The sequence below is a fragment of the Aliirhizobium wenxiniae genome (assembly GCF_014201355.1).
Classification (GTDB): domain Bacteria; phylum Pseudomonadota; class Alphaproteobacteria; order Rhizobiales; family Rhizobiaceae; genus Neorhizobium; species Neorhizobium wenxiniae.
The window spans coordinates 845,383-960,725 of record NZ_JACHEG010000001.1; the positions used below are offsets into that span (position 1 = coordinate 845,383).

Here is a 115,343-nt window from a genome sequence, read left to right on the forward strand (position 1 = left end):
CACGGCGATGATCAGCGAGCAGCTACCAAGCAAAAGCAGCCACGGCCAGGCTGGCTTGGTATAATGCCAGCAGAATGCAAAAAGCCCCTTGGGCGGCAATGTCGGCTGGTCGTCAGGATAAGGATTGAGACGGCGTTCAAACCACGAAAACATCAATAGGCTCCGACAGACGGACGTCTCTCAGGCAGTCCTGGGGCGAAAACGTCTACCCGGCAAGGCCTAAGAGAAAAATCAGGCATGGCCTGCAGCGGCCACGAACGGATCAGAAAAAGCGGATCAGTGAAGAAGAGACTTTGCGTGAACCGCGAAACGCCTCAGGCCAGACGAATATCCGACTGACGGAGGCGCGAGAGCACGGTCATATCCATGTAGGCCTCCAGAATGGGCGTTAAACACGCGGCTCTTCTACACGCTCGCGGCAAAATTGAAAAGACCAAATCGGCCACATCACCGCGCCAGAATGACTGAAAGGACTTGAGTGGCTAGTATCATCTCCGCTAATCAGGCGGCATGACCGACCTGCGCATCGCACTCTATCAGCCCGACATTCCCGGCAATACCGGCACCATTCTACGCCTCGCCGCCTGCTTGGGTCTTGGCGTCGATATCATCGAGCCCGCAGGTTTCGACATTTCCGATCGCAACCTGAAGCGCGCCGGGATGGACTATCTGTCGGCAGTCTCCCTCACCCGCCATGTCAACTGGGCCCAGTTCGACGAATGGCGCAGGTCGAGCGGCCGCAGGCTGGTGCTCGCAACGACGAAATCGCCCGAGCCATACACACAATTTGCCTATCGCCAGAACGACATCCTGCTTTTCGGCCGCGAAAGCGCCGGTGTGCCGGAAAACGTTCACGATGCGGTCGAAGGCCGTATCCTGATCCCGATGGTGGAAGGGCAACGCTCCATCAATGTGGCGATGTCCGCTGCGATGATTGCGGGAGAAGCCCTGCGCCAGACATCCTGGCAACCATAGGCGCTTCGCGAAAACCATGAAATCTGTCGCGCGCGGTGGCTTGATCACGAGCGGAAAAGGCCTATCATTCATTAGCCGGCAACGGAATCGCCCTCTGTTTTCCATGATCATTTCGGGAGTTTGGAGTGCAATCGACGCTCGTCGTCATCAACATTCTGGGTGCGGTCGCACTACTTCTCTTCGGCCTTGCGCAAGTTAAGGAAGGTGTGACCCGCGCCTTTGGCGCTCGGCTGAGAACCGGGCTTGCCAACAGCACGAGAAGCGGTCCCCGCTCGCTCCTCTCCGGCCTCGTTGCAACGATCGCCCTGCAAAGCTCCACCGCCACCGCGCTGATGACAGCTTCCTTTGCCGAACGCGGTCTGGTCAATCCGCGCATGGCGCAGATCGTGCTGCTCGGCGCCAATATCGGCACGGCCGTCACCGCCTGGCTGGTCGCGGCAGGGACCGAGGTCTTTGCACCGCTGCTGCTGCTCGTCGGAGTGATTTTGTTGCGCAACGGCTCCGCTGCTCGAAAAGGACTCGGCACCGCGCTGATCGGTATCGGCCTCATGCTTCTGTCGCTCCAGGTTCTTGGCCTGGCGACCGAACCGATGCGGCAATCGCCAGCACTTGCTGCATTTCTAAACCTGCTCGATTTCAGCTGGCTGGTCGCCCTCCTCTTCTCCGCCGCTCTCGCCTTCGTCTCCTCCTCAAGCCTCGCGATCGTCATTCTGGTCCTGTCGCTGGCATCGAGCGGCATCGCCTCGCCGGGACTGATCGTTGTTCTCATTCTCGGGGCAAATCTCGGCGGCGCGATCCCTCCGGTCGTCGCTACGCTGACCAGCCCGCCCGAAGCGCGCCGCATCACGCGCGGTAACCTTCTTGTCCGCGCCATCGGCTGCGCTCTTGCTCTCCCACTTGCCGGGATAGCCGCTGATCTTCTGCAGACATTACCGATCTCGCCGGAAAAACTCCCGGTCGACGCCCACCTCGCCTTCAACCTTCTTCTGGCAATTATCGCCTGGCCTTTCGGCGGCCTGATCTCGGATCTCATGACCCGCCTGATCCCTGACGAGCCGGAGAAGGAAACAGGCCCACAATTCCTCGATCTGGACGAACTGGATGATCCTGTCCGCGCACTCGCCAATGCGACGCGTGAAGTATTGGGAGTCGGCGATCAGATCGAACGCATGCTGATCCGCACAGAAAATGCCTTCAATCACAATGACCTCTCGCCATTGAAGGAGATTGCCCTCTTAGAAGGCCGTGTAGACAGGCTGCAGCAGGACGTGAAAATCTACCTGTCCAAACTCGGACAAAAGGGGCTGGACGACGATAATGCCAGGCGCTCGATCGCGATCATCGATTACGCGATCAACCTCGAACATATGGGCGACATCATCGAGAAAGGTCTTTGCGATCAGCTCAGCAAAAAGATCGAGAAAGGTCTTAAATTCTCCGACGACGGCTATAAGGAACTGGCCGATCTCTTCGACCTCACGATCGACAATCTGCGCACTGCCCAGACTGTCTTCGTCACCGGCGACGTCAACCTCGCAAGGCGACTGATGGAGATAAAGGTGGACGTGCGCCGGCTGGAAAAACGCTCCGCGGAAAGTCATCTCGAACGCCTGAGAACAGGCAGGCTCGAAAGCATGCAGACGAGTTCGATACATCTCGACATGCTGCGCGACCTTAAACGCATCAACGCCCACATCGTCTCGGTTGCTCATCCCATACTGGACGAAAGTGGCTCGCTCATCGAAAGCAGACTGAGACAGGCGGAAAAACGGTCTTGAAATTTTGCTGGAACAAGGCTGAGGGATCAATCCGCCGTCGGCAGGCGCCGCATGGTGAACTCGATCTGGTCACCCTCCAGTTGCCGCCAGCTTTCCACCTCGGTCCAGTAGGCAGCCTTGGGAAATTCTTCAAACCATTCCCGCGCCTTTTCGCGCGCGTCGGTTCGCGACATCTGGTAGGTTTCACGCACGAACATGCCGGATCGCTGGCCGGCCAAATGTTGCCGGTGGCGGTCGATACGCCGCTTCAAGCCGTCAAGCGGCGGTGGTGTGAATTTCGCCATGAAAGCCTCTCATCCGCACCTTGCTAATTACGAAGATAGGCGTGGTTCGCACATTTTGCGAGTCCGATTTTCGATGGATGGGAAGCCGCGAAATGGTTGGTAGAATGGCCCATTAGAGCCATAGCTGGTATGGCGGGGAAAGAGGAGCCGAATCGACCGCACAATGACGAGAGGACGCATGATGGAACGACCGAACCTGCCGAAAGGCCTGCCCGAGGACATAGAAGATAAGAAGCAGGCAGCCCGTGCGTGGTTCGAGAACCTGCGCGATACGATCTGCGCCTCGTTCGAAGCGCTTGAGCGCGAATTGACAGGCTCCCTTTCGGACCAGCCCCCCGGCGCATTCGTTGGCAAAGACTGGCTGCGCCATGAAGGTGAAGGCGGCGGCGGCCGCATGTCGATGATGGAAGGCCGCGTCTTCGAAAAAGTCGGCGTCCACACCTCCACCGTCCATGGCGAATTTTCACCGGACTTCCGCAACCAGATCCCCGGTGCGGAGGAAGACCCGCGTTTTTGGGCGTCCGGCATTTCGCTGATTGCCCATCCGGTCAACCCCAATGTGCCGACCGTTCACATGAACACTCGCATGGTCGTGACCTCCAGCAACTGGTTCGGCGGCGGCGCCGATCTCACCCCGATGCTGAACGACCGCCGCACGCAGGAAGACCCGGATACCCAGCTCTTCCATCGCGCCATGGAGATCACCTGCAAACGCCATGAGGCCGTCGCTGATTACCCGCGCTACAAGGCATGGTGCGACGAGTATTTCTTCTTGAAACACCGCAACGAACCACGTGGCATCGGCGGCATCTTTTTCGACTGGCTGCAGTCCTCGGAAGACAAGGGCGGCTGGAATGCCGATTTCGCCTTTGTTCAGGATGTCGGACGCGCCTTCAACCTCGTTTATCCGCGCATCGTTCGGGCTAATTTCAACAACCCTTGGACGGAAGAACAGCGTGACGAACAGCTGGTACGCCGGGGCCGTTATGTGGAATTCAACCTGCTCTACGACCGCGGCACAATCTTCGGACTGAAGACGGGCGGTAATGTGGAATCGATCCTCTCTTCCCTGCCACCGGCGGTGCGCTGGCCGTAACCACAGCCAGCCTGATCACGATCGCTCACGAACTTTTTTTCGTACGGCATCGTACATTTGATAAATGTCATACACGAATCGTCTCTCCCGGTGTTAGTTTGTGAATATACACTGGGAGGAGTATCCGATGACTGCATCGAATAGCATGCCTCGATCCGTCGCCCCCGTTGAAGGCGACGCAAACTCCAAAGCACCAAGCAAGTCCGAGCTCATTGACCGTCTTGCAACGGAGATGCGGGTAAAAAGCGGGGGAGAACTCCCGCTTTCCTATTGTATTGCGCAGGTGAAGCGCCAGTTGGCCAGCTTCAAGCCGGATGCATCGGCAACCCATGAGAACCCGTCGATGCCCGTCAACCCGCCAGCGGGTTCGGTTTTCCAGTCCTGGGCCATCCGGGATTAGCTCTGATCCTTGACGCGACCAGGGACATTTCCTCGGAACCTCAGCGCTTTCTGACGGTTTATTCTCGGTCGCCCGATGCGGGCGGCCGACATCAATCATAGGGAGGTAAAGCCATGCGGCTTTTTGAATGCGGCACGCTTGTGCCCGGCTGCCAATGGCACACGCGCGCGGAAGAAGACGCGGAGATCGTGCGCCGCGCCGTCGCGCATATGCGAAACGATCACGGTGAACAGATAATCCGCGAAAACATGGTGGAAAATATCAAGGCACGTATCCGCAACGAGGCGATCGCGCCAGCTTGAAGCAGGCTGCGCAAAACGGTGCAGCGATTTTGCTGCGATGATCTGCTTGAAGGCTTTGCGGTTAGCTCTGTTCGCTGGCTATCTCCGCCAACCGGGCGGCCAGTTCGGGCCGCTCGGGCAAAAAGTTGCGGCTGATCCAGAAATCCTCAAGCTCTTTCAGGATCTCGCCAACCCGTTTTCCAGCAGGAACGCCGGCAGCGATCACATCGCCCCCCGAAAGCGGAAAGACCGGCTTCTGGTACTTTTCCGTCTTGGATAGAAGCTGAGAAAGCCTCGCGCTCTTGCGCATCGCCACAGGGTCCTCCTCGGCTGCCGCCCGAACCGATGCAAGCGCAAGCTTGAGCCGAAAAATCATCCCCTGCCGTTCATTGCGATAAAGTAACCGCGCAAAACCGACATCCGTCACCTCGTCCGGTGGTGTCGGCGTCGCTGCCCATTGCTGCAGCTTCAGCGCATCCGCGTTCGACAGCCTCAGGCGCTTTGAAAGCGCCGCCAGCCGCTCGACATCCGGCGGCACGATTGCCGCCAGCCGCAATAGCGGCTCGGGCTTCCAGCCGAGCGCCCGTTCCGCAGCGACGAGAGCATGAATGCCGTCGATGCCCCATTTGTCCGTCTCCGGCAGGATTGCCGTCAGGACGCCCGCCTGCCGCATCCACAAGAGCGCCCGCGAAGGATCCGGCGCACCGAGCAGCTTCTTAGTTTCGGTCCAGACACGCTCGGCCGAAAGGCTCGAAAGCATGTCCTTGGCGCGTGCGCAGGCGCGCAAGCCATCCGCATCCGGCCGACCCGAACCGTAATAGGCAAAGAAACGGAAGAACCGCAGGATGCGAAGATGATCCTCCGCGATACGTTGGCTGGCATCGCCGATAAAGCGCACCGTGCGCGTCTCGATATCCTTCAGCCCCTCGACGAGATCGATCACCTCGCCTTTGGCATCCGCATAAAGCGCGTTGATGGTCAGATCGCGCCGCTCCGCATCCGCCTTCCAGTCGGTGCCGAACTCGACCACGGCATGGCGTCCGTTGGTCTCGATATCGCGCCTCAGCGTCGTCACCTCGAAACCGCGGCCATCGACGACCAGCGTCACCGTTCCATGCTCGATACCCGTCGGAACGGCCTTGATACCGGCAGCCTTTGCCCGTTCGACCACCATTTCGGGCCGCAGCGTCGTCGCGATATCGACATCGGCAACGGCGAGCCCCATCAGGGCATTGCGCACGGCACCGCCCGCGACCCGCGCCTCACCGCCATCGGAATTCAGCAACGCCATCACGCGTTGCAGGGCCGCATCCTGAAACCAGGTCTCGCTAGCCACAGAAGTCATGCATAAAGCCTTTCATAAAGCGTGCGGAGGATACCGGCGGTAACCCCCCATATATTCCGGTCCTCGTAAGGCATCAGGTAGAAATGCCGCTCGGTGCCGTTGAACTGGCGGCTGCCCTGCTGATGGTTCGCCGCGTTCATCAGAAATGACAGCGGCACCTCGAACACGTCGTCCACCTCGGTCGGGTTGAGCGTCAGCTCGAAACCGCGCCTGACCACGGAAAGCACCGGCGTGATGCGAAACCCCGAAGGGGCATAATAGTTCGGCAGCCGCGCCAACGGTTCGACAAAACGCGGATCAAGCCCGATCTCCTCGCGCGCCTCGCGCAGCGCTGCCTGTTCCGGCGAAGCATCTTCGGGATCGACAGCCCCGCCCGGAAAGGCGATCTGGCCGGAATGTTTGCGAAGGCTCGCCGTCCGCTGCGTCAGGATGATTTTTGCCTCGTCGCCATCATCGACGACCGGCACCAGCACCGCGGCATCGCGCAGCTTGAGGTCGCGCGCCGACTGCACGAATTGCGGATTGAGCCGATGATCGCCGTGATCACCCCAGGCCGCATCGAGCGGCCTGCCGCTCTGATGCAGCGCGCGGCGGCGAAATTCTCCGGCGGAAAACGGTGCCGTCTCATCCATAGTCAGATCACTCATGATGACAGCCGCTCCAGTTCATCCGCACGCATGACCGGAAAAACCTCGCCCCCGGACCGGACAGCGAACATCTCGGTCCCGTCGATCGTGACCGTCTCCCCAAGCGCGACCAGTTCATACATCATCGCCCGCGATACCAGCGCTTCCAGTCGTCCGCGAACAAGCACATAGGGCTTCAGCTGCCGCTCTTCGCCAACTGTCTCGAACCGCAGCGGATGAACCACATCGACGTCGACCACATCCCCGACATTGGTGCGAAATGTGATGAGCGGAGCGCTGTTTCGCTCTCCCACCTGCATCTCGACCGCCACAAAAGGCGCATCGACGACACGAATACCGACCTTTTCCACAGGCGTGACGAGATAAGTTCTGCCGTCCTCGTCCTTGCGCAAAACGGTGGAAAACAGCCGCACCAGCGGAGCCCGGCCGATCGGCGTCCCCATGTAGAACCACGTGCCATCGGCCCGAATTTCCATGTCGAGATCGCCGCAGAAAGGCGGATTCCACTTGGTCACCGGCGGCAATCCACGGTTTTTGTCGCCCGATTGCTCGGCAGCGCGCGAAATCATGGCCGCAAGGCCGGCGGCGTCGGGCGCCGAATTTATCGTCTCTGCTGCCATTATTCAGTCCCGGTTCGAAATTAATCGTTGACCGTCGCGATCATTCCTCACGAGATAGTCATTCGGAACGAGCTTGTCAGCCTTATTTCGGGTAATAGTTTCTGAGGCTAATGTACTTGCTGCGGTGCGACGACTCGTGCTGAGGGCAGGCACCCGACCGGCGTATGAATATCGACCTTGATTATGGAGAACGACATGGGCGTGATGAATCCAACCGAGGCCGTTCTTGACGATAAGGCAATCGTCGCAGCTGCCGAAAAGGCGCTGGCCGATATTGCCGCCGTCCGCGAGGAAATCGCGAAAGTCATTTTCGGCCAGGAACGGGTGGTGGAAAACACGCTTCTCGCGGTCCTCTCCGGCGGCCATGCCCTGCTCGTCGGCGTTCCGGGCCTCGCCAAGACAAAGCTCGTTACCACACTCGGCACGGTTCTCGGGCTCGATTCCAACCGTATCCAGTTCACTCCCGACCTGATGCCGTCGGATATCCTCGGCTCCGAAGTCATGGACACGGACGAAACCGGCCGCCGCTCCTTCCGCTTCATCAAGGGACCGATCTTCGCCCAGCTTCTGATGGCCGACGAAATCAACCGCGCCTCGCCGCGCACCCAGTCGGCGCTCCTGCAGTCCATGCAGGAATATCACATCACGGTCGCCGGCCAGCGTTTCGATCTCCCCGCCCCGTTCCATGTTCTGGCCACCCAGAACCCGCTGGAACAGGAAGGCACATATCCGCTGCCCGAAGCCCAGCTCGACCGCTTCCTGCTCCAGGTCGATGTCCTTTATCCAGATCTCGATGCCGAACGGCAGATCCTGCTCGGCACCACCGGTCTTGCCGAGGCCAAGCCCCGCGGCGTCATCGACAGCGTCCGCCTGCAGGAAATCCAGATGCTGATCCGCCAGATGCCGGTCTCGGACAAGGTGGTCGACGCGATCCTGTCGCTCGTCCGCTCCGCCCGCCCCGGCCACGGCAATGCCGATACCGACCGGCATGTCGCCTGGGGTCCCGGCCCGCGCGCCGGCCAGTCGCTGATGCTCACCGCCCGCGCCCGTGCCCTTTATCAAGGCCGCCTCGCCCCGTCGCTCGACGATGTCTATGCGCTGGCGGAACCGGTTCTCGAACATCGCATGGCATTGAATTTCGCCGCCCGTGCCGAAGGCATGTCGGTGCGCGACGTGATCGCCGGATTGGTAAAGCAGGCCCGCGGATAACATCCCGGCCTCAAGAAAGGACAATGCGTGGCATCAATCGGCCAGATCGTCGAGCAGACACCCAGCAGTGAAGTCCTCTCCCGCGCCCAGGCGCGTGCGGCACTCGTGCCCGACTGCATGGTGGAAGCTAAGCGCATCGCCAATACGGTCATCGCCGGCTGGCATGGCCGGCGCAAGCGCGGCATGGGCGAAAACTTCTGGCAGTTCCGGCCTTATGCCGAAGGTGAGAGCCTGTCGCGCATCGACTGGCGCCGCTCCGCCCGCGACGACCATACCTATGTCCGCGACCGCGAATGGGAGGCTGCCCACACGATCTGGCTCTGGGCCGACATGTCGCCGTCGATGATGTACAAGTCCACCTTCGCCATGGTCTCGAAGGAAAGCCGTGCGCTGGTTCTGATGCTGGCGCTTGCCGAAATCCTAGCTCGCTCCGGTGAGCGCATCGGGTGTCCCGGCATCATGGAGCCTGTCTCGGCCCGCAACGCAGCCGAACGGCTGGCGGCCGCCATCATGCATGCCCCCGTGACCACCGGCCTGCCGGAAACCGCGATGATCAGAGGCCAGAGCGATATCGTCCTTATCGGCGATTTTCTCGATGATGCCGACAGCGTCATGTCGCGCATCTCGCCGCTGGGAAAACGCGGCCTGCGCGGCCATATCATCGAAGTGGCAGATCCCGCCGAGGAAACCTTCCCCTATACCGGTCGCACCGAATTCACCGATCCGGAGACCGGCGAAAAGCTCACCTCCGGCCGCGCCGAAATGATCCGCGAGGATTACCAGCGCGCCTATCTCGCCCGCCGTGAAGCGCTGGGAGAGGGTCTGCGTCGTCTCGGCTGGAGCTTTACCTTCCATCGCACAGACCATCTCGCCTCCGAAGCGCTGGTTGCGGTCCACGGCCAGCTGTCCGGCATGCCCGCGACATTCCCAGGAGGCCGCACATGAACGCGCTTGCCTTCGCCAATCCGCTCATCCTTTTCGGGCTCCTGTCGCTGCCGGTCATCTGGTGGCTGCTGCGCCTCACCCCGCCACGTCCGAAAGCCGAAATCTTTCCGCCGCTGCGCATCCTCGCAACGGTGCTGAAGCGCGAGGAAACCCCGGCTCAGAGCCCGTGGTGGCTGACATTGCTGCGCATGCTGCTCGCCGCAGCCGTCATTCTCGCGATCGCAGATCCGGTCATGAACCCGCGCGCAAGCTCGCTGAATTCCGCTGGCCCGCTGGCGCTTGTCATCGACAATGGCTGGTCGAGTTCGGTCGACTGGGAACGCCGCGTCGAGACCGCCAACATGCTGATCGATGAGGCTGAAAGCGCCGACGTTCCGGTCTCGCTGACGTTTACCGCCGACACGAACAACGAACCAACTGCCGGCACCGCCTCCGCAGCCCGCGACAAGCTTGCCGCTGCCGAGCCGAAACCGCTCGTTCCTGATCGCCTGCGCGCCATCCGCACCCTGCAGGAAGCGCTCGACGGCAACCCGCTCGGCACGGTCGCCCTGATCTCCGATGGCATTGCCGCGCCCGGCGACAATGACGCCATGACGGCTCTCGCTGCCTTCGCACCGAACGATGTTCGCCTCTATCAGGGTGAAGGTCGCGGCGCGGTTGCACTGACCGGCGCCACCAACAATTCCGAAACCATGGCCGTCACCGCGACCCGCCTTGATACCGCGGCTCCTCAGCAATTGACCGTCAATGCGCTCGACCAGCAGGGCCGCTCGCTCGCCTCCGGCACGGTCGATTTCGCGGCCGGTTCGGGCACGGCAACCGCCGAGATTTCGGCCCCCTTCGAACTACGCAACGATTTTGCCCGGCTGAGCGTCGAGGGTCTCGCCACCGCCGGTTCCACCCATCTGCTCGACGACGGCTTCAAGCGCCGCCGTATCGCACTGATTTCCGGTGAGAGCGGCAGCGATTTCCAGCCGCTCCTGCAGCCGCTCTATTACATCAACCGGGCGCTTTCGCCCTATGCCGATATCATCCAGACGAATACGGCGGATCTCGCGGTCGCGATCCCGCAGATCCTCGAGAACAATCCGTCCGCCATCATCATGGCCGATGTCGGCCGCCTTCCGGCCGAAACCTATGAACCGCTGGAACGCTGGATTGCCCGCGGTGGCACGCTGATCCGCTTCGCCGGCCCGCGCCTTGCTGCAGCTCCTGCCGATGATCCGCTCGTGCCGGTAAGGCTGCGCCAGGGCGAACGTGCGCTCGGCGGCGCCATGTCATGGTCTGAGCCACAATCGCTGGCAGACTTCCCGACTTTCGGCCCCTTCGCCGGCATGCCGCGCGCAACCGATATCACCGTCACCCGCCAGGTTCTCGCCGAACCGACACCTGACCTCGCCGAGCGCACCTGGGCAAGCCTTGCCGACGGCACGCCGCTCGTCACCACGCGTGATGTCGATGCCGGCCGCCTTGTACTTTTCCACACCAGCGCCGAAGCAACATGGTCGAACCTGCCGCTCTCCGGCAATTTCGTTGAAATGCTGCGCCGTGTCGTCCAGATGGCCCGTGCCGGCGGTGCGACCAGTGCATCGGCAGGCTCGGAAAGTGCTGCGGCAACACTGCCTGCCTATCGCCTGCTAACTGCCGACGGCCTGCTTTCGACCGAAACCAGCGGCGTGCGTCCGATCATGATCCGCGCCGGCGAAACGCCATCGGCGACCTTCGACCATCCACCGGGCCTTTACGGCACCGAAGACGGTTTCTCCGCGGTCAACCTGCTGCCGCCCGGCGCAGAACTCGCAGCCTTCGATCCGGCTCCAATCGGCCGCGCCGTCACGCGTGAAAGCCTTGCCGGTGGCGAAGCCGTCTCGCTGCGCCCCGCCCTTTTCGCAGCGGCCTTCGCCATGCTCATTCTCGACAGCCTGATCGTGCTCTTCATCAACGGCGCCTTCTCGCGCCTGCCGAAGGGATCACGCCGCCGCTCCGGCGCCGCAGCAGCGACAATTGCCGCGGTAGCCTTCGGCCTGCTCGCATTCCAGCCTCACCCGGTATCCGCGCAGGAAATGCCGGAAGGCAGCGGTGCGAAGGCCGGCGACGAACAGATCCTCGAACATCTCGATACGACCCATCTCGCCTATGTCACGACCGGTGAGGCCGATGTCGACCGCATTTCCGAACAGGGGCTGGAAGGCCTGACGGAGTTCCTCACCTACCGGACCACGCTGGAGCCCGGCGCGCCGGTCGGCCTCGACATCACCAAGGACGAACTCTCCTTCTACCCGATTATCTACTGGCCAATTTCAGCCAATGCGCCGATGCCTTCGCAGGCAGCTATTTCGCGCATCGACGCCTATATGCGCAACGGCGGCACAGTGCTCTTCGACACCCGCGACCAGTATTCCTCGCTTGGCGGTGGCGGCAGCACGCCGAATGGAGAACGGCTGCAGCAGATCCTTGCCAATATCGACATTCCACCGCTTGAACCCGTGCCGGAAAACCACGTCCTTGCGCGGTCATTCTATCTGCTGACGAACTTCCCCGGCCGCTACAATGGCAGCGCCCTTTGGGTCGAGGCGCGTCAGGACGCGCGCAACAGCGCCAATCAGGTCTCATCTGGCGGTGACGGCGTCTCGCCGATCATGATCACCGGCAACGATCTGGCCGGTGCGTGGGCCGTAGACCAGCAGGGCGCACCGGTCCTGCCGACCGTTCCGCCGGACGACATGCAGCGTGAATATGCCTACCGCGCCGGTGTCAACATCATGATGTACATGCTGACTGGCAACTACAAGGCCGACCAGGTCCATGTCCCTGCCCTTCTCGAACGGCTTGGCCAGTAGGAAAGAGCATCGATGACCCTTGAGTTTTCGCCCTTCTTCCCATGGCTCGTCCTGATCGGCCTCGGCATCCTCGCACTCGTGCTCTGCGCTCTTGCCTTCTGGCGTCGTGTCCGAGGTGCCAGCCTGCGCATGCTGGCGCTCGCCTTCCTGCTTCTGGCGCTGGCCAACCCAACGCTGCTGCAGGAAGACCGCGAGCAACTCTCGACCATCGTGCCGATCGTCGTCGACCGCTCCCAGAGCCAGCAGACGGATGAACGCAAACGCCAGACAGACGAGGCGTTGGCCCAGCTTCGCGGCCGTTTTTCCCGCTACCCGAATATCGAGACTCGCATCGTCGAAGTTGCCGACGACCCGGATAGCGACACGCCCTCGACACGCCTCTACACGGCCCTTCGCTCCGCCGTATCCGACGTACCCCCTGCCCGACTTGGTGCCGCCGTCTTCGTCACCGATGGCCAGATCCACGACTTGCCGGGCACCAATCAGGAACTCGGCTTCAATGCCCCAGTCCACGGCCTGATCACCGGACAACCGGACGAATTCGACCGACGTGTGGAAGTCGTCCGCGCGCCGCGCTTCGGCATAGTCAACGAGGAACAGGAACTGACACTGCGCGTCGTTGATGACGGCCGCGCCACCAATACCCCAGCCCAGGTGACCGTGCGCATGAACGGCGACCAGATCGCCACGTTCCGCGCCTCGCCGGGCGTGAACACGCCCTTCCCCTTCACCGTCCCTCGTGCCGGCAACAACGTCATGGAGTTTTCCGTCGACGAGCTTCCGGGTGAGGTCACGACCGCCAACAACCGCGCCGTCCATGTCATCGACGGCATCCGCCAGAACCTGCGCGTCCTGCTGGTCTCCGGTGAACCGCATGCCGGCGAACGCGCCTGGCGCAACCTGTTGAAGTCCGACGCCTCCGTCGATCTCGTCCACTTCACCATCCTGCGCCCGCCGGAAAAGCAGGATGGCACGCCGATCAACGAACTGTCGCTGATCGCCTTCCCGACCCGTGAACTCTTCGTTGAGAAGATCAAGGATTTCGATCTGATCATTTTCGACCGCTACAAGCATCGTGGCGTGCTGCCGATCCTCTATTACGACTACATCTCGCAATATGTGCAGAACGGCGGCGCGCTGCTGATCGCGGCAGGTCCCGAACATGCGAGCGAGGATTCGATCGCGCTCACCCCGCTTGAACAGGTGCTTCCCGCCTCCCCGACCGGCGATGTCCATAGTGCTGCATTCTATCCGCATCTCTCCGAAGTCGGCCAGAAACACCCGGTCACCCGAGGCCTTGATCCTTCCGGCCAGACACCGCCCGCCTGGGGCCGCTGGTTCCGCACCATCGATGTCGACCAGCCGCGTGGCCAGACGGTGATGGAAGGCGACGGCAACCGCCCACTTCTCGTCCTCAACCGTCAGGGCCAGGGCCGCGTCGCCATGCTGCTCTCCGATCAGGGCTGGCTCTGGGCGCGCGGTTTTGAAGGCGGCGGCCCGCATGTGGCTTTGTACCGACGCATCGCCCATTGGCTGATGAAGGAACCGGAACTCGAGGAAGAGGCACTCACCGCCCGCTCCTCCGGTCGCACGCTTGAAGCAACCCGCCAGACGATCGGCGACGATCCCGGCCCGGCAACGGTCCGTTTCCCCTCCGGCCGCACGGAGACCATCGCCATGACGCAGGCAGAACCGGGACAGTACCGCTTTGAACGCCGCATGGACGAGGTCGGCCTCTTCCAGGTGTCGAATGGTGAATTCTCGACGCTCGTCCATGTCGGCGCGGTGGATGCTCCAGAGTTCAAGGCGATGATCTCGACCGAGGAAACGCTGAAACCCTACGCGGAAAAGACCCATGGTCTCGTCACCCGCGTGGCCTCGGGCGAAAACATCACCCTGCCGGATATCCTGCCGGTCCGTGGCGAAATACGCGTCAGCAATCCCAACCGCATGTCGATCCGTATGACCGACGAGAGCGTTCTGCGTGGCGTCAACAGCCTGCCGCTGTTTGCCGGTTTCGCCGGCCTCTCGGCACTGCTCTTTGCAGTCGCGGCTATGTGGTGGCGTGAAGGACGGTGATTGTGGCCCGTATCGACGTCACTGCCTCGCCTTCCGGAGAAGATCTCGATGCCATCCTCAGGAGCCTGACATCCTATAACGAACATGATGTCGGACCCGCCGACCGCATTCCTCTTGCCGTTCTCATCAGGAATGAAGAGGGCAAGACCATTGGCGGCCTTTCGGGCTACACATCGTGGGGCTGGCTGTTCACCCAGTTGCTGTTCATTCCCGAACAGCTGCGCGGTCAGGGCATGGCCGCAAGGCTCCTTGAACAGGCCGAAACAGAAGCCCGCCGCCGCGGCTGCCGCGGTGCATGGATCGACACGTTCAATCCGCAGGCGCTCAAGGCTTATCAGCGCCACGGCTACGAGATTTTCGGAGAGCTGCCGGCCTTTGTCGGCGAGCGCACCCGCACCTTCCTTAAAAAGACCCTTTAGTTTATCGATGCGCTCCTCTTTGAAGCAATTCCAGCAAAAGTGGATGCCGGTTTTGCGTTCGGAATTGCGTTAGACAAAACGGGGAGAGCTGTTTCGCGTTTCGAAGAAATGCGGAAAAGCTCGAGGAGGAGCATACGGCATGGAATTGAAAGTGACCGAGGGCATAGCGCCGCTGGAGGAAGACGCAATCCTGCAGCTCTTGCGCGCCTTCAACATCGCCACCTTCGGCGAAAGTAACCGCCGCGAACTGACAATCCCGCTTTACGATGACGATGGCGAAATCAGCGGCGGCATCGTCGGCTATACCGGCCGCGGCTGGCTTTACGTCTCGATGCTCTACATCCCGGAAAACTTGCGCGGCCAGGGCCTTGCGACCCGCATGCTGACCATGGCGGAAGATGAAGCGCGCAAGCGCGGCTGTATCGGCGCCTATATCGACACGATGAACCCGGCAGCGCTCGGCCTCTACCGAAAACTCGGCTACACCGAGATCGGCAACCTCGACGCCCTTTCCGGCGGCCATGTCGTGACATGGCTCGCCAGAAGGTTCTGATTTGTCACGACAGCGAAACGTCGCGCGTCTCGACCCGGATCATCAGCGCCGCCACAGCCGCTAGAGCGAGCAGAGCGGCGAAAATGCCGATCGTCAAGCCGAAGCCGTGGCTGACCATATAAACCATTGCCGAGGGCGCAAGCAGTCCGCCGAGGCGCGCCATGGCGCCTGCCGCTCCCATGCCGGTCGCGCGCGAGCGTGTCGGGAAGAGTTCAGGCGTATAGGCGTAAAGCGCACCCCAGGTGCCGAGCAGCGCAAAGCTCATCAGCAGCAGCGACGCCCCGATGACGGCGGAGGCGGATCCGAGCACGAAAAGCAGGCAACCGGCCGCAGACAGGATACAGAAGCCCGTCAGCGTCGGTTTGCGGCCCCATTTTTCGACACCGTAAGCTGCCAGCGCGTAACCCGGAATCTGTGCGAGCGCCACCAGAACCAGAAAACCGTAACCACGGACGAAGCCGAACCCTTCGCTTGCCAGCTTCGCCGGCATCCAGGTGAAAATCCCGTAATAGGAAACGGACACAAGGAACCAGATCGCAAGGATCATCGTGCTGGTTCGGCGCAGCGCCGGAGAGAAAATGCCTTCGCGCATCACTGCAGGCGCAGGCACAAGCTCCTCGTCATCTGCAAGCCCGCGGCCATTATTGACCGTCATTATCCGATCCATGACATCGCGAGCCTCGTCGCTGCGTCCCGTGCGCAAAAGATAGATCGGCGATTCTGGGATGAGAACGCGCAGTCCGATCCCGATCAATGCCGGCAAAGCCGTCACGGCAAAGATCAGGCGCCAGGCATCTGCCATGCCCGCAAGGCTCGCGGCCCATGCCGTCAGCGCGACAATCAAAGTACCGATCGCCCAGAACCCTTCCAGCGCCACCAGCCAGCGCCCGCGATTTTTCGCCGGCAGGAATTCCGACATCATCGCGTAATCGACCGGAAGCGTGCCCCCGACGGCAATCCCTGTCAGGAACCTGAGGATCAGGAGAATGGTGAAATCGGGTGCGAAAACCGAAAGCAGGCCGAATAACGCGTCGCAGGAAACGGTGATGATCAGGACATTACGCCGACCAATTTTGTCCGCGAGCCTGCCAAACCCCATCGCACCGAGAAACATGCCGAGAAAGAAGAGAGTGCCTGTTTGCAACGCTTCGGGAATGGTCAGCCCGAAGCTGGCGGCAATAGATGCCGCGGTAAAACCGACAGCCAGTACCTGCATCGCATCGGCCGCCCAGACAAGGCCGAAAACCCCGATCAATCTTCGCTGATATCGTCCAGCTCCGGCGCGGTCGAGCGCCTCGTCCACCGTAATTGCTCTCATCCCACTGCCTTCTTTATGAGGCACCGGCTCCCCTATTAGCCGGCAACATGAGAGGCATAGTTGATTTGTGTTATTTACGCCAGCCGATGTCGCCTTTGAGACGCGGATGAACATCGCCAGCAAGCGGGACGACAAGCACCCGAGCCGGATCGACCGGCCCCGGAAACGCCAGCGCGTCATAGGCCACCTTCTCGAAACCGAGCGGCATGTAATAGGGCGGGTCGCCGATCAGGATCACGCCTTCGGAACCCTTGCGCTTTGCCGCTTCGATCGCGATCCGCACCAGCTCCCGGCCGATGCCCATGTTCTTGTGTGTCGGCCGCACGGCAAGCGGTCCGAGCATGTGCCCCTTCACCGTCCCGGCCAGAACCGGGGTCATCCGAACGGAAGCAATCGTCTCGCCGTCATCGGCGCAAATGAAGGAAAGCGACCGGTCATGCGGCCCCTGCTCACGGATCCGCGCGGCGGCGCGCACATGACGGCCTGGCCCGAAAGCCTCCTCATTGATAAGCTCGATCGCCGCATCATGCGACGCGTCTTCCGTCAGATAGACGAGATCGTGCTTTGCCAGAGATTTCCGGGCGACAAGGTGCAGAGAGGCAGATGAAGACATGGGAGAACCGAAGCCGTAGATAAGGAGCGGACAGGACATGCGAAGTCGATGACGCCTCGTCTGGCGTCTTGGTCGATCTTCAGCGTCGTCGCAGTGCCCGTGCTTCGGTCATGTAAACTGATCATCCCACAAAAATGTGAAAAGCCAACTAGCAGGATTTTTTTCACCCGTCCAATGCAAAAACACACTGTTCGAAAAATTACGGCTCGTAATCTTGAGCCCCTGCCGTATCTATCCGGCAACAGACAAAGGAGAGCGCCATGGGCAGGCTCGTCGACGGCAAGTGGCAGGATGTATGGTACGATACGAAGGCGACCAAGGGACGTTTCGAGCGCTCGCAATCGCAGTTTCGCAACTGGGTGACAGCTGATGGCGCAGCCGGCCTCTCCGGCAAGGGCGGCTTCAAGGCTGAGGCCGGGCGTTACCACCTCTATGTCTCCTATGCCTGTCCCTGGGCGCACCGCACGCTGATCTTCCGCAAGCTCAAGAAGCTCGAAGACTTCATTTCTGTGTCCGTCGTCGACTACCTGATGCTGGAAAACGGCTGGGAATTCAAAAAACGCGACGGCGCAACCGGCGACGATCTTTTTGGCTCCGATTACCTCTATCAGGTCTATCTGAAAGCCGATCCGCATTATTCGGGCCGCGTGACCGTGCCAGTTCTGTGGGACAAGCAGCAGAATACCATCGTCTCTAATGAAAGCGCCGAAATCATCCGCATGATGAGCAGCGCCTTCGATGACCTGACCGGCTCCGACCTCGATTTCTATCCCGCCAAGTTGCACGAGGAAATCGACGCACTCAACGCCGTCGTCTACGACCGGGTCAACAACGGCGTCTACAAGGCGGGGTTTGCCACAACACAGGAAGCCTACGAGGAAGCCGTAACTGCCCTGTTCGAAACACTCGACACGCTGGATCAGCGCCTCGAAACAAGCCGCTATCTTTTCGACGACAAGATTACCGAAGCCGACTGGCGCCTGTTCACCACGCTTTTGCGGTTTGATCCCGTCTATGTCGGCCACTTCAAATGCAACATCCGTCGCATTTCCGATTACCCCAACCTTTCCGGGTACTTAAGAGATCTTTATCAGCATCCCGGCATCGCCGAGACCTGCAATCTCGTCCATATCAAAGGCCACTACTACGGCAGCCATAAGACCATCAATCCGACCGGCATCGTTCCCATCGGGCCATTACTGGATCTCGAGACTGCTCATGGCCGCGAGAGACTTGGGGGCTGAAACGCCCCCTAGTCTTCACCAACATCACCGACCCGTCGCCTGGCCGCGACAAAGATATTCGCCTTGAGAGGAAAGAGTGTATGAGCCAACAGGCTCATGCACTCTTTCCGACGTCCGTCGATACGGGTCGGGCAGTAAAACTGGATTGAATTTCACTAATTTAGAGATTCATTGACAACGCAAACGGCCGGTTCATAGTCCCCGATCGCAATTATGCACCTGGGGAGGCCCCAATGACCAATCGCACCATCATTCTTGCATCTTTTGCCCTGCTCGCCTCTGCAGCTTTCGTGACCCCGGCGTCCGCACTCACAATGAAGGAATGCAGCGCCAAGTATCAGGCCGCCAAGGCTGACGGTTCCGCCAAGGACGTCAAATGGAACGACTACCGCGCCAAGTTCTGCGGCGCAGACGCTGCCGCCGAAGACGCCGCCGACGACAAGGAAGTTGCGGCGACGACAGAGAAGGAGCCTGCAAAGGCAACCACCAAGGCTCCGAAGAGCGTCGTTTTCCCGAATGCTATCGACAAGAAATATTCGAGCGAGACGCCTGCCAAGGCCCGGCTCAAGACCTGCGTCGACACCTATCACAAGAACAAGGACGACGGCACGCTCGGTGAGCTCAAGTGGATCCAGAAAGGTGGCGGTTATTGGAGCCTGTGCAATACGGCTCTTAAAAGCTGACGCCGATCGCAAGCCCACAACATCATCACCCGCCGTCTCGGACAACTGCTCCGAGGCGGCGGATAATCAGACCCGTCACCAGAAATCCCCGCGCTCGGCGTCTCCGCTCAACTCCCGCAGCCGCCTGAGCGTCGCATCCGTCACGTCTTTCGGCAGCGCATCCAGCGCAAAGAACCCGCTCTCGGCAATTTCGCGATCAGGCATTCGCGGAGCCGTCTGCTCGACGGTGACGCGATAGAACAGCACATGATCGCGCTTGCTGGCCTTCCGGTTGTAATAGACATGCAGAAGCTCGGGCTTGGCAGTCATGACCAGATTGCCTTCTTCGTGCAATTCCTTGGTCAGCGCATCCAGCGCCGTTTCGCCATGTTCCATGCCCCCGCCCGGCATATACCAGCCCGGAACATAGGTGTGGCGAACCAGAAAAACCTCGCCCCGAACGTTGAAGCAGGCTGCGCGAACACCCATCGTCATCCCGCGGGAAACAAGGAAAAATCGATGCAGCAGCCAGACCACGATACGCGTCCGCCACGTCCCTATTTCAGCTATGCCGGTAGCGCCCATCAACTCTCCGCTCCGCTCGCGTAAATTTCATAACGAATTTCCGTTTCGTGCGTTATGTCTGGGCCATGTTCAAATTCGCCCATATTTCCGACATTCATCTGGGACCGCTTCCGAAACTGTCGATTCGGGAACTCATGTCCAAGCGTATCACCGGCTTCATCAATTGGCACCGCAACCGGCGCAAGCATCTGTTCGTCAATACACTCGATCTTTTGCTCAGCGATCTCAAGGCCCGCCATCCCGATCAGCTCATCATCACCGGCGATCTGGTCAATCTGGCGACCAAGATCGAGACCCGGCTGGCGAGAGAATGGCTGGATACGATCGGAGATCCCGAAGATACCACCGTCGTTCCGGGAAACCACGACGCCTATGTGCCGGGCGCCCACGACAAGTCGGTCGCAGCCTGGTATCCGTTCATCAGAAGTGACGACGATCCCGGCGAGTGGCCGAAAAACGACCATATATTCCCGACCTATCGCCAACGGGGACCGCTCGCGATCATTGGCTGTTCGACATCTAACGCCACGCCTCCGTTCTCCGCGTCTGGCTTTTTCAGCCCCAGACAGGCCCGCGAGACAGTCAATCTTTTGAAAAAGGCCGGCGAGGAAGGCCTGTTCCGCGTCGTCCTGATCCATCACCCGCCAATTCAGGGAGCGGCCTCCTCGCACAAACGCATGATCGGCATCCGGCGCTTTGCCGCGGCCATTTCGACCGGCGGGGCCGAACTCATCCTGCATGGGCATACCCATCTCAATACCGTCTACTGGCTGAAGACTCATGACCGGCCGGTACCGGTTGTCGGCATCGCGTCCGCCTCGCAAGGTCCCGGCGGACACAAGCCCCGCGCCGCCTACAACCTCTTCAACCTGTCCGGCAAGCCGGGAGCATGGAACCTCAGTTGCGAGCGTTACGGGCTGACCGAAAGCGGCGACAGCATCCATCTCGACGAGACGAAGCTCTTCTATGGAGAGGCCCCATTACAGTTCTCGGTGGAGGAAGCAGCAAGAGTTCTGCAAGGTTAAGAGATGCTTGTTGCAGAATCGTCACAATCGATTCATAGTTAGTACCATCAAGCATTCATTCTACTGAGAGCAAAAGGCCATATTCCTCTGATGAATCCGCCAGCAGTTTCAACCGACATCCGTCGTGACCTTGTGGCTTTGCTGCCGCGGCTGCGGCGGTTCGCCCAGACGCTGACCGGAGATGCGAATGCAGCGGACACGCTCCTGCGCGAAGTTTCTGCCCGCGTCATTCTTAAAAGCCATCACTGGAAAGGCGAATGCCGGTTGGAAAGCTGGGTGTTCAATCAGATCCGGATCGGCTGGAGCGACGAGCTTCGTAAACGCAACCGCCAGGAACCGCTCTCAAAGCAGAATGCCGAAGCAACCGGCGTTAGCGACGGTGAAACCAAGGCGTTCCTCGGCATGCCTGAGGGTCTGGCAAGCACGCTTCTTCTCGTTGATGTCGAAGGTTTCGATTATTCTGAGGCAGCATCGATTCTCGGCGTCACGCCGGAACTCGTCTCATCCCGCCTCTGTGCCGCACGATTGGCACTTGCCTCCCAACCGCCTGGTTTGGCGGAAAAGAGAGCATGACTATGGCAAATAAAGAGCCATCGGCGATTGAACGTCGTCTTTCGGCGTTTGTCGATAGCCAGGTGTCGGATACGGAGCGTCAAGATGTCGAATCCCTGCTCGTCAACGATCCGCATGCCCGCGCGCTGCACGACGATTTGAAACGCGGCAGCCAGACCGGCCGACTTCTTCTCGAAGAAATGCTCAAGGAGCCGGTGCCGCTCGATCTCGTCCGCAGCATCAAGAACGCCCCCCTGCCCCGCAAGGCGGTACGGCTTCCGGGATCTACCCGCCGCAACAGAGCCTTTCGTCCCTCGGGCCTGCAGGCTCTGTCGGCCTGCGCCCTGACGCTCTTGGTTGGCGGCAGCCTGGGCTACATGATCGGCGCTCGACCGGATGGCACTCGCGCGCCGCAAGCATTGGCAAGCCCGGCATTCCAGCAACGCGACTGGCTGGACGATATCGTTTCCCATTTCCGCCTCTACAGCCGCCAGCAGAACCGGCTGGTGGAGATCGGCGCGGACAGGCCAGCCGATATTCTCGAATGGCTGACCACCGGAACCGGCGTCGGCTTCCGCATTCCGGACCTGACCGATAGCGGGCTTGCCTTCGTCGGCGCACGTCTGGTCACGGCTGAAAACACCCCAACCGGCATACTTTTCTATCGCCGCACCACCGGCGACAATGAAGGCGACATTCTGGCCTTGACCTTCTCCAGAGCGCGGCCAGAAACGGCCAAGCCGATTGAGGACATCCGCCTCGACACCAGCCTCGTCTCCTGGAGCACCCCGCTTGCGACCTATGTGATCGTCGCTCCGTCTTCGGCCGCCGATCTCGACGAGATCGCCGCAAAGGCTGCCGGCCTCATCTGACGACCATTTAAGCTCAACAAAAAAGCCGCCGCGGGAAGCCGCAGCGGCTTTTTTGTTTACGAGACCCGAGAACGCTTAGCGCGCCCTCTCCTCCAACACCCGGTTTGCTGCGGAAACGATCGCATCGAGCGAAGCCGTGACGATATTCGTGTTGACGCCGGCACCGAACAGCTTGCCGCCCGGATGCTGCATCTCGACATAGGCGATAGCCGAAGCATTCGAGCCATGCTGCAGCGAGTGCTCTGAATAATCGTTCACCGACAGATCGATACCGAGATAGATCGACAGCGCATTGATGAACCCGTCGATCGGCCCGGTTCCCTTGCCTTCGATGCGCTTCGTCTCGCCATTGTCGATAATCTCTGCCGCAACGACCCGCACGCCCTTGTGGTGAGGCTCAGACGGATAGGTGTGGTGATCGACGAACTTCAGACGCGCACCGGACTGCTCCACATAACGCTCCATGAAGCGCTCGTGGATACGCTTAGAAGACAGTTCCTTGCCTTCTTCGTCGGTGATCCGCTGAATGTCCTCGCGGAACTCCACCTGCAGGTTTCGCGGCAGGTTCAGACCATAGTCCTGCTGCAGGATATAAGCGATGCCGCCCTTGCCCGACTGCGAATTGATGCGAATGATCGCCTCGTAGGAACGGCCGACATCCTGCGGGTCGATCGGCAGGTAGGGCACTTCCCATACCGGATGGTTGGCAACCTTGATCGCCTTCATCCCCTTGTTGATCGCATCCTGGTGCGATCCGGAAAACGCGGTATAGACCAGTTCTCCGACGTAAGGATGGCGTTCAGGAATGACCATCTCGTTGGAATATTCGTAGACTTCCTTGATCCGCTCGATGTCGGAGCAATCCAGTTCGGGATCGATGCCTTGCGTGAACATGTTCAAGGCCAAGGTCACGACGTCGACATTGCCGGTGCGCTCGCCATTGCCGAACAGCGTGCCCTCGACGCGGTCCGCACCCGCCATCAGCGCCAGTTCGGTTGCTGCAATGCCTGTACCGCGGTCGTTATGCGGATGTACCGAGATGATGACGTTTTCGCGATTGTCGATATTGCGGCACATCCATTCGATCTGGTCGGCATAGATGTTCGGCGTCGCCATTTCGACGGTCGACGGCAGGTTGAGGATCAGCTTGTTGTCGGCCGTCGGCTTCACCACCTCGATCACCGCGTTGCAGATCTCCAGCGCCACATCCAGCTCGGTGCCGGTAAAGCTTTCCGGCGAATATTCGAAACGATAACCGCCGCCGGCCTTCGCCGCCATGTCGGTGATCATCTTGGCCGCATCGACGGCGATCTGCTTGATGCCGTGCACGTCCTTGCCGAACACCACGCGGCGCTGCAGCTCCGACGTCGAGTTATAGAAATGGATGATCGGCTTGTGCGCGCCTTCGAGCGATTCGAAGGTGCGGGTAATCAGTTCCGGCCGGCACTGCACCAGCACCTGCAGCGACACGTCCTCCGGCACGCCGCCCTCTTCCACGCACCAGCGGGCGAAATCGAAATCGGTCTGCGATGCGGACGGGAAACCGATCTCGATTTCCTTGAACCCCATGTCCAGGAGCAGCTTGAACATCCGCGCCTTGCGGTCATGGCCCATCGGGTTGACCAGCGACTGGTTGCCGTCGCGCAGATCGACCGAACACCAGATCGGCGCCTTCTCGATCGCCTTCGACGGCCATGTGCGGTCCGGAATGTTGATGATCGGATAGGCGCGGTACTTCACACCTGCGGACTGCATACCTTTTGCCGATGCGGAAATCTTGTTGTCCATGTCTTCGTCCTTCACTCGCATCCGCAGGAGCATTTTGGCTCGATGCCGTTCACGGCCATCCGACTGCGGACTTTGGACCTCTTGTGGTCCGGTTTCATTATTTGGGATTGATGCGAGGAGCACTTACGCCGGCAGGCTTTTCGGCCGCCGGGCGCTCCTCAACGGACCCGGCAACCGAGTGTAAGGTCGAGGCTAAGAAGCGAGAGAGGCGCGAAAACCGTCGCCCCGGCAGCGGTGCTGCGGGCGGCAAAACGGTCAAACATGATCGCGCCTGTCATGGTCATGGGGAGATGTATAGCGATACATCAGCCATCCGGCAAGAACGGCTTTCGCGCTTCCGGTACGCCTCCGGTCAGGCGGATTTCTTCATCACCTTCGAAAGGCCGATCATCACGGCACCGGCCACCAGCCCCCAGAAAGCCCCGGAAATCCCGGCAAATGTGGCGCCCGAAGCGGTAACCAGGAAGGTGATAGCAGCAGCTTCGCGGGTCTCCGGCTCGCGCCATGCGGCAAAGGCAGCATTCGAAAATGCGCCGATCAAACCGAGGCCCGCGACCGCCTGCAACAGAATCGGTGGTGCCATCGAGACGAAGGCGATGATGCCCCCGGCGATCAGCCCGAGCACCGTATAGGTCGCTCCGCCGATAACGGCTGCCCAGTAACGCCGCTTCGGGTCGGGATGCGCATCCTCGCTGGCGCACATCGCCGCCGTGATTGCCGCAAGGTTCACCGGCACGCTGCCGAAGAAAGCGATGATGGTCGAGAATATGCCCGTCGAGGCAAACAGCGGCCCCGGCGGCGGCTCGTAATTGTGCGCCTTCAGGATGGCGATGCCCGGAATATTCTGCGAGGCCATGGTGACGATGAACAGCGGCAACCCCACCGAGATGAACCCGTGCCAGGTAAAGAGCGGCGGCACCCAGATCAGGTTAGGATGGATCGCAGCACCGATCTGGCCGAACACGTCATCGGGCAGATTTACGCCGAAGACCAGCACAAGCGCGAAGGCACCGAGCGCCGCCGGCACCGCCCAGAGCCGCCAGCGCGAGACCACGACCATCCAAGTCAGCACGATCGGAAGCCCGAGCGCGGCATTGAAGGCGACGGCCTTTACCGGCGCAAGGCAGAGGCTGAGAAGAATGCCAGCCAGCATCGCATTGGCAATCGGCGCCGGGATCCTGCGAATCATCTGCCCGAGCGGCCGGAACAGGCCGGAAAGCGTGATCATCACGCCGCAAAGCACGAAGGCCCCGACCGCCGCAGGAAACCCGCCTTCGATAGCTCCGGTCGCCGCCAGAAGCGCACCGCCGGGCGTGGTCCAGGCCATCATGATCGGCATCCGGTGGCGAAGCGAAAAGAACACCGTAAGCACGCTTTGCGCGATGCAGACGGCAAGCAGCGCCGAGGCGATCTCTTCAGGCGATGCACCCATCGCCTGAAGGCCCTGCATGATGACGGCAAAGGAACTGACGAAACCGACAAAGGCTGTCAGCAGCCCCATCGTCAGCGTCGAGGGAGAAAGGTCCTTGAGCATGGGTATCCGAAAGGCTTGGCAAGGGGTGAAAATCTGATCCCTGCAGATCAAAATCCTCAGTCCCTTGCAAGCCTCGTCACGTCAAAACCGTTCGCCGGAGACAAACACGATCAGAGAAGCCACTCGCTGGTCTGTGCAGTGGATGCGGCATTCGTTGCCTCGAGGTCATCGAGCGAATAGGCGCGGATATAGTCGATGTTCATTTCCGACCCGTCGGGCAGCCCATCCGAAGGTGTACCCGCCATGCCGCCGATCGCCAGGTTGACGATCATGTACATCGGATCGTGCATGTCGTCGGGAGTATCCGTCTGCGCCACCGCCACATCGTCGAAATACCAGGTGATGTGATCTTCGTCCCACAACAGACCGTAGGTGTGAAACCCTTCGGTATCGGCCACCGCAACGTTGTTGATGACCGAAGTCTGCTTACCGGTTTCGTTCGAATGAGCCGAAAGGATCAATGTATTCGGGTCCTGTCCGCGCATTTCGATCACGTCCAGTTCCGGCGGCCATGAACCGTCCTCGGGCAACAGCCAGAAGGCGGGCCATGCCCCCTGCTCGTCCGGCATGTCCGCGCGGATTTCGAAATAGCCGTAGGTCTGCGCAAAGGACGCATGGGTCGTCAGCATGCCGGACGTATAGTCGTAACCCTCGACCTCACCGGAAAGCGCATCCGGCGTCTGTTCTGCCCGGATCGTCAAAACGCCGTCCGTCACCGAAAACGGATTTGCCGACGCTGTCGGTCCGTATAGAGGATTGACGTACCATTGCTGCTCGCCATTGGTATGCAGCGAAGCCCCCTTTTCGGGCGCCCACCAGTATTTCGCTTCCCACACTCCGTCCTGACCATCGTACAGGGAAAGCGAATTGAAGTCGTCGTTGAAGGTGAGCGTCAGGTTCGATCGATCGAGATTGAGCTCGAACTGATCAGCGCTAAGATCGTCCGCCGTGGTATTGGCCAGAACGACGCTTTCGCCATTCCCCAGATTGAGCCAGAGATCCGTCCCCTGCTGGGAGGATTGGCTGATCAGCTGATCGAAGGATGTCACACCGTAACCATCGAGCCGGATCGTATCGTCATCGCTGAAATCGGTAATGAGATCGGTCCCGTTGCCCTTGGAGATGATGAACGTATCGGCGCCACCGCCGCCGATCAGCACATCGTTTCCTGCCCCGCCATCGATCGTCTGGCGGGTCGATCCGCCTCGGATGATATTGTCGGCGGAATTGCCGAAAGCATAACGGTTGTCGCCGGTTACTCGAAGATTCTCGAAATTCTCAGGAAGTGTGTAACTCATCCAGGTATCGATCGTGTCCACACCTTCGCCAGGCTTTTCTTCGGCACGATTGATGCTGGAATAAAGATAGTAGATGTCGTCACCGGTTCCACCCGTCATCGTGACGTTGACGGAACTATCGCCCCACATGGAGTCATTGCCTGCGGTCCCATACTGGATCGGTCCGGAGCCTGTTGCGGAAAACCAGGCAGTCGAGCCAGCGCTGTAATAAAGTGCGACACCAAGCGCATTCGAAATGGAGTTCGTCATTGAAACTGCTCCTGTTTGAGTGGCTATCCTCCAAGTTCCTCCCACCCACAGCCTAACAGCCTGACCGTCTCAGATTTTCAATAACGCGTCATTTTCCCGGACAAACGGGCTACAGAGTTAAGTCCGGCCTAACCAGGCAGCCGTTTCTTATCGAATTGAAACACCTGTGCCCAATTGGAACAGCCGACCGGCGCCGTGCACCATAATCGGCACACGGCGCCGTAAACGTCTGCATCCTCGTTTTGCAGACGCCGGCCCGCCGGTCATCAACGCTTCGCTATGATGACCTCGAGATAGTCACTGGGTACCACCATCGTCCCATCCTCAGCTCGATTGAAGCTTTCGATGAGGTCAAGCAGGTCTCTTTCCAGAATGGCCTGCTTCTCTGTTGGCAACGCGCCAAAAGCCTTGTGTACCGGCCCGTACCAGGTACGGAACACCTCGACCCAGTGGCCTGGAGAACGGTAACGGAAGACGAAAGTCTCCCGGCTTGCGGAAACGCCTGCTGCAGAACCAAACAGTTCGTTCAATCGATCGGTTGTCCCCCAGAGCGATGGTGGGCGCAGGCCTGCCGGAGGAGGCACGTGGCGGCCGATCGTCTTGAACACCTGCCCTATGAAACTGTCCGGCGTCCAGTTGGCAAGACCGATACGCCCTCCCTTGCGGCACACCCTCAGCAATTCAGAAGCCGCTTTTTCCTGGTTCGGCGTGAACATCACCCCGAACGTGGAAAGCACGACATCGAAGTGATTATCGGCAAAGGGTAGCGCCTCGGCATCGGCCGTCTGAAAATTGACGCTGAGCCCCTCAGCTTCGGCACGCCGCCTGCCCTGCTCCAGAAGCGTCGGCACGTAATCGGTCGAGCTGACGATGCACCAACGCCGTGCCGCTGCGAGCGTCGCATTGCCGTTTCCCGCAGCAACATCCAGCACCGTTTCGCCGGCCCTCAGATCAAGCGCCTCGCAAAGCCTCTCGCCGACGATCTGTAAGGTCGTGCCGACGACCGCATAATTGCCTGAAGCCCAGGCACCTTGCTGGCGCGCCTTGACCGCGTTGAAATCCGCTCCCGCTCCCGCTGGCGCGGCGGGATGCGCAAGGTCCAGATTAGCTGTCTGCATTGTCTTTCCTCCCATGTCGAAGAGCCCGATGACGCGGGCAACAATTGGAGGATGCTTCAGTCTATGCCGGTTGCTCCAGTGTAGAAAATGAACCGGATCCGATACAGAAAATGCACCGGATCAGCAGGTGGCAAAAGAACTGCGCACCATCCAGTCATCAATCCGCGAGGCGATGTCTGCGTCGCCGATCAATGAAATTCGCCCCTCTTCAATCTCCGCCTTAAGGCCCGAAAGCCCCATCCACGCCGCCGTCATCGCCTTCAGTTCGGCGGTGACATAGAGATCGACGTCGTAACCCGGATCGATCAGGCAAAGGTCGATCGGCTGACCCGGCTTGTTGACCAGCCAATAGTGACGTTCCTCCCGAGGCAGTTCAGGGTAATTGAACTCGATAACGCTGCGCCTGCGCTTGGGCAGCGCTTCCGCATCGATCTTGCGGCGCATATTCCACATCAAAAGCCGCGCATCGAGATTTTCGAGCGTCACGTCGGCGTCGACATTCCGATGTGCCCAGCGACCAAGCTCTCTAACGATGGGGCCAAGTTCGTCCGCAATCCTGGTCGTGATATAGGTAATCTCGCCGGTCCGCTCGTTTGCGAAACGGGTCAATAGCCCGTTCATCTCCATTTGCTTCAGTCGCTTGGACATCAGCGTCGGCGACATACCGGGCACGCCGCGGCGGATTTCGTTGAAATGCGTTGAGCCGGACCACATTTCGGAAAGCAGCAGCAATGTCCAGCGCGGCTCGATAAGTTCGCAGGCTTTGGCGATCGGGCAAAACTGATTGTATCCGTCGTCCTTCATCGCAAACCTCCCGGCAGGAAAGTATGCGCCTCTGGATTTGCACGGTCCAGTCCATAAACTGTAGCGCGCAGCGAAAAACAAAACACGGAATGGATGCAGACAATTACTGAAGCAATATTTGGCTTACAGTAAAGTGACCATATTTCACGCCAAACCACGATTAGAAACGCATAATATTAAAGTTTGTCTGCAACTCTTTGCCATCATAAGACCGGAATATTCGATGGCTACCTTTTCTCATTCGGACAAATCGATGCGGCCGATCCAGAAGGCTTTTGGGTTGAGCTATTTTATTCCCGCAATCGTTGTCATTGCTGCGGTCGCCATCGGCTTTGTTCAAGCGGATAACGAAGAGCATGAGCGCTTTCTGGCAGAACAGAGACTCGTTGCCTCCGAGCGCCTTGCGCAGGTTTCCTCTCGCCTGGAAACACAAATTCACGGCAACGTAAACCTCATTCAGGGGCTTGTTGCCGCAATCGCCGCCAATCCAAATATGACCCAAGCGCAATTCAGCGCCCTGTCCGAACGTATCTTCAGTGTCCCGTCGCAATTGCGAAACGTCGTAGCGGCTCCAAACCTCGTGGTGCAGAACGTTTATCCATTCGATGAAAACAAGCAATTGATCGGGCAGGACTATAACGCCAAGCCGAAGCAGTCCGGCTCTGTTTTCGAAGCCATAAAGCGGCGCAAGACCACAATTGCAGGTCCGGTGAAGCTTACGCAGGGCGGGCACGGCCTGCTGGCACGCTATCCGGTATTTTCTATTGGAAACGGTCATTTCTGGGGTGTTGTCTCGGCAGTGATCGATGCCGACCGCTTGTATCGGGACAGCAATATGAGTTCCGACCAACAGACCCTCAACATCGCTATAGCGCGCCGCCCGCAACCCTCCGCCAAGGATGTCTTTGTCGGCGATCCCGCGGTCTTCGTCGAGGACGCGGTGCGTACGCGCATCGAACTCGGATACGACACATGGTACCTTGCCGCGGTCCCCAAGGGGGGATGGCTTCAGGAACCACCGGCAATCTTCATATCCCGGATCTACGCCGCCATGGTTGCCATCGGCATCATTGCGCCGCTGGTATGGGCTGGTTTGCTGATGAGGCAGCGGCATCGCAATCTCATCATACTGCAGCAGCGTGAGGAGGAACTGGAGGAAGTCTCACATCGCCTCGGCCTTGCCCTCGACTCCTCCGGCATTGGCGTGTGGGAATACCATCCAGAATCCGGAAGGCTTATCTGGGATCGTCGGATGCGCGAAATGTACTATGGCTCACCGGATCGGGACGTATTTTTCTATGAGGACTGGAAAAAAGCGATCCACCCGGACGACATTCAAGCTGCACAGGAAGAACTGCTCCAGACGATAGCTGAAGGTGTTCCTTACATCACTCAATTCCGCATCGTGTCTCCGAACGGAGAGATAAGATACATCCGTGCAAATGGCAGGGTCTACAGCACGGCAGGCCGCGAAATGCGGATCGTTGGCGCGAATTGGGATGTGACCAAGGATATGCTGCTGCAAGCAGAATTGCGCGAGGCGCGTTCTCGGGCAGAAGAACAAAATACCCAGCTCAGAGCAACGCGGCGGACGCTTGAACATCAATCTCTCCATGATGCCCTGACCGGCCTCCCCAACCGGCGTTTTCTGGACCAATTCATGGAAGCGGGTAGCGGCAAGGCGGAAACGAGCCATCGATTGGCCTTCATCCACGTGGACCTCGACCGTTTCAAGGAAGTCAACGACACGTTCGGCCACGCCGCTGGCGACGAGGTGTTGAGGCAGACAACCGCACGTCTCCTCGACCTTCTCACACCGGATGAATTCGCCTCACGCGTAGGCGGTGACGAATTCGTCATCGCCACCAGCGGCCCTTGCGTCGAACGTCGCTCGCGCGAACTTGCGCAGGCAATCGTCAGGTCACTTGCCCGGCCGATAGAAATCGGCGGCCACAAGTGCCGTATCGGCTGCAGCGCAGGAATATCCTGCCAGACGGCATCGATGGAGGAGCCTCGCGAACTTCTCATCAATGCGGACATTGCGCTCTACGAAGCCAAGAAACGCGGGCGCAACCGCTTCGAGATCTTTTCCGACGAACTGCGTATGGCTGCGGTGCTTCGTAAAACGATGTCGGACGAGTTCCTGACGGCACTGGAGCACGATCAGATCGTCCCTTATTTCCAACCCCAGTTCGATGCACGGACGTTGCAGATCGTCGGCGTCGAGGCACTCGCGCGATGGCAGCACCCGCAGCGCGGCACTCTTGCACCTGATCGCTTTCTCGATATTGCCGAAAGCCTGAATCGCGCAGCCGATCTTGACGCGGTTATTCTGGAAAAGGCACTTTTCCAGTCCGTTCGCTGGAAGGCACTCGGTCTGGATGTGCCGCATCTTTCGGTCAACATATCGGCGCAGAGACTAAAGGACGGACGCATGTTCGACCGGCTGGCAGACCTGCAGTTTTCTCCGGGCAGCCTGTCTTTCGAGCTTCTGGAATCCATCTCATTCGATGACCACGATGAAGACCTGCGTACGGCGATCACCCGGCTGAAGTCGCTCGGCATCGACATCGAGATCGATGATTTTGGCACCGGTCATGCCTCGATCGTCAGCTTGATCGAGCTGGGGCCGAAGCGATTGAAGATAGACCGCAAATTGATCTCGCCAATCGAGGCTTCTGCATCCCAGCGCAGACTTGTCGCCTCGATCATCGAAATCGGGCGGTCGCAGGATATCGAGATCGTTGCCGAGGGCGTGGAAACCGGCAAACATATCGATATCCTGCGCGGCCTCGGCTGCCACGTCTTGCAGGGTTACGCTTTCTCCAAGCCTCTTGCCGCTGCAGAGTTCATAACCTTCGTCGAAAACTGGCAAACGCGGCAACGTGCCGACGGGTAACAGTACAAGCAAGCCATTTAGGCGCCCTCCGGTTCCAGCCTTGCAAGATGAAAGATTGCAAACCTTGAACAGAAAAGCCCCGCCAGCGGCAAGCTGGCGGGGCTCTAAGTTTCAATAATCCGAAGCGCTATCTCAGATTTCGCTCTGCGACGTCACGATCTTCGATACCAGACCGTAGGAAACGGCTTCCTCTGCCGAGAGCCAGTAGTCGCGATCGATATCCTTGGCGATCTTCTCTTCCGTCTGGCCGGTGGCCTTGGCGAAAATCTTGATCAGGCGCTCGTTCATCTTGACGATTTCGCGTGCCTGGATCTCGATATCGGATGCCATGCCGCGCGTACCACCGGACGGTTGATGGATAAGGAAACGCGTGTTCGGCAGAGAAATGCGACGTTCTTTGGGAGCTGCTGCATAGATCAGCGCGCCTGCGGAAGCCACCCAACCCGTTCCGATCATCCAGACCTTCGGCTTGATGAACTTGATCATGTCATGAATGGAATCGCCCGATTCGACATGGCCGCCGGGAGAATTCACATAGATGCGGATATCATCATCACTTGCCGCCGAAAGCGCGACGAGCTGCGTGTTGACCTTTTGCGCCAGTTCCTGGGTAATCGGACCGTAGATGAAGATCGAGCGCGACTTGAAAAGATTCGCCTCTGTTTCCTTGCCGAGCGGCAATTCCTTGGTCTTGTCGTCGTTGTCGTCTTCGTCGTTCAGCACAGTCAGTGTCTCCTGCATGGGATTCAGAACATCGGACAAGATGTACCCGAACTTTTCTTTTCGCGCCACCTTGCCCCATATCTTCCGTTAAGTTGTTTGTTTCATTGCACATTCCGCAACAAAACCAAAATCACTTGCGCCATTTGGTATCATCGCGCCCCGCCTATATCCACACAAAATATTACCCCGAGTTTTACCCCGACCGAACAGGGTAACGTCACGCAGAAATAGGAATGCCAAAATGGAAAAGAAAGGCCCGCTAGCTAGGCGGGCGATTTCTCTCCAAACAGATTTCGAAGTTTCAATCATCGCGCCGATTTGCCCCCGCGAGTTATCGACGGTTGTGCATCTTGTCGCATTCTCTCCTTGCGGCTTCGGCGCGGTCAGCAGTGACACACAGGGTCGGTCAGTATTCGGCATCACGGCGCCAGATCCATCGCCGCAGGCGGGCACAAACGCTTTTCAACGCGAAAGCCTAACGTTTCCGCCAATCGATCCGACTTCGCAATTCAACTGATGAAAGATCATTAGGATCTAAGCACAGCCAGACGAAAGTCTTCTCCATAAGCGGGCAGGAGGAATATTTGATGCGGCCACGACAACACTGCTTCGCCGACTGTCAATCGCTCACCGATTTATGGCGGCAATGTTCAATCGATCACGCACCATCTCGGAAACCGCTGCGGTCACATGAAGCCCGTCTGCCGTCGCAAAACCTCCGACGTACATCGTGCGAGTGGAGACTGTCTTTGCCTTGTTGAGTCGATACGTACCGATGCCTCCAGCGACACCAGTAAGCTGATCCAAGACGACTGAACTCGGCTCAAGGTTGTCCGCGCCGTAAGGGCCAGAGAGCTGACTGATCACAGGGTCACCGATAGACAATGAGCCATTGACGACAGACAAGACCGTGAGAGTTGTACCAATTTGGCTACCAGAAAATGTGCAAACCGTCGATCGCATCGCGTCATTAGAGTTTCGTGTAACTATGAACTTACCAATGCGGAACGGGTCAATAATATCAGCCATTTCCATAATAACATCATATCCGGCAAGACCTGACCGTATTAGATTGAGGTATAAACGCAACTTCCCATTCGTACCGGAGCCTTCCCAACCGGTCTGGTTGGCGAGCGTTGCCCAGCCATCGGTTGAGGTGTTATATGGCTGCAGTGTCGGCTTGATCATACTTAACGATGGATTGACTAGCCGGCATGCTGCCGCATAATCGGTGTCGCGTAAAGCCATCTGGGCCGGGGTATCACCAGTCGCCAAATCATTGGTACCATACCCCTGCCAAACGTGAGAAACATGCGGCAAGATCTCGTCACGGTACTTTCTCGATGCAGCCATTAGATGCCCCAGCAATGAGCCTGCGTTCGCAATGCTTGTGTATCCCATGAGCCGACCAACGCTCCGTGGCCCTAATCCAGTATCGCCGCTGTAATCGGTGCGGCCTTCTTGACCACCTTCGATACTGCTAGACCCGACAAAAAGAACGCTTGGCTTACACGTCATGGCCAGGACGGCGCGGGGAAACACGGTAATAACATTCGCTGGCGCGGATGTGCCTTGTGTAGGATCGAAAGGAGTGCCTGTGCCACTCAGGTAGCCATCAAGGGGATGGGCGCAATAGTCGCTCTGAAACTGTGTATAAACAGGACCGTTATCATTTTTTTGCAGGATATTTACAAGCACCTCGTCGCCGTCACGTATATCTACAGTCGGGAAGTGCAGATACTTATTTCCATTGGGGAGAATCGTTTCTCCTTCCGCGTTGACAGACTCCGCACCGTCCCTGAGCCGCCGAATAGACGCCTTGATAGTCCCCGCTCCCCACGCAGCCTCAGTGTTAAGAACGTCATTGCTGAAGTTACCAAACATCAACTGGACACCTGAGCGGGCGTTATCGCGGATAGCGTGATAGGATGTAGAGGCAACCCATTTTTTTGAGGCGGCCGCAGAGTGACTGTTATTGTGTCTGCATCTGGTTGCAATGTTACCGAAATAAGCAACCGGAGGATCTTCGGCTCGGGCCTTGGACGCAAGTAAAGTAGCTAAGATAGAAGTGAAAAATCGCCGTCTGTCGATAATCAGCATGAAATTTCCCACACAGCAAGGTCGTCAGCTCTGCGAAAGCTGTTCATCTCAAAGGTGAGGAAACAGCACCCAACACCGCCAAAGCTCTTCAGTCTTACAGCGAAAATTAGCGCTTCGATCTGTTTGTCGCTAGCTCGATAACACTGCTAGTGCCACCAATCTGACGTGTCATTCGGGTGCAGAGGCCCGCCCCTCGTTCAAGGAATCCGGGCGGCGATGAAACGTAAACCAACTCGCACATTGAAAGCCGGGTGCCGAGCGTATCAATCGACCAGCTTGCAGTCGGCCGCAAGATGGACGCCAAACAATTCAATCCCCCAAGCAGCATTTTTATCTGCGCAGTCCTTTTTCCCAAACGACAAAAACACTCGACATGATAATTGGCTCACTGAGATTTATAGCCCTTGACTGCTTGCGCCAGCCGCCGTTCGACCCAATCTCTTCATCTTCTCTCGCCGGTAACGCCTCAAATCGACAGGGATATGTTTTATATTTGCCTGTTCATGCAACCAAAAGCCGAAGATGATCGAAAAGGTTACGGTTCCTCCTGAGGATATTACCTGGGGAGAAATTACACATGAGGCAACCAAAACGCACCCACTAAGAAGTAATGGCACGCGATAGGCCGCTCGAGCGTAGCCAACCGGTTGGCTGACTATGTGACTAGCAAAAATCAGCAATACCATGCCGGCAAGGCCCCAATCCAGCATCACCCCAATCACACCGAGATCGCTCGCCGCAAAGTAGTCTTGGCCTAGCAGTATCCATGCCCTTTCGGCGCTAGCCGGAATACCAGCTCCAAAAATCGGATTACGTTCGATGAAATCTCGAGCAACCTCATACTCCATCATCCTGAAACGACCGGATGAATCACTTCGAAAAACAGCGTAGGGGTTCCAGCTTCCATCTATGAAACCATAGAAATTAAACAAGATCGCCGCCGCCAAAAGCAGCAAACAGATCCGCCTAATTATTATAAGATCCCTACTGAATATCAAAAATAGCATGGTGACCAGCAAAACCATGACTATGAATACGCGTGATAAACTCATCAAAATCGACGCAAGAAGTATCAGAGCCATAAGGCTATTGATCACCCCACCGATCGTCTTGGCGCGAAACAGCCAGTAGAAATAGGCCAGTGTTGCGGCACCGCCGTACATAAAAAGGCGTTCTCCACGCTCAATATCAGTAAGGACCATGTTTCCGAACAGATATCTTGGAACTGCTCCGCTCACATAAAAAAAAGCCAAAAAGAAATACAGCAGCGAATAAATTGTCGCGTATCTAAACAAAATCTTTAGAACATACTCCCTATGCCCGTGCAGGCTCGCCAAATAGAATATTATACAAGCACAAAGATTAACATACTGGAATGCTGAGTTAAAATTCACCGCCACGCGGGAATGGGCGGAAAAATTATAGATCTGACCAAAAATCAGAAGCAACATCGAGGCCGCCGCAACTATTACACCAAGCCTCAGAGTCACGAGCGCTATAATTGTGTAGGACAATATTATAGCCGCGATCGAAGCGAGCAGCAGAGATTGGATCGCATCGAAATTGACGATCCTGTAAATCCTAGACGTGAAAAATAGATCGGAAACGAAAAAAGCGTGCAGCAATGGCTTATGGATGAACGGCAGCGATCCTTTCGGAGAATGCATGCTGCGTTTTGCTCCCGACCCTAAAGACACAATCTGATCCTAAGCAGTTCTGGGTGAGACTCGAGGTGAAGATGGCCAAAGGGACAATCTAATCATATTTGAGACCCGGTTGATGGGCTGTTCAATCACCCTGTGCGCCACCAGCGCAAACAAGATAGACGCAACGATGCCCACAATCCCAAAACTCAACGCCCCAACAATGCCATTTACCGGAAAAAGTGCGCGATCAACCACTCTAAAGCCCATAGCTACGCCAGCGAGGACAAACGGATGCGACAGAAACAGAGTGTATGTGCAATCCGCAACGGACTTGAGTAGGCCGTCTGCCTTTGAGATCCGATTACTCAAGATTGAGAGTCCAACCAACAAGACGGCCGAAGGCACACCGTAGATGAGACCACGCGGTTCGAGAGCCGGGAGAAACAAACCAGCAGCGATCAATCCTCCCCCCCCGAGCACCGCAGAAAGGGAGCCGACTGTCAGTGAATGAGCAATTTTTCTGTAAGTTATTCTAGCCCAAATCCCAAACAGGAAGCACAACAACATTGAACCTGTATAGAATTTGATAACAGCACTTTCTGACGGCGCAATCAATCCGATGGTAAAGGATAACACGATGAACATCGTAAGCAGCGCAAGCCTCAACCTAGGCCCATCAACCATCAAAGAAATCGCGAAAATAAAACTGAAATAAATCTCATAATTTAATGTCCAAGCTTGCAAGAGCAATGGATTTATTTGGTTAAAGTCATTGAGATAGGGGATAAATAGATAGCTGTATACAATGTGCTCTGGGGAGAGAGAGATTCTAGGAGTCAGCGACGGAGCAACAATTGCCAGGCAGACGAGCACGGATGTGTAAAGCCAATAGAGCGGGACCAATCTAAGAAACCGCACGGCGAGAAATTTAACTATTGGCTTGGGGTTCGAAGTCCCCCACAAAAGAAAGCCGCTGATAACGAAGAAAATTGCAGATCCGATACCGTTCAGATCAACCTTGCCCAAGGCGTGAAAATATTCAAATCCACCAAGATGACCGTAGACGACGAGCAGGGCAGCAACCGCTCTCAGATAGTGCAAAAGTACAATCATTATACACCTACGTCGATTGCTCAACAACAACGGAAGAGTGACGCGAGGCTGAAAGACGCTTGAACCGCGATCGGACCTTGTTGGCCGGCCGCTCGACGATGAAGTACGAGCATAAGGCAAGAGCGATAGTCATAATCAGCTCGGCAGAACTTTGCGAATACGTAGGAAGGGAATGAATAAATGAAGAAAAGAGGTACATCACGCCGCCGTGCCAGACGTAAAGGGAATAACTAAGGACACCAATCCAGACCATTAGCGTTGAATTTAACAAGTAGTTAGCAATCGGTATGGTTCGGGCAAAAATGACAGCCGATATCAACGGAATGAGTGCGAGTCCTTGAATTGAAAAACGCCAAGTCATCTGAAAGTAGTCATCGCGGATAGCAAAGGATCCCAACAAAACGAAAGCGGCGGCTGCGACAGCGAACCGCCCGCTAATAAATTGAATGAGCCTGCGCCCCGCTTTGATATCGGCGCAACATGCTAAAATCATGCCGTAAGCGATACTATCGAAGCGAGTTTCCGAACGCCAATATATATGAAGTGTGCCCTCAATCCCGGGCCAAAGCTCGACATACAAAAGCCTGAGAAATAGCGAAAAGACACAAACGGCCACAGCAAAAATAAGTATTTTTCTAGCATCTCCCCGAAGGAAGAATATTACTATGGGAGCGACTAGATAGAAGTGCTCTTCCACCGACAGAGACCAAAACAGTCCGATCGGGAGCGTATGCCCTCCCCCGTCTGTAAATACAGCCAAGTAATTAACAAAATAAAAGAACACCGCCAAAGGGTCAATGATATCAACATGTTGCTGCCGGACAATCGCCACCAACCACACGACGGCTACATAGGTTATCAAGACAGGGTAGAGGCGAATAAATCGCCTTCCATAGAATGCAGAAAGACTCACATTATTTGAATATCTGTATTCAGCGAGTAGAAGTCTCGTAATCAAAAAACCACTAATAAAGAAAAAAGTCTTCAAACCGAATGCACTAATCCCCACTAAAGAAGCAGGAAGCAGCATATGCCCAAGTATCACTAATATAATACTACAAGCTCTGACGCCATCCAGAGATGGCACGATCCCCGCACGTGATGACCAGTGCTCGAGCGGCAAGGAAGACTGGCTTGTACGTTGTATTGATGTCATATCACCCGCCCTTAAGTCACGGCCTCTATAGCAGGAGAAATCCCGAAAAAAAGCCAATAATAAATTCTTGATTAATCCTCAAAACGAAACTGGCCCACGAGTCTACGACTACATTTTCACGCATAAAATAGAATTCTTGATTATTCACCCTAGTTACTTCAGAAAATCACTCCGGCTTAACCGAATGCAAGCATGTGTGCATTTTTTCGCACTAATGATATAGCGAACCGATCGATATATGCCGGCAGAACCACATCGACACGGGAAACGAGACCTATGACAACGCCTCAACTTCACATGGCACCCTAAGAGATAATTGAACGGCATGAGATCAGGGAAGGCAAAGAGGCTCGGCGACCCATTACAGGAGATGGAGTTTGCCATTCATCGGTTACTCATTAACGTCTTGCTGCTGATTGATATCGTCTATTCGTCCAGGATCTATCGTACCGTTGGCGATTTCATGCAGCCCGCGCTTCTTGGTTCCGCCGCCTTAATTATATTGATCTACACGTTCTACACGCTGATCCGCGCCAGTCTCTTCCCGGTCCTATTCGGCGCGATATTTATGGCCTTGATTATTTATCAGATAACCGTTTTCTCAGACCGCGCGATGATACCTTTTCAGTTTAATGTATTTTTCCAATTCATGTGGGTTTTAGCGCTTATCCCTTTCTATGCTTGGACGATCTCGGGTCACAGGACCTACCTCTTGGATCGCGTGGTTTTTTTCTCAACCAGCTACTGTGGTCTATATATAATTCTCTCTCTTGGGCAGATGAGCGGAACACTTCCTTACGGAATATTATCCGCGATAACGTCTGACTTCGACGACCGCGGAACACGCGTTTTCCTTTATCTATCGACTGCAAGCATTGCGTACTTCTATTGGCTCGCTCAATTTAAAAAAAGACGCCGCTTAAAGAATTTATTTTTTCTTACGGCATGTACAATGGCAATTTCGCTATCTTTGTCTCGTGTATTTATGTTGATAATATTCTGCCTTTCCATTCTATATTTCATAAATGTGCGGGCGTGGGTAGTGTCACATTTTTCGCGAGGGATTTTTGTAGTCGTGACGGCATACATTTTCTCGGGGCTGCTCTGGTCATCATTCAATCCGTTCGGTGTCTTTGCTACAGACGCATCCGGATCTTATCGCGCCTATGAATACGTCGTGGTTCGGCGGGAGATATTTAATGAGCCATTAAGTGGTTTCGGCGTGCCACCCGACACGAAGTTCGCGAAGCCGTTCCTAGGCGAGCAAGATATATTTCCCAGCGATTTGGGAGCGCTCGGCGCATGGTTTGATCTCGGCCTCTTTGGTTTGATCCTTTTCATTTACTGCATATGGAGGTGCTCTGAGCCAATCCATTTGCTAGAGGAAAAATATGGATGGCCCCTACTGCTCAGCGGCAGCATGATGACCGCTTACGGTGGAATCTCTCCACTCGCCATGTCAGCTCCTGGCGGCGCAACGTTAACGGCACTTATATTTGGAGTAGGCATGGGTAGCCGCATTATAGCGCTAAGAAAAAGAAAGCCTTCAGGAAACAAACTCGCTGGAGAGGTGTTATCGCGCGGTGAGTTACCCCACGAATTTCCGAAGTAAACTCCTCAAATTATGTCGAGACGAACGTCGCGGAAATTCACGTACCTGATATGCGTGGAAGAACTCCGACGTCAGCCTGCCGAAACCAGGTGAATAGAACACATCCAAAATATACGCCCCAATGCTAGACAAGGTGTTGCTCAAGCTTCAAGATAATTATTGCTTGTAGGAAACACGCGCATCCCAGTGTCAAAATGCGAAATTTGTGGTGATCAAATCGTGCTAAATAGAACACGCAAATTAATCTTCGGCATCAGAGACATCATTAGCTTGTGGTCAGATGGTCCGCGAGAAGAGTGGAAAACGGATTTTGTAAGAAATCCGGTAGAACTTGTAGATGGAGAATGGACGGCAGGCTTCGTGGCTTACAGAATAATTAATGGTGAGAAACAATTTCGCAGAGCCACCGAAGATGAAAAGCAGGATCTGATCGCGATGAGAATGACGCCGTAAATGCATAGCAACTTCGCATTATGGAATGTTTGGATACAACCACCCAGCAGAGCACAACTGAACTAATGGGCAAACCATGACATTTCGCATACCGTCCCCGGCTGAGGTTTTCTTCACGATCATAGATATCTATCGGCAAGTCTTTGAATCTCATTGGCAAGCGATAGATGACGATCGGCCGGAGAGACCAACCACTTTTCGCATGCGCCGCTGGCGCAATGGAAAGTTTGAATACCGGGAATGCACAAAGGAGGAAGAGGTAGAAGCGTCTTGGAACAAGATGGGGCCATAATCAAGCCTGCCAATACTACCGCTTATCCTTGCTTTTTACGAATTAAATAAGATGTGATGCGAGCCGACATCCCCTAAATTCGCACAACCAGCTGGAGACAAGCCGATTTCCCAGCGTCAAAATTCCATGCAAATTGATTGCTTTGAGGTATATCCGATGACGACGCGCTTGTTCGCAATCTACGCAGTGGGGGTCACAATTATATGGGCGACAATCATTGCGGCAGTCATCTGTTGGCTGCTTTGGTGGTAGATTGTTACTATGAAGATCCGCCGCGGTACGGCGACATGCATTAAAACCATGGCACCCCAAATTACCTGGCCTGATTATCGGAAGAGTGGGTAACTGATACTAAGGAATCTCGGTAGAATTAGACAGCGGAGCAAGAGATATAAACTACACTCACCATTATTTCTGAAATTAACGATCAATACACACGATGCTTCTCTTTTTATGCTGCCGTGATATTGAGCATCATCATCCTATCAATCCTGATAGAACCAGGCTTCTTACGTCTGTGAGCAATTTTGAATTAACGGTGGTTTTTTGATGAGCAGGGTCGCGATCGTTTTATTGAACTGGAATGGATGGCGCGACACTATTTCATGCATCGAAAGCTTATTTGCACTCGAAAACGACGACGTGCACATCTATGTTTGCGACAACGCCTCTACAGATGACTCAGTTGCACAACTCAGAGAGTGGGTCGATCGGAATCTTGAGACAGCAAACCGCAAGCGCGAAACGCTGGGATTGACTGGATTTACGGTCCGCGACCTATTTCACTTCACTTGGGATCCCGATCCCATGCTCGTAGGCCGAATAAAAGCAGTCAATAGCGTAACGTTCATCCAAAATCGCCGCAATGGCGGCTTCGCTTTCGGCAATAACATTGGCCTGCTGCAAGCTTGGTGCAATGACAGCGAGTATTTTTGGGTTCTCAATAATGACACCGAGGTCGAGCCGGACTCTCTAACATGGCTCCTAAAGCGAATGGATGCCGACCCTGAAATTGGCATATGTGGGTCGACACTTGTGTACAACGCAAAGCGTGACACTGTTCAGACTTGGGGAGGTTCGAAATTTTTGCCCCTCAAGGGCTACAGTGTGGCGCTTGGGGCATTTCACGCTCGCGCCGAGGAGGTTGACGCCCACAGCGTGGAGAAGCAACTGAGCTACGTTAACGGCGCTTCGATGTTCATCAGCAAAGCTTTCTACGAAAAAATAGGTCCCATGCGCGAAGATTATTTTCTTTATTGGGAGGAATTAGAATGGTGTTATCGAGCGAAGGGGATGTTCAAGCTAGGATACGCGGAGAAATCAATCGTTTATCATAAGGTTGGCGCGTCAATCGGAACTAAGGATGAAGGAGAGTCTTCCGTATTTTCCGATTATTATATGTATCGCAATCAGATACGATTTTGCCTCCAATACTCAAAGATATCTCTTCCCAATGCGGCATTGAGAATTTTGAGATCAGCGATGAAATCAGCCTTGGCAAAGGACTATCGACGATCAAAAACCCATCTCCGAGCGCTGCTCAACCTCCCTTACTCTTAGGAACGAATACTTGATTTTTTCGAGAACACGGTAAGCTCACGCAGCGCGAATTCGGGCATTCCATTATCTGCATGCCGAAACTCGATTCATCGACGCATCGATGATTGGCGCGATTGTTTAGGATCTTCATATGCTTCTTCGTCTCTATCGATATTTCTTCCCTATCTCTCTTTCTTGGCATTGGTACGGTAATAAAATGCGCCGCAGGACCGCTGAGGGCAGAATCATTTACCGCGCCCCAACAGCCGCTGAAATAGCTGATATGGAAGAATATCAGGACAACAAAGCGTGGTAGCCACATCGGAACGAGGATGTAGGTTCAGCACCCTTGTAACCGAGTGTGGCAGCGGCAACAGACTGTTTGACAACTCACCTGCAGCTCTACCGATGCATGCCTAGATACCTGGTAACATGATGTCGGAGTTTAATTTTCGTCTTACATAATGACGTGAACGACGCAGAAGACAGGTGCTTCGCGTATAGATCAGCTATCAGGGGTAACGCGAAGGGTAACCATTGGGGTCGAACGTTTGGCTTCACTCTCTTTACGGCCGCTGCAGGATCAAACCGGCGTGTTTGTGCGGCGTTGTGATCGGCGCAACGACTAACGCAGCAGCCGCCACTGCTATGCATATTTTTTCGAACAACGGCTAGTCACACCTGTTTTCCCCATTGTGTCTGCGACCCAGGAAATCTTCTGACGATTATCAAGTAATTCGTTTTTTTTAAATTGACTGACTAAAGGAGATGTTACCAGCTGTTGGTGGTGCTATTTCAATTAGATACCAATGGCTTACCTAAAGACATTTTTCAAAATCATGTGTTGCCAAGGTGTGGCCTGATGTTGGTTTCCATCGCAGTGATCGGTGGACGAGGTGGATCAAAAGAACACCGGTGCAGCTGTGAGCGTCGTTTTCCATCTTGCCGGTCATTTCCATTAAGCCTATCGATCCGGTTACCGGCAAATGATGCGCGGGTGCATTTGTCATCTGCCTAGGTGCTATCGCCGGTCAAATATCGCCGTCGTTTCGGACGTTAGGAGACAGGGCGCGACAGCGGGCATGATCTCGCGGCGAGTTTTTCGTGGCGTCGGGTACTTTATCCCGCCTGATGCGGGTAGAGAGCACCACGAGCGAACGTTTGTCAGCCGCGCGGAGTATTAACAAACATTAGCAGGAACACAGGGGATGCGCCCTAACGAGCTTTGCCGGCAAATCGCAGTGATCGATTGGTACTCGGCTCGGAAGTCGCAGCGAACAATCCCACATTGAGACGAGATTATTTATGTCAGGTTTTGTAAGGCTAAAACGCAGGATCACGGATAACTTCGACCCCGACATAGCAACGTTTCCCCCCGGTTAGTTGAACGCTGCCAAGATTCGGGAACACACTTCGAAGCTTTGTCGTGAATGCTGCGGCAGAACCGGCGAATTCGCCATTCTCCAAACACCACTCTTTCCACATATTGAAAACTTCACTGCGGAGTTCACGCCGTGCGGGACCGGAAGCCCTCAGGCATTCAGTGCTAAACGCCTTAATCGGTGAACTCATTTCCGTCATTTCGTTTATGCTATCTTGCGCCGACTTCGGCGTGACGAAGAAGCCACGAGCAATCAAGCGCTTGTATCCAGCAATGGCCCAATTCAGAATGCCCGGCAGTTCAAAAGCAAGACGACCTTTAAGCGTCAGGTCTTCCCGACCGTAAAACGATTTCGTCATATTCAGCATGATCATGCGTGAAACCAGTGCGCCTGAAGCGTCCGTCAAGCGTGGGATTTCATTTGACATTATAACGAAACGAACCTGTAAACGCCCGGTCCAATAGTCCTTTCCCTTGCGGTTGATCGTCATACTATCCTCACCAGTAATCGCAAGGATACGCTCAGCGATGGAAGAGAGGTCGGCACGGCCACTAAGGCGGGCGTCAGTTATGATAGCAACGGTCCTGCCAATGAGCGGCGAGAGGCCAAAATCATCTGTCAAACCGGAAAGCGTTGGATTGGCAATGGCCACCTTGCCGACGAGCCATTCTATTACTTGCTGAATTGTGCCTTTGCCTGAACGCTTTGGGCCGATAATCATCAGCCCTTTTTGCAGAGCGGTCGAACCGGAAACTAGATATCCAAGGTACTCTTGCAGGGTCTCGATTGACTGTTGGTCATCCCCCCATATTGAAGCAAGGAATTTCAGCCATTCGACAGGCTCGCCAGCAGCGGCGGAATACTCAACACTGGAAGCAGCGGCGTTGAAGAAGGAGGGCGTTGCGTTAAACAGCTCGCCGGTCAGGAGCCTAAGCAGGCCATTAGAAACGGGCAGCAGCTCATTTGCCTTCGGAAGGTTGGTCTTCTCGTTCAACCAAGCGGGCATATCTACATCGTCGCTGACCTTGCAAAGCGCCTTGAGAGACGCAAGCACTTCGTTGACCTTGTTAATGGTTGGATTAAATGGGACTTCTGCCTTTTCTTTGTTCTCTACAACGATAGTCACGGCCTTGCGCAGGTAGGTGCGGATCACAGCTTTCATGTCATCCTCTTTGACGGCATGATAAGCGGCACCGTTCCAGCGCCAAAAGTCGCCGCGGTAATACCGAAGCATCATGCCACCGGCAGACATGAATTCGTCAGAAATCATCGCACCTGCGGACAGGTCGGGAGATGCGGTGTAGAGGATCGGCCTACCGCCTTCATTGTAGATGGCGGAAAAGCAAAGCCAATTATCGGGATTCTCAGGGGCTGACAGATCGTTCTCCGGGTCTGGTTCCGAAGGACTAGAAAGATCGATGCGCGATGGAAGCTCGATAACAGGCGCAGGGTTTGCGACCTCGTTTTCCCCTGCAGGCGCGAGGAACTCCAACTGTCCGGGCGGCTCGTTGCCCAAGGGAAGCCGGCGATCATAGAGCCTTTCGAACTCTATGGCTCCCTCTGCTATCTCGGTGTCAGTCCAGCCAATTGCTCTAGCGCTGGCAACCGTCCAATCGTTCGGAAGCGCTTCGCCATCGCAAAATAGCGGATAGGTGATAGGGCCGGTGTATATCTCTGTCATCGATCATATGCCCGATACAGCAGATGAACAGTTTTCAACCCATGCCTCAGCGGCTGGCGTGATCGCCAAAGGCGAAGAGCGCTTACCGCCCTCCACTGTCCAACCAGGCCAAGAGCCATGCGCTTTCTCGATAAGTGCGCGGGCATCGGCCATGGTCTTCACAGGATGCTTGTCCAGGCTCACCACGACAATATAGCTGGCGATCTCGGCAGCAATCGCGGGATCGATTAGCGGCAAAGTCGAACCGGTGATTAAGCACTCTATATCGAGCGTCTTCACCGGCATCCCGTTGTTGTCAAAAATGTCAGCATCGCGGCTAATCACGTCCGCAAGAGCCGAAGAAAGCTCGTGGCCCTCAATCTCATTGACGACAGCGAGATGGTGGGCGTCGAGATAGCGGCGAGCGGCGTCCGAACTCCACTCCTCGGGCCGAAGGCGCGTGGTCAGCCCACCAACCCCAGTGGCCGCAGAAGCAATCAGATTGCGTTGTGTCAGCGATCCTCCAACGAAAAACAGGGTCCGGGGGAATGTCAACTTCTCCATGGGTCAAACCTCCTCTGGGACAGGGAAAGGCTGGGCGGCCATGAAGCGCCAGCCAGCCCGGTAGCCGCAGGAGACCACCGCCAAGCCGGTGTCTTCAAGCTTGAAGCGAAGGTGATGAAGCGCGGCCTGCAGGTCGATTATGCCATTAGCCATTAGTTGATACCTGTCATCGAAGCCTCAGCGGCCTTGCTCGGCGTCCAATCGGAGCGGCGCGAAGTCAGATATATTTCGATCTGATCTTCCGGCCAAAATAGAGATGCGCCGATGATGGTTGGCGGAGGAAATTCGCCCGACTTGATCCAGCGGGTAAAGGTCGTGCGACCCGCCGGAATTCGTTTCTGTACGTCCTTGAGGGTGAGCAATTGAGTAGACAAATCTGTTTCTCTTTTCCTTTCGAATTGATGCGACCCGGCCTCATCTCCGGCGCCCGCCGCACAGACTTGTTACGCCCCATTTTTAGCTAATTGAACCCCAAAGCCGCTTAGAAACCGTTGATCATAACGTACCACCACTATGGCATACGCCCCAACTCATTGAAGAAATTATATGTTTAATTTCAATATGTTGCGATTCTCGCAACGCAACACTTTTCCGCAATTAAACGATACCGAGTTAGGCGCTAACGAGTGCTAGTCTCGGTGTCGGACTAACCAACTCTGTGACGTATGTTGACCATGTTTCGAGCGCTGCCCGGCGCTGATTGATGAGCTTTGCCTTATTGTAAGTTTGCTGCACACGCCCGCCGCGCTTATGACCTAGAATGGCATCAGCAACGTCTTCCGTCGTCATATCCAGGTCAAGGGCAAGCGTGTTGAACGTGCGGCGCAGATCGTGCAACCGCCAGGGACGGACGGTTACGTGCTCTTGTTCGGCCAGTTCGGCAACGATAGCGTCAAGATCCTTCTTCGCCTTGTTGAATGCGCGGATCGGGTTGTCCCCATTAAACGAGAACAGATAGCGCGAGCCGCCCCACTCCGGGCATTCTGCAAGCAGTTTGGCGACTGCGGGAGAAATTGGCACAGGATTGGGCCGCTTGCTCTTGGCGCGCTCGGCAGGCACCGTCCAAACATCGCCATCAATCTCGCCACGCACCATGTCGCTCACTTCGGTGCGCCGTTGGGCTGTCAATATTAGCGTCTGAAAATATACGCCGTAAGGGTAGTCCATGCGTTTGGCGGCGAGCATGACAATGCGGATTTCATCGCTGTTCAAATAATGGTCCGACATGACCGGTTCGGCGTCTGCCTTAACGGTCGTGGCGGGGTTGTCGGCAATAATCGCCTTTTCCTCGCACCATGCGAAAAATCGCTTCACAACGGACAGTGTGCGCAGGCTTGCGGCAGGCCCTGCGTTAGCCTCAACGTGAGCAATCAGCTTGACCAGATCGCGCTTAGTGATGCGGCGTGCGAACTTGCTGCCGATGGCTGGCTTTACGTGGTTATTGATTATGCCCTCAACACCATTGGCAGTTGATGCCCTGTTCTTTCGCCTGACGTAGCTCTTTAGGTACTCGTCCAGATCGTCGGAAAGTGTGGCGTTTGATGAGGGTTTTGAAAAGTAGCCTTGCTCCAGTTCCTCTGCCGGGTCAGTCCCCGCTCTCAGCCGGTCGGCCAACTTCCGAACACGATTGCGTGCTTCGGCCAGGGTGTGACCTTCAGAGAGCTTTGGCGCAGTCTTGCCTTCCAGATCGCCACCGTCACGAGAGAACACCACAGGGCCAAGCGTCAACTTACGGGGCTTGTCCGCGAACCGGTATCGGTAGGCGAACGATTTCTTACCAGATGGCTGAACAATGATGTAGAGGCCGGGCTGGTCGGTGTCAGGCTTTTCAATCCGTGCCGCACCGGGCTTCATGTTCTCGATTTCGGCGACTGTTGTTCTCTTGATGCGGGCCATCCGACCAACTCCTGCAAGCTGTTACCCCAAACGTACCCGCAAGCCCGATAACCGAACATTGATGCGCATCAAGCTATCGAAACACCCGGAATACATGGGCCTTCGGAAGAACCCCTACATTAATTTACATTATCGGACATAATGTGTTCTCGGCCACAAAACAATGGAGAGTGGCCGCAAGCCACGACTAAGGCCGCCTATAAGGTGAATGACGTAGAAACCTCCGACGATCGGTTGGCAATTGCGGTGGACATAGGAAAGCCCTGCGCCCTATGTTCCATCATATTTTTAAGTCAGACAGAATCTGAGGGGACCATAATGTTCAGACGCCTTTCGCTTTCCGCCGCCATTTTTGCAGCAGCGACGGCACCCGCCTTTGCCCATCTCAACCCGGAAGAGCACGGCTCGTTTATGGCCGGTTTCTCGCACCCGCTTTTCGGCATGGACCACATCCTCGTTATGGTCGCGGTCGGGCTCTGGGCAGCCCAGATTTCTCAAACTGGCAACAGGAAGGCGTTCTGGATCGTTCCCTCGGCATTCGTCGGCACGATGGCGATCGGCTTTGCCCTCGCGCTGTCGGGCATTGAACTTCCCTTCGTTGAACCCGCGATTTTGGCCTCCGTCATCGCCCTCGGCCTGCTCGTCGCCATCGCCGTTCGCCTGCCGACAGCCGTTTGTGCGGCGATCGTCGCCGTCTTCGCACTCTTCCACGGTCATGCTCATGGTGGTGAGCTCGGTTCGGCCGGCGCGCTGCAGTTCGGCATAGGCTTCGTCATCGCGACGGCATTCCTGCATATTGCCGGCATTGCCGCAGGCCTCGGCATTTCCCGTTTCAGCCCTCATGTCGCCCGTATTCTCGGCGGCATCACCGCCCTGCTCGGCCTCTCGCTCGCCTTTGGCGGCTAACCGGTACAGCTGAAATCCTCTCGGAACAGCCGGATCGGCATTACCGAGATTTAATCTTGCGGCGATTTGAAAAGCCGCAATCACCACATACCTCCTTGGGTAGCCCAAATGCCCAAGGAGGCAAGAATGTCACCGGAAGAACGTCAGCTTCTCAATTCCCTGTTCGAACGCGTCCGTACCGCCTCGGCAACACCGCGAGATAGGGATGCGGAAGAACTGATCGATCAGGAAACCCGCAAACAGCCCTACGCGACCTATTACCTTGCCCAGGCGGTGGTGGTGCAGGAGAAAGGGCTGGAGGCCGCGTCCAATCATATCCGTGAACTGGAAGACCGCATCCGCGAGCTTGAAGCGGCACATGGCGAACATCGTCAGGCGGAACAGGGCGGTGGTTTCCTGAGTTCGATCTTCGGCTCGCAGCAGTCGCGCCAACCCGCACCGGTTCAGCAATCCTCAGCGCCGACGCCCGGCCCCTGGGGTGCCCGTCAGGCCTATGAAGGCCCGCGCGGTTATGACGACAGCTATCGAGCCCCTCCTCCGCCAACCTATGGCGCACAGCCATCTGCCGCTCAGCCATCCGGACCCTGGAGCAATAATCTCTCGCGCGGTCCATCGGCCGGCAGCAGTTTTCTGACCGGCGCTCTCGGCACCGCCGCCGGTGTCGCAGGCGGCATGCTGCTCGCCAACTCGCTGTCGGGCCTTTTCAGCAATCACATGGCCGGCGCCGGTCTGGGCAATCCGCTTGCCGGCGCCAGCGCCTTCGGTGCTTCCGAACAGCCCGCCGTCGAGGAAACCGTGGTCAACAATTATTATGGTGACGACGCGATCCGCGAAGCATCGGACAAACCGGACAACGGCAATAACAACAGTGACAATGACGGCTGGCAGCAGGCCGACTATTCCAATGCCGATGCCGATCAGGATAGTGGCGACTTCGACAACAACGACGATAGTTTCGACGTCTGACAGATCACCTCACGAACGAAAAAAGCGCCGGGGCAGTGATGCTCCGGCGCTTTCTTATTCGAATGCAGCAACCGATCCCGGCCTTTGTTGGAGCTCGGTGCGTTCGTCACTACAATCGGTCAACTGGATCGATTACTCCGGCTTGGCCGGACCGTTACTTACCCACGTCCGCGATAGGTCGGCACGCCCTGATCCGGCAGCCACACGCCTTCCGGCACGGCACCCGTCTGCCAGAACACATCGATCGGAATGCCACCGCGCGGATACCAGTAAGCGCCGATCCTCAGCCATTTCGGCTGCAGCAATTCGACGAGCCGCTTGGCGATATAGACCGAGCAATCCTCGTGGAAGGCGCCGTGATTACGGAACGAGGTCAGAAACAGCTTCAACGACTTGGATTCGACCAGATAGGCATCGGGAATATAGTCGATGACGATATGGGCAAAATCCGGCTGGCCGGTCATCGGGCAGAGCGAAGTGAATTCCGGCGCGGTGAAGCGCGTCACGTAATCCATGCCCTGATTGCTGTTCGGCACCCGCTCAAGAACTGCTTCTTCAGGGCTCTTCGGTGCGTCTACCTGTTTGCCGAGCTGCGACAGCCCGCTGACATCCGTCATCGTCATTGTTCAATTCCTTCGATTTCGACCTTCTGTCCATGGGCGCGCTCACCTTCGGGCTCCACATGAATGGCCAGTGTGGAGCCGGGAATAGCCTCTTTGATCGCATCTTCCAAGCGGTCGCAGATATCATGCGCCTCACCGACCGTCATCGAAGCCGGCACGACAAGATGAAAATCGATGAAAGCGGCCGCCCCTGCCCGCCGGGATCGCAGGTCATGAACCCCCAAGGCACCGGCTGAATGCGCCGTGATCGCATCGCGGACCGCCGCCTCTTCATCCGGCTCCAGCGCCTTGTCCATCAACCCGCCAAGCGAATGCGAGATCACCTTGTATCCTTGCCAGAGAATGTTGATCGCAACGAGAATGGCGAGTAGCGGATCGAGGATCGCGTAACCGGTAACGACTGCGAGAACCAGACCGACAAAGACACCGGCCGACGTCACCACGTCCGACATGATGTGATGACCATCAGCCGCCAGCGCCGGAGACCGATGTGCCGTCCCAACCCGGATCAGGATCGTCGCCCAGATGGCGTTGATGACGCCCGCGACGGCGTTGATCGCCAGTCCCAGCCATGGTGCCTGCATGGCTTCCGGCGCAAACAGTGCGCCCCAGGCCTCCTGAATGATCAGGATCGCCGCCACGACGATCAGCACGCCCTCAACGACCGCAGAGATATACTCTGCCTTGTGGTGACCGAACTGGTGATCGTGATCGGCTGGCCGCTGTGCGTAACGAATGACGAAATAGGCGATGAAGGCTGCGGTAACGTTGACGAAGGATTCCATGCCGTCGGAAAGCAGCGCCACCGATCCTGTCACCCACCAGGCAAGCATCTTCAGGCCCATGACCCCAATCGAGATGGGAATGCCCCAGAATGCGAGCCGCTCGACGATGGCTCGATCTTTGTTAAGCGCCGTGTTCACCGGTTTGTCCTTCATTCGCTGCGCCGCATTCGGGCGCCTTTTTGCTGGTGAGAATGACTTGCAGAAGCCATGTCCCAAAACGACGAAACCGCCACGGCGAGCGGTCTCGCAGCAGCGGTTTCGGGTGAGTGTGCATATGCCGCAGAGCGCCGCTTTTGTCAAAGCACTTTCCGGCTCAGGTCCCCTTGCAAGAAAAACATAACCATTTATATAACTCGTTATATAAATTCATGGAGAGGTACTTATGCCTCACGACATCGTCAAGGACTTCGGCTACCTTACACTGGGAACCAGGCTTCGCCGTCTCGGAGAAATGGTCCAGGCCAACACGCAGCTGATCATGCAGCAGCACGGCATCGACCTGCCGGCAGCGCATTACCCGTTTCTCGCGGCGATCGACCGCAACGGACCGCTGACGGTTGGGGAACTTGCTGATGTCATCGGCATATCGCAGCCGGGCGCCACGCGCACGATCGGCCAGCTGGCGGAAGCGGGATTGCTCGATCTGTCCGTCAGCGATGGCGACCAGCGCCGCAAGCAGGTCTCGCTGACCAAGGCCGGGCAAGATCTCGTCGACTACTCCACCCGCGAAGTCTGGCCGGGCGTCGAGGCCGCCGTCAGAAACCTCTGCACCGATCTCGACGGCTCCTTCCTGGATCAGCTCGCATCCATCGAAGACGGTCTCAAACTCCGCCCGCTGATCGAGCGCATGAAAGAAGACAAGGAAACGAAATGACCCACATCCTCGATCGCCCGGCCTGGAACGCACTCGCCAGCGTCCATTCGGCCTTCGCCGAAGGCACCCCGCTCGCCAAACGTTACGCCCCATCGATCGTGCCTTTCGCCGCGATGCGCGACGACATGACCGAGAGCATTGCTGCAATCATGGCCCTGCCGCTGGCTGGCGAGACAATGGCGCTGGTCGAAGCGGGGCCAATCCCTGCCCTTGCCGGTTTCGACACGATCATCGATGACACGCTGGTGCAGATGCTGGCCGAAAAGCCGTTCGACAAGATCGAAGACCCTCGCATCGTAAAACTCGGCGAAAACGATGCGGCGGATATGCTTGCGCTCGCAACCCTGACCAGGCCCGGCCCGTTCACGCTGAGGGCGCAGTCGCTCGGCACTTTCTGGGGTATCCGCATGGATGGCCGGCTTGTCGCCATGGGCGGCCAGCGCATGCGCCAGCCCGGCTTTGCCGAATTGAGCGGCCTCTGCGTCCATCCGGATATGCAGGGAAAAGGTCTCGGAAAGCTGATGCTACGCTTCGTCGCCGGCGAAATTTCCGCCGGCGGAGAAACCGTCTATCTCCATGCCTACAAGCACAACGAAGGCGCTGTCGGCCTCTACCGCTCGCTTGGCTTTAAAATCCGCAGCGACATGAATTTCCGCGTCGTGAAGCGGGCGGAGTAAATCAGTCGAAGATCAGGCCCATCTTGACGCTGTCGAAATACCGGCCGTCGATCTTCACCGCGTCGCGTGCAACACCTTCGTGCTCGAAACCGACCCGCTCATAGAGAGTGATCGCCCGAAGGTTCTCCGCACGCGCGTTAAGTTCGACCCGGTGCAAACCCGCAGCCTTCGCGGCATCGAGCGTGGCGGTTATCAACCGCCTGCCAAGACCCTTATCACGATAGCCGGGAACGATCCCCATGCCGAGCGTGCCGCAATGCGATTCCGCATTGCGCGCTCCGCGGCGGATATCGCACCACCCGACGACCTTGCCGTCAGCAACCGCCACCATATGTGGATGGCCGGCGGCAATATTGTCCCGAACGAAGGCCAGCATCGCCTCGATCGGCGGTGCCTCGAGAAAGATCAGATATTTCCGCTCACGCGCGACGATGTCGAGGGCATCACGAAAACCCTCGACATGATCTTCCCGTATCGGCTCGATACGGATTTCATCAGTCATATTAAGCCGCCTTCGTCTCACGTTTACGCGCCAGATGCGCCACGACGTTCTCGATCATCCGCATTCCTGCATCGCCGCCGAGCGTCATGATCGATTCCGGGTGGAACTGCACCGCTGCAATCGGCTCCTTCGCGTGCTCGATGCCCATGATCGTGCCGTCTTCGCTCTCGGCCGTGATGATGAAATCGCGGTCGAGTGTCGCCGGATCGGCAAAGATCGAATGATAACGGCCGACCGTCACTTCCTTGGAAAGTCCGGAGAAGACGATTCCCGGCTCCAACACCCTGATACGCGACGGCTTGCCGTGCATAGGTATCGCCAGATGACGAAGCTGACCACCATAGGCTTCCGCCAACGCCTGAAGCCCGAGGCACACGCCGAAGATCGGCAGGTTCTTCGCCCGCGCCGCCTTGATCGTCGCCTTGCAGTCGAAATCCTTCGGGTTGCCCGGTCCGGGAGACAGCACGACGAGATCGGGATCGATCCGCTCGAAAACTTCGTCCGGCACCGGCGTGCGCACGGTGGAAACCGTCGCCCCCGTCTGGCGGAAATAATTGGCCAGCGTATGAACAAAGCTGTCCTCGTGGTCGACGAGCAGGATCTTCACTCCCTCGCCCACACGGGCAACATCGCGGGAGACCTTGCCGGAATTGCCGGCGCGCGCATCACGAATGGCTGAAATCATGGCCGATGCCTTCAGTTCGGTTTCCGCCTCTTCCTCTTCCGGATTGCTGTCGTTGAGAAGCGTTGCACCGGCACGCACTTCGGCAATACCGTCCTTCACCCGGATGGTCCTGAGTGTCAGCCCCGTATTCATGTCGCCGTTGAAGCCGACCATGCCGATCGCACCACCATACCATGCGCGCGGGCTGCGCTCGTGGCTTTCGATGAAGCGCATCGCCCAAAGCTTCGGCGCACCGGTCACCGTCACGGCCCAGGCGTGGGACAGAAACGCATCGAAAGCATCCATGTCCGGCCGCAGACGGCCCTCGATGTGGTCGACCGTATGGATGAGGCGCGAATACATCTCGATCTGTCGGCGACCGATCACCTTGACGGAACCCGGTTCGCAAACACGGCTCTTGTCGTTCCGGTCGACGTCGGAGCACATCGTCAGTTCCGACTCGTCCTTCTTCGAATTCAGCAGCTTGAGGATCTGTTCCGAGTCGGAAATCGCATCCTCGCCACGCTTGATCGTGCCCGAGATCGGGCAGGTCTCGATCCGACGACCAGAGACGCGCACGAACATTTCCGGCGACGCACCGATCAGATATTCCTGGTTTCCGAGATTGATGAAGAAGGAATAGGGCGACGGATTGATCGCCTTAAGCCGATTGGAAATCTCCGAAGGCTTCGAGTCGCAACGCTCCATGAACTTCTGGCCGGGAACCACTTCGAACAGATCGCCGCGACGGAAACTCTCCTTCGCCTCTGTGACGAGCTTGGCATATTCGCCCGGCTTGTGGTCGCCTTTCGGCGGCGTCACCGTCGTGCGGACGAACGGATCGGGCGCGATCTCCTGCGCCTTGCCCTCGGTCGTAACGCCGCCCCTGGCAAAGTCGTAGCGATCTATCCAGGCCTTGGCCGCATGGTGGTCCACGACGAGAATTTCATCGGGAAGAAACAGAACCATGTCGCGCTGGTCTTCCGGCCGTTCCATCGAAAGTTTGATCGCATCGAACTGGAAGGCAAGGTCGTACCCGAAAGCGCCGAACAGGCCGATCGCCGAATCCGCGTCGGAATAGAAAAGATCGACGATTGCGCGCAGCACGGTGAAGACAGTCGGGATCTTCGAGCGCTCTTCCTCGGTAAACACACGAGAAGGCTGGTTGACCGTCAGGTCGAGGCGTCGGACGGTCCGATCACCGAATGTAAGGTCTTCGACTGCCGCCAGTCGGTCGGCGACAAAACCGAGCAGCACTTCGCCGCGTTCGTTATAGGCCTCGATCCAGACCTTGCGTCCATTGCAGGTGATCCCGAGCGGCGGGTCGACGATTGCCGTATCCCAGCGCGTGTAACGACCGGGATATTCGTAGTTCGACGAGAAAACGGCGCCGCGGCGCTCATCCAGCCTGTCGACATAGGACGAGATTGCCGTTGCATATTCCGCCGGACGGCGGGCCCGGCTGACGGTTATGCCGCCTCGCGTCTCGTAGGTCTCGGAACCGTCCTCGCGAATGATCGTCACCATTGTAATGCCCTTGCCTCTTCGATCTGGTTCGCCCGTTTCCGGAAAGCAGCCAACAAAAAAGCCGCCTCGGTTCTCGGGCGGCTTGGTCTGGTCTTGTCGATGGACATGACTGGTCAAGGCCGCGTTAGCGTGCCCACCACCAGTTACCGTTGTTGTTCATCGAAATCGTCATGGACGGAATTGTTATCGCGGCTCTTCCCCTCGCGCAAGCGCAAAAATATCGCCGCCTGATGCGACCAAAACCGGTCGATCCGCGTTGCCCCTCTCGCTCGGCATCCGTTGCGCCGAAGCACAGTGCTGAACCGGTCCGGAGGACAGACAGGGAATGAAGCGGTCAACCTTACTCATCGCGCTTGCCGCACCTCTCATGCTTGGTGCAGCCTTGCCGCCCGAACGGCCGGCCCTGCCGGGCAGGAGCGCCGAAATCGTCGAGGTCAACGTAATCGACCGCTTCCTCAAGGATACCGGCATTCGCAAACAGTCTTCGACCAGGGAGAAGGCGAGAACCCGCAGCCGCAACACGTCGCGCAATTCAATCCCCAAACCGCCACCGCTCGCTTCCGTTCCCCTGCCCATCCCGAAACCGGCCGAAACCGCACAGAAGTCGACGCCCGAGCCGCCTTTACCTACAGACAAACCGGTAGAGGCCGCAAACCGGAAGCCCGAAGAACAGGCCGCGCCACCCGAGACGAATAACGCTGAAAACAAACCGGTGCAGCCTGACCTCGCCAAGCCCGACGGGAAAGCCGCTTCTTCACCCGCAAAGCCGGAGACAGAAGACCAAGCCAAGCCCCCAGTCGTCGAACAACCCTCGACTGCCACCGAACCGGCGCGCGAGACAGAGGTTCCCACACCGCTTCCCAAGCCCGAACCAGACACAGTGACCGCCAAACCGGACAACGCCGAACGCGGATCGCCGGAGAAGCCGGCAGAGAGCCAGCCCGCTCAGGCTGAAGTGAAACCGGACGGCAAGCCAGATGAAGCTGGCGAAACGGAAAAAGCCGAGACGCCCCCTCCTCCGCCTCTCGAAAAAGAAAATCCACAGGAACTGCAGGCCTGTCTGGCCGATCTGAAGGCGATCGGTGCAAAATTCGAAACGAACGATCCTATCGACGACGGCAACGGCTGCGGCATAGAACATCCGATCGATGTGGCGGAAGTCTTGCCCGGCGTCGATCTCGGCGGCGCGACCATGCGCTGCAAGACGGCGCTTACCATGGCCCACTGGCTGAAAGACACGGTCCAGCCCGCCATGACCATCGCCATGCCGGGCCGCAGGATCGTCGGCCTCGTTCCAGGCTCCACCTACCAGTGCCGTTTGAGAAACAGTGCGGCAACCGGAAAGATTTCCGAACATGCTCGCGGCAACGCCTATGATGTTGCAGCCTTCAAGCTCGACAATGGTGAAAAGATCGAGATGAAACCGAGAACGGAAGATTCGACACTGGAAGGCGCATTCCAGCGCACCGCCACTGCCGGAGCATGCCTGCACTTCACCACCGTCCTGTCACCAGGTAGCGACGCATCGCACGAAGACCATCTTCACTTGGACATCCTCGAGCGAAACGGTGGTTATCGCTATTGCCGATAAGGGGTGTCTTACTGCTGCGTAACAGTGAAGGACGATCCATTGCCGGCATCGCCGCTCGAAGTGCCTCTCGTCGGAGCAGGCCTCAGATCGAGCACCGGAGAACATATGCGGACGATCCGCGAATATCCGGATTGCGTGACCTTCAACAGACCGCATTCCTCATTGGCATAAGCGGTGCGAACATAATGCCGCTGGCTTTTTGCCGCCGGTGGATAATAGCCCCGAACGAGATCTGCCGCACCGGCAGGCAGCGCAGCGGCAGCGCCAAACACCATGACAGCGGCGATGGACAGAGAATATTTCCCAAATACGATCGACATGAAACTCTCCGGACAAAATGAACGATGATCGGTTTTACCCATCCTGCGCATCATCAATTCCAAATTCAAGCTCAGGTTCCCGCGATGCTTTCCCGCAGCTTGATATATTCGTTTCAAACGGCAATCGACATGAACAATATTATCAGAACAGCCCCTCGATCTGCCCCTCGTCATTGAGAAAGATTCGTTCGGCGGATGGCGACCGCGGCAGACCGGGCATGGTCATGATTTCGCCGGTGATCGCCACGATAAAACCCGCACCGGCGGAGAGCCTCACCTCGCGGACATGCACGACATGCCCCTCCGGCGCGCCACGCAGGGTCGGATCGGTAGAGAAGGAATATTGGGTCTTGGCGATGCAGACCGGCAGATTGCCATAACCCTGCTCCTCCCACGCCTTCAGTTGATCCCGCACCGCCTTGTCGGCAGTCACCTCGCCTGCATGATAGATTTTCGACGCAACCGTCTGGATCTTGTCGAACAGCGGCGTCTCGTCCGGATAAAGCGGCTGGAATTTTGCCTGTCCACCATCGGCGAGCTCGACCACCTTATACGCCAGCTCCTCGATCCCGGCCGATCCTTCTGCCCAATGGCGGCAGACGATCGCATCGGCGCCCAACCGGTCGACATAATCCTTGATCGCAGCGATCTCGGCATCCGTATCCGAAATGAAGTGATTGATAGCGACAACCACCGGCACGCCGAACTTGCGCACATTGGCGACATGGCGGCCGAGATTGGCGCACCCGCGCACCAGCGCCTCGACATTCTCGGCAGAAAGATCTTCCTTCTTCACGCCGCCGTTCATCTTCAGCGCCCGGATGGTCGCCACGATGACAGCTGCATCGGGCTTCAGCCCAGCCTGGCGGCACTTGATGTCGAAGAATTTCTCAGCCCCGAGATCCGCCCCGAAACCGGCTTCGGTCACCACATAATCGCCAAGCTTGAGCGCCGCCTTGGTGGCGATCACCGAGTTGCAGCCATGGGCAATATTGGCAAACGGACCGCCATGCACGAGTGCCGCATTGTTCTCCAGCGTCTGCACCATGTTCGGCTGCATCGCATCCTTCAGCAGCACCGCCATCGCCTTGTCGGCCTTCAGGTCACGCGCATAGACCGGCGAGCGGTCGAAGCGATAACCGATGACGATCTGGCCAAGCCGGCGCTCGAGATCGCTGAGGTTTTCGGCAAGACACAGGATAGCCATGACTTCGGAGGCAACCGTGATGTCGAAGCCGCCTTCGCGCGGATACCCGTTTTTAGCACCGCCGAGCGACATGACGATTTCACGCAGCGCCCGATCGTTCATGTCCATCACCCGCCGCCAGGTGATGCGACGGATATCGATATTGAGTTCGTTGCCCCAATAGACGTGATTGTCGATCATCGCCGAAAGCAGATTATGCGCAGACGTGATCGCATGGAAATCGCCGGTGAAATGGAGATTGATATCCTCCATAGGCACGACCTGCGCATAACCGCCGCCGGCCGCCCCGCCCTTGACGCCGAAACAGGGGCCGAGCGACGGCTCGCGCACGCAGATGACCGCCTTTTTTCCGATCCGGTTCAGTCCGTCGCCAAGACCAACTGTCGTCGTCGTTTTCCCTTCGCCTGCCGGCGTCGGATTGATTGCGGTAACGAGGATCAACTTGCCGTCTCTTTTGCCCTCAAGTGAAGCAATGAAATCGGCGCTGATCTTCGCCTTGTCGTGGCCATATGGAATGAGATCGTCGGACGAAATCCCGAGCTTTTCGCCTATGGCAATGATCGGCTGCTTTTTCGCCGCTCGGGCAATTTCGATATCCGACTTCACATCTGCCATCCGGCTTCCCTCTTGGCGACTGATAGGAACGTTTTGTGTGGCATGCTTTACCGAAGCCCGCCCGCACTGTGAATAGCAGGCTTTCGGCGTCCACCGCCGATCCAAAAGAAAAAGGGCGATACGATCACTCGCACCGCCCTCGACTGGAGGCATTTAAAGGAACTGTGTTCAGAACCGCTGGGTCAGAGAGATTTTGAACGAACGGCCCGGCTCGGTGAAGTAGTCTTCCGCTCCAGCCGTGACGTTGGCATCCTTGGTGTTGAGCGCATCCCAGTATTTGCGGTCAAAGACGTTATAGATACCGGCGCGGATGCTCAGGCCCTTGACCTGCTCCGGCTCCCACCATGCTGTAAGGTCGACCAGACCGTAACCCGGAGCCTTGAAACTTGCCGTGGACTTGTCTGAGACGCCCTTTACCCCGGTCCACAAGGCATCCACGCCCCAGGTCTCGGTTGCATAGCCAATGCCGACGATGGCCTTGAGCGGCGCAACCGAGTTGAGATACTGGTCCGTTTCCATGTTGACACCACGCGTAAAGGCCAGGCCAGCGCGAGTGTTGAAACCATTTACGAAGCTCTTGTGGACGCTGAATTCTGCTCCGTAGATCTTCGCGCGGGCAATATTCTGGTAACCGGTGACGCCGAACGGGAAGTCAGCGGGATTATATCCGGCAGCAGTGATTTCGTCGCTCGAGTAGGATCGGCTATCGATAAAGTTTCGGTAGCGATTGTAGAACAGGTTCACCGAACCTCCGAACTCGTCGTCGCCAAGGCGTGCGCCAACTTCGAATCCGTTGCTGGTTTCAGGTTCGAGGTCCGGGTTGCCGATCGAAAGATAGCTGCCGACACCGCCGTAGGTCAGGTACATTTCGTTGGAAGTCGGGGAACGGAAGCCCATCGCCCATTGACCGAACAGGGTAACGTCCTTGTTAAGTTGATACTCCGCGAGGATTTTGGGCGAGAACGCGCTGTCGCTCGAACCGTTGGGAAGCACCGGCGTTGCAGGATTGCTCAGATAAGCGGGCGTGTCTTTCGGAGAGTGGTCGTACCAGTCGAAACGGATACCAGGCGTCAACGAGAACCCGCTATCGCCGAACACCATCCGGTCTTGTGCGTAAACACTTACCTTCGAGCTATCGACGTCAGGCATATCCGACTGGTTGGTGTGCAGCATGCTGCAAGGCGGAAACAAAGAAGTGAAAGGCGTGCACGAATCTACCCCGGCGGAATACTGCTCAGCCTTGGAGAAGAACATGCTCGTCCCGAGCGTGAGTGTGTGGTTGACCGACCCGACCTCAAAACCGCTGTCGAAGAAACCGTTGAAACCGAAGCCAGCCTCGGAGATTTCATTGTTTCGTATGAACGGACCGGCCAGGCTGCCGAAGCGGATCGAGTCCTGGCTGTCCACCCGCTCCTGCCTCTGCCAATAGAGCGTCGCTTTGGCGTCGTCGATCAAACTGTCCGTGCTCGGTGCCTCATATTCGTAATCGAGAGACACGCGTGTGCGTTCGTTCTCTTCACCGGACGTATGCTTGCCTTCGGGACGATAGTTTGTGCCCGGTACCTGCGCCTGCTTCAGATCGATATCCTTGTCGAAGCGGAACCGTTCCGCCGTAAGACCGAAGCGATGACCTCCCTCAACATCCTGACGCAGCTTGAACAGCATGTTGTACTGGTCGTAGTCGGCGGGATTTCTCTTGGTCCGATCAGAGCCATAACCACCGACACTGCCACGGTTGTCCAGTTCGTGACCCTTTTTGTAGGATCCGAGGAACATGATCGAAGTGTTCTCGATCCGCTTTGCGATTGCGGCCCCCCCATACCAGCTGTCATCCGCGCTGTCGAAACCAGTCCCGACCTTGCCGCCCCAATCCTTGCCTTCGCTGATAAGATCGTCTGGTTCAAGCGTCCTGAACAGAAGCGCTCCGCCAAGCGCACCATCACCGATCCGGCTGCTATCTGCCCCCTTAACGACATTGACGGTGGCTAGAGAGAAGAAGTCTACACTGTCAGCCCCGCCACTGGTTTCTCGGGCGTTGTCCCGCAGATAGCTGAGCGGAATGCCATCGACCAAGGTCGTGACGCGATTTCCTTCAAGGCCTCGGATATTTACCGAATTGGTTGCCCGATTGAAGTTCACGCCCGGATCGATCGATCGGCCAAGATCGGCGATAGACTGAACCTGCTTCTTCTCAAGCTGGGCTTCGGTCGTTTCCGTAGCTGTGGGAGTGTTCTCAGCATCACCTGCCTTGGCTACCCTTTTCCCTTTCAGGACAATGGGTTCAAGGGCCGTTCCGCTCTGCTCGGCCTGCTGCGCCGATGCTTCTGCAGCAAGAGATAGCAGCGCGAGAGCGGTGCAGGTGGTAAGGATCGATCGAAGACGCCGACTGGCCATAGCTATCCCTTTATATGGCCGCACGTCATCACCCCTCGCGCAAAAGCACGATGGAAACGGCGGACCAATTCGAAATCTGTCAAAAATGTGGCGGGCGGCAGAATGCTGCCTTATTCATGCCATTAGAAAACATGACTCTTGTTGTCAATTATTAAAACATGACTCGATGAATCATGTTTCTGTGATCCACTCCAAGTGATTAAAATGCAACAAAGCATAGCGTCTCCGGTCTTGCCGGAACTACCTCTGGCCTATTATGTGAAGCACCCCTGATTAAGCCGGAGAGCACTTGATGAAATCGCTGGAACTGCTGGTCGAGAAGATCATCCTCTCAAGCCGCTGGCTGCTGGTCGTCTTTTACATGGGCCTGGTCGCCGCGCTGGCAGTCTATGCGCTTTCCTTCGCCTTCAAGTTCTGGAAGGTCGCCCAGAACGTCTTCACGCTTGGCGAAGCCGAAATGATCCTCGCCATGCTCGGCCTGATCGACGCAGCGCTCGTCGCAAGCCTTATCGTCATGGTGATGATTTCGGGTTACGAGAACTTCGTCAGCCGCTTCGACGAGGCGGAAGCGGACGTTTCCTTCCTCGGTAAGCTTGATGCCGGCAGCCTCAAGATCAAGGTAGCATCCTCGATCGTCGCGCCGTAATGCTCGGCTGGCTGGAACGGATCATGGCCGCCACCAAGGCCGACAAGAATGAAGGCAAGCACGAAGCGCATCTTTAATGTACTTTCGCGGCCATTCGCCACGGGCAGAAGTACCGCCGCAGGAGCAAAGTCTCGAACTGAATAATTGATTCGTAATCCATGTCGCTTATCCGATGCATAGACTGCACTGGAGAAAGACATGACGGTTGGCCGCGAGAATTTGCTGTCCATCAACGGGCTGCGATTGAAGCAGGGTGAAAGGATACTTCTCGTCGAGGATTCCGTCGCACTCTCGACCTTGCTCACCCAACGACTGGAAGAGGAAACAGGCGCAACCGTCACACGTTGCGGCTCCCTCTCGGCGGCCCGCAAAAACATCGTCGAAGGCACGTTCCTGCTTGCCCTGACAGGCCTCAACCTTCCCGATGCCCCCAATGGCGAAATCCTCGACATGTTGCTGCAAGAGGAAATCCCAACAATCGTGTTCACGGCGATGTTCGACGCGGACACGAGGGAGCGCTGCACCAGGAAAAAGATCGTTGACTATATCGTCAAGGACGGCACAAAAACGGTAGACAAGGTCGTCCAGACCGTCAGCCGCATCCTCGCAAACAGCGCTCACAAGATACTCGTTGTTGACGACGCCCGCGCCGCTCGCTCGGAACTTGTCGAAATTCTCAATCGCCAGAATTTCCGCGTTCTGGAAGCCCGTTCAGGGCGGCAGGCACTTGAAATTCTGACGAATGACGAAACGATCGATCTCGTCATCACCGACCACCATATGGCCGATATGGATGGCTATGAGCTGACGCGCCGCATCCGCCAGAGCCGCAATTCTGAACAGCTGCGCATTATCGGCATTTCGTCCTCGTCAGACCGGCTTCTGTCTGCAAGCTTCCTGAAAGCCGGGGCCTCGGATTTCATCTATCGGCCATTCGTCCATGAAGAACTCAAATGCCGAATAGATAACAATGTGGAGACCCTGGCACAGCTCACGCATCTCCGCCGGCTGGCGGAACAGGATTACCTGACCGGCCTTGCAAACCGGCGTCATTTCTTCGCAACCATGCGCCAGCGGGGAAAGGAAGCGATGCAAGGGTCTATCGCACTTCTCGATATCGACCATTTCAAGCTGGTGAACGATACTTACGGCCATGATGCCGGCGACGCCGTCTTGCAGGCGATTTCGCTCGTCATGGCTGACATGTGCATTCCGGCAAAGCACATGCCTGCCCGCATCGGCGGCGAGGAATTCGCCATATGCCTGAGCCAGCTCGACGCGTTTCAGGCACACTCCTTCTGCGAAGAACTGCGCAAAAGGATCGAAGAGCGTGTGATCAAGGTCGGTAACCGTTCGATATCAGCGACAATATCCATCGGCGTCGTCGAATTCGAGCCGGATGAAACCTTTGAGAACCAGCTCAATGCAGCCGACCAGCTTCTTTATCTGGCAAAGGCAAATGGAAGAAATCGGGTCTACTCCACGCTGACGATCCCGGAGGCGATCAACGCGATTGCTTCCGCGGGTGGCTAGAATTGACGCGGGACCGCATTGATCCCTTCGCTGCATCGACCTCTTGCCTGGTAACCTGCCACACCTCATGCAGGATGCTCGATGCATTGCAGCAAGTCATCGCTTCAGAAACACTCGGCGAAGTGCAGCTTTCCGGCTTTACGTCAAGAAAAGCGGATGCGAGCTTATTTCCCCATGCGTGGCATTTGCCCATAAGTGACTGAAATCAAATAAATAACATGACCACATGTCATAAAAGTTGTTAACTGGTGGAATTTCGACAACTTTCCGCTAGCTATTAAACGTAAGTAGTATATTTATTAACAATAACATAGCTCCCGTGAACCCGAAAAACTGATGATAACTCACGAACGGCAGTCGGTGCTGAGCAGCGAGATATCTGCGGCCCATTCGCAGGAAGGTCTATTCTTGGCCTTGCGGCGGGTTACGCATGAATTCAGCTTGCAGCACGTCACGTTGCTGTCGCTGAATAATCCCGACGAAAAGCTGCTTAACCGTATGGTTGTGCAAAGCAGCATTCCTGAGCCGTATTTCGCGGAATTTGATCGCAGGCGCCTGCTCGAAAAATGCGCTCTTGCAGATATCATTATCCAGTCGAAGCTACCGTTCTGCTGGTCGATAGGGGACCCACTTCAATCTCGTCCCTTCCCTGTCGATAGCGCTATCGAAGACCTTCAGCGGCGCTACGGACTGATCACCAGTGTCGCAATGACACTTCATTCGCTTGAAGGCGAGCGCTTCATCATGCGCTTCGATGGCGCCCGCCCTCGCCTCACCCAGGTCGAGCTCAACGAGATCGGCATGATCACCCTGCATTCGTTCGACATGTTCGAAAAGATCAGGCGCAACGAGCGCAAGGCAACGCCCTCTCCTCTCACAGTTCGCGAGCTCGAAGTGGTGCGCTGGACAGCTCAGGGCAAGACCTCGGTCGAGATCGGCCAAATACTCACCTTGTCCGATCACACGGTAAACGCCTACATGACCAACGCCATTAAAAAACTCGATTGTGTCAATCGCACCCAGCTTGTAGCGAAGGCTCTCAGACTTAGGCTTATTGCATAGATCAAAGCAGCCCCGGCTGGAGAAAAACTGAAATTGGCATCCTGGATCGAGCATTCGCGCAAACCTTACGAGGCCCACCACCAGCTTGTCGGCTTGAGCGATAGGGAAGTCCTTGAACTTGTCGGCTCGTTTCGCCTCTGCGGCTTCTGGCGCTTCAACGTCGACAGCGGCCATCTATTCGGCACGCTCGAATACTGCCAGATTTTCGGGATTCCCCATTGCGACGGACCACTTGATCTTGTCAGGCTCAGCGCGGCCATCCATCCGGATGACCTGACGGTGATCATGGAAACCTTCGAGCGCGCAAGCGCCTCGCAGCTGACATTCCACAATCTCTATCGGGTAAAGACAGGCCCCACGAGCTTCAAGTTCGTTCGCAGCGTCGGAAAATTCCGCGCAGACGATGCAGGACAGGGTGACGTCATCGGCATGACATACGAACTCTTCCCACAGGCAAGTACGACGATCGGTTTCATTCCCGATGAAGACCTGCTCAAGGGCTGACCAACTTGCTTTACCTCATATTTTCCGAAAGCGGCCACCGCTTTCGGGATAAAGACATGCGGTAACAGCAATGAGCTAAACCATGGAAAGCGGAACTGGAAGATCGCGACGAGCTTTAGCGGTCGAGCACCAGCCGGATCTCCACCAGATTGGAGCGGACCCGTAGGGTATAGAAGCCCATCACCGCAAGATGGGTCGGCATGATCCAGCCATCTTCGGCACCGTTTGAAATGATGGCGGGCTGGATGCGCAGCGCGGCCTGCATCTGTTTCAGCATGTCGGTCCACAGCGGAGCGAGATTACGCTCGCGAATGACCTGCGAGAAATCAGCGCCGGCAGCAGACAGGATTGCATAGTAGCCGTAAATCTGCCCATAGGCGAACCAGAAGCGATCATCCGCCCGTGTGTCGAACCAGCCGCCATTATAATTCTCAGAGCGCTCGCGAAGGATGGCAGACGTGCCGCCGAGATCGTTCGCGACACGATCGATGAACTGGACCAGATTGTCGGCGCGGCTGTCGAATGTCGCCGAGCAGTTGCCCAGCTCGGTGTTGAACTTATGCAGGCTGTTGATCGCCGCCCGATAATAGCTCGGCGTCGGCGTCTTCGGGCCAAACGGGCTCAATCCGAAATACCAGGAATATTCATCGAACTGCAGATTGCTGCGCGCATCTTGAAGATTGGTATTGACGCCGGAAGTTCCCCGCATCCGCGCCAGCGTATCGACCAGCTCCACCGAGGTACGGCGTACCGCCTGGTTCACGCCGCGCTGGAACGAAGCCTTGTTATCGAGGAAAGGCGTATGGTCCCAGTCCATCCCGAAAAAGCCGAGACGATAAAGAAGCATGGAGGATATCCATGCATTCTGGTTGACGTTCATGTCGGTGAGATCGGCCGCCGCATCGGCGATAGCGGATGTCTGGCATTGCTTGGCGGCAGCTACAGCGGAGGCGCCGGCAGTCTGCGCCTGAGCTTGAGCCGCAACACCGGGCACAGGCAACTCCTGACCGGCAGGCATGTTACGCTCGGTCCATCGATAGCTGTCGACGAAATTCGGATCGAAGCCGCGCCAGACCTGCGTCTGCCAGATGAAATAACCGTATAAGGCAACAAGCAACACTGCGACGATCGCAAGCGGCCCCTTCACCCAGAGACGGCGTCCCCGATACCAGCCATGCGCCGCCATCAGCGGCCAAATCAACCACGCAACCAATATCCGGACGCCACGCCCAATGGCAGCAGCCACGCCTTTGAAGAATCCGGTGATCTGGTCGCGCATCTAGTCCTCCTGGAAGCCGATCGGTCATCGCTGACATATGATGCCGATCCATTGAGTACAACACTTGCCATGGACAGGACTGGAACAAATTCGAAAGGGATAACGTCGCACTCCCGTTTCGGAAGGCTTCACAGCCGATATTTCACGCATCCTCGAAACGTTTGGCAAAGGCGATATCGGTCCTCTGCCGGCTGCGCTCGAGCCGCGCCCCCGGCAAAAGGTCGTTTCCAAGGCGCCAGACCGGCCTGGAAAGATGCGGATAGGCATCAGGCGAAAGGCTATGCGCCTCCCTTTCGCCATCGAAGGAAAGGAGGACCGAATAGAGATCGAGAAGGTTCTCGATATCGAAGCCAAGTTTCTGCAAAAGCAGGTTCAGATCGCGCACCCCGCTATTAAAGGCACGCGAAACCGGATCGACCAGCCCAATCATGCTTTCGAAAGCCTGATTGTGTCCGCTCGCGCCGTCACCCCCGCCATCATGATCCGCAAGCACTCTTGTTACTTTGCCCTCCTCGGATTGCGCAAGCATGGCCAGCGCATCTTCAGCCGATATACGCTGGCCGATCACAGCCTGCCGATGGGTTTCGATCAACCCCACCAGCCTGTCCGCCCTGCCAAGGATCGTCCGCAACCGCTCGACCCCACCGGCTCTCGCAGCTCGCCTTTCGATCCGGCGGCGCATTGCTTTTCTGGAAAACAAACCGAGAAACAGGTCACTCGCCAGCGGGTTTTCCCTGTCGTTGAAAACTACCCGCTGCTCGTCGATGGCAGCGCCGATCCCTGCCACATGTGCTGCAAGTTCGGGATAGACGCTCTTCTGCCGCATAAGCAATGCCAAGCGCCGCGCGGCGAGTTCGTCAAAAGCGTTGCCTTGGAGAGACCGCGGCGTGCCCACAGGCCCAGGGATCACGGCCAGCAAATCCGTGCCGGCTTCAATGATCGCGTTCAGACCGGCGCGGATCTCGGCCACCGTATCCTCGAAACGTGCGGAACTCTCTGCCTTCATCTCTTCCTCCCTGCCCGGAGAAAGAAATAGGGCCGCTGCGCATTTTGACGACAGCGGCCCTGCAATAATAACTAGGTGATAAAAAGGATAATGCTTAGGTGATAAAAAGTTCTGGTTTGAAAAGTGGCAAGCTCAGAGACCGAGCTTTGCAATCTCGGCGTCGAGGCGTTCCTTTGCCTTCTTCGGCATCTTGGCAGCCTTGACCGCGTCAATGTTGGATGGCGCGTCACCGACGACAACGAGCGCAATCATGCCCATGCCGAAATGTGGCGTGCACTTGAAGACATAGGCCCCGGCCTGATCGACGGTCACAACCAGATCCTGGCTGATCTTGCCCTTGATATCGGCCACACCTTCCGGAACCAGACCAGGCATGGAAGCCGCATCGTGCCCCTTGTCGACAGAGACAAACTTGATCGTATCACCCGGAGCGGCCTTCACGGCAGCCGGTTCGAATACCATTGCCTGACCGTCAGAGCCCTTGTTGAGCATCTTGATTTCGATTTCGGCGGACAGTGCCGGCAAGGCCAGCAGAACTGCGCCAGCAGCCAGTGTGGCGGTCTTCAGTATCGTTCTGATCATCGAATTCTCCTGCGAGGGTTCGCGGCACGACCGCGATGAGTGCGTTTTACCGCTGCAGGACTTTGGCGCTTTGACATTGGTCAATAGAAAGAAGCCTCCCCGTTTTTTTAGGGGGCTAGCGCCGAGGGCTTAATCGCAGCGCATCTTTTCTTCCCAATGCCGACGGCAAAGTGAAACGTATTTCTCGTTGCCGCCCACCTCGACCTGAGCGCCCTCGCGGATCACCTCACCCGCCTCATCGACCCTGACGACCATGGTCGCCTTGCGGCCGCAATGGCAAATGGTTCGCACTTCCCGCAACTCGTCGGCAATCGCCAGCAATTCATACGATCCGGGAAACAGCTTGCCCTGAAAATCGGTGCGCAAACCATAGGCCATGACGGGAATACCGACCCGGTCCGAGACCCGCGCCAACTGCCATACCTGCTCTGCCGAAAGAAACTGGGCCTCGTCGACGAAAACGCAGGCAATCGGTTCCTGCGTGTGCATGTCCGCGATGGCCGTAAAAAGATCATCGCTCTGGCCGAAGGGAATAGCTTCGGAAGAAAGCCCAATGCGTGAAGCGACCTTGCCCTTACCTGCGCGCTCATCCAGCGCAGCGATGAAGATCACCGTGCGCATGCCGCGTTCCCGATAATTGTAGGAGGCCTGCAAGAGCATCGTCGACTTGCCGGCGTTCATCGTCGCGTAGTGGAAATAGAGCTTGGCCATGGCTGGCGTTTTCTTACCCTCCGGCGGCAAGCGAAAGACAGGCCGCCGGATAACCACAGATATTTGCGATCGCCTCGCGAGGTTTAAGCGAACAAAGCCACGATCTGATAGGTCAGATAGGAGATCAGGGCGGCAGCCGGCATGGTAACGATCCAGGCAATCACGATATTGCCGGCAAGCCCCCAGCGTACCGCAGATACGCGCCGAGCCGCCCCGACACCGACGATCGCGCCGGTGATCGTGTGGGTGGTCGAAACTGGAATGCCGAGCCATGTCGCGCCGAACAGCGTCAACGCACCGCCCGTCTCGGCGCAAAACCCCTGCATGGGATTAAGTCGCGTGATCTTCGATCCCATCGTATGAACGATCCGCCAGCCGCCGAACAGTGTGCCGAGCGCCATGGCCGACTGGCAGGTGATGACAACCCAGAACGGCACATAGAACTCCGACCCGAGATAACCCTGGCTGAACAGCAGCACCGCGATGATACCCATCGTCTTCTGCGCATCATTGCCGCCATGGCCGAGCGAGTAGAGCGAGGCAGAAACGAACTGCATGATGCGAAAAGTCCGGTCGACCGCAAACGGCGTCTGGCGCACGAAAATCCACGACACGGCAAGAACAAGCACCAGCGCCAGGAAAAACCCGATCGCCGGCGACAGGAAGATCGCACCCGCAGTTTTCAGGAAGCCACCCCAGACGATCGACGAAATCCCCACCTTTGCAAGCCCGGCGCCAATCAGACCGCCGACCAGTGCATGCGAAGAACTGGACGGGATCCCAAATATCCAGGTGACGATATTCCAGATGATCGCCCCCATCAGCGCGGCAAAGATTACCGCAGGCGAGACGATGCCCGGATCGATAATACCGGTTCCAAGCGTTTCGGCCACATGCAGCCCGAAGAACATGAAGGCAATGAAATTGAAAAAGGCGGCCCAGGCCACCGCATATTGCGGCTTCAGAACACGAGTCGAAACGATCGTCGCGATCGAGTTTGCCGCGTCATGCAGACCGTTGAGAAAATCGAAAAACAGCGCAATACCGATCAATCCGACCAGCAGCGGAAAGGCGAGTGTCAGGTCCATCAGACGTTCTCGATCACGATACCGCTGATTTCATTGGCAACATCCTCGAAGCGGTCGACAACCTTTTCGAGTTCGCCATAGATCTCGCTGCCGATCATATAGGCCATTGCATCGCCGGAAGCGCCGTGCCGCTGGAAGAGATCCTTGAGACCCTGGTCATGCAGATCGTCGGAGCGACCCTCGACACGCATCACCTCTTCGGCAATCGCGCTGAGGCGCTGCGCATTGGCGCCGAGCTTGTCGAGCAGCGGAATGGCTTCCGCGACGAGATGCGCCGCCTTGACAACCTCTTCGCCCATCTGCCGCATCAACGGATCGAAGCTCGACTGTTCGAACAGCCGAATGGTTTTCACCGTCTTGTGCATCATGTCGATCGCATCATCCATCGACTGGATCAGATCCTTGATGTCACCACGATCGAAAGGCGTGATGAAGCTGCGCCGGACGGCGAGCAGCACGTCGCGCGTAATGTCATCGGCGCGATCCTCGAGTGTCACGATACGCTCGCAATTCGCCTCTACATCTTTCCCGTTGAGAAGCTCGCCCAGCGCTTCGGCAGCCTCCACGACAGTCTTCGAATGTTCGGAAAACATGTCGAAGAACTTGTCTTCGCGCGGCATCAACTTCCGGAAAATACTCATCATGACAACAATCCCTGCTGCGGCACCGACATCAGGGCCGTCACAAAACTGTCATAAAAGCCATCGGACGGCTGGAATCAACCGCAAAAATCGGCATTTAAACGGGCATGAAACCTGTCACCAAAGACAAGAAGTCGCAAAACACCAAACAGAACCCGAAGCCGAGGACACTGTTGCAGCAACTTGCACAGATGCCGGAGAAGCTTTTCAGCGGATTTCGCCAGCAATACGGTGCGCTCTGCTTTCGCTGGACGGGTGATGACGACGCCATCGAGATCCTTGTCATCACCTCGCGGGACAGCGGCCGTTGGGTAATTCCCAAGGGCTGGCCGATGAAGAAGAAACAGCCGCATGAGGCAGCAGAGATCGAAGCCTGGCAAGAAGCAGGTGTGCGAGGGCGAGCGCGAAAGAAGCCGATCGGCCGCTACACCTATCTCAAATGGCTGGACAATGGCGATGTTGCGCCCTGTGTGGTCGACGTTTTTCAGGTGGAAGTGGCGGAGGTCGAGAAGAACTTCAAGGAACGTGGCCAGCGTGAGATTGTCTGGCTTTCACCCAGTGAAGCCGCATATCGCGTCCGGGAAGTCGAACTCAAATCGCTGATCATCGACTTCAACCCGAAGAAGAAATAGCACCGCTCAACCGAGAGCGGAAAGGACGAAATCGGCACGCTCGACGACAGAGACCTTCGGCAGGACCATCACCTCATAGCCGAGTTTCGGATAGGCTGCGGCAAGGCGTTCATATTCCGCGACCGCATCATCAAGCGAATGCAGCCGCTCGGCGTCCCCTTCATAGATTTCCGGCCACGGCGGTGTCATGAAAACGGTCGGATGATACGGATGGATCTCATTCAATCGCTCGACCATAGGCTCCCCAGTCATCTGTTCCAATGCGACGGCGGCATCGATCAGCCCGCGATCGAAGAACGTCCAGCCTGTATTCCCGGCAGCAACCTGCCTGTCGGCAACCGCCATATCGATCGCCAGCCGCGCAAAGGCGGCGAGATCCACCCAGGGCAGCGCTCTCCCCTCGCCTTGCATCTCCTGCCTGACGATCCGCCGTCCCGGCTCCTCGACCACGGAAAATCCACGAGCACCGAGTTCTCCAAGAAGCGTCGACTTGCCTCCGCCGGAACATCCGGAAATCACCACGAAGCGGCTCATGCATATCCTCCACATATTGTCGCGACAGCCGTTGCTGGCTAGCATATTTTCGAATGCGGAAAGCCAACGCCTTCCATTTTGGCTTTTCTGAAAAAGCGACCCTACTTCCCCAAGGACAAAGCAATGCGTTCATCCAGGATCATCCACATCGTCACCTGTCATGCGGAAGGCGAAGTCGGTGATGTCATCGTCGGTGGTGTCGCACCGCCTCCGGGCGATACGATCTGGGAACAGTCGCGCTTTATCGCGAAAGACCAGACCTTGCGGAATTTCGTTCTCAACGAACCGCGCGGCGGCGTCTTCCGCCACGTCAACCTTCTCGTGCCGCCAAAGAACCCGAAAGCCCAGATGGGCTGGATCATCATGGAGCCGGAAGACACGCCGCCTATGTCCGGATCGAACTCCATCTGCGTCGCAACCGTCCTTCTCGACAGCGGCATCATCCCGATGACCGAACCGGTGACGAAAATGGTGCTGGAAGCACCGGCAGGATTGGTCGAGGTCGAGGCCGAATGCAGGAACGGCAAGGCCGAGCGGATCACCGTCACCAACGTCAAGAGCTTTGCCCAGAAGCTCGGCGCATCGCTCGATGTCCCGGGCCTAGGAACCATCACGGTCGATACCGCCTATGGCGGCGACAGTTTTGTTGTCATCGATCCCGACGAGATCGGCATCGATCTCATCCCCGAAAATGCCCGGCTGATCGCCGAAACCGGCATCAGGATCACCAACGAGGCAAACCGGCAGCTGGGCTTTTCACATCCGGAAGATACCGGCTGGAACCACATCTCCTTCTGCCTTTTTGCCGGCAAGACCTACCATGAGGACGGCCAGCTTACCGCGAAATCCGTCGTTGCCATCCAGCCCGGCAAGATCGACCGCTCTCCGACCGGTACTGCCGTCTCGGCACGCATGGCGCTGCTTCACGCACGCGGCCAATTGAAGGAAGGCGACAGTCTGACGGGCATCTCGATCATCGGCACACGCTTCGTCGGCAGGATCGTCAGGGAAACGGAAATCGCCGGGAATAAGGCCATCATCCCATCGATCAGCGGCCGTGCCTGGATTAGCGGCACCTCTCAACTTATGCTCGATCCCTCCGACCCTTTCCCCGGCGGCTACAGGCTTTCCGACACCTGGCCTATGCTCAAATAGATCTCACTCCTCACTCCACCTCGCCGAGATGATGGCGAACCCATTTCATTTCCTCCGACGCCGTGCGTCCGAAATGCCGCCGGAAGTCTCTCGCAAATTGCGAGGTGCTCGCGTATCCGACCGATGTGGCCACGTCAGCAATCTTGCCGCGGCGCGCAATCATCAGCCTTGCCTCGTGCAACCGCATCGCCTTGACATATTGTATCGGGCTGCTCCCGGTCATCTCCTTGAAGTGGCTATGGTAGGACGGCACGCTCATCCCGGCATTGCTCGCCAGATCGGTAACCGAGATGCCTGAACTGTAGTTTTCCCTGAGGAACCCGAGGCTTCGAACGATCCGGCCGGCCGCTCCGTCCTGCTGCAGGGCCGCGATCATCGCTCCGCCCTGCGGGCCGACAAGCACCCGGTAATGAAGCTCGCGAAGAATGCCGCTACCCAGAACGGCCGCCTCTACGGGATCTCCAAGCGCCGTCAACAGCCGTAACAGCACATCCGCGATGCCCGCGTCCATCCGACTTGAGATCAGGCTTCGCGGTCGACCTGCTCCGATATCGCCATGCGCCGTGACCTGCGCCGCAATCTCGGCGGCAAGCGCCATGTCGAACTCGACATAGACGGCCAGAAGCGGGCGCTCGCTGCTGGCAACCGACCCCATTCTGAACGGAACCGGCATCGAGACCGCAAGATAATACTCCTCGTCATACAGGTAGACCTGGTCATCAAGCATTCCCTGCTTGCGCCCCTGCAGCACGAACACCGCTCCGGGCCTGTAGAGAACCGGAACGTCATGGAGCACTGCCTCACTCCGCAACAGCCTCACGCCATCAAGCCGTGTGGCATTGTAGCCATGGCGCGGCGCCAGCCTCCCGGCTAGCTCGACCAATCTATGCCTGCCCGTGATGCCCTCATGTTCATTCATAGGAATTGACAATCTTATTAGAGAATTCACCGTCGAACACAGCGACGCATCATATTATTTGCCAAGTCCACGATCAACTGAGGACGCATCCAATGACCAACAGGAGATTCTTCATCACCGGAGCCAATTCGGGTTTCGGCCTTGCCATTGCAACCGCCGCCAGCGCCGCAGGCCACACCGTCATCGGTACAGTCAGGTCCGAAGCTTCGAGGGCAGACCTTGCCGCGCAGCTGCCGGACATTCACACCACACTCTGCGATGTCACCGATTTCGACCGCATACCCGCGATCGTCGAACAGGCTGAAAAAGATCACGGCCCCGTGGATGTTCTCATCAACAATGCCGGCTACGGCCACGAAGGTGTGCTGGAGGAATCGCCGATCGAAGAGATGCGGCGCCAGTTCGACGTTAACGTCTTCGGCGCAGTAGCCGTCGCCAAAGCTTTCCTGCCGCGCTTCCGTCAGCGACGCCGCGGCTTCATCGTTAATGTCACCTCCATGGGCGGCATGATCACCATGCCCGGCATAGGCTATTATTGCGGCAGCAAGTTCGCCCTCCAGGGTATTTCGGAAGTCATGCGGTCTGAAATGGCGCCCTTCGGCGTGCATGTCACGACGCTCTGCCCCGGTTCCTTCCGCACCGACTGGGCAGGTCGCTCGATGATCCGTACAGAAAGGTCGATTGATGACTATGACGCGCTGTTTAACCCCATCCGCCAGTCCCGGCAGGAAAAAAGCGGCAGGCAGCTGGGTGACCCGGCCAAGCTTGCTGCTGCCGTCCTGACCGTGATCGAGTCCGATGCACCACCACCGCAATTATTGCTCGGCAGCGATGCGCTGAAATTTGTCTCCGAGAGGATCACCCGTCTGCAGCAGGAGATCGACGAGTGGAAGGCCGTGACGATCTCGACGGATGGCTGAGGCTCTGACCGTCTCCACGTCAGTGAAAGGCGCGAACCTCGACCGGCGCCCTGCAGGCTATAGCCGCCTTGCGGCCCCATTCGAGCGCTTCATCCATGTCGGCCGCCTCAAGCACCCAGAAGCCGCCGACATGTTCGCTTGTCTTCAGATAAGGGCCATCGGTGATTTCCACCTCGCCGCCCGGCCCGGCTTTCAGTGATTTCGCAACGGCGACCGGATGGAGGCCGCCGACGAAAAGCCGGATGCCGGCCGCGATCATCTCTTCGTTGAGCAAGTCGATGTCGCGATGCATCGCCTCGTCTTCCAGGGCGGCGGGATCGTAATCGTCGGGATGGTGAATGGCGACCAGATAACGTGACATGATCTTCTCCTCCTGCGGCACGGAAGGCATTCTGCCTTCCTTTCACGCGGAGGACGAGCGGCCGGATTAAAATCCGACACGCCGCCTTGAAATTCCGGACGTCAGGCCGTCCGGAGCGAGCCCTGATGCACGACGATGCGGGCATGGTAGGGAACGCGGGTATAAAGGTCGAGAATGTCCTGGTTGACGAAGCGCACGCAGCCGGATGATGCGGCCGTGCCGATCGATTTCCATTCGGGCGAGCCGTGCAGGCGATAAAGCGTGTCCTGGCCATCCTTGAAGATGTAGAGCGCACGCGCGCCGAGCGGGTTCTTGATGCCGGGCTCCATGCCGCCCGCCTTGACCGAATAGCGCGCCAGCGAAGGCTGGCGGGCAACCATCTCGTCCGGAACCTTCCACCGCGGCCAGGGCTGCCGCCACTGGATGACGCCCTCGCCTTCCCACATAAAACCATCGCGGCCGATGCTGACGCCATAACGCATCGCCGTACCACCCGGCTCTACGACATAAAGGAATCGGTTGGGCGTATCGACGACGATCGTGTTCGGCTTTTCGCCTGTCGGATCGATGACGCGCTGCCGGTAATATTTCGGGTCGATCTGCTGATACGGGATTGCCGGAAGCTGGTATCCACCGTCTTCCACAGCCGCATAACGCGCCTGCAGCTCTGCCTCATCGGGAGGACCGATCGGCCGTTGCGCGGCGACCGGAACGACATTCGGCTGGCTCGTGGTGCTACAGCCAGCCAGTGCCGCCGTCATGGATACGGAACCAAGCACGAAGCTTCGCCGCGACAGGGAGAATGAAGTGGGCATCAATGTTTTTTCCGGGATTGAGCAGATAACGATAAGCTTCTATCCGCCCTGACATGAGTTAGATCAAGTCACAACCGGGGCATCGGGCTTAGCAAGCGCCTCATCGTGACAATTTTGCCGATACCGGACTGAATGTCGCAAATGACCTGTGTCCTGCGGCGTAAACGCGCATGCTTGCTTGCAACAGGAAGTTATTGATAATGGCCGGGAACAAGAAATAACGGGAGCACTTCATGCGCATCCATAAATCGCTGGCCTTCACCGTCGCCGTCTCTGCAGCTCTAGCCGGTTTTGCTGCCAGCGCATCCGCTGCCGAGCCGGCTGCCTGTGGCACCGTCCGCTTCTCCGATGTCGGCTGGACAGACATCACGGCAACCACCGCAACCGCCTCCGTTCTCCTGAAGGCATTGGGCTATCAGACAGACATCAAGGTCCTGTCCGTCCCGGTCACCTATTCGTCGCTGAAGAACAAGGATATCGACGTCTTCCTCGGCAACTGGATGCCGACCCAGGAAGCAGACGTCCGCCCGTTCCTGACCGAAAAATCCGTCGAATCCTTCGGCCCCAACCTGGTTGGCGCGAAATATACGCTTGCCACCAATGCCAAGGGCGCCGAACTCGGAATCAAGGATTTCAAAGATATCGCGGCTCACGCAGATGCTCTCGGCGGCAAGATCTATGGCATCGAGCCGGGCAATGACGGCAACCGCCTGATCCTTGGCATGATCGAGAAGGACACGTTCGGCCTGAAGAAGCTGGAAGTGGTGGAATCCTCCGAACAGGGCATGCTCGCGCAGGTCGCCCGTGCAGACAAGGCCGGTGAACCTGTCGTCTTCCTCGGCTGGGAACCGCATCCGATGAACGCCAATTTCAAGCTGACCTATCTGACCGGCGGCGATGACGTGTTCGGTCCGAATTTCGGTGGTGCGGAAGTCTATACCAACGTGCGGTCCGGCTTCACCGAGGAATGCCCCAATGTCGGCACCTTCATCAAGAACCTGAAATTCTCGCTGCCGATGGAAAACGAGATCATGGGCGGCATCCTGAATGACAGCGAGGAGCCGGAAGTCGCGGCAACCGGCTGGCTGAAGGCCAATGGCGCAGCGATCGAGCCATGGCTGGCCGGTGTCACGACCAAGGACGGCAAGCCGGGCCTTGATGCCGTCAAGGCCGAACTCGGTCTCTGATCGTTCGACAGCAAGGGCCGGTTCTCCGGCCCTTGTCCCCTGCCCGTTTAATATTTTGAGGTGGTACCGGACGTGAACTGGCTACCCGACTGGCTCGTTGACTCGAGCGGAAAGCTGCGCCTGGGCAACTGGGCGAAAAATGCCGTCGACTGGCTGACCGGCAATGCAAGCTGGTTTTTCGACTGGTTGTCGCATGTCCTGTCGAAGGTGATCGACGCGCTTCTGGCGGTGCTGCAATATCCGCACCCCTTTCTGCTCATCGCGATCTTCACCGCGCTCGCCTACGGCCTGCGCCGTTCCTTCGGCGTCGCAGCCTTCACCTGTCTTGGCTTGTTGCTGATCTACAATCTCGGCTACTGGAAAGAGACGACCGAAACGCTGGCGCTCGTGCTGGCGGCCACCGTGGTCAGCATGGCGATCGGCATACCGCTCGGGATTGCCGCGGCAAGGCGGGAATGGATCTATCAGGGCATGCGCCCGGTCCTCGACCTGATGCAGACCATCCCGACCTTCGTCTATCTCATCCCGGCGCTCATCCTTTTCGGCCTCGGCATGGTGCCGGGCTTGATTGCCACCGTCATTTTCGCCATTCCCGCACCGATCCGGCTTACCCGCCTCGGCATCATTTCCACGCCGGAGGCGCTCACCGAAGCAGCCGTCGCGTTCGGCGCCACATCCGGCCAGGTGCTGCGCAAGGTGGAACTGCCCTACGCCATGCCGCAGATCATGGCGGGCCTGACCCAGACCATCATGCTGTCGCTGTCCATGGTCGTGATTTCCGCGCTTGTCGGTGCAAACGGCCTCGGAGTACCCGTCGTGCGGGCGCTCAACACGGTCAACATCGCCCGTGGCTTCGAAGCCGGGCTCTGCATCGTCATCCTCGCCATCATTCTCGATCGCCTCTTCAAGAGTGGAAAGGCGGATGCGCCATGACCGTCACCTCCACCCGAGACTGCGTCACATTCAGTAATGTTGACATCGTGTTCGGCAACGAGCCCAAAGCCGCGCTGCCGCTGCTCGATGCCGGCCGAAGCCGCGACGAGATCAGTGCTCAGACCGGCATCGTCGTCGGCGTCTCTAATGCCTCCCTGTCGATCCGCGAAGGAGAAATCCTCGTCCTGATGGGGCTTTCCGGCTCCGGCAAGTCTACGCTTTTGCGCGCAGTCAATGGCCTTGCTCCCGTAGTACGCGGCAACGTCAGCGTCGCGACACCCGCCGGCCCGGTCGATCCTTACAGGGCCAACGCCCGGACACTGCGCGAACTGCGCATGCACACGGTCTCCATGGTCTTCCAGCAGTTCGGCCTTCTGCCTTGGCGATCGGTTGCCGAAAATGTCGGCTTCGGGCTGGAGTTAGCCGGAGTTCCCGATACCGAACGCAAGCGGCGAATCGGCGAACAGCTTGAACTGGTCGGCCTCAGCCAATGGTCAGAGCGACGTGTCGGCGAGCTTTCGGGTGGCATGCAGCAGCGCGTCGGCCTCGCCCGCGCATTTGCCACAGGCGCGCCCATTCTCCTGATGGACGAGCCCTTTTCGGCGCTGGACCCGCTGATCCGCACCAAGCTTCAGGATGAATTGCTGGAATTCCAGCACAGGTTGAAAAAGACGATCCTCTTCGTCAGCCATGACCTCGACGAAGCCTTCCGCATCGGCAATCGCATCGCCATCATGGAAGGCGGCCAGATTATCCAGTGCGGCACGCCGCAGGAAATTGTCCGCGATCCGGCTGACGATTACGTCGCAGATTTTGTCCGCCACATGAACCCGATCAGCATGCTGACGGCGCGCGATATCATGACCAAAGGTGTCTCGGCCGCGGCAAGCGCGGTCCCGATCTCCGCCTCCGCCTCTCCGGATACGCCTCTCGTAGACATCATGGATGGGCTGGCTCGCCAGCGTGGCACCATCGCCATCGTCGATAACGGCAGCGTGGTCGGCTCGATCACCGCCGATGACGTTGTAACCGGCCTCACACGGCATCGCCTGCGCGACAACCGTGGATAGATGAACGTTAACTGCAAGTAGATGGTGCGCAAACTTGACGCGGCAAGCCCTCTTTTGCGGCAGTGAATTAAATGATATGAAAATAAAGCATTATCAAAATTCAAACCTCGAAATTCAACCAGAGAGTGACGGATGGCCGAACAGGCCCAGTTATTGCGCCCGACAGATGACGAGGCACGCGAGCTTGCTCGCACGCTTCTGCGCAGTGCACGCTACATGTCACTCGGTGTTCTAGATCCGGTAACCGGCTTTCCATCCGTCAGCAGGGCGTTGACGGCCATCGATCTCGATGGTGTTCCGGTCGTGCTCGTTTCCGCCCTCTCGGGCCACACCAAAGGCCTGAAGGATGATTCTCGTTGTTCGCTGCTTGCAGGCGAACCGGGAAAGGGCGATCCGCTGGCACATGCCCGTATTACCGTTTTCTGCGAGGCCCAGCCGGTTGCTAGGGACAGCGCAATCCATCAAAGGATTCGCGCGCGTTTCCTGAGACGCCATGCCAAGGCCCAACTTTACGTCGATTTTCCTGATTTCAGGTTTTACCGATTGGCTCCGGTTCAGGCTTCGCTGAACGGAGGCTTCGGGCGTGCCTATGCATTGGGTGGTGAAGATCTGCTTTTTCCGCTCACGGCAGACGAATCATCATGGTTGAAACTACAGAACGAACTGGCAGAAAAGCCTTTAGAGGCTGCGAATTTTGCGCATCGCCTGGGGCTTGGAGACAAGAATTGGAGATTCGGATTGGTTGATCCCGCCGGGATTGACCTCGTTTCGAGCGATCTACTCGTCCGGCACGAGTTTAAGCATCGACTAGACTTGCCGGAAGACGTCATACATTATATCTGCAAACAAACTAAAATGTAGCTTGAACTACCCGAAATTTAGGGGATGTACAAATTCCGCCTGTGCCGCCTAACATCACCGGATAAGACTATTTGGTGAATTGCGCGGCCACTTTGGAGACGAGGTGAAGAGAACTTATGGATAAGGTAGCACTTTCTGAGCATTCAAACGCAGCAGCGGGCCTGCTGTCTGCAATGGCCAACCCCAAGCGGCTGATGATTCTCTGCTGCCTGGTCAAGGGAGAGGTGGCAGTGGGTGCACTGGCGACGCGCGTTGGCTTGAGCCAGTCTGCCTTGTCACAGCATCTCTCCAAGCTTCGCGCACAAAAGCTGGTGAAGACCCGGCGCGACGCACAGACGATCTATTATTCCAGTTCTTCGGAATCGGTACTGAAGATCCTCGACAGCCTCGAAGACATATACATTTCCGCTGAACGGAAAACGTCTGCTGCCGCGTAGTCCTTTTGGATCGGTCTAAAAAATATGCCCGGGCGACCCCCGGGCTTTTTTCCTTTTAGCGTGTCGATATCGCGCCTCGATCATGCGCTCGGTTGATGTCCGCGGCGCCGATATCCCTGATCCCGGGTATGTTTAGTTTCGCGGCGTATTGCACCGGTAGCTCCGAGTATCGCTTAAAATTGCAGGCGTAAAACTCGCCTAGCCTTCCAAGCCTCTCCGTGAAATATCCCCACCCAAGTGTCGCAGTTTCTGTTATCTTCTTGCGCGACAGCTTCAAGATTTCTACAAAAATTGCTGCCGGATGCGCGAGCCAAACATGGCAGCGTACTGGCCGAGGTTTTGCGCACCCATTCCTGCACGCCGTGTTTGCGGCTGCGGCGGGCGCGCCAGACGTCGTGAACGGCGGCCAGGGAGGCCCGCCAAAGAATTCTGCCGATGCCCCAAGGAGACAGACATGACATTGAAGACAATCACGGCAGCGCTTGCTGCCTCGCTGGCCTTTGCGCCGATCGCTCATGCCGACATCACCATCGGCCTCATCGCACCGCTGACCGGCCCGGTCGCCGCTTACGGTGATCAGGTCAAGAATGGCGCCCAGACAGCCGTTGACGACATCAACAAGGCAGGCGGCATTCTTGGCGAAAAGGTCATCCTGAAACTGGCTGACGATGCCGGCGAGCCGAAGCAGGGCGTTTCCGCCGCCAACCAGATCGTCGGCGAAGGCATTCACTTCGTCGTCGGCCCGGTCACGTCAGGCGTTTCCATTCCCGTTTCCGACGTTCTCGCCGAAAACGGCATCCTCATGGTCACCCCGACTGCAACCGCGCCGGATCTCACCAAGCGTGACCTCGCAAACGTCCTGCGCACCTGCGGCCGCGACGACCAGCAGGCCGAAGTTGCCGCCAAATACGTTCTCGCCAAGCTGAAGGACAAGCGCGTCGCCATCATCAACGACAAGGGCGCTTACGGTAAGGGTCTTGCAGACGCCTTCAAGGCAACCCTCAACGCCGGCGGCATCACCGAAGTCGTCAACGAAGCCGTCACCCCCGGCGACAAGGATTTCGGCGCGCTGACCGCTCGCCTGAAGTCGGAAAATGTCGATGTGATCTATTTCGGCGGCTACCACCCGGAAGGCGGCCTTCTGGCCCGCCAGCTGCGTGATCTCTCGCTCAACGCCCAGATCATCGGCGGCGACGGCCTGTCGAACTCCGAATACTGGACGATCGGCAGCGAAGCGGCAGCCGGCACGCTCTTCACCAACGCATCCGACGCCCTGAAGAGCCCGGATTCGAAGGCAGCAGCAGATTCGCTCGCCGCCAAGAACATCCCGGCCGAGGCCTTCACGCTCAACGCCTATGCCGCCGTCCAGGTCATCAAGGCCGGCATCGAAAAGGCAAAGACTGCAGAAGACGCAGAAGCCGTGACCGCAGCCCTCAAGGACGGCTCGGCCATCCCGACCGCCATCGGCCAGCTTACCTACGGCGAAACCGGCGACCTCACCTCGCAGAGCTTCTCGCTCTACAAGTGGGAAGGCGGCAAGATCGTCGCTGCCGAGTAAATCGGACCAGAAACAGTCAGCGGGCGCCTTCGGGCGCCCGTTTTGCATTCCGCCCGTTTTGCATTCCGCCAAGTCAGATTTTACGAAGTCGTCCCTTGTAGTGGACCACATCACCGATCAGCGGCAGCGCAATCGGCACGTCGAAACAGAAATCGTCACCCTCCGCCCATTCCCGCGCCTCGCTACGTGGCGCCAGCAGCAGCGGCATGGGAAGGCCGAAGATCGACCACTTCCGCATCACCATCGTCAGGCCGGCTTCATTCGCGGGAAGATCGAAGAAAAAACGCATCAGCCCGAAGCGCTCGACGAGATGGCGACCTGTCTTGCGCAACTCGCTTCGGAACACATGCCCGCCGAAATCCCGCGTCCAGCACTCGATACCGCCTTCCTCCTCGAAGGACACATGCACGACATGCTCTCCCTCCGGCGGAAATCCCATGATCGCCGCAACCAGCCGCGCCGCAAGCGAACGCCCGCGCGTCACCGTCGCCGTTCCTCTGGCCCCGGCATCGCCGAATACCGAATGTATTTTTCGCACCGGCGGAGGAAGGTTGTCGAAAGCCGTCCCCATCACCCGTCGATAGAGCGGCTCATAGGTTTCCGACGTGATCTCCCGATGGATCGAAAGCGCGTCGAACTGCGAGGCGAAATCATCCAGCAGCAATTCACCCGCGACCGGCCGGGATCCGGCCGCTATTTTCCCTTCCGCCAACGCATTCGCCAGCAATTGCGCAGCCATGGTCGGGATTTCCGGCCCATGCCCGTTCTCCGCGATCAGCGTCCAGCGCCGGGCGACGAACGTGTCGCCTGCCCTGCCCTTGACCTCGATCCTCATCGCCGAACGATCCGTCCCGAACCGCGCACCAAGCCCCTGCAGTGGCAAGAGCCAGCGTGCAAAGGGAGACAGCGAAGAAAGCCATCCCCATTTCACCGGCCAGCTGAAAAGCCAGAGTGCCAGAAGCTGAAATGAAAACTCAGGCCCCGCGCGAAAGATGGCTGCCGGGCGTCCTTTTGTCGTCCGCGCCACGATATCGTGGTCAGGCACGTCGGCCAGCGCAACAAGCCGCGAAATAGGCCGTATTCCCCCGACATGGTACCGAACCCGCTTCAATCGCTGCCAGCCGGTCTCATCGATCCAGCGACGGCCGCGCCACAAACGCACCGGCTTTCCGACGTAACTCAAGATCGCAGCAGCAACCGAGGCTCCGGCCGTCGCGCGGCTGGAGGCGCTGATCGACATGGAGATGCTGAAAACCTCATCCATCTCGCAACCAAGTTCGGCAATCACGGCACCTGACATGGCAGGCACGCTGGATGCCCCCGCCCTCACGACAATCCCGCTTCCGCGCGCCCGATCCTCAAGCGCCGCGATTCCCGTGACGAAATCCCGCGCGTCGGCAAGATCGATATAATGAACCCCGCAGGCGATGCAGGCTTCCGCCACACCATAACCGCTGCCCTGAAAAGGCCCTGCGGCATCGATCAGCAACAGCGGATTGACGGCTTCAAGTATCGGCGCAAGGTCGCCGTTGCGATCGGCAACGAGCGGTCGGGCATTCGGCAGGCTGGCTGCGAACCGGGTTGCAGCTTCAGCGTTCCGGCCTGCGACCATCACGCGCCAGCCATCCTTCGCCAGACGCCGCGACAACCTGGCGCCGAACCCGCCGTAACCGCCCAGAATGATGACCGTCTTCACAGCACGCGGTCTGCATGATCGGGAGCCGGCACCCAGCACGCCTCCCGCCGACCGAAAATGCGATAACGATTGCGGGCAATGAAGCGATAGAGCGGATCGCGCACGAAACGCGGCACGAGCCGAAACAGGAAAGCAGCCTTCCACGGCCAGCCGAGCCCGTTATAGATCGCAAGAACCGCATCGCTGTTCCTGAGCGCCGTCTCCCCCTCTACCACGATCATCGTCTCGGGATTGGCCGGATCTATGCCGAAACGCCGGTAAAGTGCGGCACCAATCTCGCCCTGCATCGATGCAAGCCTAAACCTCCGTGCATGGTCGTGGCTGAGCACGAACTGCGCATTGGCCGAGCAGAGGACACATTCCGCATCGAAAATGATGATCGGACCGGATGGCTGTTTCGCGTTCATGCGAAAGAGCATATTCCGCCGTCGCCCAAACAGGCAACAACCACTGCGCCATAGGATTAATGTCGGGGGCTTGTCACTCCACCGGCACGATCAGCCCGCGTTTGAGCGTCTTAAGCACCACGCTGGTGGTGAATTTGCGGATGTTCGGATTGAGTTCCATCATCCGGTCGGCCAGCGCATCGAAATGCTCGACCGACTGGGCGAGGATCACCAGCGTATAGTCCCCTCGCCCCGACGTGCCCCACGCCTCCTGCACTTCCGGTGTATCGGTCACCCAGCGCTGGAAAGGCGGCAGAAGCTCGGGCCGATCACGCTCCAGTTCCACCTCGACCAGCATCGAAACAGCACCACCGACCTTCTTCGGATCGACAACCGAAACATCGCGCAGGATCACCTTGTCCTCGCGCAGCTTCTGCAGCCGCCTTTGCGCAGAGGACGGCGACAAACCCACCTGCTCGGCAAGTTCGCTCAGCGTGATGGTCGCATCCTGCTGCATCAGCTTGAGGATATTGCGGTCTGCCTTGGTCAACGTCATGGGTAATTTTCCCATTTGAAATCGTTAATCGGGAGATATTTCCGCATCGTCCAATATCTTCAGGAATAACACCAGCTTTTCATCGCCATTCTGTTGAAATGACTCATGAACAACCCGCCCCATCCGCCGACGGCATTCTGGCCGCCTACCGCACTATTAATCCGGTCTTCACCGGCAGCCCGCTGATCGAACAGCAGACGGCCAATGCCGAACTCGGCCTTCAGCTTTTTGCCAAGGTTGAAACGCTCAATCCGATCCGCTCCTTCAAGGGCCGCGGCACCGACTGGTGGATGCAGAACGAAGCGCCGGGCGATCATCCGGTCGTTTCCGCCTCAGCTGGCAATTTCGGCCAGGGGCTTGCCTATGCGGGTCGCGCCCGTGGTCGCAAGGTGGTGATCTTCTCCGCCACCACCGCCAATCCCGGCAAGGTCGAGGCCATGCGCAGGCTCGGTGCGGAAGTAAGGCTCGAAGGCGACGATTTCGATGCCGCCAAGGCCGCCGCCCGTGCCTATGCCGAGATCAACGGCTGCCCCTTCGTCGAAGATGGCGCCCTGCGCACCATTGCCGAAGGTGCCGGCACGATCGCGCTGGAAATCACCGAGCAGCTGTCGCGACAAGGCATCTCCCTCGATGCTATCGTCGTCCCGCTCGGCAATGGCGCATTGCTGACCGGCATAGGCACATGGATCAGGGCCAAGGCACCGGGTTGCAAGGTCATCGGCGTCGTCGCCTCCAATGCACCGGCCATGAAACACTCCTGGGAAACCGGCCGGCTCGTCTCGACCGAAACGGCCGATACTGCCGCCGATGGGATCGCCGTGCGCGAATGCGTGCCCTATGCGCTGGATTGCATGAAGGCGACTGTCGATGAGGTCTGGGAAGTCAGCGAGAAGGCAATCCACAGGGCGCGGGATTTCTCTCTTACCCACTACGACCTCGTCGTCGAAGAGGCAGGCGTTGCGGGCCTTGCAGGCCTGATCGAGAGCGGCAGTAGCCTCAAGGGCAAGACCGTCGCCACGATATTCTGCGGCGGCAATGTCAGGGTAGCGGCACCATAAACGGGGAGTTTCCTGTTTCCTCTCCCCGTTTTCACATTGAGCGGCTAAGTAGAGGGGAATCGAAAAATGCCAGGAGCACCCCATGACCACTCGCCTCGAAACCCTCATCGATCAGGGCACCGGCCGCGAGCCCGCGGATATCGTGCTGAAAGGCGGCAAATTCTTCGATCTCGTCACCGGTGAGCTTGTCGCCTCCGACATCGCCATCTGCGGCGATCGCATTGTCGGCACCTACGGCGACTACAACGGCAGGACCGAGATCGACATTTCCGGCAAGATCGTCGTCCCCGGTTTCATCGATACCCATCTGCATATCGAATCGTCGCTCGTCACGCCTCATGAATTCGATCGCTGCGTCCTGCCCTATGGCGTGACGACCGCGATCTGCGACCCGCACGAAATCGCCAATGTCATCGGTGAGGAAGGCATCCGCTATTTCCTCGACTCATCACTCGAAACGATCATGGATATCCGCGTCCAGCTTTCCTCCTGCGTGCCCGCCACGCATCTGGAGACGGCAGGTGCCGACCTGCCGATCGAGAAGCTTCTGCCGTTCCGCGACCATCCCAAGGTCATCGGCCTTGCCGAATTCATGAATTTCCCCGGCGTCATCCACAAGGATCCCGTCTGCCTCGCCAAGCTCGACGCCTTCTACGGCCAGCATATCGACGGCCACGCCCCGCTTCTGCGCGGCAACGACTTGAACGGCTATCTCGCCGCCGGCATCCGCACCGAGCATGAGAGCACAACGGCCGAAGAGGCAATGGAAAAAATCCGCAAGGGCATGCATGTCCTCGTCCGCGAAGGTTCTGTCTCCAAGGATCTCGAAGCCCTGATGCCGATCATCACTGAGCGCCTGTCGCCCTATCTGGCACTCTGCACCGATGACCGTAACCCGCTCGATATCGCCGAACAGGGCCATCTGGACTACATGATCCGCACCGCGATCAAGGCCGGCGTCGAACCGCTCGCCATCTATCGCGCCGCCTCGATTTCCGCCGCCAAAGCCTTCGGCCTCACCGATCGTGGTCTGATCGCCCCCGGCTGGCGCGCCGATCTCGTGATTGTCGACAGCCTGGAGAACTGCAAGGCCGAGATCGTCTTCTCCGCCGGCCGCCGCGTCACCGACGAGCTTTTTGCCACCCGCAAGCCGATCGCCCCGGTCGGCCTCGACAGCGTCAAGGCGCGTCCCGTCCAGGCCATGCATTTCGGTGTCCCCTATTCTGAAAGCGAAACCCCGGTCATCGGCGTTTTGCCGGGCAAGATCATCACCGAACACCGCCGCTACCGCCTGCCCGCCGCCGGCAACCAGGCAGGCGTCGATCTTGCCCGCGACATCATCAAGGTCGCCGTCATCGAGCGCCACGGAAAAAACGGCAATCACGCCAACGGCTTCGTTCAAGGGTTCGGCCTGAAAAAAGGCGCCATCGCCTCCACCGTCGGCCATGACAGCCACAATATCTGTGTCGTCGGCGTCTCCGAAGACGACATGGCGCTCGCCGCAAACCGGCTGGGCGAAATCAACGGCGGCTTCGTCGTCGTCGAGGACGGCAAGGTCACCGGCGAGATCGCCCTCCCCATCGCCGGCCTGATGAGTCTCGAACCTTACGAATGGGTGCGCGACACGCTGCATGACTTGAGAAAACACGCCTATGCCCTTGGAACGACTCTCGAAGAGCCATTTCTCCAGGTCGCATTTTTGCCCTTGCCCGTGATCCCGCACCTGAAGATCTCGGATAGAGGCATGGTGGACGTGGACAAGTTTCAGCTGATTTAAGACGAACTCCGCCAAGCCCCTTTCCCGACGTCATCCTCGGGCTTGTCCCGAGGATCTAACCACATCGCCAACCGATATGGCAGCAGATGCTCGGGACAAGCCCGAGCATGACGGCCGAGAAGTGTCGCCGTAAAAGCTGATGGTCCGTCGAAAACGGACCATCAGATCCATCATACTAAGATCGGAAAAACGCCAGCAGGTCCGCGTTGATGATATCCGCATGGGTCGTCGCCATGCCATGCGGCAGCCCGTCATAGACCTTGAGCGTGCCGTTCTTCAGAAGCTTCGATGACAACGGCGCAGAATCCTCGAAGGGCACGATCTGGTCATCCGTTCCGTGCATCACCAGCACCGGCACGTCGATCACCTTCAGATCCTCGGTGAAATCCGTCTCAGAAAACGCCTTGATGCAATCGTAATGGGCCTTCGTGCCGCCCATCATGCCCTGCCGCCACCAGTTGCGGATCACCCCTTCGGAAACCTCCGCACCCGGACGGTTGTAACCGTAGAAAGGCCCGGTCGGGATATCGAGGAAGAACTGCGCCCGGTTGGCCGCCTGCGCCTTGCGGAACCCGTCGAACACTTCGAGCGGCAACCCGCCGGGGTTCTTGTCGCTCTTCACCATGATCGGCGGCACCGCCCCGATCAGCACCGCCTTGGCAACCCGTCCCTGCGGCTGGCCGAACTTGGCGACATAGCGTGTCACCTCGCCGCCCCCGGTCGAATGGCCGACATGGATCGCGCCCTTCAAGTCGAGATGCGCCGCAAGCTCCGCCATGTCAGCGGCATAGGTATCCATCTCGTTGCCGGTCTCGGTCTGGCTGGAGCGCCCATGCCCGCGCCGGTCATGCGCAATCACGCGAAATCCCTCATCAAGGAAGAACAGCATTTGCGCATCCCAGTCATCGGCCGAAAGCGGCCAGCCATGATGGAAGACGATCGGCTGGGCATCTTTCGAACCCCAGTCCTTGTAAAAGATCTGCGTACCGTCCTTGGTGGTGATGAAACTGCTGCTCATGATTTTCCCTCGGTTGATTGGCAAAATGCATGCGAAGTCTTTTGCTGCGGCGCGTGGCAATCCCAGCCCCCGGCGCGGCGCCACGATATGATGACATATCGACTTTGAACAGCACCCGTATGACGTGACAAGGGACCTACCCGCCACCAGACCGAAACATTAAACCAATCGGTTGACAATCACCGTCGACAAGCGCACATTAAACCACATGGTTGAATTACACACACATCAGATCGACACCGTCTTCCACGCACTAAGCGACGCCACCCGCCGCCAGATGCTGCAGGAATTGACGTTAGGCGAACGCACCGTCGGGCAACTGGCCGAACCTTATGCCATGTCGCTTGCCGCCGCCTCGAAGCATATCAGGGTGCTGGAAGGTGCCGGCCTTGTTCGTCGCGAGATCCAGGGCCGCACGCATCTCTGCCGCCTGGAACCCGGCCCTCTCGCAACGGCGCATCAATGGCTCGGATTCTACGAACATTTCTGGACAGACCGTCTCGATACGCTCGAACGTCTTCTCAAGGAGGATGACACGCGCAAGACCGCAGAAGCTCGGACACAAGTCAAACCCGCATCGAAACCTGGAAATGAAGCTTGAATCAAAACTGGGAGAAGACCGATGAACAGCATGAATCTGTTGGAGAAATACGGAACTGTTAGCGCGCCCGCCGAACTCACCATCCAGCGCAAATTGCCCGGCCCGATCGAACGGATCTGGGATTATCTCACCGATAGCGATCTGCGCAGCCAATGGCTTGCCTCCGGCATCATGCCAAGCACACCCGGCGGTGCATTCGAACTCGTCTGGCGCAACGACGAACTGACCGGGCAACCCGAAACCCGCCCGGAAGGTTTTCCGGAAGAACAGCGGATGACGAGCGAAATCGTCATCTTCGAGGCACCCCACCACCTCGCCTTCACCTGGCCCCCACGCGGCGAAGTCTCGATCGAGCTCAAGCCCGTGGGCTCGGACGTGCTTCTCACCCTCGTCCACAAGCGCATCTCGGATCGCAAGAACATGGTGATGGTCGGCGCCGGCTGGCACATGCATCTCGATATTCTCGCCGCCAAGGCCAATGGTCGCAAGCCCGATCCCTTCTGGCAGGGCTGGCTGCGGCTCAGGGAAGAATACGAACGCCTCATCCCCGAATGACACGCGAAAATTCGAAAGATTGCGCCCCGCAGCCTCGCTGCGGGGCTTTTCTTTACCCCGAAAAGCCATGGGGTCTTGAAGATGTCATCTCTGTCAGGCAATAGGCCCCCTTAACGTTTTAGAAGAACCGTAAGAAGGCCACCCGACCGAAATGCTGCAGACCCCTTACTACCTCATCGACAAGTCCAAGCTGCTCCAGAACATGGAACGGATTGCCACTGTGCGTGAGAAGTCGGGCGCCAAGGCATTGCTGGCGCTGAAATGCTTCGCCACCTGGTCCGTCTTCGATTTCATGCGCGACTATATGGACGGCACGACCTCCTCGTCGCTCAATGAAGTCCGCCTCGGCCACGAGCGCTTCGGCAAGGAAACCCACGCCTATTCCGTCGCCTATGCGGATTACGAGATCGATGAAGTCGTGTCCTACGCCGACAAGATCATCTTCAACTCGATCGGCCAGCTGCAGCGCTTTGAAGGCCAGTCCTCCGGCATCACCCGCGGCCTGCGCCTGAACCCGGGCGTCTCCTCGTCGAGCTTCGATCTCGCGGACCCTGCCCGCCCCTTCTCGCGTCTGGGCGAATGGGATCTCGCCAAGGTCGAGCCGGTCATGGACATGATCACTGGCTTCATGATCCACAACAACTGCGAGAACAAGGATTTTGCCCTGTTCGACCGCATGCTCGGCGATATCGAGCAAAAATTCGCACCACTGCTGAAAAAGGCCGAATGGGTCTCGCTCGGCGGCGGCATCCATTTCACCGGCGATGATTACCCGGTCGATCTGTTCGCCGAACGCCTCAGGCGTTTCTCCGGCGAATATGGCGTCCAGGTCTATCTGGAGCCGGGCGAAGCCTCGATCACCAAATCGACGACGCTGGAAACCACCGTCCTCGACACGCTTTACAACGGCAAGAACCTTGTCGTGGTGGATTCGTCCATCGAAGCGCACATGCTGGATCTCCTGATCTATCGTGAGAATGCCAAGGTTCACCCCAACCAGGGACCCCATCGTGCGATGGTCTGCGGCAAGTCATGCCTTGCCGGGGATATTTTTGGGGAATTCGACTTCCCCGAAGAAGTAAAGGTCGGCGACCGCATCTCGTTCCAGGATGCTGCCGGCTACACGATGGTCAAGAAAAACTGGTTTAACGGCGTGAAAATGCCGGCAATCGCCATCCGGGAACTGGATGGCAGCCTCAGGACGGTCCGTGAGTTTGACTACACGGACTACGAACAGAGCCTTTCCTGATCATACCGGGCTCGAGGAGCCCTCAGGACAAGACTTTCTGACGATTGGACGCAAGGAGTGGTCCCCATTATGAAGAAGAACGTGCTCATCATCGGCGCCGGCGGCGTCGCGCAGGTCGTTGCACACAAGTGTGCGCAGAACAACGATGTCCTCGGTGACATCCATATCGCCTCGCGCACAAAGGCAAAGTGCGACGCCATCATCGCTTCGGTTCACGAAAAGAAGGCGATGAAGCAGCCGGGCGTGCTTGAAGCCCATGCGCTCGACGCGCTGGATATCGAAGCCACCAAGGCTCTTATCGTAAAGACCGGAAGCCAGATCGTCATCAACGTCGGCACCGCCTTCCTCAATATGTCGGTGCTGCGCGCCTGCATGGATACCGGCGTCGCCTATATCGACACCGCCATCCACGAAGAGCCGAACAAGATCTGCGAGACCCCGCCGTGGTACGGTAACTACGAGTGGAAGCGCGCCGCCGAATGCGAGGAAAAGGGCATCACCGCCATCCTCGGCGCCGGCTTCGATCCGGGCGTGGTCAACGCCTATGCGCGTCTGGCCAAGGACGAATATCTCGACACCGTCACCGACGTTGATATCGTCGACATCAATGCCGGCAGCCACGGCAAATATTTCGCCACCAACTTCGACCCGGAAATCAATTTCCGCGAATTTACGGGCGTCGTGTACTCGTGGCAGGGCGGCGAATGGAACGTCAACAAGATGTTCGAAATCGGCAAGGACTACGACCTGCCGGTCGTCGGCACCCGCCGCGCCTATCTCTGCGGCCATGACGAAGTGCATTCGCTGGCCAAGAACATGGAAGGCGCCGACGTACGCTTCTGGATGGGCTTTGGCGATCACTACATCAACGTCTTCACCGTCCTGAAGAACATCGGCCTCCTGTCGGAGCAGCCGGTCAAGCTCGCCAATGGCGATGAAGTCGTGCCGCTCAAGGTCGTCAAGGCCTGCCTGCCCGACCCGTCCTCGCTGGCGCCGGAATACGAAGGCAAGACCTGCATTGGTGACTTCGTCAAGGGCATCAAGGACGGCAAGGAACGCACGGTGTTCATCTACAACGTCGCCGACCACAAGGAAGCCTTCAAGGAAGTTGGCTCCCAGGGCATCTCCTACACCGCAGGCGTCCCCCCGGTCGCAGCAGCAATGCTGGTCGCCACCGGCGAATGGGATGTGAAGAAGATGGCAAACGTCGAAGAACTGGCCCCGCGCCCGTTCTTGAACATCCTCAACAAGATCGGCCTGCAGACCTGCATCCGCGACGAACAGGGCGAACGCGAACTGCATTTCGACTGAGATGCGGCGATTGCCTGATTGTTGAAGTAACGAAAGGCCCGCGAGCGATCGCGGGCCTTTTGTTTTCATGCGACGCCAGCGTAGCTTGCAACGATCGCTTGGGGTGACAAGCACAGGAATGAGGGAGGTTGGAGCATCGCCTTACACCTCTCCTCCCTCCAGTCTCAAGCTCGCCCAAAACGCCTTCAGCATCAGTAGCTCGTCTGCCTCACCTCACACCCGCGCACAAAACACGTCGATGCCTTCCAGCACCGCCGCACCGCCCTCAAGCGTCGACACGAACCCCGGCATATCCACCGGCGTCACGCTGTCGAACCGCGCAGGCAGTGTGAACTTCTGTTTCTCGCGCGTTAGGTTGAACACGAACAGCAGCCTCTCTCCGCCCTTCTCGCGCGTAAACGCCAGAAGATCCTGGTTGGTCTCGATGAACGTCATGTCGCCGTCGACCAGTGCCGGATGCACCTTGCGGAAAGAGAGCGTCGCCCGGTAGTGAGCCAGCACCGATGTCGCCAGCCTCTCCTGCACATCGACCGCGCGGGCAGCATGCTCATTCGGCACCGGCAGCCATGTCGTCGAACCCTCGGTAAAGCCCGCATGCGGAGCCTTTGCCTCCCACACCATCGGCGTGCGGCATCCGTCGCGACCCTTGAAGGCTGGCCAGAAGCGGATGCCATAGGGATCGCGCAGATCTTCGAAGGCAAGCTCCGCCTCCGTCAGCCCAAGTTCCTCGCCCTGATAGAGGCAGATCGAACCGCGCAGCACGGATATGAGGCTGATCGACAGCTTGGCGACCCGATCCTGTTCCTCAGGCGTCTCGATGAAGCGGGTGACGTGGCGGATGACGTCGTGATTGGAAAAGGCCCAGCAGACCCAGCCTTCGCTCACCGTATCCGCCACCGTCGTCATGATCTTTCGGATATAGCCGGCATCGAACGCCGGCCCCAGAAAGTCGAACGTGTAGCACATGTGCAGCTTGTCGCTGCCGCTCGTATATTCCGCCAGGGTCTTCAGCGAGCGCGGCCCGTCGCCCACCTCGCCCACGGTCATCCGGTCGTCATAGGTATCGAGCAAAGCCCGAAGCCGTTTCAGGAAGTCGATATTTTCCGGCTGCGTCTTGTCATAAAGGTGGTTCTGCATCGAATACGGATTGGTATCCGTCTCCATGCCCGCGCCATCGGTGTCATAGACCATAGGCGGGTTGTTCCTGAGCTGCTTGTCGTGGAAATAATAGTTCACCGTGTCGAGCCGGAACCCGTCCACCCCGCGTTCGAGCCAGAATTTCACCGTATCAAGCAAAGCATCCTGAACCTCGGGATTGTGGAAGTTGAGATCCGGCTGCGAGATCAGGAAATTGTGCATGTAATATTGCTTGCGCACGCCGTCCCATTCCCAGCCCGGACCGCCGAAGATCGACAGCCAGTTTGTCGGCGCCGTGCCATCCGGCTTTGGGTCGGCCCAGACGAACCAGTCCGCCTTGGGATTGGTGCGGCTGGTGCGGCTTTCGACGAACCACGGGTGCCGGTCGGAGGTGTGCGAGATCACCTGGTCGATAATGACCTTAAGCCCCAGCCGATGCGCCTCGACCATCATCTCGTCGAAATCGGCAAGCGTGCCGAACATCGGATCGACATTGCAGTAATCGGAGACGTCATAGCCCATATCGGCCATCGGCGAAGTGAAGAAGGGCGACAGCCAGATCGCATCGACGCCGAGCGAGGCGACATGCGCAAGGCGCCGGGTGATCCCCTTGATATCGCCCAGTCCGTCGCCGGTCGTATCCTGGAAGGATCGCGGATAGATCTGGTAGATCACCGCCCCGCGCCACCAGTCCGTGCCTGCGCCTACGGCTCGCTTCTGCACTTCCGTCGCCATACGATCATGCTCCCTTATGCAAATGTTCCAGCCCCAACCTAGAGCCCCTGCGACAAAAGACAACGCGTATTGAGCCCCCCGCACGGACTTGTCAGACACGGTGCGAAAGCTTATGCGACCACAGGACTTTACCGGAGGGACGATATTTTGGCAGGCAGACTTCTTTCTATTGGCGAATGCATGGTGGAACTGTCGCAGGCGGGTGAAGGCCTGCTGCGCAAGGGTTTTGCCGGCGATACGTTGAACACGGCCTGGTATGCCCGCGCCTGCTTCCCGTCAGACTGGTCGATCGACTATTTCACCGCCGTAGGCGATGATCCGATGTCCAGTGAAATGCTTGCCATGATGGACGGCGCCGGTATCGGCACCAGCCAGATCCTACGCATTGCCGGCAAGACGCCCGGCCTCTACCTCATCACCCTGAAAGACGGCGAGCGCACCTTCAGCTACTGGCGCGACACGGCCGCGGCAAAGAAGCTGGCCGACGACGCCGATCACCTGCGTGCCGCGATCGATAGTGCTCAGATCATTTATTTCTCCGGCATCACGCTCGGCATTCTGGCACCGGAAGCAGTTGATACGCTTCTCGCAGAAGCCCGCCGTGCCAAGGCATCCGGCAAGACGGTCGTCTTCGACCCGAACATTCGCCCGCGCCTGTGGCCAAACAAGAACTATATGCTGAAGACGATCGAAGACGGCGCCCGCGCCTCGACGCTCGTTTTGCCGAGCTTCGATGATGAAGCCGTTCATTTCGGCGACAAGGATGTGGCCGCAACGATTGCCCGCTACAAGGCACTCGGTGTCGAAAACGTCGTGGTCAAGGATGGCCCAGGTGGTGTTACGCTTGCATTCGGTTCCGCACCCGTCGTCCACGTCCCGTCGGTCAAGGTCGACAAGGTCGTCGACACGACAAGCGCCGGCGACAGCTTCAACGGCGGTTTTCTGGCCAGTCTCGCCAAGGGCTGCACGCCGGCAGAAGCGGCCGCATATGGTGCCGCTGTCGCCTCCACCGTCATCTGCCATCACGGCGCGCTGATCAGCCCTGACCTGCTGCCGAAGTAACGAAAAACAATAGACAAGAAGAGACGGTCAGAAACCGATCGTCTCTTCGAACTCGTCCCAGGACTGGTACATCGCATAACGACCGATGCCCCGGATCGGAATATGCCCGTAATAGGGTGAAAGCTGCAGTTCGGAGAAAAGCTCGCTACGCTTGGCAACCGCACCGACATAGATTGCCGATGCAAGCCCGGTGCGGTTTGCGCCGTGTTCGCAGTGTATCAGGATCGGCTTTTCTGCAGTCCTCATGATTTCGGCCAGCCGTTCGCTCTGCTCGACCGGCACGAATCTTCCGGAGCTTAGCGGAAAATCGATCAGCGTTACGCCGTTCTCTTCGGCCGACGCCTTCTCTTCCTCATACCAATCCCCGCGGCGCTCATTGCGCAGGTTTATGATCGTTTTGACGCCATATCGCGTCGCCGCTTTATCGATCTGCGCGTCACCCGGCTGGCCCGAGCGGTAAAGCTCACCCGGAATGACTTCATGGAAGTTACCGATCATCTGGTTCACGCCCATATGGATGCCGATAGCGGCAATCGGGGCGATAAGAACGGCAGCGGCAATTTTGATCGAACGCAGGGTCACTAAAATCACTCACAACATCATATGCCGCTGAGATAGGACTTCATCTGCCGCACTGCAAACACGAAATGACGGTCTGTGTCGTTTCGCCAGATGAGAAGGCGATGAGGAGCGCCATGCAACGACCTTCATGACATGCTTCATCCGCCTGTCATGAACTTTGCCGATAGAGGGCTGTAACCGCATCCTTTCGCGCGAGTCGCCAAGGAAGCGACCACCGGATCGGCAACGAGGCTTTGGGCCACGCATGACCAGAATTACCATCGTGACAGATGCATGGTACCCGCAGGTAAACGGCGTCGTCCGCTCGATCGAGAACACCAACCGCGAACTGACCCGCATGGGCGTCGAGGTGGTCATGGTCACGCCGAAGGATTTCGCCAGCATCCCCTGCCCCACCTATCCCGAGATCAGGCTCTCCGTCACCACTTTCGCCCAGGTTGCCGGCGCGATTGAAAAGACCTTGCCCACCGCCGTCCATATCGCAACCGAGGGGCCGCTCGGACTGATGGCCCGCCGCTGGTGCCTGAAGAACGGCATGCCGTTCTCGACCAGCTATCACACCCGCTTTCCCGAATATGTGGCAGCCCGCTTTCCGGTTCCGATCCGCTGGATGCAGGCTTTTGTCCGCTGGTTCCACAATGCCGGTAATGGCTGCATGGTCGCGACCGCAAGCCTCGAGCGCGAACTATCAAGGATAGGTATACGCAATCTCCTGCGCTGGAGCCGTGGCATCGATCAGACCACGTTTCACCCGATGAACCTCGAGGAGCGCCCCTTCGATCTCCCTCGCCCTATTTTCCTGACGGTCGGCCGCGTTGCGGTTGAAAAAAACCTTCCCGCCTTTCTCGATCTCGACCTGCCCGGCTCGAAGGTCGTGGTCGGTGATGGCCCAGCCCTGGCTGAACTGAAGAAACGTTATCCGAACGTGCTCTTTACCGGCATGAAGACCGGTGAGGATCTCGCCCGCGCCTATGCCCAGGCGGATGTCTTCGTTTTCCCGTCCAGGACCGATACGTTTGGCAACACCATTCTCGAAGCTCTGGCGAGCGGCGTTCCCGTCGCAGCCTATCCGGTCATGGGACCGGTCGACATTATCGAGCAAGGTTCCGGCGCTGGTGCGCTGGATGACGATCTCAAGGCCGCATGCCTGAGGGCACTCGGTTGCCGTCGCGAAGACGCAAGCCAACTCGCCCGCAGCTACACCTGGGAAGCGGCCTCGAAACAGTTTCTCGGCAATGTCCTCAAAGCCCAGGCCAACCGTGCATTGCCCGCAGCGGAATGAACCACGATCATCGCTGATGCGATTGGCGCTTCATTGAGTTTTAGGAATACAGCGGTTCAGCCGCCATTCCCGTCACGTTGGCGAAAATAGAAAACGCTGCCGACACCGAGACAGATAGCCGCGACGAGACCCACTGCAATCATGTGATCCTCCCGATCATGAAATCGGCGCTGCAAGGCAGCCCGACCGAAATCCGGCTTGCAGGTCCTCCAACCGCACAAGCCAGAGATGCAGTGCATCACGAATTGCTAAATAGTGCAAGCCGACGCCGAATACCGCCCTGATGGCTGGCCTTGGCAATATCAGGAGTGATTCCGATCCGTCAGGAAAGAAGCTTAGCGCTTCTTCCTGCGGTTCTCGAACGGGTTGTCACCTGCCTTGAAATGGATGCGGATCGGTACGCCCGGCATCTGGAAATCATTGCGCAATCCGTTGATCATGTAGCGGATATAGCTTTCCGGCAACGCGTCGGGCCGCGTGCAGGACACCATGAAGGCCGGCGGGCGCGCCTTAACCTGGGTCATGTATTTCAGCTTCAGGCGGCGGCCGGAAACTGCCGGTGGCGGATGCTGGACCTGCGTTCCTTCCAGCCATTTGTTGAGCTTGGCCGTCGAGATGCGCTTGTTCCAAACCTTGTCGGTAGCGACGATTTCCTGCATCAGCTTGTCGAGGCCGTAGCCCGTCTGGCCGGAAATCGGCACGGCACGCAGGCCGCGCGCCTGCGGCAAGAGCCGTTCGGTCTTTTCGCGCAACTCGGCCAGAACCGCTTGCGGATCTTCGATCAGGTCCCACTTGTTGAACGCGAGCACGGCGGCACGACCTTCGCGCAACACGAGGTCGGCGAGCTGCAGGTCCTGCTTTTCGAACGGGATCGTCGCATCGAAGACGATGACGACGGTTTCGGCAAAGCGGATCGACCGAAGCGAATCTGCGACGGACAGTTTTTCGAGTTTTTCGGTCACCCGCGCCTTGCGACGCATGCCAGCGGTATCGAACATCTTGATCGTGCGACCGCGCCAGTCCCATTCGACCGAGATCGAATCGCGCGTAATACCCGCTTCCGGTCCGGTCAGAAGTCGGTCTTCGCCGAGAAACCGGTTGATCAGCGTCGACTTTCCGGCATTCGGGCGGCCGATAATGGCGACGCGCAGCGGCTTTGTCTCGTCATATTCGGCATCGTCGTCAGCCTCGTCGCCGAGAACGGAATCCCTGACGTCGACATCCGTGATCGCCTCGAAGTCGTCACCGTCTTCCGGGAACGCTCTTTCCCGGCCAATCGCCTCGACGATTGCGTCGCGCAGGTCGATCATGCCCTGGCCGTGTTCGGCGGAAATCGGTACCGGCTCGCCAAGGCCGAGCGTGAAGGCATCGTAGAAGCCGCCATCCGATCCCTTGGCTTCGGACTTGTTGGCAACCAGCACGACCGGCTTGCCGGAGCGGCGCAAAAGCTCGCCGAAAGTCTTGTCGAGCGGCGTCAGACCGGACTTGGCATCGACGACGAACAGCGTCAGATCCGCCTCGTCGATCGCGGCTTCCGTCTGGGCGCGCATGCGGCCTTCGAGCGTATCGGCACCGGCCTCTTCCAGACCGGCGGTATCGATGATGGTGAAACGCAGGTCAACGAGCTTCGCATCGCCCGGACGACGGTCGCGGGTAACACCCGGCGTGTCATCGACAAGCGCCAGCTTCTTGCCAACCAGACGGTTGAAAAGCGTGGACTTGCCGACATTCGGACGTCCGACGATGGCGACGGTGAAGCTCATAGTGTTTTCCTCAAGCCCTTATCCTGAACGGAATTAGGGCGCCTTGCCGGTGGCGGCGATATTGTCGAGCATGATTTGCGCGCGGTTCACAACATTACGCGGTGCGCCTGCATCGTTGACGATTTGCTGGAACCACTGCTTGGCCTGCGGCATGTTTCCTGCCTTGTAGGCGGAAAGGCCGAGCGCCTCGCGCGCGGAGTTGGCCAGAACATGACCCTGCGCCGAGAGGATTTCCGCCTCAGCAGCAACCTGCTCGTAAGTGCCGGTATCGACCAGAATGAAGGCGGCGCGCATCTTGGCGAGATCGCGAACAGCCTGCGGTGCTGCATTGTCGTTTCCGACTTGCCTGTAGATCTCGACGGCCGCAGCCGCATCGCCCTTGGCCTGCTGCACGGAAGCTGCGCGCATCTTCGCGAGTACGGGATAGGCGCCTGTGCCATCCTTCTCGATTGCACCAAGGGCTGAAAGCGCCTCGTCGTTCTTGCCTTCAGAAGCAAGCGTCAGGGCCGCGATGAAGCGGTCGCCAGACTGCGAAGAGGCATGGTTGTCCCAATATTCATAACCGCGCCAGGCGGCCGTACCGATGACGATCGCTACCGCGACACCAATCGCGATCCGGCCGTAACGCCTCCAGGCGTTCTTCAGCTGGTCTGAGCGAAGCTCTTCGTTCACTTCACGGAAAAAACTGTCGTCGTTATGCGCCATCGAAGTCTCCGGCCCGCGTCAAGGGGCCAATCCTGGGTCGGTCGTCCGGCCAAAGCTCCGCCTGAGGCAAACAATTGGTCGGGAAAGCGCCTTCTAGCCTATTTTCCTTAGGATGTAAGGCCCCCCATGCAAAACGAGAGAGCTTATTGAAGCAACGCACTGATAAAGCTTGAAACCCACCGATCACGGACGCGTTACCCCGCCCCTTGCCGCCACAATCAATTAGCGTATGCTTTCCAAGGCGAAATTTCGCGCAATGACATGCATCTCTGGACATGACGGCCAGTGTTTAGCTCTTATTGCCGCCTTCGTACCGACAGACTGCATCTCGTCATTGCGATCGCTCAGAGGAGACTCGGGAGGTCGGCTCGATGCAAAGAGTTTACGCAGCTCTGGCTTTTGCCACACTGGCCGTGATTATGTGTCCGCCATCTGCAGAGGCCGGCGATTGGTTAGATTGGCAGTGGTACGGGCTGACCGGTCCCTGCGATGAGAAATGCGCCGTCATGGTTTTCGGCGGCAAGTTCGTCGAGACCCCGATGGAGGACATTTTTCTCGGAGGGGACCTCTCCCCTTTCGGCTGGGATTATGGCGATAGCGGCTTTGTCGGCGTCTCCGCCTCCCGCACGGTAGCGAGCTTCTGGCAGGAACGCTTTGCGATCGAAACCGAACTCGGTGTCGGCAAGCGGTTTGGCAGCATGCACGAATCCGAAGTGTGGGCGGCCCTGTTTCTCCGCTACAGCGATTTCCCCTGGAACGATTACATCTACACGACCATAGCTGCCTCCACCGGCCTCAACTACGCCAGCGGTATTTCGCAAGAGGAAAAGGCCCGCGCAGGCAATGATCGCGGCGATCGGCTGCTCCATTATCTCGCCCCGGAAATCACCTTCGCATTACCTGAGAACAAGTCGAGAGAGCTTGTCGTCCGCTTCCATCATCGGTCCGGAGCCTATGGTTTGATCAGCGATGCGGATGGTGGCGTCCAGTATTTAACGATCGGGCTTCGGCTGCGGTTCTGATGCCGTCGATTGCAGACAAGCGGTATCCTTTATGTAGACAATCAAAGCTTCGCCTTATTCGCTGGTCAAGAGCACTCCGATATTGCCAGTTCATTCGTAGAATCAGGAAATAGTGATGCGTCTTCGACCCTTGGCCACCCTGCTTGCCGCCCTCACCGTATCGACAGGTGCAATGGCGCAAGATGTGGGGCAAAGGCCAAAGCAGTTGCTGATGATCTCCTTTGACGGCGCGGGCTCGAATGCCCTTTGGCAGCGTAGCCGCGATTTTGCCCGCAACAACAATGCCCATTTCACCTATTTTCTTTCCTGCACGCTGGTCATCCCGCGTGCAGACAAGGCCCGATACCAGGGACCGGACAAGAAAGCAGGCCGCTCCAACATCGGCTTTGCACAGGATATTCCCGAAGCGAAAGAACGGCTCGGTCATATCTGGCAGGCGCATCAGGAAGGCCATGGCATATCCAGCCATACCTGCGGCCATTTCGACGGAAAAGACTGGTCGGAGGCAGAGTGGCGGCAGGAAATGACGAGCTTTCACGATGTGATGACCAATGCCTGGAAGGCAATCGGTGCGTCGGCCGACGAGCCGCAGGGCTGGCGCGACTTCATCGACAACGACATTCGCGGTTTCCGCGCGCCCTATTTCTCCACCAGCACTGGCATGACGGAGGCGGAGAAGAAGACGGGCTTCCAGTATGACGCAAGCCTCGTCACCAAGGGACCGATGATGCCGGAGACCAAAGGCGACCTTATCCGCTTCGGCCTGCCGCTGATCCCCGAAGGTCCGCAGCAGCGGCCGATCATCGCCATGGACTACAATCTCTTCGTCCGCCACTCGGCCGGCATCGACAATCCCAGCCGCTCGGCCGAATTCGAGGAGCGCGCCTATTCCGCCTTCCGCGCCGCATTCGACAAGCAGTATGATGGAGATCGCATTCCCATGCAGATCGGCCTGCATTTCGTCGAGATGAACGCCGGCGCCTATTGGCGGGCGATGGAGCGGCTCGCCTCGGAAGTCTGCAACAAGGCCGATGTCGCCTGCGTCAGCTATACCGAAGCGATCCGTATGTTGGGCGAGCGACGCTCGTCACCGGCAAACGGCAGCAATTCCGCCGGATAACCGCCATTTGCTGCACTGCCGCAAAATTGCCGCTCACGTGATATTTATCTCTTGTCCATAGTCTCGACGGCTTACGCCGCTTCCGACCTCCTCCCGCTCACGGTATCACAATTCCATGACACGATTGATGACGTCACGCCTGATCAAGCTTCTGCCATGGCTGGCGCTCGCGGCTATCATTTTTGCGACGGTTTCCCCGATACGCCTGCGCCCGCAGGATTTCGCCTCGGTGGACATCGATCGCGCCGGTGCCTTTGCCGTCATGTCGCTGCTTTTCGTGCTGGCCTACCCGCGGCAATGGCTGCTTTGCGGCGTCCTCGTCATCCTCGGCGCCGGAGGCATCGAACTGCTGCAATACCTGTCGCCGACCAGGCATGCACATCTCGACGATGCCGTGGTCAAGGCCGCAGGCGCTGCTATCGGCTGCCTGATGGGCTGGACGCTCAACCGCATGATCGCTCGTTTTCGCGCACCCGTCGCCGCCTGACCGATCTTCCACCCAACCGTGGACAAATGCCGCGATCACGCGTTCCGGCATTCTAGATTTCAACCACTTCCCTCTTTTTCATCCCCGCCTCATCCCCGCTCCAAAAACACGCGTGATAATCGGCGCGTCATCGGATGGGAAACCGGGCTCGCGCGAACCGGCCTCCTCAACGGGTTCGAAGAGCCAGTTCCGGTGATGGTCGCAGATGGTGTGAGCGGAGAGCCTGACAAGTCCTCCACAAGTCATCGGAAGCGGTCGGGGCAGGCAAAACCTGAACCACAAAATGCGATCGAATACCTGCCTGCCTCACTCCCAACATGGGCAGATCGCACCGGCCACTCTCGATCATCAAGCCAATGCGATCCCCCGAAACGCAGAACCGCGCCGGATCGACAAATCCGGCGCGGCCAAAACTGTGTGCTTTCGATGACGGAGGATCAGGTCGGCTTGTTCGCCGCCATCTCGCCGCCTTCGGCCTCGCGCTCGAGATAACGCTGATCGATATCCGGCAGCGGACCACCATCGATCGCAGCCTCGAACGCCTTGAGGCGTTTGTGGATCGACAAAAGCTCGATGATCGTCGTCCAGGAATTGACCAGATACTGGAACGAGTTCGACACCTGACCGAAGGCCGTCGCGATCTGCTGGTAGATACCGTAGGTGATCTTGCCTGCGACGATGGTCGGGACCAGCATGAACAGCAGGAACAGCGCATCCGCCTGGATGTAGAAATAGCGGGCGACATTGAAATACAGATAATGCCAGTACATGCGGAAATAGTTCGTCCGCACGTTGGCGTAAAGCTCCTTCACCGTAAGCGGCTGCGCGCGATCGGCATGGTCCTCGCCGTAAACGAGTTCCTTGCGATAGGCGGCTTCGACGCGCTGGTTGCGGAAGTTCAGGCCCGGTAGCTTGATACCAACTGTTGCCAGTAGCACGGTACCGAAAGCCGCCCAGAAGATAGCCAGCCAGAACAGCGCATGCGGAATGGCCCCGATGATCGGCAGTTCCGTCACATATCCGGAAAGGCCGAACAGGATCGGCAGGAAGACGACCAGCGTCATGACCGAATTGATCAGGCTGATCCCGAGGCCTTCAAGCGTGGAGGAAAACCGCATCGTGTCTTCCTGCACACGCTGCGAGGCGCCTTCGATATGGCGCAACTGCTCCCACTTGGACATATAGAAATCGTTCATCGCCGTACGCCAGCGGAAGATGTAGTGGCTGGTGAAAAAGTCCGTCAGGATCGACACCGTCATGCTGACAAACGCTACCTGCGCGAAGATCATCATCAGGCTGTAGAAATCCCATGCAGTCCCCCCCTTGCCCGAAAGTGCATTCATCAGCGTATCGCCGAAAGGCCTGCGCCAGTTATTGATCACGACCGAAACCTGCACACCAAAATAGGTGACGGCGATGATCAGCAACGACCCCCAGACGGACCAGCCGATCCATGGATTTTCTTTGGCAATGAAGGACCATGCCGCGCCGAAAAGCAGAAGGCAGATCGCGAAATACGCATAGAAATAGAGGTTCGAAGGCATGATGAAATAGGTCAGGTCATAGGGCTCTGAAGCCCCTTCCGGCAGGCCGAAGCCCGCTCGGTCGCCTATCCCTGCAAAGATGAAATACCAGGCGAGAATGGCAACGAAGGACCAGGCGGCCGCTGAAATGAAGAACAATTTCGGGCGGGGAAAGAAGGAATGGAACACGGAGCGGATGCTTTCCTGAGTTCGGAGCTGCGGGGTGCGGTGTTAGGGCGCGAAATTATGTCAATCGCATGGATGCGGCAATGGCCGCACCGCTTTGTTACGCATTTGTAACCACGTTCCTACTCAAGGAATACGTTTCGCCACTATTGCCGCCAGCACGACGCAGACGACGAGCACACCCGTCGCAATCAACGTCGGTAGGGCAAAGCTTCCACTCTTCTCAGCAGCCCAGCCGGCCACCAGCGGGCCGACGATCTGCCCGACGCCGAAAGCGGCGGTCATCGAAGCCAGTGCACGGCGTGGGCTTTCCGGTGCAAGCTTGCCGCCGAGCTGCAATCCGTATGCGGTGATCACCATGAAGGTCGCACCGAGCAGGAGGCCACCGAAAAGCGCACCGGCCGTCGGCGGCAGAAGCACGGAACAGACAACCCCGATCGCAAGCACCGTCATCGCCACCGTATAGGATCTGGCAAGCCCGGCTCGGATCGCCAGCGGATGCCAGACGAGAAGCGAGACTGCAGCCGCGCAGCCGGTGACGAACCAGGCGAGGAATTCGACGATTGGCCCGGCATCCCCCTGCCTTGCGATCGTCACCAGGAATGTCGCGGTAATCACATAACCGAAACCGAACAGGCCATAGGACGTCGTCAGCAGCACCAGCGGCAGCTTCCATTTGAGCCGCGGCTCCACCCGACGCTCCGTCATGCCATGCGGTCGCGGCAACATCCATTGAACGACAAGCAGGGTCGCAAGCGTGATCGCGGCACCTGCCAGCCAGTTGATCCGCCAGCCATGCGCCGCATCACCTGCCGATGTATTGACGACCAGCGCCAGCGCCGAGGACAGGGCAATCCCCGCCCCTACGCCGCCGAAATGCAGAAAATTGACGACATGTCCCTGTTTGCCGCAATTACGCGCATAGGGGAGCACGATCGAGGAGGTCAGAATCATCGCCAATGCACTTGCAAGGCCTGCGAGAAAGCGGATGACAACGAATGCAGGAACCGATGTGGTCAATGCCATGGCTGCCATCAGCATGGCGGTAGAGGCCAAAGCGGAAAGCGCAATCACTCTTTCGCGGCCTGCCGCCCACCCCTGCCCCGCAAGGATCGCTCCTGCCAGATATCCGGCGAAATTGCCGGCAGCGATATAGCCTGCATCTGCCGAAGAGATCGGAATGCCGGCGATCATGCCAGGCAGGACCGGTGTATAGAAGAAGCGGCCAAAGCCCATGGCAGCGGCCATGGCGATCGCGCCGGAAAGGCCGACGAGACGAAGATTTACTCGAGGGGTCATGTCCATCACCCGCTTATGGCAGCGCTGGATGCACCGCACAAATCAGCATTTTTCATCGACTCCGGAATATTTTGAATGATTCTACGTGAAAAGCAGGTGCAGTAACGAATTGGTGCATCGCATGCGGTCATTTGTCTTGTTGTTGACACGAATGACCTTCATGGTCTGCTTCGTGCCAAATCAACAGACGGGAGGCGCAAAATGGATCGTGACCTGACCGTATCGGAAGTGCTGGTGGACCCGCTGATCGCGCAGCTGCGCAAGGCGGACCTGATCGGTAATGCCGCATTCGCTCAACTTCTGGAAAGTGCTGCCCGCGTTCAGGCGCGCCGCTCGATCGACAATCTCGGCGAAGAACGTGCAAGCGCCTTTTATTGCGCTATCGAAGCCGCCAATCGCGCGCAGGCCTGCCTCCGCTGACCAATATTTTCCGGTCGCCGCATTTGCCGCGACCGGCTCATGACCACCCTTAATTTGCCAGAGTAAGAATAAGCGGCCCGTTCTTGGTCGCAACGATCGTGTGTTCGTATTGCACGGTCGGTGCATTCGGGTCGCTGTAGAGAGTCCACGGATCGTCGTTGTCGCCGTCTTCGGCCCATGTACCACCGAGCGACAGGAACGGCTCGACGGTGAAGACCAGCCCCTCTTCCATGATTCGGCGCTCGCTCTTTTCCGGCCAGGTCGGAATTTCCTTCGGCTCGTCATGCAGGGTCAGGCCGATGCCGTGGCTGGAAAGATTGGTGATCAGCGTATAGCGGTTCTTCTTGGCAAACGCGCCAATCGAATTGCCGATGCCGGCAATCGGAGCGCCGGCCTTGACCTGCTGCAGCCCGGTCCAGAGCGCGCGCTTGCCATCACGGCAAAGCTTTTCGATCTCGCGGCGAACCGGCGGCACCGCATAAGATGCGCCGCAATCGCCGAAGAAACCGTCCTTCACCGCCGAAACGTCGATATTGACGAGATCACCCGCCTTGATCACCCTGCCGCCCGGAATGCCGTGCGCAACCTCTTCGTTGACGCTGATGCAGGTCGCGCCGGGAAACTGGTAGCAGGTCTCCGGCGCCGATTGCGCGCCGTTATCCTCAAGCAGCTTGCGGCCGATATCGTCCAGTTCCTTGGTGGTGATCCCCGGCTCCAGCGACTTCGCCATCGTCTCCATCGCCTGGGCGCAAAGCCGGCCGATTGCCTTCAGCTTGTCGAGTTCGTCTTCACTGGAGATTACCATTAAGAGTCGCTTCCTCGTCTGTGTTCTTAGTTTGACTGCGATGTGACCCGCTCCGCCGATCCGGTCAATTCCTTTCTGACGATCGGCGCCACCTTGGTACCGTAAAGCTCAATACCGCGCATGATCTGATCATGCGGCATGAGGCCGATTGCCATCTGCAGCAGAAACCGGTCCATCTTGAACACGCGGTGGGCGGCAATGATCTTTTCGGCCACCAGTTCCGGCTCGCCGACGAAAAGATTGCCAAGGGCAGAGCGGGCCTGATCGAAATGCTCCCGGCTCGTCGGCCCCCAGCCCCGCTCGCGGCCAAGCCGGTTCATCACTTCCGACTGCGGACCGTAAAACTGGTCCGCAGCAACCTGCGTTGTATCGGCAATGAAGCCGTGGACATTGATGCTGGTCTTCAACTTCGCCGGATCATGGCCCGCATTCTCGCCCGCCTCGCGATAGAGATCGGCAAACGGCTTGAAGCGCGGATATTCCCCGCCGATGATCGCGATTGCCAGAGGCAGGCCGAGTGAGCCGGCACGTACGACCGATTGAGGTGTGCCGCCGACCGCGATCCAGACCGGCAACTGCTCCTGCAAGGGCCGCGGATAGACCCCATGCCTGTTGATCGGCGCACGCATCTGGCCCTTCCAGTTGACGATCTCTTCGTCGCGGAGCTTGAGCAGCAGGTCCAGCTTTTCGGTGAAGAGTTCGTCATAGTCTCCCAGATCGTAACCGAACAGCGGGAAGGACTCGATGAACGAGCCGCGACCGGCCATGATCTCGGCACGCCCGCCGGAAATCAGGTCGACGGTCGAAAATTGCTGGAACACCCGAACCGGATCGTCGGAACTCAACACCGTGACGGAACTGGTCAGCCGGATATTCCTGGTGATCGCAGCCGCTGCGGCAAGCACGGTCGATGGCGAAGAGATCACGTAATCGGGACGGTGATGTTCTCCAAGCCCGAAGACGTCGAGCCCCACCTCGTCGGCAAGCTTGATCTCCTCGAGAAGATTGTTGAGCCGCTTTGCGCCCTCGACACCCTTGTTAAGAGCGCCGGCGTCCATATCGCCGAATGTATGAAGCCCGAGTTCCATGGAAGATCCTGTCATCTGCGCGAAGGTGGAATATTTCTACGCTTCAGATAGAGACCGCAGACCTCAAGCGCAAACCGCAAACCATCGAACTTACCGTTCGACAAATTCGATAGCTGCGCTAATTTTCGATGGCCGCATCGCTGACAATCGTCAAGTTTAACGTCATTCCATTTTCATATCGCCGGGAGATGGGGAACCATGAGCTTCTTCGAAAGCCTTCTCGTCCTGATCCTCGTGGCGATCATGCTTCTGCAGCTGTCGCGGCGGCTGAGGATGCCCTATCCATCCATGCTGGCTTTGGCAGGAGCTGCGGTGGCGCTCATTCCGGGTACGCCGGTGATCAATATCGACCCGGCAACGGCACTCGCCTTGTTCATTGCACCGGCCCTTCTCGATGCCGCCTTCGATTTCCCGCTCGGCACCGCCAAGCGCTTCTGGCTGCCGCTCGTCGCCTTCGCCATCGGCGGTGTCATCGTGACTGCCGCGTCCGTTGCCTGGGTCGGCTCGACCTTTGCCGGCCTGCCGATCGCGGCAGCCGTGGTGCTTGGCGCGATCGTCGCCCCGCCTGATGCCGCCGCCGCCACGGCCATGCTCTCGGCCGTTTCGATCCCGCGCGAAACCGATACGATCCTGCGCGGTGAAAGCCTGTTCAACGATGCAGCCGCCCTCCTCATCTTCGATGCAGCACTTGCCATTCAGTCCGCAGGTCACCTCGATACCGAGGTCGGCCTGCATCTGGCGCTCGCAGTCCCCGGCGGCATCATCTTCGGCATTCTCGCCGCCCGTCTGATCCGCCGTCTGACGCTCTCTGTCAGCGGTACGCTCGGCGGCAACGTCATGCAGTTTGCCCAGACTTTTCTGCTGTGGATCATAGCCACGCGACTTCACCTCTCCGCCGTTCTTGCCGTCGTCGCCTGCGGCATGACGCTGGCGCAGATGTCGGAAGCGCGTTCGTCGGCTCGCATGCGGGTCCAGTCCTATGCCGTATGGAGCGCCGCCGTCTTCGTGCTGAACGTCATGGCCTTCCTGTTGATGGGCATGCAGGCCCGCGCCATCCTGTCCGACATGGAGCCCGGCCATCTGGGCGACGCCGTCACTTTCGCCGGCCTCGTCGTCATCACCGTCATCGTCGTCAGGCTCATCGTCTGCATCGGCTTCAACCGCATCCACGCCTATTACGCCCTTCGCGCCGGCCGGCCCGAACCGGCAACCATGAAGCAGGCAGTGCTTGCCGGATGGTGCGGCATGCGCGGTCTGGTCACGCTCGCCACCGCCTTTGCCCTGCCTGCGGATTTCCCTCAGCGTGACATGGTCGTCCTTGCCGCCTTCGCCGTCGTTCTCGCAACCCTCGTGGCGCAGGGCCTGACGCTCATCCCGCTGATAAGATGGCTGGACCTCGACCGCACGGCGGACAGTTTTCGCGAAGTGACCAAGCTGCGCGCCCATATCGCCCGAGCAGGTTTTATGACGCTCGAAAACGCCACCGGCGCGGAGGCGGAGATGCTGCGCAACAATTTCAAGCTGGAAAAGCACGGCAACCTGCATGCGGAAGGCGCATCAGCGCTGGCAACCTATCGCCGGCTGGCACTCGACGCGATCAACGCCCAGCGCGAAACCCTCGAACAGCTGCGCGAGGATAACAAGCTCACTGTCGACGAATACAATCTTTTCCTCGAGGAGATCGACTGGCGCGAACTTTCCGTCCTGCCGGAAGAGGATCGCCGGATCCAGGAGATCTGACCCGTGCCCGGCGACTGAATCACTTCTTCAGCCCGCCGGGATATCCGCCTGAAAAGACTCTTTTTTCCTCAGATCGTCTTCGCCAGTTCAGCCATCTGGTCGGCAACGATCCCCCAGCCCTCTTCGAAGCCCATTTCCTGATGCGCCTTCATGTCATCTTCGTTCCAGTGCACAGCGGTCGCCGTGTAGCGCGAGCGACCGTTACCCAGATCCTCGAATTCGAGAATGCCGGTCATGAACGGCTTTTCCGACGGCACCCATCCGGCGGTATAGGCATCGGTGAAGACCAGCTTGCGGCCCGGCACGACTTCCAGATAGACGCCCGGGTTGGGGATCTTCTCACCGTTCGGGCCTTCCATCAGCACGAAACTTTCGCCACCCGGGCGAAGGTCCGAGCGTGCTTCGGTCACTTTCCAAGGAAGCGGGCAGAACCACTCGCCGAACCGTTCCGGCGTTGTCCACACCTTGAAGAGCTTTTCGGCGGGCACGTCGAATTCGCGGGTAAGCTGCAGCTTGTAGGTGGCGGTCATCGGTCCTGTCTCCCTTTGAGGTCCTGTTCATCGTATCGGATGGTGAACCTAGGACGAAGGGGAAGACAGGAAACCGACACGGCCGGAGATTTTTCTTCTCCGGCCCTCAAGACCTATCGCAGATAGTAGATATGCGGCCGCGCGTGATGCGGCGAGGTTTCCACCCGCGCATCGACGCAAAACACATCTCGCAGCAGATCCTGCGTCAGGATCTCTTCCGGCGCACCCGACGCGACGATCCTGCCCTTCTGCATGATGATCAGCCGGTCGCAGAACATTGCCGCGTGATTGAGGTCATGCAGCGCGATGATGCTCGTCACCGGCAGGTTGGAGACAAGCCGCATCAGGCTGATCTGGTGCTGGATGTCGAGATGGTTGGTCGGCTCGTCGAGAATGAGTTCCTGCGGCGACTGCGCCAGCGCACGGGCGATATGTGCGCGCTGTTTCTCGCCGCCGGAAAGGCTCTGCCAGCGGTCATTACGCTTTTCCACCATGCCGGCCCGCTCCAGTGCTTCCGAAACAGCGTCATCATCCGCCTTGGACCAGCCGGAAAACATCGAGCGGTGCGGAAACCGTCCGAGCTTGACCACATCGATGACCTTGAGATTGGAATTGGTCGTCGCATGCTGTTCGACGAAGGCGACGCGCTGCGCCATCGCGCGGCGGCCGATGCTCCTGATGTCCCGGCCTTCGAGCGTGACGGTTCCCGAATGCGGCTTCTTCAGCCCTGCAAGCAACCGCAAAAGCGAAGTCTTGCCGGAACCGTTCGGCCCCAGAAGCCCGAGCATCTGGCCGGGCTGCGCTTCGAAGGAGACGCCATCGAGAATGGTCTTGGCACCGATCTTCCAGGTAAGATTGTCTGTCCTGATGCTCATGACACCCTCTGGAAACGATAGAGGATAACCGCGAAGAACGGCACGCCAACAAGTGCGGTCACCACACCGATCGGCAGGACCTGCTGCGGGATCAGCGCCCTGGAGGCGATATCCGCCAGCACCATGAAGATTGCACCGACAATGGCGCAGGCGGGCAGAAGGCGGATGTGCAGCGGCCCGACCACGAAACGCGCCGCATGCGGCACGACGAGGCCGACGAACCCGATCGTGCCGACCATCGAGACGATCGTCGCCGTCATCATTGCGGTGAGCGCAAAAAGAATGATCCGCGCCCAGGCGACATTGACGCCGAGCGAGGCTGCGGCCTCATCGCCGAAGGCAAAGGCATCGAGCACCCGCGCATAACACAGGCAGATGATCAGGCAGACACCGACAACGACCGAGACCAGCATGAATTCCGGCCAGCGCACGCCGCCGAAACTGCCGAGCAGCCAGAACATCACGTCACGCGCCTGCTGCGCGTTGCCGGATGTGGTGACGATATAGGAGGTCGCGGCATTAAAGAGCTGCGAAGCTGCGACACCGGCAAGAATGGTGCGGTCCGCCCCTCCCCGCGTGCCGTTGGACAACAGCGCCACGAAGAAGAAGGCAGCGAATGCGCCGGCAAAGGCACCGGCCGACAGCGACACCGTGCCGGCACCGAGCCCGAGAATGACAATCGCGACGGCACCGGTCGAGGCGCCGGCGGAAATGCCGAGCACGTAAGGCTCGGCCAGCGGATTGCGTAGCAAAGACTGCATTATGGCACCGGAGAGAGCCAGTCCCGCGCCGCAGAAGGCCGCGACCAGCGCACGGCTGAGACGGTAATCCCAGATCACCGTCTCATGGATGCGGTTGAGTTCGATCGCCGTCCAGCCCAGCCGATTGGTTATCGCCGCATAGGTGGTCGACAGCGGGATCGGCAGATCGCCTATCCCGACACTGACACCGACGACCAGCGCGATAGCCGCAAGCGAGACCAGCAGCAGCGCCGAAAATACGACGAACTGCTGGCCCCCGGATCGGAATTGGGACTGTAGGGAACGGCGATCTTCGCTCACTTCAAAAGACCAAGTGCCTTGAGCTGCTCGCCCACCTGTTCGGCACCATAGATGGTGCGGATGGTCGGGTTCATCGCCTGACCGTCCATGACGACCAGGGCCTTGTTCTTGACGGCCGGGATCTGGCTGACGGCCGGATCGGTGGTCAGGAACTTGATCTTGGCTTCCGGCTTGTCGAGTTCCCAGCGGTTACGGTCGAGATTGGCAACGACGATAACGTCAGGATTGGTCGCGATGATGCTTTCCCAGCCGAGGGTCGGCCATTCCGCTTCGGTCTTGATGGCGCTTTCGCCGCCGAGCACATCGGCAATGAAGCCGGAGGCACCATTCTGGCCGCCGAGATAGGCGTCAGCCGTCGGCGACGGGCTGGAGAACCAGAAGACATAGGAGAGCTTCTTGCCGTCCTTGGAAACGCTGGCGCGCAGTGCCGCCTCACGCTTCTTGAAATCGTCGATCAGGGCCTGACCGCGATCCGAAACGTCAAAAATCTGCGAAAGCTCCGAGATCTCCTTGTAGAGCAGATCCATGTTCCACAGCTGCTCGCGGCTGCCGTATTCGTTCTTCACCTTTTCGGTGGAGAGGCAAGTGCTCGGCGAGATGTAGGAAGGCACGCCGACCTTGTCGAAATCCTCGCGCTTGGCGACCTTGCTGGTCGGGCCGATCAGGCTTGGCAGGGCGGCTGCGACGAAATCCGGGTTCTGCGCCAGAATGCTTTCGAAGGTCGGGAATTCGACGGTCAGCAGCTTCACCTTGGCATTAGCCGCCTCGAGCTGCGGCAGAACCTTGCTCGGCCAGAACGCCGTGCCGACCATCTTGTCCTCCAGACCAAGAAGCAGCAGGATTTCCGCGCTGTTCTGGCCCAGACCGACAGCCCGTTCCGGAGCCTTGCTGAAGGTGACCGATGCACCGCAATTGTCGATCGTCAGTGGATAGGTGGTGGCGGCATTGGCCGGGCTTATGGCAAGCAGGCTCAGAGCCGCGCAGAAGCCGGATACGGCCAGAATGGACTTGGATACAGTCACGACGGTGTTTCCTGATTTATTGGCGCGACAATGCGCCCCCGCGCTATATCCACGAGCCGGAATTGAAACAAGACCATTTTCATCATCTTTCCACTGCGACACGGCGCCATCCTGACAAAATGCCGCATCAGACACTTGTCGCTAAAACATATTTCCCTTATTCACCGCGCCGGGAGGAGCAACAAACAGTTTTGAGGTTCCCGTTGCCTTCCAGCAAGAACACCCCATCCAAAGCCTCTGCAAGCGGTCTCAACCTGAGCCGTCGCCAGCTTCTCGGCTCCGCAGCCGGTGGTGCGGCCGTCGTCAGCACCACCGCACTTCCCGCCTGGGCACAGGCAAGCGCAGACAAGACGGTCGACGTCCTTCTCATCGGCGGCGGCATCATGAGCGCCACGCTCGGCGTTCTGCTCTCCGAGCTTGAGCCGACCTGGCAGATCGAAATGATCGAGCGTCTCGACAACGTGGCGATGGAAAGCTCCAACGGCTGGAACAATGCCGGCACCGGTCATTCCGCTCTTGCAGAACTGAACTACACGCCGGAAGACAGCAACGGCAATGTCGGGATCTCGCGCGCCGTCGGCATCAACGAACAGTTCCAGATCACCCGCCAGTTCCTGGCCCACCAGATCGACAAGGGCGTCCTGAAGGACCCGCGCTCCTTCATCAACTCCACCCCGCACATGAGCTTTGTCTGGGGCGACGACAATATCGAATTCCTCGGCAAGCGCTTCGAAGCGCTGAAGGCAAGCCCGCTGTTCGCCGGCATGCAGTTCTCGACCGATCAGGCCGAGATCGCCAAATGGGTTCCGCTGATGATCGAGGGCCGCGATCCGGCCCAAAAGCTCGCCGCCACCTGGAGCCCGCTCGGCACCGACGTCAATTTCGGCGAGATCACCACCCAATATGTGGCTTCACTGAAGAGCCGCGACACGTTCAAGCTGCATACAAATTCGGAAGTCACTGCGATCGAGAAGAACGAGGACGGCACCTGGACCGTCTTCTTCGACGATAGCAAGAGCGGTTCGGCCGGTTCGATCAAGGCTAAGTTCGTCTTCCTCGGCGCAGGCGGCGGCGCATTGCCGCTGCTGCAGATGTCCGGCATTCCGGAAGGCGACGATTATGCCGGCTTCCCGGTCGGCGGTTCCTTCCTCGTCTGCGACAAGCCGGAAATCGTCAACCAGCACCTCGCCAAGGCCTATGGCCAGGCGGAAACCGGTGCTCCGCCGATGTCGGTCCCGCATCTCGATACCCGCGTCTTCGACGGCAAGCGCCACATCCTGTTCGGACCTTTCGCCACTTTCTCGACCAAGTTCCTCAAGGACGGTTCGCTCTTCGACCTGCCCTCGACGATCACGCTCGACAATATCTGGCCGATGGCCAAGGTCGGCACCGACGAGTTCGCCCTGGTCCAGTATCTCGCCGGCCAGCTGATGATGTCCGACGACGACCGTCTGGCCGAGCTGCGCAAGTATTTCCCGAACGCCAAGGCTGAAGATTGGCGCTTCTGGCAGGCCGGCCAGCGCGTCCAGATCATCAAGAAGGATGCAGAAAAGGGGGGCGTTCTGAAACTCGGCACCGAGATCGTTGCTGCCGAAGACAGCACGATCGCAGCCCTGCTCGGTGCGTCTCCGGGTGCATCCACCGCCGCCCCGATCATGCTCGACGTCCTGAAGAAGGTCTTTGCCGAAAAGCTCAAGACCCAGGAATGGCAGGACAAGCTGCACACGATCGTTCCGAGCTACGGCAAGAAGCTTAACGAGAACCCGGACATGCTCATCCGCGAATGGGCAGCGACCGAAGAGCGCCTGCAGCTCGCAATCAAGGCCCCGACGATCGACCCGGCGGCCTACGGCCAGCCGGCAGCGACCGCCCCGGCCGGCGAAGTCAAGAAGGTTCCCGATATCGCCCTCTAAGCGGCGGCATATCCCGAAAGACGCTGAAACGGCTCCGTTCACGCGGGGCCGTTTTGCTTTCCGCCTCGACAGGGTTACCTTTCGCCGGCAAGACCGATCAACGGAAGCCGGCCCATGAATGCGATCCATTTCGAAGCCGAGGTCATCCACTGGCGCGGCCCCGCACCGTTCTTCTTCGCGCCACTGCCGAAGGACGAGGCCGACGAAATCGCCCGCCTGTCGAAACTCCTGACCTATGGCTGGGGCATGATCCCGGTAGATGTGACGATCGGCAGCGCCGAATTCTACACGGCGCTCTTCGCCAGGGACGGAACCTATCTCCTGCCCTTGAAGGATGCCGTGCGCAAGAAAACCGGGATTACCGCCGGCGATATCATCTCCGTCTCGATGACGCTGCGTCCGCCGAAACGCTGAACCGGCCGTTGGACATCCGCCACGGACCCTTTCCGTCGAAGGAATCTTTGTACAGCACTGGCACCTTCGCCTGCTAAGGTCGTGTCCTCGCGAAGAATTTGTCGATGTCTTT

107 protein-coding genes and 2 pseudogenes (2 of these 109 only partly in view) are annotated in these 115,343 nt (G+C 58.1%); 52 read left to right on the plus strand and 57 right to left on the minus strand.

Annotated features, from left to right (window positions below; translation table 11 throughout):
- Positions 1–153: the start of an ABC transporter ATP-binding protein gene (locus tag HNQ72_RS04115; RefSeq protein ID WP_183989772.1), read on the minus strand. 1,701 nt of this gene lie to the left of the window's left edge; 153 of the gene's 1,854 nt are visible here — the first part of the coding sequence; the start codon lies at positions 151–153; its stop codon lies beyond the left edge, outside the window.
- A gap of 357 nt (positions 154–510) precedes the next feature.
- Here HNQ72_RS04115 and HNQ72_RS04120 point away from each other — a divergent pair, with 357 nt between their 5' ends.
- Entirely contained in the window at positions 511–975 is a 465-nt protein-coding gene (locus tag HNQ72_RS04120) for a tRNA (cytidine(34)-2'-O)-methyltransferase (RefSeq protein WP_183989774.1), read from the plus strand.
- 125 nt (positions 976–1,100) lie between these two features.
- Positions 1,101–2,753 (plus strand): Na/Pi cotransporter family protein, encoded by a 1,653-nt coding sequence (locus HNQ72_RS04125; protein ID WP_183989776.1) that lies wholly within the window; start codon positions 1,101–1,103, stop codon positions 2,751–2,753.
- 26 nt (positions 2,754–2,779) lie between these two features.
- Here the strand turns inward: HNQ72_RS04125 and HNQ72_RS04130 are convergent, their stop codons facing one another.
- On the minus strand, positions 2,780–3,037 hold the full coding sequence (locus tag HNQ72_RS04130; RefSeq protein WP_183989778.1) for a hypothetical protein: 258 nt from the start codon (positions 3,035–3,037) through the stop codon (positions 2,780–2,782).
- 181 nt (positions 3,038–3,218) lie between these two features.
- On the opposite strand from HNQ72_RS04130, the gene hemF reads away from it, so the two are divergent.
- From hemF to HNQ72_RS04145, 3 genes are all read left to right on the plus strand, one after another.
- Positions 3,219–4,133: an oxygen-dependent coproporphyrinogen oxidase gene (gene hemF / locus HNQ72_RS04135; protein ID WP_183991294.1), complete on the plus strand. Its 915-nt coding sequence runs from the start codon at positions 3,219–3,221 to the stop codon at positions 4,131–4,133.
- A gap of 127 nt (positions 4,134–4,260) precedes the next feature.
- Complete coding sequence (locus HNQ72_RS04140; protein WP_183989780.1) at positions 4,261–4,533, plus strand: hypothetical protein; 273 nt, start codon at positions 4,261–4,263, stop codon at positions 4,531–4,533.
- Positions 4,534–4,646: 113 nt separating this feature from the next.
- On the plus strand, positions 4,647–4,835 hold the full coding sequence (locus HNQ72_RS04145) for a DUF1059 domain-containing protein (protein WP_183989782.1): 189 nt from the start codon (positions 4,647–4,649) through the stop codon (positions 4,833–4,835).
- Between the two features lie 61 nt (positions 4,836–4,896).
- Here the strand turns inward: HNQ72_RS04145 and HNQ72_RS04150 are convergent, their stop codons facing one another.
- Genes HNQ72_RS04150 through HNQ72_RS04160 form a run of 3 tightly spaced genes read right to left on the minus strand, consistent with a single transcriptional unit; the run spans position 4,897 to position 7,426 of the window.
- The gene (locus tag HNQ72_RS04150; RefSeq protein WP_183989784.1) at positions 4,897–6,159 is read right to left on the minus strand and encodes a CCA tRNA nucleotidyltransferase; all 1,263 of its coding nucleotides are present in this window, start codon (positions 6,157–6,159) and stop codon (positions 4,897–4,899) included.
- Positions 6,156–6,806, minus strand: coding sequence for a CoA pyrophosphatase (locus HNQ72_RS04155; protein ID WP_183989785.1), 651 nt, complete (start codon positions 6,804–6,806; stop codon positions 6,156–6,158). Before HNQ72_RS04155 ends, HNQ72_RS04150 begins: the two co-directional genes overlap by 4 nt.
- A complete protein-coding gene (locus HNQ72_RS04160; protein ID WP_183989787.1) occupies positions 6,803–7,426 on the minus strand; it encodes a DUF1285 domain-containing protein in 624 nt (207 codons plus the stop codon). The genes HNQ72_RS04155 and HNQ72_RS04160 overlap by 4 nt, the downstream gene beginning before the upstream one ends.
- Before the next feature lie 195 nt (positions 7,427–7,621).
- On the opposite strand from HNQ72_RS04160, the gene HNQ72_RS04165 reads away from it, so the two are divergent.
- From HNQ72_RS04165 to HNQ72_RS04190, 6 genes are all read left to right on the plus strand, one after another.
- Positions 7,622–8,635 carry an AAA family ATPase gene (locus HNQ72_RS04165; protein ID WP_183989789.1) on the plus strand — a complete coding sequence of 338 codons (1,014 nt, stop codon included), beginning with the start codon at positions 7,622–7,624 and terminating at the stop codon, positions 8,633–8,635.
- A gap of 27 nt (positions 8,636–8,662) precedes the next feature.
- Complete coding sequence (locus HNQ72_RS04170) at positions 8,663–9,580, plus strand: DUF58 domain-containing protein (protein WP_183989791.1); 918 nt, start codon at positions 8,663–8,665, stop codon at positions 9,578–9,580.
- A complete protein-coding gene (locus HNQ72_RS04175; RefSeq protein WP_183989793.1) occupies positions 9,577–12,420 on the plus strand; it encodes a DUF4159 domain-containing protein in 2,844 nt (947 codons plus the stop codon). The genes HNQ72_RS04170 and HNQ72_RS04175 overlap by 4 nt, the downstream gene beginning before the upstream one ends.
- 12 nt (positions 12,421–12,432) lie before the next feature.
- Positions 12,433–14,499: a hypothetical protein gene (locus HNQ72_RS04180; protein WP_183989795.1), complete on the plus strand. Its 2,067-nt coding sequence runs from the start codon at positions 12,433–12,435 to the stop codon at positions 14,497–14,499.
- Positions 14,500–14,501: 2 nt separating this feature from the next.
- Positions 14,502–14,918: a GNAT family N-acetyltransferase gene (locus HNQ72_RS04185; RefSeq protein WP_183989797.1), complete on the plus strand. Its 417-nt coding sequence runs from the start codon at positions 14,502–14,504 to the stop codon at positions 14,916–14,918.
- A 139-nt stretch (positions 14,919–15,057) separates the two neighbouring features.
- Positions 15,058–15,471, plus strand: coding sequence for a GNAT family N-acetyltransferase (locus tag HNQ72_RS04190; protein ID WP_183989799.1), 414 nt, complete (start codon positions 15,058–15,060; stop codon positions 15,469–15,471).
- Positions 15,472–15,475: 4 nt separating this feature from the next.
- On the opposite strand, the gene HNQ72_RS04195 is transcribed toward HNQ72_RS04190, so the two are convergent.
- Positions 15,476–16,789 (minus strand): MFS transporter, encoded by a 1,314-nt coding sequence (locus HNQ72_RS04195; protein ID WP_183989801.1) that lies wholly within the window; start codon positions 16,787–16,789, stop codon positions 15,476–15,478.
- 70 nt (positions 16,790–16,859) lie between these two features.
- On the minus strand, positions 16,860–17,360 hold the full coding sequence (locus tag HNQ72_RS04200) for a GNAT family N-acetyltransferase (protein WP_183991296.1): 501 nt from the start codon (positions 17,358–17,360) through the stop codon (positions 16,860–16,862).
- A gap of 302 nt (positions 17,361–17,662) precedes the next feature.
- Here HNQ72_RS04200 and HNQ72_RS04205 point away from each other — a divergent pair, with 302 nt between their 5' ends.
- A complete protein-coding gene (locus HNQ72_RS04205; RefSeq protein WP_183989803.1) occupies positions 17,663–18,646 on the plus strand; it encodes a glutathione S-transferase family protein in 984 nt (327 codons plus the stop codon).
- Between the two features lie 233 nt (positions 18,647–18,879).
- A complete protein-coding gene (locus HNQ72_RS04210) occupies positions 18,880–19,329 on the plus strand; it encodes a hypothetical protein (protein ID WP_183989805.1) in 450 nt (149 codons plus the stop codon).
- Positions 19,330–19,404: 75 nt separating this feature from the next.
- Here HNQ72_RS04210 and HNQ72_RS04215 read toward each other — a convergent pair whose 3' ends face one another.
- Positions 19,405–19,797 (minus strand): NUDIX domain-containing protein, encoded by a 393-nt coding sequence (locus HNQ72_RS04215; RefSeq protein ID WP_373289361.1) that lies wholly within the window; start codon positions 19,795–19,797, stop codon positions 19,405–19,407.
- 161 nt (positions 19,798–19,958) lie between these two features.
- On the opposite strand from HNQ72_RS04215, the gene HNQ72_RS04220 reads away from it, so the two are divergent.
- From HNQ72_RS04220 to HNQ72_RS04230, 3 genes are all read left to right on the plus strand, one after another.
- Positions 19,959–20,918, plus strand: coding sequence for a metallophosphoesterase family protein (locus HNQ72_RS04220; RefSeq protein ID WP_183991298.1), 960 nt, complete (start codon positions 19,959–19,961; stop codon positions 20,916–20,918).
- Between the two features lie 90 nt (positions 20,919–21,008).
- Complete coding sequence (locus tag HNQ72_RS04225) at positions 21,009–21,491, plus strand: sigma factor-like helix-turn-helix DNA-binding protein (protein ID WP_183989809.1); 483 nt, start codon at positions 21,009–21,011, stop codon at positions 21,489–21,491.
- Positions 21,488–22,342 carry an anti-sigma factor family protein gene (locus tag HNQ72_RS04230; protein WP_183989811.1) on the plus strand — a complete coding sequence of 285 codons (855 nt, stop codon included), beginning with the start codon at positions 21,488–21,490 and terminating at the stop codon, positions 22,340–22,342. Before HNQ72_RS04225 ends, HNQ72_RS04230 begins: the two co-directional genes overlap by 4 nt.
- Positions 22,343–22,417: 75 nt before the next feature.
- Here the strand turns inward: HNQ72_RS04230 and leuA are convergent, their stop codons facing one another.
- The 5 genes from leuA to HNQ72_RS04255 form a co-directional block, all read right to left on the minus strand.
- Positions 22,418–24,130, minus strand: coding sequence for a 2-isopropylmalate synthase (leuA, locus tag HNQ72_RS04235; protein ID WP_183989813.1), 1,713 nt, complete (start codon positions 24,128–24,130; stop codon positions 22,418–22,420).
- Between the two features lie 352 nt (positions 24,131–24,482).
- Positions 24,483–25,664: a benzoate/H(+) symporter BenE family transporter gene (locus tag HNQ72_RS04240; RefSeq protein WP_183989822.1), complete on the minus strand. Its 1,182-nt coding sequence runs from the start codon at positions 25,662–25,664 to the stop codon at positions 24,483–24,485.
- A gap of 110 nt (positions 25,665–25,774) precedes the next feature.
- Complete coding sequence (eglC, locus tag HNQ72_RS04245; protein WP_183989824.1) at positions 25,775–27,211, minus strand: endo-1,3-1,4-beta-glycanase EglC; 1,437 nt, start codon at positions 27,209–27,211, stop codon at positions 25,775–25,777.
- Positions 27,212–27,477: 266 nt separating this feature from the next.
- The gene (locus tag HNQ72_RS04250) at positions 27,478–28,329 is read right to left on the minus strand and encodes a class I SAM-dependent methyltransferase (protein WP_183989826.1); all 852 of its coding nucleotides are present in this window, start codon (positions 28,327–28,329) and stop codon (positions 27,478–27,480) included.
- 120 nt (positions 28,330–28,449) lie between these two features.
- Positions 28,450–29,133, minus strand: a complete 684-nt coding sequence (locus HNQ72_RS04255) for a winged helix-turn-helix transcriptional regulator (protein ID WP_183989828.1) — start codon at positions 29,131–29,133, stop codon at positions 28,450–28,452.
- A 223-nt stretch (positions 29,134–29,356) separates the two neighbouring features.
- On the opposite strand from HNQ72_RS04255, the gene HNQ72_RS04260 reads away from it, so the two are divergent.
- Positions 29,357–32,032, plus strand: coding sequence for a bifunctional diguanylate cyclase/phosphodiesterase (locus HNQ72_RS04260; RefSeq protein ID WP_183989830.1), 2,676 nt, complete (start codon positions 29,357–29,359; stop codon positions 32,030–32,032).
- A gap of 132 nt (positions 32,033–32,164) precedes the next feature.
- On the opposite strand, the gene HNQ72_RS04265 is transcribed toward HNQ72_RS04260, so the two are convergent.
- From HNQ72_RS04265 to HNQ72_RS04290, 5 genes are all read right to left on the minus strand, one after another.
- A complete protein-coding gene (locus HNQ72_RS04265) occupies positions 32,165–32,773 on the minus strand; it encodes an ATP-dependent Clp protease proteolytic subunit (RefSeq protein ID WP_112456822.1) in 609 nt (202 codons plus the stop codon).
- 609 nt (positions 32,774–33,382) lie between these two features.
- Positions 33,383–34,855 carry a hypothetical protein gene (locus HNQ72_RS04275; RefSeq protein WP_183989834.1) on the minus strand — a complete coding sequence of 491 codons (1,473 nt, stop codon included), beginning with the start codon at positions 34,853–34,855 and terminating at the stop codon, positions 33,383–33,385.
- Positions 34,856–35,250: 395 nt separating this feature from the next.
- Positions 35,251–36,306: an O-antigen ligase family protein gene (locus HNQ72_RS04280; protein WP_183989836.1), complete on the minus strand. Its 1,056-nt coding sequence runs from the start codon at positions 36,304–36,306 to the stop codon at positions 35,251–35,253.
- A 255-nt stretch (positions 36,307–36,561) separates the two neighbouring features.
- Entirely contained in the window at positions 36,562–37,614 is a 1,053-nt protein-coding gene (locus tag HNQ72_RS04285; protein ID WP_183989838.1) for an acyltransferase family protein, read from the minus strand.
- A gap of 7 nt (positions 37,615–37,621) precedes the next feature.
- The gene (locus HNQ72_RS04290) at positions 37,622–38,770 is read right to left on the minus strand and encodes an acyltransferase family protein (protein WP_183989840.1); all 1,149 of its coding nucleotides are present in this window, start codon (positions 38,768–38,770) and stop codon (positions 37,622–37,624) included.
- Between the two features lie 316 nt (positions 38,771–39,086).
- Here HNQ72_RS04290 and HNQ72_RS04295 point away from each other — a divergent pair, with 316 nt between their 5' ends.
- Together HNQ72_RS04295 and HNQ72_RS04300 are read left to right on the plus strand one after the other, a co-directional pair.
- On the plus strand, positions 39,087–40,382 hold the full coding sequence (locus HNQ72_RS04295; RefSeq protein ID WP_183989842.1) for a hypothetical protein: 1,296 nt from the start codon (positions 39,087–39,089) through the stop codon (positions 40,380–40,382).
- A gap of 1,294 nt (positions 40,383–41,676) precedes the next feature.
- Positions 41,677–42,687 (plus strand): glycosyltransferase family 2 protein, encoded by a 1,011-nt coding sequence (locus HNQ72_RS04300; RefSeq protein ID WP_183989844.1) that lies wholly within the window; start codon positions 41,677–41,679, stop codon positions 42,685–42,687.
- A 1,302-nt stretch (positions 42,688–43,989) separates the two neighbouring features.
- Here the strand turns inward: HNQ72_RS04300 and HNQ72_RS04305 are convergent.
- The 5 genes from HNQ72_RS04305 to HNQ72_RS04325 form a co-directional block, all read right to left on the minus strand.
- A complete protein-coding gene (locus HNQ72_RS04305; RefSeq protein ID WP_183989846.1) occupies positions 43,990–45,729 on the minus strand; it encodes a DNA primase family protein in 1,740 nt (579 codons plus the stop codon).
- A gap of 3 nt (positions 45,730–45,732) precedes the next feature.
- The gene (locus tag HNQ72_RS04310; protein ID WP_183989848.1) at positions 45,733–46,272 is read right to left on the minus strand and encodes a hypothetical protein; all 540 of its coding nucleotides are present in this window, start codon (positions 46,270–46,272) and stop codon (positions 45,733–45,735) included.
- A 3-nt stretch (positions 46,273–46,275) separates the two neighbouring features.
- The gene (locus HNQ72_RS04315) at positions 46,276–46,425 is read right to left on the minus strand and encodes a hypothetical protein (RefSeq protein WP_183989849.1); all 150 of its coding nucleotides are present in this window, start codon (positions 46,423–46,425) and stop codon (positions 46,276–46,278) included.
- Positions 46,425–46,646, minus strand: coding sequence for a helix-turn-helix transcriptional regulator (locus HNQ72_RS04320; RefSeq protein ID WP_183989850.1), 222 nt, complete (start codon positions 46,644–46,646; stop codon positions 46,425–46,427). The genes HNQ72_RS04315 and HNQ72_RS04320 overlap by 1 nt, the downstream gene beginning before the upstream one ends.
- 238 nt (positions 46,647–46,884) lie before the next feature.
- Positions 46,885–48,168 (minus strand): tyrosine-type recombinase/integrase, encoded by a 1,284-nt coding sequence (locus HNQ72_RS04325; RefSeq protein WP_183989851.1) that lies wholly within the window; start codon positions 48,166–48,168, stop codon positions 46,885–46,887.
- Between the two features lie 318 nt (positions 48,169–48,486).
- On the opposite strand from HNQ72_RS04325, the gene HNQ72_RS04330 reads away from it, so the two are divergent.
- Positions 48,487–49,074, plus strand: coding sequence for a HupE/UreJ family protein (locus HNQ72_RS04330; protein ID WP_183989852.1), 588 nt, complete (start codon positions 48,487–48,489; stop codon positions 49,072–49,074).
- A 126-nt stretch (positions 49,075–49,200) separates the two neighbouring features.
- A complete protein-coding gene (locus HNQ72_RS04335) occupies positions 49,201–50,040 on the plus strand; it encodes a DUF2076 domain-containing protein (protein WP_183989853.1) in 840 nt (279 codons plus the stop codon).
- 158 nt (positions 50,041–50,198) lie between these two features.
- On the opposite strand, the gene queF is transcribed toward HNQ72_RS04335, so the two are convergent.
- Complete coding sequence (gene queF, locus HNQ72_RS04340) at positions 50,199–50,663, minus strand: preQ(1) synthase (RefSeq protein WP_183989854.1); 465 nt, start codon at positions 50,661–50,663, stop codon at positions 50,199–50,201.
- Positions 50,660–51,601, minus strand: coding sequence for a cation diffusion facilitator family transporter (locus tag HNQ72_RS04345; RefSeq protein WP_183989855.1), 942 nt, complete (start codon positions 51,599–51,601; stop codon positions 50,660–50,662). The genes queF and HNQ72_RS04345 overlap by 4 nt, the downstream gene beginning before the upstream one ends.
- A 229-nt stretch (positions 51,602–51,830) precedes the next feature.
- Here HNQ72_RS04345 and HNQ72_RS04350 point away from each other — a divergent pair, with 229 nt between their 5' ends.
- On the plus strand, positions 51,831–52,322 hold the full coding sequence (locus HNQ72_RS04350) for a MarR family winged helix-turn-helix transcriptional regulator (protein WP_183989856.1): 492 nt from the start codon (positions 51,831–51,833) through the stop codon (positions 52,320–52,322).
- A complete protein-coding gene (locus HNQ72_RS04355) occupies positions 52,319–52,999 on the plus strand; it encodes a GNAT family N-acetyltransferase (RefSeq protein WP_183989857.1) in 681 nt (226 codons plus the stop codon). The genes HNQ72_RS04350 and HNQ72_RS04355 overlap by 4 nt, the downstream gene beginning before the upstream one ends.
- Position 53,000: 1 nt before the next feature.
- On the opposite strand, the gene HNQ72_RS04360 is transcribed toward HNQ72_RS04355, so the two are convergent.
- Positions 53,001–53,501, minus strand: a complete 501-nt coding sequence (locus tag HNQ72_RS04360) for a GNAT family N-acetyltransferase (protein WP_183989858.1) — start codon at positions 53,499–53,501, stop codon at positions 53,001–53,003.
- Position 53,502: 1 nt separating this feature from the next.
- The gene (locus HNQ72_RS04365) at positions 53,503–55,692 is read right to left on the minus strand and encodes an anthranilate synthase (RefSeq protein WP_183989859.1); all 2,190 of its coding nucleotides are present in this window, start codon (positions 55,690–55,692) and stop codon (positions 53,503–53,505) included.
- Positions 55,693–56,017: 325 nt separating this feature from the next.
- Between HNQ72_RS04365 and HNQ72_RS04370 the strand changes: the two genes are divergently transcribed.
- A complete protein-coding gene (locus tag HNQ72_RS04370) occupies positions 56,018–57,283 on the plus strand; it encodes an extensin-like domain-containing protein (protein ID WP_244654286.1) in 1,266 nt (421 codons plus the stop codon).
- Positions 57,284–57,291: 8 nt separating this feature from the next.
- Here the strand turns inward: HNQ72_RS04370 and HNQ72_RS04375 are convergent, their stop codons facing one another.
- From HNQ72_RS04375 to HNQ72_RS04385, 3 genes are all read right to left on the minus strand, one after another.
- On the minus strand, positions 57,292–57,603 hold the full coding sequence (locus HNQ72_RS04375; protein ID WP_183989860.1) for a hypothetical protein: 312 nt from the start codon (positions 57,601–57,603) through the stop codon (positions 57,292–57,294).
- Between the two features lie 142 nt (positions 57,604–57,745).
- A complete protein-coding gene (locus HNQ72_RS04380) occupies positions 57,746–59,425 on the minus strand; it encodes a formate--tetrahydrofolate ligase (RefSeq protein WP_183989861.1) in 1,680 nt (559 codons plus the stop codon).
- Positions 59,426–59,593: 168 nt separating this feature from the next.
- Positions 59,594–61,819, minus strand: coding sequence for a TonB-dependent hemoglobin/transferrin/lactoferrin family receptor (locus HNQ72_RS04385; protein WP_183989862.1), 2,226 nt, complete (start codon positions 61,817–61,819; stop codon positions 59,594–59,596).
- A 292-nt stretch (positions 61,820–62,111) separates the two neighbouring features.
- On the opposite strand from HNQ72_RS04385, the pseudogene HNQ72_RS04390 reads away from it, so the two are divergent.
- From HNQ72_RS04390 to HNQ72_RS04405, 4 genes and pseudogenes are all read left to right on the plus strand, one after another.
- Positions 62,112–62,459 (plus strand): annotated as a pseudogene (locus HNQ72_RS04390) (YqhA family protein); the annotation flags it as partial.
- A 204-nt stretch (positions 62,460–62,663) separates the two neighbouring features.
- Entirely contained in the window at positions 62,664–63,998 is a 1,335-nt protein-coding gene (locus tag HNQ72_RS04395; protein ID WP_183989866.1) for a GGDEF domain-containing response regulator, read from the plus strand.
- Positions 63,999–64,334: 336 nt separating this feature from the next.
- Positions 64,335–65,060: a helix-turn-helix transcriptional regulator gene (locus HNQ72_RS04400; RefSeq protein WP_183989868.1), complete on the plus strand. Its 726-nt coding sequence runs from the start codon at positions 64,335–64,337 to the stop codon at positions 65,058–65,060.
- A gap of 33 nt (positions 65,061–65,093) precedes the next feature.
- The gene (locus tag HNQ72_RS04405) at positions 65,094–65,564 is read left to right on the plus strand and encodes a PAS domain-containing protein (protein ID WP_183989870.1); all 471 of its coding nucleotides are present in this window, start codon (positions 65,094–65,096) and stop codon (positions 65,562–65,564) included.
- Positions 65,565–65,679: 115 nt separating this feature from the next.
- Here the strand turns inward: HNQ72_RS04405 and HNQ72_RS04410 are convergent, their stop codons facing one another.
- The 6 genes from HNQ72_RS04410 to HNQ72_RS04435 all read right to left on the minus strand — a co-directional run bounded on the left by HNQ72_RS04410 (position 65,680) and on the right by HNQ72_RS04435 (position 70,874).
- On the minus strand, positions 65,680–66,843 hold the full coding sequence (locus HNQ72_RS04410; RefSeq protein WP_183989872.1) for a DUF2333 family protein: 1,164 nt from the start codon (positions 66,841–66,843) through the stop codon (positions 65,680–65,682).
- Between the two features lie 142 nt (positions 66,844–66,985).
- Positions 66,986–67,849: a hypothetical protein gene (locus HNQ72_RS04415; RefSeq protein WP_183989874.1), complete on the minus strand. Its 864-nt coding sequence runs from the start codon at positions 67,847–67,849 to the stop codon at positions 66,986–66,988.
- Positions 67,850–67,981: 132 nt separating this feature from the next.
- A complete protein-coding gene (locus tag HNQ72_RS04420; protein WP_148145644.1) occupies positions 67,982–68,431 on the minus strand; it encodes a pseudoazurin in 450 nt (149 codons plus the stop codon).
- Positions 68,432–68,560: 129 nt separating this feature from the next.
- Positions 68,561–69,142, minus strand: coding sequence for a thymidine kinase (locus HNQ72_RS04425; RefSeq protein WP_183989876.1), 582 nt, complete (start codon positions 69,140–69,142; stop codon positions 68,561–68,563).
- Between the two features lie 83 nt (positions 69,143–69,225).
- Positions 69,226–70,230: an inorganic phosphate transporter gene (locus HNQ72_RS04430; protein ID WP_183989878.1), complete on the minus strand. Its 1,005-nt coding sequence runs from the start codon at positions 70,228–70,230 to the stop codon at positions 69,226–69,228.
- Positions 70,230–70,874: a DUF47 domain-containing protein gene (locus HNQ72_RS04435; protein WP_183989880.1), complete on the minus strand. Its 645-nt coding sequence runs from the start codon at positions 70,872–70,874 to the stop codon at positions 70,230–70,232. The genes HNQ72_RS04430 and HNQ72_RS04435 overlap by 1 nt, the downstream gene beginning before the upstream one ends.
- 104 nt (positions 70,875–70,978) lie before the next feature.
- Here HNQ72_RS04435 and HNQ72_RS04440 point away from each other — a divergent pair, with 104 nt between their 5' ends.
- Positions 70,979–71,503: an NUDIX hydrolase gene (locus tag HNQ72_RS04440; protein WP_183989882.1), complete on the plus strand. Its 525-nt coding sequence runs from the start codon at positions 70,979–70,981 to the stop codon at positions 71,501–71,503.
- Between the two features lie 6 nt (positions 71,504–71,509).
- Here HNQ72_RS04440 and HNQ72_RS04445 read toward each other — a convergent pair whose 3' ends face one another.
- A complete protein-coding gene (locus HNQ72_RS04445) occupies positions 71,510–72,037 on the minus strand; it encodes an AAA family ATPase (RefSeq protein WP_183989884.1) in 528 nt (175 codons plus the stop codon).
- Between the two features lie 123 nt (positions 72,038–72,160).
- Between HNQ72_RS04445 and HNQ72_RS04450 the strand changes: the two genes are divergently transcribed.
- A complete protein-coding gene (locus tag HNQ72_RS04450; RefSeq protein ID WP_183989886.1) occupies positions 72,161–73,192 on the plus strand; it encodes a trans-3-hydroxy-L-proline dehydratase in 1,032 nt (343 codons plus the stop codon).
- A gap of 10 nt (positions 73,193–73,202) precedes the next feature.
- On the opposite strand, the gene HNQ72_RS04455 is transcribed toward HNQ72_RS04450, so the two are convergent.
- Positions 73,203–74,111 (minus strand): AraC family transcriptional regulator, encoded by a 909-nt coding sequence (locus HNQ72_RS04455; protein ID WP_183989888.1) that lies wholly within the window; start codon positions 74,109–74,111, stop codon positions 73,203–73,205.
- A gap of 92 nt (positions 74,112–74,203) precedes the next feature.
- Between HNQ72_RS04455 and HNQ72_RS04460 the strand changes: the two genes are divergently transcribed.
- Positions 74,204–75,031, plus strand: coding sequence for an oxidoreductase (locus HNQ72_RS04460; protein ID WP_183989890.1), 828 nt, complete (start codon positions 74,204–74,206; stop codon positions 75,029–75,031).
- 19 nt (positions 75,032–75,050) lie between these two features.
- Here HNQ72_RS04460 and HNQ72_RS04465 read toward each other — a convergent pair whose 3' ends face one another.
- Together HNQ72_RS04465 and HNQ72_RS04470 are read right to left on the minus strand one after the other, a co-directional pair.
- Positions 75,051–75,392, minus strand: a complete 342-nt coding sequence (locus HNQ72_RS04465; protein ID WP_183989891.1) for a YciI family protein — start codon at positions 75,390–75,392, stop codon at positions 75,051–75,053.
- A gap of 101 nt (positions 75,393–75,493) precedes the next feature.
- Positions 75,494–76,207 (minus strand): L,D-transpeptidase, encoded by a 714-nt coding sequence (locus HNQ72_RS04470; protein ID WP_148145653.1) that lies wholly within the window; start codon positions 76,205–76,207, stop codon positions 75,494–75,496.
- A gap of 233 nt (positions 76,208–76,440) precedes the next feature.
- Between HNQ72_RS04470 and HNQ72_RS04475 the strand changes: the two genes are divergently transcribed.
- The 6 genes from HNQ72_RS04475 to HNQ72_RS04500 all read left to right on the plus strand — a co-directional run bounded on the left by HNQ72_RS04475 (position 76,441) and on the right by HNQ72_RS04500 (position 82,253).
- A complete protein-coding gene (locus HNQ72_RS04475; RefSeq protein WP_183989893.1) occupies positions 76,441–77,394 on the plus strand; it encodes a choline ABC transporter substrate-binding protein in 954 nt (317 codons plus the stop codon).
- A gap of 72 nt (positions 77,395–77,466) precedes the next feature.
- Positions 77,467–78,327, plus strand: a complete 861-nt coding sequence (gene choW, locus HNQ72_RS04480; RefSeq protein ID WP_183989895.1) for a choline ABC transporter permease subunit — start codon at positions 77,467–77,469, stop codon at positions 78,325–78,327.
- Positions 78,324–79,397 (plus strand): choline ABC transporter ATP-binding protein, encoded by a 1,074-nt coding sequence (choV, locus tag HNQ72_RS04485; protein ID WP_183989897.1) that lies wholly within the window; start codon positions 78,324–78,326, stop codon positions 79,395–79,397. The genes choW and choV overlap by 4 nt, the downstream gene beginning before the upstream one ends.
- A gap of 132 nt (positions 79,398–79,529) precedes the next feature.
- Positions 79,530–80,258 carry a HugZ family pyridoxamine 5'-phosphate oxidase gene (locus tag HNQ72_RS04490; protein WP_183989898.1) on the plus strand — a complete coding sequence of 243 codons (729 nt, stop codon included), beginning with the start codon at positions 79,530–79,532 and terminating at the stop codon, positions 80,256–80,258.
- Positions 80,259–80,374: 116 nt separating this feature from the next.
- The gene (locus HNQ72_RS04495) at positions 80,375–80,695 is read left to right on the plus strand and encodes an ArsR/SmtB family transcription factor (RefSeq protein ID WP_139677419.1); all 321 of its coding nucleotides are present in this window, start codon (positions 80,375–80,377) and stop codon (positions 80,693–80,695) included.
- Positions 80,696–81,149: 454 nt separating this feature from the next.
- Positions 81,150–82,253 carry a branched-chain amino acid ABC transporter substrate-binding protein gene (locus HNQ72_RS04500; protein ID WP_183989900.1) on the plus strand — a complete coding sequence of 368 codons (1,104 nt, stop codon included), beginning with the start codon at positions 81,150–81,152 and terminating at the stop codon, positions 82,251–82,253.
- Between the two features lie 73 nt (positions 82,254–82,326).
- Here the strand turns inward: HNQ72_RS04500 and HNQ72_RS04505 are convergent, their stop codons facing one another.
- The 3 genes from HNQ72_RS04505 to HNQ72_RS04515 form a co-directional block, all read right to left on the minus strand.
- A complete protein-coding gene (locus HNQ72_RS04505; RefSeq protein WP_244654288.1) occupies positions 82,327–83,949 on the minus strand; it encodes a saccharopine dehydrogenase family protein in 1,623 nt (540 codons plus the stop codon).
- Positions 83,946–84,356, minus strand: coding sequence for a thiol-disulfide oxidoreductase DCC family protein (locus HNQ72_RS04510; RefSeq protein WP_183989902.1), 411 nt, complete (start codon positions 84,354–84,356; stop codon positions 83,946–83,948). The genes HNQ72_RS04505 and HNQ72_RS04510 overlap by 4 nt, the downstream gene beginning before the upstream one ends.
- A gap of 73 nt (positions 84,357–84,429) precedes the next feature.
- A complete protein-coding gene (locus tag HNQ72_RS04515) occupies positions 84,430–84,891 on the minus strand; it encodes an Lrp/AsnC family transcriptional regulator (RefSeq protein WP_183989904.1) in 462 nt (153 codons plus the stop codon).
- Positions 84,892–84,989: 98 nt separating this feature from the next.
- Here HNQ72_RS04515 and HNQ72_RS04520 point away from each other — a divergent pair, with 98 nt between their 5' ends.
- Positions 84,990–85,949, plus strand: coding sequence for a threonine ammonia-lyase (locus HNQ72_RS04520; RefSeq protein ID WP_183989906.1), 960 nt, complete (start codon positions 84,990–84,992; stop codon positions 85,947–85,949).
- 82 nt (positions 85,950–86,031) lie between these two features.
- Positions 86,032–87,726: an adenine deaminase gene (gene ade, locus HNQ72_RS04525; protein WP_183989908.1), complete on the plus strand. Its 1,695-nt coding sequence runs from the start codon at positions 86,032–86,034 to the stop codon at positions 87,724–87,726.
- Between the two features lie 175 nt (positions 87,727–87,901).
- On the opposite strand, the gene HNQ72_RS04530 is transcribed toward ade, so the two are convergent.
- Entirely contained in the window at positions 87,902–88,744 is an 843-nt protein-coding gene (locus HNQ72_RS04530; RefSeq protein ID WP_183989910.1) for an alpha/beta fold hydrolase, read from the minus strand.
- A gap of 208 nt (positions 88,745–88,952) precedes the next feature.
- On the opposite strand from HNQ72_RS04530, the gene HNQ72_RS04535 reads away from it, so the two are divergent.
- From HNQ72_RS04535 to HNQ72_RS04550, 4 genes are all read left to right on the plus strand, one after another.
- Entirely contained in the window at positions 88,953–89,345 is a 393-nt protein-coding gene (locus HNQ72_RS04535; protein WP_183989912.1) for an ArsR/SmtB family transcription factor, read from the plus strand.
- Positions 89,346–89,366: 21 nt separating this feature from the next.
- Entirely contained in the window at positions 89,367–89,900 is a 534-nt protein-coding gene (locus tag HNQ72_RS04540) for an SRPBCC family protein (RefSeq protein ID WP_183989914.1), read from the plus strand.
- Between the two features lie 151 nt (positions 89,901–90,051).
- Positions 90,052–91,149, plus strand: a complete 1,098-nt coding sequence (locus tag HNQ72_RS04545; RefSeq protein ID WP_183989916.1) for a carboxynorspermidine decarboxylase — start codon at positions 90,052–90,054, stop codon at positions 91,147–91,149.
- Between the two features lie 69 nt (positions 91,150–91,218).
- On the plus strand, positions 91,219–92,460 hold the full coding sequence (locus HNQ72_RS04550) for a saccharopine dehydrogenase family protein (RefSeq protein ID WP_183989918.1): 1,242 nt from the start codon (positions 91,219–91,221) through the stop codon (positions 92,458–92,460).
- Between the two features lie 213 nt (positions 92,461–92,673).
- On the opposite strand, the gene bglA is transcribed toward HNQ72_RS04550, so the two are convergent.
- The gene (gene bglA / locus HNQ72_RS04555) at positions 92,674–94,332 is read right to left on the minus strand and encodes a beta-galactosidase BglA (protein ID WP_183989920.1); all 1,659 of its coding nucleotides are present in this window, start codon (positions 94,330–94,332) and stop codon (positions 92,674–92,676) included.
- A gap of 147 nt (positions 94,333–94,479) precedes the next feature.
- Here bglA and HNQ72_RS04560 point away from each other — a divergent pair, with 147 nt between their 5' ends.
- Positions 94,480–95,394 (plus strand): sugar kinase, encoded by a 915-nt coding sequence (locus tag HNQ72_RS04560; protein WP_183989922.1) that lies wholly within the window; start codon positions 94,480–94,482, stop codon positions 95,392–95,394.
- Positions 95,395–95,421: 27 nt separating this feature from the next.
- Here the strand turns inward: HNQ72_RS04560 and HNQ72_RS04565 are convergent, their stop codons facing one another.
- Complete coding sequence (locus HNQ72_RS04565) at positions 95,422–95,985, minus strand: dual specificity protein phosphatase family protein (RefSeq protein WP_244654289.1); 564 nt, start codon at positions 95,983–95,985, stop codon at positions 95,422–95,424.
- Positions 95,986–96,220: 235 nt separating this feature from the next.
- Here HNQ72_RS04565 and HNQ72_RS04570 point away from each other — a divergent pair, with 235 nt between their 5' ends.
- Positions 96,221–97,258, plus strand: coding sequence for a glycosyltransferase family 4 protein (locus tag HNQ72_RS04570; RefSeq protein ID WP_183989924.1), 1,038 nt, complete (start codon positions 96,221–96,223; stop codon positions 97,256–97,258).
- Between the two features lie 335 nt (positions 97,259–97,593).
- Here the strand turns inward: HNQ72_RS04570 and der are convergent, their stop codons facing one another.
- Entirely contained in the window at positions 97,594–99,021 is a 1,428-nt protein-coding gene (gene der / locus HNQ72_RS04575; RefSeq protein ID WP_183821330.1) for a ribosome biogenesis GTPase Der, read from the minus strand.
- A gap of 33 nt (positions 99,022–99,054) precedes the next feature.
- The gene (locus tag HNQ72_RS04580) at positions 99,055–99,726 is read right to left on the minus strand and encodes a tetratricopeptide repeat protein (RefSeq protein ID WP_183989926.1); all 672 of its coding nucleotides are present in this window, start codon (positions 99,724–99,726) and stop codon (positions 99,055–99,057) included.
- 371 nt (positions 99,727–100,097) lie between these two features.
- Here HNQ72_RS04580 and HNQ72_RS04585 point away from each other — a divergent pair, with 371 nt between their 5' ends.
- The 3 genes and pseudogenes from HNQ72_RS04585 to HNQ72_RS04595 all read left to right on the plus strand — a co-directional run.
- Positions 100,098–100,748 carry a hypothetical protein gene (locus tag HNQ72_RS04585; protein ID WP_183989928.1) on the plus strand — a complete coding sequence of 217 codons (651 nt, stop codon included), beginning with the start codon at positions 100,098–100,100 and terminating at the stop codon, positions 100,746–100,748.
- A gap of 115 nt (positions 100,749–100,863) precedes the next feature.
- Entirely contained in the window at positions 100,864–101,868 is a 1,005-nt protein-coding gene (locus HNQ72_RS04590; protein WP_183989930.1) for a polysaccharide deacetylase family protein, read from the plus strand.
- A 109-nt stretch (positions 101,869–101,977) separates the two neighbouring features.
- Positions 101,978–102,355 (plus strand): annotated as a pseudogene (locus tag HNQ72_RS04595) (VanZ family protein); the annotation flags it as partial.
- A 437-nt stretch (positions 102,356–102,792) separates the two neighbouring features.
- Here the strand turns inward: HNQ72_RS04595 and sbmA are convergent.
- Positions 102,793–104,067 carry a peptide antibiotic transporter SbmA gene (sbmA, locus tag HNQ72_RS04600; protein ID WP_183989934.1) on the minus strand — a complete coding sequence of 425 codons (1,275 nt, stop codon included), beginning with the start codon at positions 104,065–104,067 and terminating at the stop codon, positions 102,793–102,795.
- Positions 104,068–104,190: 123 nt separating this feature from the next.
- Positions 104,191–105,363 (minus strand): YbfB/YjiJ family MFS transporter, encoded by a 1,173-nt coding sequence (locus HNQ72_RS04605; RefSeq protein WP_244654290.1) that lies wholly within the window; start codon positions 105,361–105,363, stop codon positions 104,191–104,193.
- 201 nt (positions 105,364–105,564) lie between these two features.
- Between HNQ72_RS04605 and HNQ72_RS04610 the strand changes: the two genes are divergently transcribed.
- Complete coding sequence (locus tag HNQ72_RS04610) at positions 105,565–105,783, plus strand: hypothetical protein (protein ID WP_183989938.1); 219 nt, start codon at positions 105,565–105,567, stop codon at positions 105,781–105,783.
- Between the two features lie 49 nt (positions 105,784–105,832).
- Here the strand turns inward: HNQ72_RS04610 and map are convergent, their stop codons facing one another.
- Positions 105,833–106,588 (minus strand): type I methionyl aminopeptidase, encoded by a 756-nt coding sequence (gene map, locus HNQ72_RS04615; RefSeq protein WP_183989940.1) that lies wholly within the window; start codon positions 106,586–106,588, stop codon positions 105,833–105,835.
- 26 nt (positions 106,589–106,614) lie between these two features.
- A complete protein-coding gene (locus HNQ72_RS04620; RefSeq protein WP_183989942.1) occupies positions 106,615–107,676 on the minus strand; it encodes an LLM class flavin-dependent oxidoreductase in 1,062 nt (353 codons plus the stop codon).
- Between the two features lie 198 nt (positions 107,677–107,874).
- On the opposite strand from HNQ72_RS04620, the gene HNQ72_RS04625 reads away from it, so the two are divergent.
- Positions 107,875–109,416: a cation:proton antiporter gene (locus HNQ72_RS04625; protein WP_183989944.1), complete on the plus strand. Its 1,542-nt coding sequence runs from the start codon at positions 107,875–107,877 to the stop codon at positions 109,414–109,416.
- Between the two features lie 68 nt (positions 109,417–109,484).
- Here HNQ72_RS04625 and HNQ72_RS04630 read toward each other — a convergent pair whose 3' ends face one another.
- From HNQ72_RS04630 to HNQ72_RS04645, 4 genes are all read right to left on the minus strand, one after another.
- Complete coding sequence (locus HNQ72_RS04630) at positions 109,485–109,946, minus strand: SRPBCC family protein (protein ID WP_183989946.1); 462 nt, start codon at positions 109,944–109,946, stop codon at positions 109,485–109,487.
- A gap of 113 nt (positions 109,947–110,059) precedes the next feature.
- Positions 110,060–110,821, minus strand: a complete 762-nt coding sequence (locus HNQ72_RS04635) for an ABC transporter ATP-binding protein (RefSeq protein ID WP_183989948.1) — start codon at positions 110,819–110,821, stop codon at positions 110,060–110,062.
- Positions 110,818–111,810: a FecCD family ABC transporter permease gene (locus tag HNQ72_RS04640; RefSeq protein ID WP_183991306.1), complete on the minus strand. Its 993-nt coding sequence runs from the start codon at positions 111,808–111,810 to the stop codon at positions 110,818–110,820. Before HNQ72_RS04640 ends, HNQ72_RS04635 begins: the two co-directional genes overlap by 4 nt.
- Before the next feature lie 68 nt (positions 111,811–111,878).
- Positions 111,879–112,904, minus strand: coding sequence for an ABC transporter substrate-binding protein (locus HNQ72_RS04645; protein WP_183989950.1), 1,026 nt, complete (start codon positions 112,902–112,904; stop codon positions 111,879–111,881).
- Between the two features lie 203 nt (positions 112,905–113,107).
- Between HNQ72_RS04645 and mqo the strand changes: the two genes are divergently transcribed.
- Both mqo and HNQ72_RS04655 read left to right on the plus strand, forming a co-directional pair.
- Complete coding sequence (gene mqo, locus HNQ72_RS04650; protein ID WP_244654291.1) at positions 113,108–114,817, plus strand: malate dehydrogenase (quinone); 1,710 nt, start codon at positions 113,108–113,110, stop codon at positions 114,815–114,817.
- Positions 114,818–114,931: 114 nt separating this feature from the next.
- Entirely contained in the window at positions 114,932–115,231 is a 300-nt protein-coding gene (locus tag HNQ72_RS04655; RefSeq protein ID WP_183989954.1) for a DUF1905 domain-containing protein, read from the plus strand.
- 73 nt (positions 115,232–115,304) lie between these two features.
- Here HNQ72_RS04655 and HNQ72_RS04660 read toward each other — a convergent pair whose 3' ends face one another.
- Positions 115,305–115,343, minus strand: partial view of a phosphatase PAP2 family protein gene (locus tag HNQ72_RS04660; protein ID WP_210319491.1) — the 3' portion only. Its footprint extends 720 nt past the window's final position; only the last 39 of its 759 coding nucleotides appear in the window; its start codon lies beyond the right edge, outside the window; it ends in the stop codon at positions 115,305–115,307.

Coding starts and splice junctions, on each gene's coding strand:
- HNQ72_RS04250 (WP_183989826.1), bottom strand. CDS start 28,329: ATGCAGACAGCTAATCTGGACCTTGCGCATCCCGCCGCGCCAGCGGGA.
- HNQ72_RS04255 (WP_183989828.1), bottom strand. CDS start 29,133: ATGAAGGACGACGGATACAATCAGTTTTGCCCGATCGCCAAAGCCTGC.
- HNQ72_RS04625 (WP_183989944.1), top strand. CDS start 107,875: ATGAGCTTCTTCGAAAGCCTTCTCGTCCTGATCCTCGTGGCGATCATG.
- HNQ72_RS04305 (WP_183989846.1), bottom strand. CDS start 45,729: ATGACAGAGATATACACCGGCCCTATCACCTATCCGCTATTTTGCGAT.
- HNQ72_RS04465 (WP_183989891.1), bottom strand. CDS start 75,392: ATGTCACGTTATCTGGTCGCCATTCACCATCCCGACGATTACGATCCC.
- HNQ72_RS04180 (WP_183989795.1), top strand. CDS start 12,433: ATGACCCTTGAGTTTTCGCCCTTCTTCCCATGGCTCGTCCTGATCGGC.
- choV (WP_183989897.1), top strand. CDS start 78,324: ATGACCGTCACCTCCACCCGAGACTGCGTCACATTCAGTAATGTTGAC.
- HNQ72_RS04535 (WP_183989912.1), top strand. CDS start 88,953: ATGGTTGAATTACACACACATCAGATCGACACCGTCTTCCACGCACTA.
- HNQ72_RS04300 (WP_183989844.1), top strand. CDS start 41,677: ATGAGCAGGGTCGCGATCGTTTTATTGAACTGGAATGGATGGCGCGAC.
- HNQ72_RS04385 (WP_183989862.1), bottom strand. CDS start 61,819: ATGGCCAGTCGGCGTCTTCGATCGATCCTTACCACCTGCACCGCTCTC.
- HNQ72_RS04445 (WP_183989884.1), bottom strand. CDS start 72,037: ATGAGCCGCTTCGTGGTGATTTCCGGATGTTCCGGCGGAGGCAAGTCG.
- HNQ72_RS04520 (WP_183989906.1), top strand. CDS start 84,990: ATGACTCATGAACAACCCGCCCCATCCGCCGACGGCATTCTGGCCGCC.
- HNQ72_RS04580 (WP_183989926.1), bottom strand. CDS start 99,726: ATGGCGCATAACGACGACAGTTTTTTCCGTGAAGTGAACGAAGAGCTT.
- HNQ72_RS04165 (WP_183989789.1), top strand. CDS start 7,622: ATGGGCGTGATGAATCCAACCGAGGCCGTTCTTGACGATAAGGCAATC.
- bglA (WP_183989920.1), bottom strand. CDS start 94,332: ATGGCGACGGAAGTGCAGAAGCGAGCCGTAGGCGCAGGCACGGACTGG.
- HNQ72_RS04145 (WP_183989782.1), top strand. CDS start 4,647: ATGCGGCTTTTTGAATGCGGCACGCTTGTGCCCGGCTGCCAATGGCAC.
- HNQ72_RS04240 (WP_183989822.1), bottom strand. CDS start 25,664: ATGCTCAAGGACCTTTCTCCCTCGACGCTGACGATGGGGCTGCTGACA.
- HNQ72_RS04430 (WP_183989878.1), bottom strand. CDS start 70,230: ATGGACCTGACACTCGCCTTTCCGCTGCTGGTCGGATTGATCGGTATT.
- HNQ72_RS04500 (WP_183989900.1), top strand. CDS start 81,150: ATGACATTGAAGACAATCACGGCAGCGCTTGCTGCCTCGCTGGCCTTT.
- HNQ72_RS04225 (WP_183989809.1), top strand. CDS start 21,009: ATGAATCCGCCAGCAGTTTCAACCGACATCCGTCGTGACCTTGTGGCT.
- HNQ72_RS04635 (WP_183989948.1), bottom strand. CDS start 110,821: ATGAGCATCAGGACAGACAATCTTACCTGGAAGATCGGTGCCAAGACC.
- HNQ72_RS04120 (WP_183989774.1), top strand. CDS start 511: ATGACCGACCTGCGCATCGCACTCTATCAGCCCGACATTCCCGGCAAT.
- HNQ72_RS04350 (WP_183989856.1), top strand. CDS start 51,831: ATGCCTCACGACATCGTCAAGGACTTCGGCTACCTTACACTGGGAACC.
- HNQ72_RS04215 (WP_373289361.1), bottom strand. CDS start 19,797: ATGGGTGTTCGCGCAGCCTGCTTCAACGTTCGGGGCGAGGTTTTTCTG.
- HNQ72_RS04655 (WP_183989954.1), top strand. CDS start 114,932: ATGAATGCGATCCATTTCGAAGCCGAGGTCATCCACTGGCGCGGCCCC.
- HNQ72_RS04395 (WP_183989866.1), top strand. CDS start 62,664: ATGACGGTTGGCCGCGAGAATTTGCTGTCCATCAACGGGCTGCGATTG.
- HNQ72_RS04630 (WP_183989946.1), bottom strand. CDS start 109,946: ATGACCGCCACCTACAAGCTGCAGCTTACCCGCGAATTCGACGTGCCC.
- HNQ72_RS04540 (WP_183989914.1), top strand. CDS start 89,367: ATGAACAGCATGAATCTGTTGGAGAAATACGGAACTGTTAGCGCGCCC.
- HNQ72_RS04435 (WP_183989880.1), bottom strand. CDS start 70,874: ATGATGAGTATTTTCCGGAAGTTGATGCCGCGCGAAGACAAGTTCTTC.
- HNQ72_RS04155 (WP_183989785.1), bottom strand. CDS start 6,806: ATGAGTGATCTGACTATGGATGAGACGGCACCGTTTTCCGCCGGAGAA.
- HNQ72_RS04590 (WP_183989930.1), top strand. CDS start 100,864: ATGCGTCTTCGACCCTTGGCCACCCTGCTTGCCGCCCTCACCGTATCG.
- HNQ72_RS04365 (WP_183989859.1), bottom strand. CDS start 55,692: ATGGTGACGATCATTCGCGAGGACGGTTCCGAGACCTACGAGACGCGA.
- HNQ72_RS04190 (WP_183989799.1), top strand. CDS start 15,058: ATGGAATTGAAAGTGACCGAGGGCATAGCGCCGCTGGAGGAAGACGCA.
- HNQ72_RS04545 (WP_183989916.1), top strand. CDS start 90,052: ATGCTGCAGACCCCTTACTACCTCATCGACAAGTCCAAGCTGCTCCAG.
- HNQ72_RS04265 (WP_112456822.1), bottom strand. CDS start 32,773: ATGCAGGAGACACTGACTGTGCTGAACGACGAAGACGACAACGACGAC.
- HNQ72_RS04415 (WP_183989874.1), bottom strand. CDS start 67,849: ATGAAGGCAGAGAGTTCCGCACGTTTCGAGGATACGGTGGCCGAGATC.
- HNQ72_RS04290 (WP_183989840.1), bottom strand. CDS start 38,770: ATGACATCAATACAACGTACAAGCCAGTCTTCCTTGCCGCTCGAGCAC.
- eglC (WP_183989824.1), bottom strand. CDS start 27,211: ATGACGAACTCCATTTCGAATGCGCTTGGTGTCGCACTTTATTACAGC.
- HNQ72_RS04355 (WP_183989857.1), top strand. CDS start 52,319: ATGACCCACATCCTCGATCGCCCGGCCTGGAACGCACTCGCCAGCGTC.
- HNQ72_RS04475 (WP_183989893.1), top strand. CDS start 76,441: ATGCGCATCCATAAATCGCTGGCCTTCACCGTCGCCGTCTCTGCAGCT.
- HNQ72_RS04210 (WP_183989805.1), top strand. CDS start 18,880: ATGACCAATCGCACCATCATTCTTGCATCTTTTGCCCTGCTCGCCTCT.
- HNQ72_RS04220 (WP_183991298.1), top strand. CDS start 19,959: ATGTTCAAATTCGCCCATATTTCCGACATTCATCTGGGACCGCTTCCG.
- HNQ72_RS04490 (WP_183989898.1), top strand. CDS start 79,530: ATGGCCGAACAGGCCCAGTTATTGCGCCCGACAGATGACGAGGCACGC.
- HNQ72_RS04260 (WP_183989830.1), top strand. CDS start 29,357: ATGGCTACCTTTTCTCATTCGGACAAATCGATGCGGCCGATCCAGAAG.
- HNQ72_RS04585 (WP_183989928.1), top strand. CDS start 100,098: ATGCAAAGAGTTTACGCAGCTCTGGCTTTTGCCACACTGGCCGTGATT.
- HNQ72_RS04375 (WP_183989860.1), bottom strand. CDS start 57,603: ATGTCGATCGTATTTGGGAAATATTCTCTGTCCATCGCCGCTGTCATG.
- HNQ72_RS04130 (WP_183989778.1), bottom strand. CDS start 3,037: ATGGCGAAATTCACACCACCGCCGCTTGACGGCTTGAAGCGGCGTATC.
- HNQ72_RS04455 (WP_183989888.1), bottom strand. CDS start 74,111: ATGAATGAACATGAGGGCATCACGGGCAGGCATAGATTGGTCGAGCTA.
- HNQ72_RS04345 (WP_183989855.1), bottom strand. CDS start 51,601: ATGAAGGACAAACCGGTGAACACGGCGCTTAACAAAGATCGAGCCATC.
- HNQ72_RS04420 (WP_148145644.1), bottom strand. CDS start 68,431: ATGATCAGAACGATACTGAAGACCGCCACACTGGCTGCTGGCGCAGTT.
- HNQ72_RS04605 (WP_244654290.1), bottom strand. CDS start 105,363: ATGACCCCTCGAGTAAATCTTCGTCTCGTCGGCCTTTCCGGCGCGATC.
- HNQ72_RS04550 (WP_183989918.1), top strand. CDS start 91,219: ATGAAGAAGAACGTGCTCATCATCGGCGCCGGCGGCGTCGCGCAGGTC.
- HNQ72_RS04440 (WP_183989882.1), top strand. CDS start 70,979: ATGAAACCTGTCACCAAAGACAAGAAGTCGCAAAACACCAAACAGAAC.
- leuA (WP_183989813.1), bottom strand. CDS start 24,130: ATGGACAACAAGATTTCCGCATCGGCAAAAGGTATGCAGTCCGCAGGT.
- HNQ72_RS04315 (WP_183989849.1), bottom strand. CDS start 46,425: ATGGCTAATGGCATAATCGACCTGCAGGCCGCGCTTCATCACCTTCGC.
- HNQ72_RS04195 (WP_183989801.1), bottom strand. CDS start 16,789: ATGAGAGCAATTACGGTGGACGAGGCGCTCGACCGCGCCGGAGCTGGA.
- HNQ72_RS04495 (WP_139677419.1), top strand. CDS start 80,375: ATGGATAAGGTAGCACTTTCTGAGCATTCAAACGCAGCAGCGGGCCTG.
- HNQ72_RS04370 (WP_244654286.1), top strand. CDS start 56,018: ATGAAGCGGTCAACCTTACTCATCGCGCTTGCCGCACCTCTCATGCTT.
- HNQ72_RS04510 (WP_183989902.1), bottom strand. CDS start 84,356: ATGAACGCGAAACAGCCATCCGGTCCGATCATCATTTTCGATGCGGAA.
- HNQ72_RS04230 (WP_183989811.1), top strand. CDS start 21,488: ATGACTATGGCAAATAAAGAGCCATCGGCGATTGAACGTCGTCTTTCG.
- HNQ72_RS04335 (WP_183989853.1), top strand. CDS start 49,201: ATGTCACCGGAAGAACGTCAGCTTCTCAATTCCCTGTTCGAACGCGTC.
- queF (WP_183989854.1), bottom strand. CDS start 50,663: ATGACGATGACGGATGTCAGCGGGCTGTCGCAGCTCGGCAAACAGGTA.
- HNQ72_RS04175 (WP_183989793.1), top strand. CDS start 9,577: ATGAACGCGCTTGCCTTCGCCAATCCGCTCATCCTTTTCGGGCTCCTG.
- map (WP_183989940.1), bottom strand. CDS start 106,588: ATGGTAATCTCCAGTGAAGACGAACTCGACAAGCTGAAGGCAATCGGC.
- HNQ72_RS04530 (WP_183989910.1), bottom strand. CDS start 88,744: ATGAGCAGCAGTTTCATCACCACCAAGGACGGTACGCAGATCTTTTAC.
- HNQ72_RS04425 (WP_183989876.1), bottom strand. CDS start 69,142: ATGGCCAAGCTCTATTTCCACTACGCGACGATGAACGCCGGCAAGTCG.
- HNQ72_RS04460 (WP_183989890.1), top strand. CDS start 74,204: ATGACCAACAGGAGATTCTTCATCACCGGAGCCAATTCGGGTTTCGGC.
- HNQ72_RS04280 (WP_183989836.1), bottom strand. CDS start 36,306: ATGTTGCTTCTGATTTTTGGTCAGATCTATAATTTTTCCGCCCATTCC.
- HNQ72_RS04515 (WP_183989904.1), bottom strand. CDS start 84,891: ATGACGTTGACCAAGGCAGACCGCAATATCCTCAAGCTGATGCAGCAG.
- HNQ72_RS04205 (WP_183989803.1), top strand. CDS start 17,663: ATGGGCAGGCTCGTCGACGGCAAGTGGCAGGATGTATGGTACGATACG.
- HNQ72_RS04380 (WP_183989861.1), bottom strand. CDS start 59,425: ATGGCAGATGTGAAGTCGGATATCGAAATTGCCCGAGCGGCGAAAAAG.
- hemF (WP_183991294.1), top strand. CDS start 3,219: ATGGAACGACCGAACCTGCCGAAAGGCCTGCCCGAGGACATAGAAGAT.
- HNQ72_RS04140 (WP_183989780.1), top strand. CDS start 4,261: ATGACTGCATCGAATAGCATGCCTCGATCCGTCGCCCCCGTTGAAGGC.
- HNQ72_RS04610 (WP_183989938.1), top strand. CDS start 105,565: ATGGATCGTGACCTGACCGTATCGGAAGTGCTGGTGGACCCGCTGATC.
- HNQ72_RS04360 (WP_183989858.1), bottom strand. CDS start 53,501: ATGACTGATGAAATCCGTATCGAGCCGATACGGGAAGATCATGTCGAG.
- der (WP_183821330.1), bottom strand. CDS start 99,021: ATGAGCTTCACCGTCGCCATCGTCGGACGTCCGAATGTCGGCAAGTCC.
- HNQ72_RS04570 (WP_183989924.1), top strand. CDS start 96,221: ATGACCAGAATTACCATCGTGACAGATGCATGGTACCCGCAGGTAAAC.
- HNQ72_RS04325 (WP_183989851.1), bottom strand. CDS start 48,168: ATGGCCCGCATCAAGAGAACAACAGTCGCCGAAATCGAGAACATGAAG.
- HNQ72_RS04310 (WP_183989848.1), bottom strand. CDS start 46,272: ATGGAGAAGTTGACATTCCCCCGGACCCTGTTTTTCGTTGGAGGATCG.
- HNQ72_RS04275 (WP_183989834.1), bottom strand. CDS start 34,855: ATGCTGATTATCGACAGACGGCGATTTTTCACTTCTATCTTAGCTACT.
- HNQ72_RS04410 (WP_183989872.1), bottom strand. CDS start 66,843: ATGCGCGACCAGATCACCGGATTCTTCAAAGGCGTGGCTGCTGCCATT.
- HNQ72_RS04620 (WP_183989942.1), bottom strand. CDS start 107,676: ATGGAACTCGGGCTTCATACATTCGGCGATATGGACGCCGGCGCTCTT.
- HNQ72_RS04450 (WP_183989886.1), top strand. CDS start 72,161: ATGCGTTCATCCAGGATCATCCACATCGTCACCTGTCATGCGGAAGGC.
- HNQ72_RS04285 (WP_183989838.1), bottom strand. CDS start 37,614: ATGATTGTACTTTTGCACTATCTGAGAGCGGTTGCTGCCCTGCTCGTC.
- HNQ72_RS04330 (WP_183989852.1), top strand. CDS start 48,487: ATGTTCAGACGCCTTTCGCTTTCCGCCGCCATTTTTGCAGCAGCGACG.
- HNQ72_RS04470 (WP_148145653.1), bottom strand. CDS start 76,207: ATGCCCACTTCATTCTCCCTGTCGCGGCGAAGCTTCGTGCTTGGTTCC.
- HNQ72_RS04160 (WP_183989787.1), bottom strand. CDS start 7,426: ATGGCAGCAGAGACGATAAATTCGGCGCCCGACGCCGCCGGCCTTGCG.
- HNQ72_RS04150 (WP_183989784.1), bottom strand. CDS start 6,159: ATGACTTCTGTGGCTAGCGAGACCTGGTTTCAGGATGCGGCCCTGCAA.
- ade (WP_183989908.1), top strand. CDS start 86,032: ATGACCACTCGCCTCGAAACCCTCATCGATCAGGGCACCGGCCGCGAG.
- HNQ72_RS04400 (WP_183989868.1), top strand. CDS start 64,335: ATGATAACTCACGAACGGCAGTCGGTGCTGAGCAGCGAGATATCTGCG.